Below are 115,343 nucleotides of genomic sequence, written 5' to 3' on the forward strand. Positions count from 1 at the left end.
TAACCAATAAACACCCAATCATGAAAAGACATTTAAAGGTAGCCTCTCTGCTGATAGCACTTTCTCTGTTGCTAAGCAGTAAATGCCAAAACACAGGCGAAGACGAACGCGAACATAAATTCGGATACGTGAATTTTAATCTGGGAGAATCGCCCGTGTCGTCACCCGGTAGGCAAGAACTTTCATTGTACGGTTGCAACACGGAAATAACTACCCGCGGTACGATATGGAACGGGCAGGAAAATCTGGAGTGGAATACCAAGAACCAGGTGCTGGAAAATGTACCCTTTGGGTATAGAGAAGAAGACGGCCGTAAATACTTTATCTCCAAGTATTACATGGCTTCTCCTCCTGTTATGGAACTGATGACCGCCAATGCCGGAGAAAAGGCAGCAAGAGCTAACATTGGTCTAGTTATCCCCGACCAGTTTACTTTTTTTGGTGAAAAGCCTGTGCAAATAGTACACCTGGACTATACCATTTTAGAGCCGGTATATCTGAATTATGTGGAGGTGGACTATTATTTCCGGCCAGGAAAAAATGAAATGTCTTGCGGAGATTTGGGAGTGGATCTGATTCCTCTGAATATTCGATGTAAAGATTTTTTATGGCGCAACAAATCCTCTACAGGTTCTATTCAAGAGGCAAAAGGAGCTTCCGGAATAGGCAGACTAAAAAATGAGAAAGGACAGAATCAGGTATTTTTACCAAGTTATGGTCCCAATGGGGAAGACTGTCTGGATTGCACCATTACCATATTAGACGATATTCTTCTGAACCACGAAGTGTTTTTTGCCACTGAAGACGGGTTTTCCAAAACCATTAGCCTGACGGATTTTTATAAAAAGAATGGCCACGAAATGCCTATTCCTCTGGCATGTCGGCCGCGCTTCGAACTTCCTGCCGGGTGTAAGTCTAACGATTGACGCACCCAGGCTAAACCCTGTTAACGATTACCGCTGATGGTAAGCTGTTGACCTTGACCATTGGAGAAACTTGTGGTCAGTATACGAGGCCGAACATCTTTGTTTTCCTGTTCCACAATGGTTATTGCCCCGGTAGGAGTGGAGAACCTGGCAAGGAAAGATTCTTGCTCCGTCAGGCTGTTCCTAAGCCCCAGTGTATGGAGTAAACCTACCAACAGTTCACCGCCCTCTATAACTACCTCCTTAAGCCCGTTGAAACCATTGCTGTGAATGGTAAACTCTCCGGTGGCCGGGTTTGGGTGGTGGTAGGTAATAAAAAAAATATGACTCAGGGGTGAGTATTCAGGAAAGGCAATGTAAGTCCACAAACTGCCGTTAGTCACCTCATGTTCAATGTTCAACTGGCGTAGAGCTAAAACTATTTTGTGGTGTTCCGGCCCTGTAAGCGCCAGGTAGGCCCCGGTATAATGTTGTTCAATTAAGGTCTTGTATTTTAGGGCTACATCGTCAGTTGGCTGTCCTTTTAAACTCATAAGCTCTACATAGCTGCCGTTTTCAAATTTGACATGAGCATTGAGTAAGCCGTTGGAGTGCAGTTTTCCGGGTTTTAAAGTAAAACCCATGGAAGCGAACCTGTTTTTGGCGCTATCGAGGTTGGAATAGGCATACACCACATGGTCAATCTGTAAATTTTGAGCAACGGCAAGAATTGGGCAAGCAATCCATAGAATGGCAAAGAACAAAAAATAAGTAGAAACGACCGGTCTGGACATGAAGCGCTGTTATGTTCAGTGAATTTGGTCAAAAGCGGCCTGGCAATCAATACCTTCCAAAATAAAAGGAAACTACGTTCCACACTTTAGGCTTGAATAAACCAAAACCAATTAGTGCAGAATGTCAACCCAACCTCTTTCTATCTTTCCAGCGTTTTTCCTTCAGAGTAGTTTCAATCTTGGGTTTTTTTAAAACTTCCGGGCTGATCCTTAGAGCTTAGTTTCGATTTGCCCATTTTTTGCTACTTACTAGCTCGATGACCCGCATTGTTAAGGCTAACCACAAAAAGCGATAATGAACCCTTCAATCATAAAGAGTTTCTATTCAGTGTTCCATCCACGAGTCGCCAGATATTCAAAGGGTTGCTGTCTTTGAGAGCATCGGGTAGTGCCTCTTGCGGAAAATCCTGATAGCAAACGGGGCGCACAAAACGCTTAATAGCCGCAGTGCCTACAGAGGTAGTTTGTGGAGCCGTAGTAGCCGGAAAAGGGCCTCCATGTACCATAGAATGGCATACTTCAACACCAGTTGGGAAGCCATTGAACACAATTCTACCTACCTTTTCTTCCAGAATACTTACCAGTTCCGCATACTCTCGTAAATCTTCTTCCGTACCATGTATAGTGGCCGTCAGGTGGCCTTCCAGACCTCTTGCAAACTGAAGTATTTCTTCTTTGGCCGATGCATTGACCAACAAAGTAGCCGGCCCGAATACTTCTTCTTGCAGGGCTTTGTTTTGTAGCACCGTGGTTATGTGCGCTTCAAATATTTGGTTAACAGCTTTATTGCCTTCAGCCACGCCTGTTGAATGACTAAGTTCTGTTACACCCGGGCTACTTTTAAGTTGTTCTACGCCCAGATTAAAGGCACTTTTAATTCCTTGCGAGAGCATGATGCCTTCGGCCGAAGTTTCATTGCAGGCCGCCAATGTTTTCTTAAACTGGTCTGTATGCTCGCTTGAAGGGAGTACCACCAGACCGGGGTTGGTACAGAACTGACCCACTCCGAGAGTAAACGAGCCTGCTAGTCCCTTGGCAAGGGCTTCCGCTTTACTTGCCAAGGCTCCCGGAAGCATAAATACCGGGTTGGTGCTGCCCATTTCTGCATAAACAGGAATAGGCTCGGGACGTTGATTGGCCGCATCGAAAAGTGCTTTTCCGCCCCTATAAGAGCCTGTAAAACCAACCGCTTTAATGTTTGGGTCATTTACCAGGGCCATACCTACTGCTATGGTTTTACCCTGAACAAGAGAGAATACTCCTTCCGGTAGGTTACACGCCTTGGCTGCTTTGAGAATAGCTTGAGCCACCAATTCGGAGGTGCCCGGATGCAAAGGGTGGCCTTTTACAATAACCGGGCAACCGGCTGCAAAGGCCGAAGCCGTATCGCCACCGGCTACTGAAAAAGCAAGTGGGAAATTACTGGCTCCAAAAACAGCCACAGGGCCAAGTGGCCGTTGCATTTGCCGCACGTCAGGCTTTGGAAGTGGCACCCGGTCGGGGTCAGCGCGGTCAATTCGGGCATCAACCCACGAACCTTCACGTACTACTGAGGCAAACAGCTTAAGCTGGTTCATAGTACGGCCTCGCTCGCCTTCCAGTCTGGGGCGTGGTAGAGCCGTTTCTTCCATGCATCGTTCAATTAGGGCGTCACCCAGAGCCAAAAGTTCATTGGCAATAGTCTCCAGAAAAAGGGCTTTTTGCTCATTATCTATTTGCTTAAAAGATGAATAGGCTTTTTTGGCAAAGGCGGTTGCCTGTTGAATTTCTTCTTCCGTAGCCTCAAAAAAGTCTGTGGGCAGATTTTCAGAGTTGGCGGGATTAATTGCCTTGAAAGTGTCTTTTCCCTTAGCAGAGGTAGAAAATCCGATGAATTGATGTCCGGTAAGCGAAGCCATAGGTTTGTTTTGGGTTTGAAATCAATGTCAGGCCAAAATTATGGGCTTTCTTTTCAGGCGCAACCTTCATCACCAATATCTGCTGATTAAATAATTAAGGTTAGCAATATGAAAGGCTTCTGCTATTTTCAACCAAACCTTAAAATACATGATGAAGAATATACAACTGCTGATTTGTGCTTTGTTGATGGCCCTGCCGGGTATCATGGAGGCACAAATACCACACCCCAGAGAGACATTTGGCCATGAAGTTGGAGCCGATTATAAGTTGGCCGATTATGACCAGATGCTTGAATACTACGACAAGCTTGCCGCTTCTACCGAGCGTGTACAGATGGTAGAAATTGGTAAATCGGTTATGGGACGTCCCATAAAGCTCTTTTTTATTTCCAGCGAGAAAAATATGGCTCAGTTGGAGCGATGGAGAGAGATTAGTGAAAAACTATCGAGGGCTGAGATTTCTGAGGCAGAGGCCCGGCAGCTGGCCAAAGAAGGTAAGGCCATTGTGTGGTTCGATGGTGGAATGCATGCCACGGAGCGGGCTCACGCACAAATGACTTCTGAGCTGGCCTGGAGAGTTGCCGCAGAGGAATCGGAGGAAATGCAAAAGATCAGGGAAAACGTAATTACTCTTATTGTTCCCGTAATGAATCCCGATGGACTTGATATTGTAGTTGATTGGTATCGTAAAAACCTGGGAACACCTTTCGAAAATACCTCTCCACCAATTCTGTATCAGAAATACGTGGGGCACGATAACAACAGGGATTGGTTTATGAACAATATGCCCGAGACAAAGGCAGTTACCCAGGTGCTATACCACGAGTGGTATCCTCAAATCGTACACAACCATCACCAGACCGCACCGCGTTGGGCCATGATATTTATTCCGCCTTTCAGAAGCCCGGTAAACCAAAAAATCCATCCCGGTGTTACCACCGGAGTTAATCTAGTGGGAACGGCCATGGCCAACCGCTTTGCCATGAAGAAAATGCCAGGGGCCATAGCCACCACGGGCTATTCTATGTTCTGGAATGGAGGTATGAGAACGGCTCCTTACTATCATAACCAGATAGGAATACTCACAGAAACGGCTCAACCCAGCCCAACGCCTACTGAGTATGACCCTGAGCGATTCCCCGAAACAGTGGGGGGGAAGGCCTCAAACGGAACAGAGATTTTCTATCCATTTCCATGGAAAGGCGGAATGCTTCATTTTAGAAGTGCTGTGGATTACATGCTGGAGGCATCGATGGCTGTACTTGATTTGGCAGCCGACAAGAAAGACGAGTTTCTTTACAACATCTATAGCATGGGACGCGATGCTATTGAAGATCGGTCTGGCGCTTTTGCCTATGTTATTCCCAAAGACCAGTGGAATCCAAGTGAAGCCATAAACTTAACCAATATACTAATGCAGGGTGGCATAGAGGCTCATAGAGCAACGGCTCCTTTTACAGTAAATGGGAAGACCTATGAGGCCGGATCTATCATATTCTACGGAAGTCAGGCTTTTAGACCCTTCCTTGCCGATTTAATGGAGAAGCAGGTGTATCCTGATCAGTTTCGTTATCCGGGAGGGCCTCCAATGCCGCCATACGATCTGGCAGGATGGACGCTGCCATTGCAAATGGGAGTAACTGTAGACCGCATAACCGATACCTTCAACGCTTCGGCAGAGGAGGTCTCTGAAAAACTTGTGCCTGAAGCAGGGCAAGTTGCCGGCTCGGGTCGCTATGGATACGTATTTTCCAACAAAGACAACCTGAGTGCCAAGGCCATTAACCGATTGCAAAAAGCCGGTTATACGGTGAGTTTATTGAAAGCGGACGATGACAATGCCAAAGCCGGTTCTGTAATAGTAAGAAGCAAGAGAGGGCTGGATGATGAAGTGCAGAAGCTAAGTGCAGAGCTTGGCCTGGACTTTACGCGTCTGGCTAAGGCTCCGGCAGCACCCATGGAAGAACTAAACCGCGTGAAGGTTGGAATTTATAAATCATGGCAGGCCAATATGGACGAAGGGTGGACACGCTGGATGCTAGAGCAGTTTGAGTTTGATTTGGATACCCTGCACAATGAGCAAATTCAGTCGGGCAATCTCTCTCAATACAGTGCACTTATTTTCCCCTCTCAGAGTGGGAGAGGCATCATGCAGGGGCATAGCCAGGGAAGAATGCCTGAAAAATTTGTGGGAGGAATTGGTGAAGAAGGTGTAAAAGCTCTCGATACTTACGCCAAAAGCGGAGGAACCATCATTTTCTTCGATGCTTCCAGCGACTTTGCTATCGAACAGTTCAAACTACCGGTCAAAAATGTACTCAGTGGTTTGAAGGATACGGAGTTCTTTATACCCGGGTCACTCATCAGGACAGATATTGATACTTCCAATCCGTTGGCGTTTGGTATGATGAACCAAGTTGCCGCTTCATTCGATAATAGCGGAGCCTTTGCTGTAGAAAGTGGAGCTCAAGGTATCGAAGAAGTAGCAAGATATGCTTCAGACAATCTACTAATGAGCGGTTGGGCCATGGGAGAAGAAAAGTACCTGGCCAATACTTCGGCCATGCTCAATGTGAACTATGGAGGAGGTAACCTTGTGTTGTTTGGCTTCAAACCACAGTTTAGAGGTCAGCCCAGAGGTACTTACAAGCTTATCTTTAACTCCATTTATCAGGGAGCAAAAAAGAATAAGATAAACACGAAGAGATAAAACCGGCCTCAGAGTCTCCTAAAAGGGCCTCGGAGATTAATGGTTCTTCAGAGTTCTCTGTGAGAGCCTCTTATGGAGAGAAATAGTTGTCATTCCCGCGAAGGCGGGAATCTCCAAATCAGTACAACCAATAATTAGCCCACGGTTTAAACCGTGGGCTAATTTATTTATGTTCCTGCCAAATTTGATTCTCTAAAATCTGACTTCAGGAATCTAAAAACTATCTTTGCAGCCATGACGAAAACGGATTTCAAAAGACATACTGTTACAGCTGCTTTGCCCTATGCCAATGGTCCTGTTCATATTGGCCACCTGGCAGGGGTATATATTCCGGCAGATATTTATGTGCGCTATTTGCGTTCCAGGGGAGAAGATGTGGCCTTTATTTGTGGTTCCGATGAACACGGAATGGCCATTACCATGCGTGCCCGAAAAGAAGGTATAGACCCTCAGCAAATCGTAGATAAATACCACGGCATGATCAAAAAAAGCTTTGATCAACTAGGTGTTTCTTTTGATATCTATTCGCGCACTTCCAACTCGGTGCATCATGAGACAGCACAAGAATTCTTCAAAAAGCTTTACAAGGAAGGGAAGTTTGAGGAGCGCGTAAGTGAGCAATACTTTGATGAGGAGGCCAAGCAATTTTTGGCAGACCGCTATATTACAGGTACCTGCCCTAAGTGCAACCATCCATCAGCCTATGGCGATCAGTGTGAGAATTGTGGTACTTCACTCAACCCAACCGATCTGATCAACCCTAAATCTACACTCACAGGAAATCCACCCGTACTTAAAGAAACTAAACATTGGTATCTGCCCCTGCAGAACTATGAAAAGTGGCTCAATCAATGGATAGTAGAAGGACATAAAAATGATTGGAAACCCAACGTGTGGGGCCAATGTAAGTCCTGGATTGATGGTGGTTTGCAGCCTCGAGCCATGACACGGGATTTAGATTGGGGGATTCAAGTGCCAGTTCAGGGAGCCGATGGTAAAGTACTCTACGTTTGGTTCGATGCCCCAATCGGTTATATCTCGGCTACCCGCGAGTGGGCTGCAGAGAAGGGAATAGATTGGGAGCCTTACTGGAAAGACAAAGACACCAAGCTGGTGCACTTTATTGGCAAAGATAACATTGTGTTTCATTGCATTATTTTCCCTGCCATTCTCAAGGCACATGGCGATTATATTTTACCGGAAAATGTTCCGGCCAATGAATTTTTAAACCTGGAAAACGATAAGATATCGACCTCAAGAAACTGGGCCGTTTGGTTACACGAATACCTTCAGGAGCTTCCCGGTAAGCAAGATGTGCTACGCTATGCCCTTTGTGCCAATGCTCCCGAAACCAAAGACAACGATTTTACCTGGAAAGACTTTCAGGCTAGAAACAATAGCGAACTTGTAGCCATATTGGGCAACTTTGTTAACCGGGCAGTGGTTCTTACCCACAAGTATTTTGAAGGAAAAGTGCCTGAGCGGGGAGAGCTATTCGATATCGATAGAGAAGTACTTCATGCCCTGGGTCAGGTACCCAAGAAAGTAGGCGATTCTATAGAACGTTATAGGTTTAGAGAGGCTCTTGCGGAGATGATGGACCTGGCAAGAATAGGCAATAAATACCTTGCTGACACCGAGCCATGGAAACTGATAAAAACCGATGAAGAACGAGTAAAGTCCATTCTAAACATTGCTTTGCAATTGGTAGCTAATCTGGCTATCGTAGCTGAGCCGTTTATACCCTTCAGTACGGCAAAACTAAGCGATTTCATTAACCTCGGACAATTAGATTGGTCAGTTGCCGGCTCTGACGATCTGCTCAAGGCAGGCCATGAATTGAAGCAACCGCAATTACTTTTCGAGAAAATAGAAGATAAAACCATAGAAGAACAAATTCAGAAACTGGAGAATACTAAGAAACAAAACCAAATGGAGAACAAAGAAGTAGAAGTAGCCCCACTCAAAGAAACCATTGTATTTGACGATTTTATGAAATTGGACCTTAGGGTAGGAACCATTTTGGAAGCCAAACGAGTGGAGAAGTCCAATAAGCTACTTCAGTTTTTGGTAGATACTGGTGTGGATAAACGCACCATTTTGAGTGGAATTGCCAAGCATTATTCTCCTGAAGAAATGATTGGTAAACAAGTAACCATTGTGGCCAATTTAGCTCCAAGGCCAATGATGGGCACGGTTTCAGAAGGCATGATTCTGATGGCTGAAGACGCAGAAGGTAACCTAAGGCTTATTCAACCCAATGAAAACGTAAACCCGGGTTCTACCGTAAGTTAGTTTAAGGTTAATGGTTTAAAGGGGGTAAACCGGTGCTAAAACCGGCCTGCTGAGAGCTATGGTAAAGGTAGGGCGTTTATGGTGAAGCTATTCCCTTCCAGAGGATTTAAGGGTGTCCATAACCATGTACTCCAAACTATAAACTCTGAACAATGAACCAGAAACCAAGAACCTTGAACATAAAACAGTTTCATGAAAATAAATGCGCAACGCTTGTTGGAAAACCTCGATCGCTATGCTCAAATAGGGAAGAAGGGCAGAATTGGTGTGGAGCGCATAGCCCTGTCTAAAGAAGACAAAGAGGCGAGAGATTTACTCAAAACTCAAATGACTGATGCCGGACTGGAAGTTCATATCGATCAGTTGGGTAATATGATTGGGCTTAGAAAAGGCAAGTCTGAAGGTAAGCCGGTGGCTTTTGGGTCACACCTCGATACTGTCTATTCGGGAGGCAGATACGATGGCGCACTGGGAGTACTTGCGGGTTTAGAATTGATTCATACGCTCAATGACAATCATATCGAAACAGACAAACCTTTGGCGCTCGTCAACTTTACCAATGAAGAAGGAGTAAGATTTGCTCCAGATATGATGGGCAGCCATGTGTATGCCGGCAAGGCCGACCTCTCCGAAATTTTAAAATCTTCAGCTTATGACGACCCCAACGAAACAGTCGGAAGCTGCTTAAAGTCTATAGGTTATGCCGGTAAAATGAAGCCGGGAGCTATAGAATTCGATTCATTTTATGAGCTACACATTGAGCAAGGTCCGGTATTGGAACTGGAGCAAATAAATATTGGGGTTGTGGAATTGGTGCAGGGTATTTATTGGACGCGTTATGTGATAAAAGGCGAAGCAAACCATGCAGGAACCACTCCATTGTATTACCGCAAAGATGCCGGTTTTGCCTCTGCCAAAGTTCAACAGTTTGTGGGAGAATATGCTCGAAAGCGAGATAGTCGGGTATTGACTACCGTGGGGTCGGTCAAGTTTAGTCCGGGGGCAATCAATATAGTCCCTGAAAGTGCAGCCTTTACCCTGGATGTTCGTAGCACTGACGAAACGCTTCTCAAAGAGGCACAGAAAGATATCGATGCTTATATAAATGATGTGGTAGCGAGCGATAAGCTGTTATTGGAAAGAGAGGAAATGGTACGATTTGGCCCGGTTCGTTTCCCATTAGCCATGACTGACAGTGTGCAGCATGCCACTAAATCTTTGGGATTGACCTATAAAAGAATGCCTAGTGGAGCCGGACATGATGCTCAAATGATGGCCTCTTTTTGTCCTTCGACCATGATTTTTATTCCTAGCGTAAAAGGCATCAGCCACAATGTAGAAGAGTATTCTCACGATCATGATGTGGAGAATGGAGCGAATGTGCTACTGGCAGCGGTTCTTGGAAAATCGGGAATTGGGTAATTAGTCAATTGGTCATTTGCCAGATTCAGATAGTTCCTTGAGTTTATTCAATGCCCTAGGCCAGGTCTCATCAAAATAATTAAGGTATTCTTCTGCGAGTTCGATTTCTGCAGTTACGGTGGTTATCCCATTGTGCTCATGGAATGAATAGTTCTCCAGACTACCTGCCCAACTTTCAACATCAGGGCCTTCGGTAATTTCGTTTTCTCCGTCTAAAATTCCGTAATGACGAATAGAGACAAACTCAAATGGAATGTTCTCTGCAATTTCAGATACCATGCCGCCCTTCTTACCATTTTCATCCGTTCCGACAAAATATATCTTGGTGCCTTTCTCCCAGCTTCCTTCATAAGTTGAGGTTGGATTGAATTCGGCTGTCCATTGATTGTAGGTCTCAATATTGTCAAGCCCCAGCATGGTCTTGTAAACCTTCTCAGCAGATGCCTTAATATCCATTGTGTATTGTATCTTTTTCATGCTTGAATCCATTTCCTTACTCAAGATTATAAGCTTTTTTGTCTTTCCAGAATTTTGACAATTCTATTATTTATGATCTCCGACAGATTCCAGTTATAAAGTTTGGGATCAGTCGTGCTGTAAAAGGCTATGACAACAGCATCAAGGTCCTTATCATAATTTGCAAAACTTTGGTACCCCGGAACCCAACCTCCGTGCTCAAACTCATATATGGAAGCGTAGATTTCCTGTTCTCCCGGTTCGAATAACGACCCATCATTCAATGCCCTTAAGAAGATGCCCACATCCTCTGCGGTGGCATGCATGCCGTGATCGTTTTCTTTTAAGTCAAATTCGTAACCTTCATGATAGCCACTCATTACATCGTCTATGTTCACTTCATTGAGCGAAGCATGGGTATTGTTAAGACTTAAAGGGGTTAATACTTCTTCTTGAATGAATTGAAAGTTGGGATAACCTAATTCTTCATCCATTATCTTATTGATCAACAGGTAATTCGTATTGCAATATTGATAGTCTTCGCCCGGTTCGAAGTTGGCTGGTTGGTTCTCAATCAGTGCCAGACTTTCTTCGAAGGTTTCTGTTGGAGCAGCCCAGAAACCTGGGCTATCAGTAAAATTCGGAATGCCACTTCTATGCTGAATCATCAACCTCAAAGTGATCTTATCCGCATTTTCAATGCTGCCCACTAGCTCAGGTAAATAGTCGGCTAATGTTTTATCGAGAGATAGCCTTCCATCATTAACCAATTTGGCAACAGCTACAGCATCATATAGCTTGCTGATGCTGGCAATCTTAAATAATGCCTGTGGGTAAGCCGGAATTTTTGTGTCTCTGTTATGCCAGCCGGATGCAAAATACCGGGGTGGTTGGCCAGCTTGATCTACATAAACAATCATTCCATCAAACCCATGGCCAATGGCTTCATCCAATTGCTCCTGAACTGTATCAGGCAGTGGAAGTATCCATGCTTTAACCAATAGCCAGGGCACAAAGTACAGCGTGCCTATTGATGCGGCAATAAAAATGACTTTAAGTATGCGTTTCGTTTTTTTCTTGGTCATGATTCAGGGCTGTATATTAGTGGGCTTTTGAGTGCCCAATCGATTGTCATCAAATGTTAGCGATATATCTTAAATAGCATTGTGGACAGTAATAGTGTGTTATATGATCCTCAATTTCGAAAACTCATAAAGAGAATGGAGGTCTATCTAACGTATTTCAAATACCGCTCGTTGGTCCAGTGAAATACTTCCAGTATACAGTCTTTCGTAAAAAGCGTACTAAGTGATAATATGGTCAGGCAAGCAGTTAGTAATGAAGTTGAACTGAAGTCCATCCCAATAAACTCATGGGCATAGTAAATAGTGTAATAAATCATATAACTACCAAGGCCGATTTTGCCCAGCTGGTGGCTAATGACCATCGATTTCTTTCTCCATTTCCTGAATACTCTCCTAAAGTAGAAGTAGAGTGATAACCATGAAATGGAACTAAGTGCGAGAAGTAAGACGAGGTTAAATGATGCAGGCAGATTTTTCAATATTGTACTCAAGGCGAAAGATGCCATAATGACCAGCAGTGTAACCCAAGCCCTTTCTGACCATAGATATTTCTTCAAAAGACCTTTACGGATGGATTGATAATGCTTTCCGAAACCCTTTCTAAACTCATCTTCCATCACGCTAAAACCCAGTGGGCCAAAACCTGCATGAACTTCATGTATGGCTTTCGTGATTGATTTGTTAGGGTCTGATTCCAGTTTAACTTCAACGGCAGAAGCCACATGATCCAAAATCTCCATTTCTACTTCAATATGAGTGAAACCTCTGGAGTGGATGAATTTCTTGATTTCAGCTAATTGATCTTGTGTGAGTTTCAATTGAAAGAGGTTTTGATGATGAATTCTTCCTTATAAAGCTTGCTCAGCGTAAAGAATGAGATAAGCATAATGATGCTTAATGGAATGCATATTTCAGGGTGAATAAACAGGCTGCCATAAATGTCTTTGTCAGCGAACATGTTCCAACTTTGAATGGTCATGTTGGGTACTTGCAGAGCCAGAGCCATAAAAGGGGTGAAGATCTGGTAGACCTCTGAGGTTCGGTAAACCTTGCCGGCCTTTTTACATTTCCTCCAAAACTGGATCCATTTGCCAAAGAAGAAAGTCAATGGAATGAAAATAAAGCAGATGGAGCTTATCGTAATGAGGGTTTTAATACCAAAAAGCTGCGATAGCGTCCAACATCCAAGAATTACACCAAAAGTGATTAATACATTGGGCCAACCCAGGAAGTAGCTTATAAAAATCTGACCAAATCGTTTTCTTACTAGTCTAATTCTGGCCTTAGTTCTCTGATCTCTTATCTTGATGATGCCATTTACTCCTCCAAAACTTGGCTGCACTACATCTCTGATGTGGGCATCGATGCCCTGACTCTTGTCCTTTCGGTTTTCAAAGGAGGTACAGATATGATCATACATTTCCTCAAAGAACTCCATAGTATTGATGCCTATGGTTTTGAGATACTGTTCAATTGTGTGTTGTTCATCTTTCGTAATCATCCCAATCCAAGTTTAGGGTTTAACACTTTTTGGAGGTTTGCTAAAAATTCTTCCAGCTCAGAGACTTTGGCTTTGGCTTCAGCATTGCCTTCCTTGGTTAGGGAGTAGTATTTGCGGACTCTGCCGTCTACCAATTGAGTTTCTGTGGTCAGGTAACCTTCGGCTTCCAGTTTATGTAGGGTAGGATAGAGAGCTCCTTCGGTGATCTTAAATTCACCTTCGGTGAGTTGCTTTACTTTCTGGGTAATCTCATAGCCATACATCTTTTCTTGCTCTTCCAAGAGCCGAAGAACAATAGTGGCCAGGCTTCCCTTGAGTAGTTTACTTGAAGACATATCCAAGTATACATAATTTTCTTATGTATAAGAAACTTGGGTATTGATTTAGTTTATTGTTTATAGTTCATTGGAGGGCACACTATGAACTATAAACCATGAACCATAAACCAACTAGTCATTGTACTCTGTCATGGTTCGGCTAATGCCGATGGTGCAAAAGCCATAAATCATATCAATGGCCTTGTCCATTATAAATGGTAGTTCATCAAACTCTTGTGGGGTAAATTTGCTAAGTACATAATCTACCTGTCTACCTTTCGGAAAATCATCACCAATGCCAAACTTCAGCCTGGGGTAGTTCTGCCCTCCCGTAAGGTCTTCGATGTTTTTGAGTCCGTTGTGTCCGGCACTGGAGCCTTTGGCGCGCATTCTAAGTTTGCCAAAGGGAATGGCAATGTCATCTACAATCACCAGGCAGTTTTCTTTAGGAATGTTCAGTTCATTCATCCAATGGCGCATGGCTTTGCCGCTCAGGTTCATGTATGTGGTAGGCTTAATGAGGTGGATAGTACGGCCTTTGTGTTTTACTTCGGCATGATAGGCCAGACGAGACATTTCGAAAGTGGCTCCTTTCTGATCTGCCAGCCTATCTAATGTCAAAAAGCCAATATTATGACGGGTAAGTTCATATTCCGGGCCAATGTTGCCAAGTCCGATGATCAAAAACTTCATGAAGTCCGAGTTTCAAGTTTGGTGTTCAAAGTAAGTAGTCAAACTCAAGATTTTAAACTTAAAGCATTAAACTTTGAGCACATAAAATAAAAAATCCTGCCCATTGCTGAGCAGGATTTCCATAAGCTTATAATTCTATTATTCTGCTGATGCTTCTTCCTCAGCCTCGTTTTCAGCGGCCTCAAGTTCTTCGGCAGACTTACCTCTAAGGGCTCTTGGAATAGCGATGTTCACTACTGTTACCAATGAGCTGGTAAGGAATTCGAAATTGTCGGTAGGCAGTTGACCTACTTTTATAGACTTACCAATTCTTAGATTAGTTACATCAATTTCAATTACCTCTGGCATGTTTTTCGGCAGGGCCTTCACTTTCAATCTTGGGTTTTTCAAGATAAGTGTACCACCATTTTTTACACCAATGGCATTACCCGTAGCTCTTACCGGAATATCCATCTTAATTGGCTTGCCGGCAAATAGCTGAAGAAGGTCTACGTGCAACAAGGCTTCGCTTACAGGATGCCACTGAGACTCTTGTACAATTGCTCTATACTCAGTGCCTTCAATGTTTAGCTTAATAAAGCATGCTTCAGGCGTGTACAATACAGGACGAAACTGAATGGCCGGTGCATAGAAGTGCACTTGCTCATCGCCACCATACAAAACACCTGGTACGTTGCCTTCAGCTCTAAGTCTGTTTGCTTCGGCTCTTCCGAGATTTGCTCTTTTAAACCCTATAATCTCTACTTCTCTCATTTTTATATAATTGTTAAATAAATAATTGACTGATTGAACCGTCTGTGGTAATGTTTTTAATGGCCTTGGCAAAAAGCTCGGCAACAGTTAACACACGGATTTTAGATGATTGCTGGGCGAGTGGAATGGTATCGGTTACCACGAGTTCGTCCAACACAGAATTTTCAATATTTTCGTAGGCTTTGCCGGAAAGTACCGGGTGAGTACACACGGCTCTCACCGACTTGGCTCCTTCTTCCATAATTATTTTGGCAGCTTTGCACAAGGTTCCTCCGGTGTCTACCAAGTCATCAACCAGCACCACATTTTTGCCTTCTACGCTACCAATAATTCGCATTTCGGCTACTTCGTTGGGGCGCTTTCGGTGCTTATCAATAACCACCATTTCAGCATTGAAATGTTGTGCATATTCTCGGGTTCTTTTCACACCTCCTACATCGGGAGAAGCGAAGAGAAGCTCGTCCATATTCAGACTTCTGAGGTACGGCACAAAAATAGCCGACCCATCCAGGTGATCTACTGGGATATCGAAAAAGCCCTGAATCTGTCCGGCATGCAAGTCGCAGGTCATTATCCTGTCGGCTCCTGCGGCTGTCAGAATATTGGCAACCATTTTAGCTCCAATGGCAATTCTGGGCTTGTCTTTTCGATCCTGACGAGCATAGCCAAAATAGGGAAGAACAGCAATTACTTTGTATGCACTAGCTCTTTTGGCCGCATCAATCATCAGGCAAAGTTCCACCAGGTTTTCGGCTGGTGCCATGGTCGATTGCACTAAAAAAACATTGGCTCCGCGAATGGACTCGGTAAAATAGGGAGCCATTTCGCCATCAGAGAATTTTTGCAATTGTATACCTCCCAGTCCCTGACCGAAGAATTCTCCGATTTTTTTCCCAAGGTCTGCCGATCCGTTTCCTGCAAAAATTTTATGTTCTCTGGTTGAATTACTCACGGTGCCAAATTTTGAGCTGCAAAGGTAGGAATTTAATAAATAAAATTAAGAGTGAAGTTTGAATATTTGTTGGGGTGGCCGTTTGTGCCTCTCCGGCTCTTATTGGGCAGTAAATCAGTCTTTTATAAAATAGTCTATAGTGGTTACTACGCGCACATTTTTTACAAATGGCGTGTTCTGATCGCGATCGGTTATGCTAAAAACACCCTGCTTGGCCGATTTTATTTTACCCACCCGTGAGTCTGAGTCTTTGGCGAACTTTTCGGCTACCTCTCTGGCATTCTTTGTCGCCTCTTCAATCATATCCGGTTTAATCGTGTTCAGGCTGGTAAAAATATATTCTATAGGTTGCCAGGTGTTCTTTGAGCCTATGAGAATACCCTGTGCTACCAACTCAAGAGAGGCGGTAAGGCTGTTTTGCAGTTTCTGCAAATTGTTGGTGCGTACGGTAAATTCCATTTGGGCTATGTATCGATAGGGTAGGTTAGCATTGTTTCCATACGGGTTGGCCTGAGTGTCTTGTATATTCACAGGGCCGGTAGAGAACTCCTCTGGCGAAAACCCTTGCTGCCTGAAGAACTCAATGACTGTTGCTTTTTGCTGTTCCAAATCGGCTTTGAGCTTGTTGAGGTTGTTGGAGGTGAGTGTAACCTGTACCGGCCACACACCAAGATCGGCCGCTACTTCCCGTTCGGCCAATCCTTTTACCTCAACCGACCGATCGAATGCTCTTGATTTGACTTGTATGTTGCTAATGAATAGGCCGGATACCACAATGGCCACACCTAGTATGGCCATGCCTATGTTTGTGCTGCTTTTCATGTGTATTGAGTTTATTGCTGAACAGGAGTTGAGGCGTTCCTATTGTGAGCAAAGAGGAAATTATTTTAGAGCATAGTTTGCCTGGAGTGACAGGGGCTGGGCTTTACACTGTTCAAAGTTGTTTAAGAGGGGCTGCCTATATTTATAAGTGCAGTTATGGTACTAAAACTAAGGTTCAAATACCGGGATAAACCGTGTTTTTGTAGTAAGTGTGTAACATAGTGCAATAAAAAAAGCCCTTTCAATTAAATGAGAGGGCTTTTTGTTGGTCCACTAGGGCTCGAACCTAGACTCTTCTGAACCAAAATCAGACGTGTTGCCAGTTACACCATGGACCACCGTTGAAATCGGAGTACAAAAGTAGTCGTTGAGTTTAGATTTGAAAATGTTTTGAGCAAAAAATGTTAACTTTTTTTTCAGTCTTCAACCTTCCAAAAAGCAATGCCTCCGGCTTGTTTTCCAAGATATGCGGTGTCTACAACTTTAAGCGTTTGTAAATCAATTACATCCACCATTCCGGGATCATCGGCAATACCTTCCACGCTTACAAAGGCATATCGCGAGTCGGGAGAAACGGCTACACCATGAGTGACCTTCTGGCTGTTGTTTAGCCTGGCCAGTTCTTCTCCGGTTTCCAAATTCCAGATCCCGGTTTTCGCGGCCGATTTATAAGATACTACCATGTACTTGCCATCGGGCGACAGATCGATGTTATATGGCCCTTTATCGGTTTTGAATTTGCGAGTGGCTTTCCAGGTTTTGGTATCAATCTCCAGTACCTCATCGGCTCCATTGCCGGCTACATACACCAGATCTTTAGATGGGTGAGGGCTCACCCAGGTGGGTTTAAATGCTGAGTGCTTCATGGCTCCATGGCCCATTGCCGAATGATCCATTTTGGAGTGATCCATAGCCTTTTCTTTTTGGCCCTTGTCTGCCATGTTGTGTCCCATGGCTGAGTGGTCCATCTTCGAATGATCCATGTCCAGCATTTTACTGGCTTCGTCCAGATCGAATTTTTTGGTAACAACCAGGTCCAGTGCATCAATTTCGAATAGTTCGCCCGACATCATGGCCACCGAATAATGCTTCATTCCATCGCGGCTTAGTCGGCTGCCATGGGGCATGGCACCGGTAGTGATCTGGTCGAGCTCGGTCATAGACTCCACATCGACCACCGATACCGTGCTGGGTACCATATCGCCATGGAGATTGAAATTAACACAGTAGAGCAGGCCTGTTACAGGCGAAACCTGCATAGAGGCAGGAAAGAGGCCCAGCTGAACGGTGCCTACCAGCTCATCGGTTCCGGTTTTAAACTTGTAGAGCATACCGTATGGGTTGCCATGAGCCAGGCTCAAGTACCAATATTCACCATTGGGGCCAACGGTAATACCATGCGGCCCTTCAATCTCGGCAGGCCAAACCCCTACAGGAATTGTTTTGATGGTTTCGGCTTTTTTACCGTCAAACTTCACAACCGACACTTCGTCTTCAGACTCGGCAGTCACATACACGTAATAGCTCTGAGCTTGTACCGACAGGGCTATGGCGAGGCCAAAAAGGGTAAATAGCTTCTTCATTTCTTTTGGTGGTTATCAGTGATCTATTGATCAGCACATCAGTAAATTTCTACCTATTTACTGACATACTGATCACAGAATGCTCTAAATTACTTCGACTGAATTTTTGTTTCTTTTGGTTTTTCTGGCTCCAATTTGGCCGACCACAGTCCACTATTCCAGTCAGAGAAGAAGATGTGTCCTTTGTGTAACTGAGCTCCCCAGGTAAACGGTGCGTTGGGGGTGTAACCATTGCCATCGTTTGGAATAAACCAGGCAATTTCGCGGCCTTGTTTTCTTAGGTCACCCATTAGCTCTCCACTCAAATCGAAAACTCTTACCCCGGCATTGTAGAAAGCTACATAGAGTATATCATCTTCAATCCAGTAGTTGTGAGAGCCGGCATAAGGAATTTCAACTCTGGCTATTTCTTCGGGGTTTTCCAGATCGGTAAAGTCAATAATGTGCAGATAACCTCCGGCCATATTTACTCCACCCTTGGCTGTGTTGAGTCCGTAGGGGAAGATTTCATCACCACCAATTACATAGAATTTTCCGGTTTTGCTTCGGTACGGGAAGGCGGCATGGTTGGCTCCGTTCGGATAGGCATAGCTTGCAAATTGCACCGGGTTTTTGGGCGATCCTCCGGCTATGCCATTGCCTACGTCCACTAGCTGTATACCGTCTGACCAGTTAGAAGAATAGGCGATTCCGTCTTCTACCCATACATCGTGTATGGCGTGGCCTGGCGTATCTAGTTCAAATTTAGAAACCGCATAGGGCTTTTTGGGATCTTCTATGTTAATGATGTAGTACTTTTGACCGGCACTAAGGGCGTATATGTGGTTTTTGTAGATGAAAACATTGTGAACACCACCGGTTAGGTTTTCATCGAAAGTGGAGATGATTTCTACGTTTCGAGGGTCTTTTACATCGATAATGACCAGTCCGTTTTTACGGTTAGAGGCTCCTTCCCGGCTAATAACACAAATGGTACCGTCTTCTGAAATTTTTACATCGTTAACCGTTCGGGCGTCTACCTGCACAGAGTCTATTTTAAAAATGTTGGCAGGATTGGTAACGTCCCAGAAGTAGGCCTTACCATCGGCTCCCCAGGTGCCGGTAACCGCATAGTCTCGGCCATCTACACCTTCCCAAATCCACAGGTCTGACGTATGCTTATCGTTAACAGAACCCTGACCTACCATTTCAATTTTTCGTGTAACATCCCGCGGTACAATGCGGAGGGTTTTTGAAGCAGAAGCTACTCCTGCGGCAGCGGTTATGGTGTATGTTCCCGCTTCATCGGCTACGAACCGGCCATCTTGCTTAATCAGGCCCGATGCGCTTTGGCTTACATCGTCAGAAACGCCATAAAAGGAATACTGAATGGGTGCATCGGCAATTACATTGCCTTTGGCATCGAGTGCTTTGGCATTGAAATGGAACACATCACCGGTTCTTCCCTGGTCTCCATCAGCACTAAGCTCAATACGAGTAATGGGATTTTTAACCACATTTAGGCTTATGGTATTTTCAATGTTTTCTGCTTTGGCAGTGATATTTACTTTTCCTTCTTTGAATGTATTGATAACCCCAAAACCGGAAACACTGGCCACCGAAGAGTTGGCTGAGCTAAAAGTAACTTGAACATCTGCTCTTTCCAGACCGGCCTTATCAATTACTTTGTATTTGAGGGCTACCGGAGTACCGGCATAAATAGTATTGGGTATGCCTTCTATTTTAATTTCTGAAATGGGAGGGTAGTTGACCCTTACCTTGATACTTTTGCGATTTCCTTCAGGATAATCGGCCACTGAACCACCACCAATTACAAGCACTTCAAACTCACCGGGTTTAAATGCCTCAATGGTTTGGGTAGAATCTACATATACACTGCGTCTGGCGCGTGAGAAAGCTCTTACATCTTCTTTAGACTTTTTGCCGTTTTCCTGAACGTAGATGTCTAATTTTTTCTTTTCTCCCACATTGAGAACAATTTCATCCGGAGCTACAATTTTCTTTTGAGCCATAAGACCTGCCGGCAGCAGGAGCAGGGCTAAAAAGGTGAGTTTTAACAAGTGCTTCATTATTAGTGGTTTAAGTTTAAAAATGAAAAGTACCTAATCTGCTCAAATCATACAACCTATGATTGACAGGTGGTATACCAAATTTTTCGGCACACAGAGGCATATTCGATGCCCATAGATTCAGTGCTTAAAAAGTGGGTTTTTCTTTTTATGGCCTTCCATTGGAGCTATTAGAGCATTTCAGTTTCCAACTGCTCTAGTGTTTTGCCTTTGGTTTCGGGCATAACCTTCCAAACAAAAATTAGCTGAAAGGCCATGAGTATGGCAAAAGCAGCAAATACCCAACCGGCACCAATGGTGGTGAACAATACGGGAACCATGGCTGGTATAATGGCTGCTAACCACCAGTGTACTGATGAGCCAAATGACTGACCTTTTGAGCGCATGTGGTTGGGGAAAATTTCAGAGATAAATACCCATATAACAGCGCCCTGGCCTATGGCATGAGCTCCAATGAATAGAAATAAAGCAGGTGGTACAATAGAAGCCCAACCAAAGAAGAAGGCTAGTGAGGTGGTGGTGAGAGTAATAATATAGCCAAAGGAACCTATATACATTAGGCGTTTACGGCCTACTTTGTCGATAATAATTACGCCAATAATGGTGAAAATAAAATTGGCAATACCTACACCTACTGTACTTAAAAATACGGCATCCTCGCCCAGGCCGGCTTCTGAGAATATTCTTTTGGCGTAGTATAGCAGGGCATTGATACCGCTGAACTGATTGAAGAACGCAATGGCAAAGGCGAGCAGGAGGGGACGTTTATACTTAGCCGAAAAAAGCTTTTCGCTAGAGCCGCGTGTTTGTGGCGAGGAGGTTCGAACTTGTTCTAACTGGGCTTGAACCTGGGTGGAATGGTAAATTTTTTCGAAAATTTTACGCGCTTTTTCCACATTACCCTGCTTTAGTAAAAGCCAACGAGGGCTTTCCGGTACGGTCAGCACTATGAGTGTATAGAGCAAGGCAGGCAGGGCTTCAATGCCTATCATCCATCGCCAGGATTCTATTTCTATACTTTTAGCAATCAGGTAGTTCGATATGAAGGCGACAAGGATACCGAATACAATATTTAGCTGATAGAGGGCCACAAGGCGCCCTCTTTGGTTGGCTGGGGCAATTTCTGAAACAAAGGTTGGTGCGGCTATGGTCGATGCTCCAACACCCAAGCCACCAATAAAGCGGAAGGCTGCAAAAAGCCATGGATCGCTTACAAGTGCAGAGCCCAGGGCAGAAACAGTATATAGAACTCCTATGAGAAACAAAGTCTTTTTACGACCGATCTTATCGTTGGGAAAACCACCAAACATGGCTCCAATAACAGTTCCCCACAAGGCTGAACCGACTACCACTATACCATGGAAAAGATCGTTTCGACCATTGAGCGTATACCCGGACCAGAGTTTCTGTAGCTCTTGTTCGGCACCATTGATTACTATGGTATCGAATCCAAATAGAAATCCGGCCAATGCCCCGGCAATCGACCAGTAAAAGACTTTGTTATTGTTCATTATCCGTGTTTAAGTCAGCAGAGTGAAAAATATTCAATCCGGTTAAGCTTCCGTGCCGACTGCCCGGTTTTGTTTCAGTGGTTGGCTTGCGAGCAGCCTTTCGGTAAGTGTACCAGATGGAGCCAAGGCTGCTTGGTAGTGCCCGGGTTAGTTCTAAAAGAGAAGCAAATGTTGCGTTGCTTACTGGCCTTAAGAAAACCCATGACTTTTGAAGCAGCCTTGCTCTTAGGGATTGATTAGAATACGAGTTTCTTTAAGTGTTTAATACTTGTTTCCAGGCTGCTTACTGAATCTTCGGCAAAATTACCATCCTGTTCTACAAAGAAATATTCCATTCCGGCATCATTCTTATGACCAAAAATCTGTCTCCAGTCTATAATTCCATTGCCAACTTCGGTCATAGGTTGCCCATCGTCTAAGGAGAGGTCTTTTACATGCCATAGTGGTACGCGACCCATGTTTTGTCTGAAGAAGGTTAGCGGGTTTTTTTCGGCTTTGCGAGCCCAGTATATGTCGAGCTCAATTTTCACATACTGAGGGTCAGTTTCTTTTAAGATAACCTCCATAGGAACTTCGCCATCCAGCTCCATAAACTCAAAGTCATGGTTGTGGTAGCACAACTGGATATTGGATTTTTTAGCGGCTTCACCCACTTTGTTTAGTTGCTCACAAAGTGCTTTATACTGGTCTATAGACTCTCGTTCAAAAGGCATTAGCCAGGGGCAAACTATAAATTCGGCACCAAGGGTGGCGGCATCGTCTATTGCGCGCTGTGGCTCGTGCCAAAGGGTGCCCGGAATTTTGCGTTCTCCGGCACCTGTTGGTGTGTGAATGCTTTTTACCTGAAGCTTGGATTTTTCGAAAATGGCTTTGGCTTCTGCTATGGGCTTTCCCAGTATTTTTCCATCAGAAAAGTCGAATAGCTCCATATAGTCGTATCCGGCCTTTCTTAGTCTCTTCAGAGTACCGGGCATGTCTTTATAGATCACATCGCGAACGGTAAAGGCCTGAAAGCCGAATGATTTAATGGTCTCGCTTCTCCGTGTTGCCCCCAAAAGCTGAGGGGCCACCAGTGCGGAAGCTGCCGCAAGACCGGCTGTTTGAATAAAGTTTCTGCGTTTCATTTGATCGATATTTCCTTTGAAACTAAGAAAAAGGAAGAAAATTTTCTAGCAGAAACTCACGAGGGGTATAAACGAAAAGACACCCAAACCTACTTTCGGTGTTGGGTGTCTTTTGATGAAGTCCAGACAGTACTGGACTTACATTTTCTCGTACATTGCTCTCAATTTCTTTCGGGTAATGGTGTCGCGCCAGTTTTTACCCAAGGCATTTTCCCAAAGGGGTTCTAAAAACAGGGCCACATCAATCATTTTTTCAAATTGCTCATCGGTGAGGTTGGCACAGATGCCTTTCGGTATATCGATATCATGCTTTTTCACCATGGCTTTGAATTTGGCCACTCCTTCAGGATAAAACTCTTCGAGCTGATCGAACACTATGCAGTTACCAATACCATGTTTGGTGCCCAACAAAAAGCTCAGGCCATAGGAGAGGGCATGGGCTACACCAACCTGCGAGTAGGCAATGGACATGCCTCCGTGGAAAGAAGCCATCATTAGTTTGTCGTCAGAATCATCGTCCCAAACGTCCTTTTCCAAAAACACCTCTTCGCAAAGCTCCAGTGCCTTTTCTCCATACGATTGAGAGAAGGTGTTGAGGTAGGTGCCTGTAAGCGATTCAATACAGTGTATGTAACAGTCCATTCCTGTATAAAACCGCTGGTTTTTTGGAGCATTCTTGATCAATTCGGGGTCGAGAATAATCTGATCGAAAGGAGTATAGTCTGAGTTCATTCCCAGTTTGCGCTGTGGCCCTGTAAGTACCGTAGTTCGAGATACTTCGGCACCTGTGCCGGATAGGGTGGGAATACCTACATGATAGGCTCCGGGAACTTTTACCAGATCCCAACCCTGATAGTCGGCCGAAGAACCCGGGTTGGTCATCATTAGGGCAACAGCCTTGGCAAGGTCTAACATACTACCACCACCAATGCCAATAATACCGGAAACTTCTCCATAAGCCTCTTTTAGCGAGTTGGCTATGGCGTCTACTTGCTTGGTTTTGGGCTCATCGGCTGCACTGGCATAAACTATTTTGTCTGTGCCGCTAAGCGGTATTCTGTTGATCAGGGCATTGTTCCCCTTAAAAATATCGTCTACAATAAAGATAAATGGAAAATCTGCTTTTCTGTGAGGGGTGAGTATGTCTTGGGTTTGGTCGAAACAGCCTCTGCCGTATACGACCATTTTAACCATTGGGAAGTTTTTGAATTTCATCTTAATCTTCAATAAATGTTTTTGCGTTTTCGAGATCTTGGGGCGTATCGATTTCTATGCCCATGTATTCGGTCTCTACCATTTTAATTTTTTTGCCGGTTTCCAGGTATCTCAGGCACTCAATTTTTTCAGTGTCTTCAAGCAGGGTCATTGGGGTATGGTAAAAATCGAGCAAGGCCTGTTTTCTAAAAGCATATACTCCTATGTGCTCGTAGTATTTAGTGTTGGCTTCTTTATTTCTCGGGTAGGGTATGGGCGACCTTGAAAAGAACAAGGCAAAGTTGTTTTGGTCAACGACCACTTTCACGTAGTTGGGGTCTTCAATTTGGTTTACTTTGGTGAGCACTTGCATGAGAGAGGCCAGATCAATATCGGCTGCATCGGGGCCTTCGAAAACGTTGAGCAATTTTACCAAAGGTTCTTTTTTGGTAAAGGGTTCATCGCCCTGAACGTTGACAATAATGTCGGCCTCTATTTGTTCAGCTGCTTCAGCTATTCGGTCGCTACCACATTCGTGATTTTTTATACTCTTTATGGCTTTTCCACCATTGCCAACTATTTCGTTGTAAATAACTTCTGAGTCTGTCACCACAAATACATCGGAGAAAAGACCAGTGTTTAGTGTGGCTTCATAGGTTCTCAGTATCACCGACTTGGAGCCCAACTTGGCCATTAGTTTACCGGGAAACCGGGTGGCATCGTATCGGGCTGGTATAAGGGCAACAACTTTCATTACAAAACTGAGGCTATGGTTTGGGCCATCTTCTCTGCTCGTTCATGAGCTTGCTCTTCTGTCCAGTTTAGGTTGATAAGAGAAGAAATGGTTCGGCCAATAATCTTATCTGATTGTTGGAAGGCATTAAAATCGGTGTTCTTAATGGCGTCTACCAATGCAGGGTTCAACGGGAACAACGAGGTGGCGTTTTTAAGGTGGTCCCACTTTTTAATATAGTGCCAGTTGTTATCGTACCAATAGAAGTTTCCTCCCAGCCCATTACTAAGCAATGCTTTGTGTGCTGCTCGGGCTAAATCTTCGGTAGGGAGGAAGAAAGAAAGGAACGAGGCATTGTCACCTTGTGGATCTGGTATGTGTCTAAAACTAATGCCCTCTACTTTTTGTAAAGCGGCTTTTATAATAGCATTGTGCTTTCTTTGCGTAGCCAATATGCTATCGAGTTTTCTTATTTGGGCAAGCCCAACAGCAGCATGAAGCTCAGATATTCTGAAGTTATAGCCCAGAAAGGGGTGGCTTTCAGCACCCCGGTCAGTACCAATGTGGTCATGCCCATGGTCTGTATAATGATCGGCATGTGTATAAAACTCTTTGTTATTGGTAAGGAATGCTCCTCCTTCACCGCAGGTTATAGTTTTCACAAAGTCGAAAGAGAAAGTTCCTCCATGACCTATGGTACCCAGTTTTTGTCCGTTGAACGAACCGCCAATGGCCTGGCAGGCATCTTCTAACAGCAGAAGGTCATGCTTTTCGCAAATGGCCATTAACTCATCCATTTGTGCCATAGAACCACACATATGAACAGGCATTACCATTTTGGTTTTGGGTGTAATTGCTGCTTCTACAGCTTTGGGGTCCAGGCAGAGAGTTTCATCGACATCGACCAACACAGGTATTGCTCCGGCCGCAATAATGGCCTCAAAGCTGGCCACAAAGGTAAAAGTGGGCATTATAACCTCATCTCCATAACCTACTCCCATTACAGCCATCGCTGTACTCAAAGCGGTGGTTCCGCTTGAGGTAAGCTGCGCATGTTGTACCTGAAAAGTGTCTTGAATGGCTTTTTCCAGTTCTTTGGCTTTCCACTGGTTGTTGCGCATGGCATCGAAGCCATAACGCATCAGAATGCCTGTTTCTAACACATCGTTTACTTCCTTTCGCTCTTCTGCTCCGAAGAATTCAAATCCTGGCATGTATCTAAATTTTGGGTCAAAAATAGATAGAAATAATCAGGTCTCACAAATAGGCCCGATGGATTTAAAGCAATCAGGCTGTCGATAGCTGTTAACCAATCCCAGAATGGGAAATTTTTCTTTCTGTGGTCTGATTTATCATGCCAATGTCGACCTATTTATATTATAAATTACTGATAATCAATAGTTTGATTGTTTTGTAAGCCTTTGGCAGAATGCTTGTCTTAAGTATGATGAAGTTGCTAAGCAGCTTCTTGTTGGTATGTGAAGTTGATGGTTAATAATCTATTTGGTTGAGGTGAACCCTGAAGAATACGTCTTCGGGGTTCTTTTTTTGCCCTTTTCTCAAGGCATAAAAAAACTGTCTTAAAAGATTGCTCTCCATTCTCATTGGTTGTGAATAGGAGAAAGCAAGGACTTTTAAGACAGTCTTTACGTTTCTTTTAGCTATGACCTATAAATCGGTGGCCACAATACCTCTCAGGGCTATCACATTTACATGAGGTATGTTAGCGCCTCGGGTCGTGTTCAGTGCATCGATAATTAGGTTGGCAATTATGGCATTACCTCTTGGGTTCGGGTGTACACCATCAGTAGAGAATACTCCATTGGGTGCAAAGTCAGGTCTTAGGTTATGACCATCCACCTCTAGTCCCAGCTGGCCATCGGCTTGCGCTGCCGCTGCCTCACCCATAGCCTCTAAAGCCTGATTGGTTCCCTGGCTTGGGTCTATTAGGAAGCGAGCTGCGGCCGGGCTAAGACCGAATAAATCGGCAAAAGCCGGCTGCACATCTACAAGCGTAATTGAGCCGTTAGACTGAGCGTTGATACCGGCAACCACGCCTGCTATAATGGCATTGAATTGCGCTCTGGTACCCACTACTGTTTGTACTTCTGAGGCCGAAAGAATCAGATTGTCTGCCGCAGGAACAGTAATACCCACAAGTGCTTGCGCATTGCCTCCCACTGCAGTTCCCAACACACTGGCTGAAGCCAATGTCGGAAGATCGTTAGCCGTGGCCGGGCGAGATTGTCCATAAGGAGCCAGTGCCTGTCTTTCGGCAGGGGTAATAAGTTGTAAGGCCAAAAGGATATCGAATTCACCGCCCGGACGATCGAAGTCTACCAGGGCATCATCTTTAATCAGTATAGGGTTTGCTCCCAGTGCGTAGCTTACCTTTCTTCGGTCGGCTTCCTGCTGTGAAACATTCACAAGAGGAGATTGCTGCGACACTTGTACAAGGCCATCCAAGGCTCTGTTAAGTCCAGAAAAAGCCGCATTGAGCTGAGCCACTACATTCGCATCAGTCATTGGAATGGCGTTGTAAGGAACGGCTCTAAAGTAGGGGAGAAGCACGTATGGAGGTAGGGTAAGCACTACACCTTCAGCACCAGACTGAACCAAAGCACCCAATGACTGTGAGAGGGCATCTTGAAAATCCTGTGCGCTGGTAATGAGCGATTCGTTGCTACCACCACCAATGGCATACTGTAGTATATCGTTGCTACCGAGCCAGTAAGTAAAGAAAGTTGGTGAAGTAGCCAGAGCATCGCCCAATACTGTGCTGGTACCCGGGGCAGAGGCAAACCGGGCATAGTAAGGGTTATTGGCCAGGCTTGGGCTCAATACCTCGGTAATTCTCATGCCCGGCACTCCAAAGTTGTTCAATTCTGCTTTGTTGCCACCGTATGCAGTAGGCAGTTCTCCGGGAGTGGGAACCGGTTTTGCCAGTGCCAGACTAAGCAGGAATCTTCCTTGATCATCACTAGTTCCCGGCTGACCGTCAGGTCCCGGGCCGCTATATCCATTTACAGAGTTAATATCCGGTTGGTTAAAGCTTCCTCCACCAACTCCGGAAATTTGAAACTGTGCGGCCAGGAGGGCAGGGATCGAATGGTTTTGCCCATCGGTATAGAGGGCACCATCCATTACTCCTGCAGCCAGTGAATTACCAATGGCCACATATTGAGAGAAGTCTAAAACTCCTGGATCACCGCTAGGGGCTTCAGGTAGCGGGTTGTCTTTAAGTTGTTGCTCGAGTATGGCATCTTCTTCATCACATGAGAAGGTGACAAAGGCCAGGGGCAACATGGCTAATAAATATATTTTTAGTCGTTTCATTTTCATCATGATTATTTGAAGAATTCGTCAAAAGTAAACTGGATGTAGTAGATGCTACCAATTGTGGGGTTACCAAACGAAGTGGTGTATCGTTCGTTCAGAATGTTGCTGGCCCCCAGCTTAAAGGTAGATTTCCATTCCGGAATTTTGTAAGACACCTGGGCATCTAGAGTGCCAAAATCAGGAATTATACCCACACCAAACGAAGACTCCCACAAGAAGGCTTGCTGCCACCTGTAGTTTATTTGGAAACCAAGCTTGTCGGTCACTTTTCGATTACCCACTTTCAGGTTGTATCTGTATTTGGGTGTATTATAGGCTGCTCTAAAGCCCTGAGCCAACAGGTCGGCTTGCGAAATAAGTTCGTTGAAAGCCACGTTACCACCAATGAAGTAACCACCGTTGAGGGTATAGTCTACCTGCAATGCCCAGCCCTGAGACTCTACATTACCATCGGCATTTATGTCGAAACCGAAACGTTGAGTACGTACACTTCCGTCTATAATCTGCTGTCTCACGGCATCACTATCGTTTACTTTGGCTCCAGTTAACCCATTTGGAATAGCTTGTGTAAAGTCGATTTCAGCTATGAAATCAGAATAACGACTGTAATAGTAATAAGCATCAATGAGCAGGCGCCCGTCCATGAAAAGGCCTTTATAGCCTACTTCGAACGTGTTTACTTTTTCTGTTTTAAATTCATCGTCTACTCTCGACTCGAGTTCGAAGTCGGCTGTATTGCCGGTTGCTCTGGCTCTTTGCACACTTTCTGTAGTGTAGGTATTCTGAGGAGAGAAGTTATAGCGGTTTACAAGCAGGCTGTTGCTACCTACAAGTCTTCTGGTTACCACATCCAGATCAATGAATTGATCTTGAGTGGTAGGAATTCGGAAACCTCTTTGGAAAGAACCTCTAAAGTTGTGGTTACCAGATACTGTACCTACAGCGGAAATTCTTGGAGAAAGCTGGCCTTCGAAGTTTTCGTTCTTATCGTATCTCAAAGAACCCTGAAGTTTCAGGTTGTCATCCATAAAGCTTTTAGATACCTGGGTATATGCTCCCCATTCGTTATAGCTTATTTCTTCTCCGTTGTTGTCCAAAGCAAAGAGAGTACCTTCTGAGTTAAGGCTGTATCTTCTCCAGTTGGCTCCAACCACTACATCGGCCCAGTCGATACGCTCACCTAAATCCCAGCTTCCTTCCACATGCCATAAGCCTGACTTATCGAGGAATTTGGCACCGCCATCGGCTATTGAGCGAGCTCTTAGGGCAGTGGCCAGATTGTCGAACTGAGCCGAACCGGGTTGTGGCTGGGCAGCATCGGCTGCCTGACGACCAGCGGCATGAGCGGTTTCTATATCGGCTCCCTGCAAACGAGCTCCACCAAAAGCAGTAAGGTATGGCTCAAGGTAAGTGGCCTGGTTGATTAGAGAAGCAAGCGTGTTGGCTGCGTAGCTGTCTCCTGAGTTTTCTTGTGTGGTATAAGCCCTGGCATAGAATTCAGAGCCTTTCAGTTCTACTTTGGCTGTAGAAATAGTGAAGTCGTCTAAAACGAAACGGTCGTTGGCAGTGTAAACTGTGCTTCCTGCACCGTAGTTGAATTGTCCGAATAGTTCAAGTTTATCGTTGAGGCGATAGTGTAGGGCACCACCTAGTTTAATGCTTTCGGTGGTGTTGTCTACAAACGAGTTTTCGGTAAAACCGGTAGGCGTAAAATATCCATCAATATTATCAGGAAACAGGGTTCTGATGCCCGGTAGGGTAGTGTTTCCTCCGGCAATGGCAATGTCGGCAATTTGGCCTACGGTAATTCCAAAGTCTCCATATACGTTCACACCATCATAAAAACGGTTATTTCCTCTCTGCTCGGCTCCTCGCTCTACTACTCCGGCAGTGGCAAGTCCCTGGTCTCTGGTGTCGTGTCCTACAAAGTCTCTGGCGGTGAGATAAGAACCGGTTACTTTAAAAGCCAGGCGGTTGTTGAAGGCTTTTGCCCAACGGAAGCCATAATCCTGATAAAGTTCTTGTTGCTGATTGGTGTCGCTGTATTCTACATTGTTTAACCCGGTTTTTACATAGGCACTAAAGCCCTGATAATCAAAAGGGTTTTTAGAGTTGAGCAACAATATACCATTGATGGCATTGGGGCCATATAGCGCAGATGCAGCACCGGGTATCAATTCGGCAGACTCAAGGTCTAAATCGTTGATTCCTACAATGTTACCTACGGCAAAGTTTAGACCAGGAGCCTGGTTGTCAATTCCATCTATCAGTTGAACGAAGCGGGTGTTACCGTTGGCTCCGAATCCTCTGGCGTTGATGGATTTGAAGGTTAAACTTTGCGTACTGAAATCAATACCTTTCAAGTTGGCCAGACCCTCGTAAAAAGATGGGGCGGCCGTTGTCTGAATATCCAGAATGTCGAGTTTTTCGATGGATACGGGAGAGGTAAGTATATTTTCTTCTATCCTGGAGGCCGAAACTACTACTTCCTGCCCGAAGATTACCTGCTCTACCATGCGTATCTCCAAACCTGTGACGTTGGATTGTGTGATTTCTAATTCCTGAGGTGTGTAGCCTACATAGGAAAAGATAAGTGTTATTGGTGCTGCCTGATTGACAGTAAGGTTAAAATCACCTTGTGCATTGGTAATTGTACCAACCACCCGGTCTTTGACCCGTATGTTCACCCCGGGAAGAGTTTGCCCGTTGGCATCGTCTATTACCCGGCCGGAAATTCTGACTTGATCCTGCGCTACTGCCGTAATCGTTTGCATGATAAGCAGGACCGGTATCAGGCCTTTAAAAATTTTCTTCAAATTCTTCATATTCAGGTTTTTGAAACAAATAAAGTTTGGCAAGACCTATGGAGTTGAGATATAAACCATAGGCATCAATCCAAAAATACAATGTTTTTGATCTTTAAAAAGCCAATGCATCAAATTTATTCGTCATGCATAACAATATGAGTATTGGCTGTTTCTGCGAATTTTTGACTTCTAAGAAATTATTGTTGTCCGTTTTGACCCAATTCTTCCTCCAGATGTTTTACCAGTTTGTCGCAGAGCCTGTTCATGGCGGTAGACATGAATTCATCGCCCGTAGAGTTGAGTATGCTTTGCGCCAATCCGCCCAAGCAGTCTACGTAAAACCTTTTCATTTCATCTACCGGCATTTCTTTGTTCCACAGGTCTATGCGCAGGGTGCTCATGGTATTGTGGTCCCAAATGGCGAGATTAAATGCTTTGGTTTCTTCCTCACCGGGTATGTCTTTGTCGGTGGCGTCCCAGGTAATGGTTTCAGGAATTGAGTCTTTGTCTAGTTTTATTCTGAGTTTGATTTCTGATTCTTTCATAGTAGCGTTTCTGTATTAGTTTAGTTTCATTTCAGGAATTTCTCCTTCTATTATTAATCGGCCACTGGTGGCTTCTTTAATTTCTTCTACACTCACACCGGGGGCTCTTTCCAGGAGTTTAAATCCACCTTCAGGAAGTACATCCAGTACCGCTAAATCGGTGACTATCTTTTTTACACAGCGAATACCGGTAATGGGTAGTGTGCATTCTTTCAGAAGCTTGGATTCGCCCGATCGGCTGCGGTGTTGCATAGCCACAATAATGTTTTCGGCAGAAGCCACCAGATCCATGGCTCCCCCCATACCTTTCACCATTTTACCCGGGATTTTCCAGTTGGCTATGTCTCCGTTTTCAGATACTTCCATGGCACCCAGTATGGTAAGATCTACGTGCCCGCCACGAATCATGGCGAAGCTTTCGGCTGAGCTGAACAGGGAGGAGCCGGGTAGGGTGGTTACGGTCTGCTTGCCGGCATTAATAAGGTCGGCATCAACTTCCTCTTCTTCCGGAAAAGGGCCAATGCCTAGTAAACCGTTTTCTGATTGAAGCACTACATTGATGTGTTCGGGAATAAAATTGGCCACTAAGGTGGGAATGCCTATTCCTAAATTAATGTAGGTTCCGTCTTGAACTTCTTGCGCTATGCGTTTTGCTATTCCTATTTTGTCTAGAGGCATGTTTTGAAAATTTGAAGATGTGTCAATTTGATGATTTGCTGAGTATGATGACAGTTGAAAGCACTTCTGAAAAGTGTACTGAACCTTGGTGCCCGTTCCGAAAATTGGAACTACTAACACCGTTGCTTTTTGGGCTTCCAGTTAAGAAAACCTGCCTGCTTTTGTTATTGAGAGGTTCTGCTGACCTCCTGATTTTATAAAGCGTAAGGGGTGCTTTTAGGTTTTCTGTAGCTGTTTGCATCTGTGCTTGTTTAGTGCATCGTATGATTCTCGGGGTATTCAATCATCAAATCATTTGATTTTTGTGGTTCTCTGTTCAATTCGTTTCTCATAATTAACTCCCTGAAAGATTCGCTGAACGAAAATACCCGGGGTATGGATGTGGTTGGGGTCTAGTTCTCCAACCTCAACGAGCTCTTCTACTTCGGCAATGGTAATTTTGCCGGCCGTGGCCATCATGGGGTTAAAGTTTCTGGCTGTTCCTTTAAAGATCAGATTGCCAGCCTTGTCGCCTTTCCATGCTTTCACAATTGCGAAATCGGCTTGCAGCCACGATTCGAGCAGGTACATCTTTCCGTTGAATTCTCTTACCTCTTTGCCTTCGGCCACCTCGGTGCCAAAGCCTGCCGGAGTATAAAAGGCCGGTATGCCCGCTCCACCGGCTCGTATTCGTTCGGCCAATGTACCCTGAGGAATAAGGTCTACCTCCAGCTCACCGGAGAGTAACTGTCGCTCAAACTCTGCGTTTTCTCCCACATAGGAGGAGATCATTTTTTTTACCTGTCGGGTCTTGAGCATGAGCCCGATACCGAAATCATCGACCCCGGCATTGTTAGATATACAGGTGAGTCCTTTTACTCCCTTTTTTACCAATGCAGCAATGCAGTTTTCCGGAATACCACACAGGCCAAAGCCTCCGAGCATGAGTGTGGCATTGTCTGGAATGTCGGCAATGGCTTCATCGGCATTGTTGACAACCTTGTTGATCATAGTGATGAGTTTATAGTTTACTTAGGCGCTGGCTCACTGCCTCTTTATCGGTTTTTAGCTGTGCTTTGAGTGCATCGAGCGAGCTGAACTTAATTTCCTTCCGAATCAAATCTACAAATTCAATGGCAATCTCGCTTTCATAGATGTCCTCATCGAAGTCAAAAATGTTTACTTCAATGGTTTTATGGTCTCCGCCAATGGTGGGGCGTTGCCCGATGTTGAGCATGCCATTGTATTTTTGGTATTCGATGCATACGCGCACGGCATATATTCCATCGGCCGGAACTAGCTTATAGTTTTCTTTTACCTGAATGTTGGCAGTAGGATACCCCAACGAGCGGCCTATTTTGTTGCCGTGCACCACCCGACCAGATAGCGTATAGGTTCGGCCCAAAAGGTTGGTGGCCAGGTGTACATCGCCTACTTCCAGAGCCCTGCGTATTTTGGTGGAGCTTATTCCAATTTCGTCTATGTCTTGTCGGGGTATTTCTTCTACCTCAAAGTCATACTTAGGGGCGAACCGGTGTAGCTCTTCCAGGCCTCCACTGCGGTCTTTCCCAAAGCGATGGTCATAGCCGATTATTATTTTTTTTGTGCCTATTCGTTCATGGAGTATCACCCGAACGTATTCTTCCGGACTCATTTGAGAGAACTCCTGAGTGAAAGGTATTTTTATCAGGTGGTCTACCCCGTGCTGTTCGAGCAGATTGGCTTTTTCTGGAAAAGTAGAAAGCAATTGCAATGAATGATCCCAAGGTTTTAAGACTAACCTTGGGTGTGGCCAATAGGTAATGAGCACGGTTTCTCCGTTGAGCCGGTTGGCCTCCTCTCTTAATCGTGCGAGTATTTTTTGATGACCCAGGTGTACACCATCGAATGTGCCTGCTGTTACTACAGCATTCTTGATTTCCTCAATGGCTTCTGTACCCAGATGAATTTTCATGTGAGTTGTTTTAAATAATCAACCAGTTGGTCGAGTTGATGAGCATTTTCTACGCTAAACTGACCTATTCGCGTTCTTCTTAGGCTACTAAGGTGAGCGCCTACACCCAGGGCCTCTCCAAAGTCGTTGGCAAGGCTTCTTATATAGGTGCCTTTGGAGCATACTACTCTAAACTCTACCGTTGGCAAATCTACTTTGGTGAGCTCAAATTCGGAAATGACAACCTGCCTGGATTTGAGTTGAATATCTTCTCCTTTGCGAGCCAACTCATACACTCTTTTACCATCTACCTTAATGGCCGAATGAATAGGGGGTACCTGATTGATGGTGCCAAGAAACCGGTCTCTTGCACTCTCCAGATCCGTAATAGTGAGGTGTGAGGTTTGAACGGCCGCAGATGGTTCGCTTTCCAGATCGTAAGTAGGAGTGGTTTGTCCGAGCGTAAATGTGCCGGTGTATTCTTTTTCCTGCCCCATGAACTGCTCAATTTGCTTGGTCTTTTTGCCGGTGCAAATAATGAGAAGTCCGGTGGCCAGTGGGTCTAATGTTCCGGCATGCCCCACTTTTTTAATTCGGATGTTGTTTCTCACTTTTTTCACCACATCGAACGAAGTCCATTCCAGTGGTTTATCGATAAGCAGGATCTGTCCGGCCAGAAAGTTTTCCTGTTTGGAGAGTTCCGGATCTAAATTGAGCATTAAATAAGGGAATAAACAATGGCAACTAGCCCTACCAAAACACAGTAGTAGCTGAAATACTTAAGTTGGCTGCGCTTAACCAGGGCAATCATCCACTGGCAGGCAACAAGACCTGACACAAAAGCGGCCACAAAACCTATCATTAGAAGCGAGGTATTTGTTTCGCTGGCACCCAAATCGCCACTTATAATGTCTTTGGCCATTTTGCCTAAAATAAGCGGCACTACCATGAGAAAGGAGAACCGAGCGGCTTTTTGCCTGTCTACTCCCAGAATAACGGAGGTAGAAATGGTGGCTCCGGAGCGCGAAATGCCCGGTAATATGGCAATGGCCTGAGCCATACCAATGATAAATGCATTTTTATACGATACCGGATTGAGCGTATTTCTGGCTTTATCGGCCAAAAAGAGCAGGGCTGCTGTTATCAATAGCATGCAGCCTACGAGAAGAATTTGCCCACCAAAGAATTGCTCAATATGGTCTTCGAACAGCACGCCCACCAAGGCAGCCGGAACCATTGAGAGTACAATCTTTACTGAGAACCGAAATTCTTCATTGTTGCGAAAGCGAAGCAAACCGGTGACTATTTCGGCTATGTCTTTTCTGAAAATAACCATGGTACTAAGGGCAGTGGCGGCATGTAGAACCACGGTCATCATCAGGCTTTCCTCAGGTAGGCTATTGTCTCCAAAAAGGGCTTTTGTAAGCTCCAGATGACCACTACTACTTACCGGCAAAAATTCTGTAAGCCCCTGAACGATGCCCAGAATAACGGCTTCGAACCAAGACATTATTTCGATTTTTTGAAAATGGCGAAGAATTCAATGATGAAACCGGCTACTATAATAATGGGCCCCAGAGTTAGACCAAGGAAGCCCTGACCATGCGGTTCTTTATCGAGCGACATAATGATGAAGCCCAGTAACAGTGTGCCCAGACCTATGAGCATCCATTTATAATTTTCTTTGCTAAATGCGAATTGACTTTTTTTCTTATCAGACATATCAATATAGTTCGTCTAAAGACATTCTTAAATATTTGTTCATGGCCCTTAGTGTGCTGAAATAGGCTATTAGAGCGCCTAAAATAATCAGAATGCCATAAAGAGCTAAAATAAGTTCTTGCTGTTGCAGTTGTTCAAGCCCTTCAATTCTGGCATTGGCGAATTGCTTAAGACCAAATAGTAGACCGGAAGCAATGAGTCCGGCAATGGCTCCATGCATAAGAGCTCTGCTTAGGAATGGCCGCTTAATAAACCCTCCTTTAGCGCCCACCAGCTGCATGCTTCTAATAAGAAAGCGTTGAGAAAACAGGGCTAACTTAATGGAGTTGTTAATTAGTAATACCACAATAATAATTAGCAGAGCGGCTAGCCCGGCCAGTATGAGACTAAGCTTGGCCAGGTTGCTGTTTATAGAGTCTACCAGGTTTTTAACATATGTGACTTCATATACGCCACTTATGCCTTCAATTTGCTGAGCAATACTGTCTAACTGTGCATTGGTTTGATACTCTTGCGCAACCTTTAGTGTGTAGGCATCGCGTAGCGGGTTTTCGCCCAGAAATTCGGAGAAGTCTTCTCCAGTTTCTTCAATGAATTTAGCGGCTGCTTCTTCTTTAGAAATAAAAGTTATGGGGGTAACACCATCTTCTTTCAGAATGTAGCTACTAGAGGTTAATTCGCTCTGAATCCGGTTTCTCTGGCTGTTAGACAGGTCTTTGTTTAAATATACCTGCAGCTCAATGTTTTGCTTTATAATGGAGGTGAGACGGTTGGCTTGTAGCACCATAATGCCAAACAAACCAATCACAAAAAGGGCAAGACTTGCGCTAAATACCACGCTTACGTAGTGATAAGCTCCTAATTTTTTCTTGCGTTTGTGTTTTTTAGGTTCTCTAGCCAAGGACAGTGATTTTCGATCAAAAATAGTAATTAATTCATAAGGGTAACTGAGGGAAGATGTTAATATTGTTGAATAGGGCAAGGGGTGAACTGCTCATTGGTAAATCAGTCATTGATCTATAGTGAGGATTAATCAAGAGCCTTCTTTTTCAATCCTGTATGGAACCGTAGTGGTTTTAATGGCTAATTGCTGCCAATTAGAGGTAGGGGGGTAGACCATATTTAGCAATTAGCCATACTCTGCAATTAGTGAATGCCACTTGCCCGCAAAGGCGGCTCCCTGTATTCTAGATATACCTTGAATGCCGGGAAGTTAATGACTTCAGAACTTTCTTTGCCAAGTATAGCCTTTATTTGATAACAAGGGCCTGCGTGTAAGAGGAAGTCAACTTCATTGGCTCCTTCCAGATTGGTATTAATCAGATTTGTTCGAAGAAACTCCGCACCATCCCAATACAGTACGTCACAATGATTGTAGAAAAGGCCATAACTATCAAACAGTAATCCACAGATATACGGAGCTTCTTCCATGTCTTCTGTTACCTCGGGAAGTTCAAAATGAATATTGAGTTCTTTGAATTTGAAATGCTCATATACGGGTTCCTCATGGTTTTTAAACAGAGGCTGAAAACCGACAACGGTACGGTTGGCCTCTTCTTTGGCCAGGTTGAGTCCGATCATTTCATCAACCACCATATCTTTTTCCCTAACCACATACATGGCTTCATCTCTCGTAGTGGGATCAGGGTGGACAGTGCTTTTATCAACAACGCCTATCCATAAATGGTCATAGCCCTCAATGATTTCTGACTTAGGATTGATGCTGTAGACTGGTGGGTTTTTAATTTTCCCATTGTAGCCCAGTTCGTCAAGAGACAGGTCAATGTCGAAACGGTCGGGGTCGGGTAAATATCTGTTAAGTGAAAAGGTCAAAGCCAGATAGCTGGCTATTTCTGCCTGGCTTGATCTGTATACCCGATGGTATGTGGACCGGCACAAAGACTCCATGTCTACTTGCTTTGGATTCTTTTCTAACTTATAGTCATAAGTTCTTTTTAAAAAGCTGTCCGTTACTTTGCCATTACGGGAGTCCTTCACTTCTACGCTAAGAGTAGATTTCCTCCAGTCTGACCATTCCTTTTCAACCGTAGTAAAATATTCCTTATAGCGCTTGTAACATGCGGTCAGATCGTTGTACCATTCTACGACCGAGCTTTTTTGCTTATTGGCTTCTGGTTCATACAGATCTAATCCGTGGGTGAGCCTTTCTCTTAGTATGGCCAGGTGTATGTGGGAGAGTATAGAGATTATAGGGACTAAATGAATTCTGTTTTTGCTGTCTGTTAGTTTAGATTCGAGGCTTACGGCCTGCCCTAAGGCCACCGTTAACACCTGAGAATTTTCTCTTAACCCTTTGTTTGGAGAGTACTGAGCTACTTGTCTCATGAGAGCATTCAATTCATTTTTGCGTTCAAAGAGCTCTTGGTCAAGTATGGCTTTGTCGATAGCTTCATACACCTGTTCTTTAATCAGGTCCCAGATGTTTATTTTGTTAGGGTCTTTTGGCCATAGCAGGGAGGTTATAGACGCAGCTATTCCGCCAACTTTAGGTATTGCTTTTTCAATACCTATGACAATTCTTCTTGCTCTGTTATTTGGAGTGTCGGTTATAAACGGAGTACCCTGGGTTAATAAATCACCGGCTTCAAGGGAACTGGAACTTTGATTCATTGTGCGTATTTTATGTTTCTTGAACGAGAGGCATAAATAAAATGTCTTACCTCTTTATCCTATCAAATTCTGATGTTTGGTCTTTTCTTTAATGAGGAACGGTATAAGGAAGTGGACCACATAGCTGAAGGATGAGTTGTGGTGGGGTAGTTATTCGAAGACTATGTCGTTGGTAGGTAGTTTCATTTTAGAAAAGAGCTCTTTTGGGGAGTAGCTGGTCATTTTTCGGCACTCTTTAATGAAGTGTGATTGATCATAATAACCGAATTCAAGCGCATCAATAAACTTCATGTTAGGTCGGTTTTTTAGCTTGCGAGAGACGTTTTGGAACCGAATGACTTGCCACAGCTCTTTGGGGGCAAGATTAAATTCCTTCCGAATCCATCTTTCCATCGACTTTTCGGACATATGCATGCTACCCGCAAGTTCGGCCACTTTAAATTTGCCTGTTATGCTGCTTTCTATAAGACTTATAACCCGATCTATTTTTTCGTCAACCGAAAATTTATCCAGCGAATGGCCGATGGTGCTATCAAGTGCATCAACCTGAATGGCAGTATTTCTTTCCGATAGTTCGGAGAGAATATTTTCCCGGGCGGTTGGTGGAATCAGCTTAGAAGTATCAAAACTCTGCCAATTGGTAAGCAGGCCATTGAACAATGAAAGCCCGAGAATGTTCAGATTCAGTTTAATATTCAAACAAACAAGACAGGAGGGTATGTGGTAGAATGAAGCCTGATTGGTAGCTGGCAGAATACCGGAGCTTCCCGCCCAAATAAATGATTCGGAGTCAACATCCCACTGGTGAAACCCTCCCTTTTTGACAAAATAGCATTCGATCTTCGCATTGGGTATGGTTTTAAGAAATGCCGGCTCACTAATGATAAAGAACTGATACCTGTCAACGTATTTGGAGACAGCGGGGAGTTTCGGTCGTTCTTCAATGAGTATCATTTTGTCTGATTCTTACAATTTTTTAGCTGAGCTCTCTTGTACGTTTGTATAAACTTAAAATTCGCGTATGAAAAAACAAGGACTAATATGGCTTATGTTCTCTCTGATGTTCGTAGCACAGGCTCAAACGAAAATCGAATTAGCAGGAGGTGTAACCGGAAAGCGATTTTCATTAAAAATGGATTGGGGTAATCTCAATTATGAAGTATTCGGAGAGGGCGATCCATTGTTAATCCTTCATGGCAATGGAGGTTCGGTAGAAGGGAAATACGCAATGATTCCATCGTTGCTGGAGCACTACCAGGTAATTGCTATTGATAGCAGATGCCATGGTCGTAGTGGCTGTCCGGATGGAGATTTAGACTACTTCCAAATGGCTGAAGATGTACACGCAGTAATGGAAGTTTTGGGACACAAGAAATACAGCATCTGGGGGCATAGTGATGGTGGTATTCTAGGTTTGATTATTGGTTACAGATATACCTCTAAAGTGGATAGAATGTTGATTTCCGGAGCCAACACCCGGTTGTCCGGGCTAAAACCGGAGCTTGTGGCTATGATGAGCAATTACCAACAAATACCTGATGCCACTACTAAAAAGCATCTGGCACTTATGGTAAACCAAAAGGAAATACCGATGGATAGTCTTCGGAAAATCAATGTTCCTGTAATGCTTATGGTAGGCGACCGGGATGCTGTGCGCATGCAGCATACCATGGAGATATTTGAGGCATTGCCAATGTCTAATTTATGTGTTTTGCCTGCAACAACGCACTTTATAGGCAATGATAGGCTCCATCATATTATATACTGGCTCAAAGAATTTAAAAAGCCGTTTTCGGCACCATCAACTATAGAAGTAGCCAATGCCATGGCCGAATCACTAATGGGTAACTAAGGTGCTTCCGGTCCATAAGCTGCAATCTCTTCAATTTTGCAAACGGGCAATTTAAATCGGTACGAAAGGCTTGTATATACGGAGTCTTTTGTGCCGATTGTTGCCTGTTCTACGCGTTTTAATTGACCCGAACCACCTGCTTGTCGGCAATGGCATAAACCGCATCGTCTTTTTTAATATTTATTTTGGCCGTACCAGTAAAGTGGCCAAAGGCAGGCAGCAGGCCGTTGCGTTCGCCAAAGTAAAAGCAGGGGAGACGCAGTGACTGACGCCCTTTGCCGTAGAGCTTTACTGCCGGATGAATGTGTCCGGCCAGATTATAGAGTTCAGTTTCTTCAGGAATATGGCTCAGATGAAAAGGTGGAATGCAAAGTGTTTCACTCACCTGAAGGTTAGGGATTCGGTAGTTACGAGCATCGAGTACATCATGATTGCCCAGTACCAAGCTGAACCGCAAAGGAGCCTTGCTCTTCATCCAACGTCTAAAAACCTCCCAGCCCTGATTGTGGTCTGAATGAAAGAGGTCGCCCAGAAAAATAACCTGCTCCGGAGCAAAGCGCGCAATAAGCTGGTCTAGCAGATGAATATCTCTGGTATGAATAAGGTCAGAGACAGGAATACCCGATTTGCGAAAATGCCCCGCTTTGCCCAGGTGCAGATCGGCTAGAATCAGATACTTTTTATCTGCCCAGAATATTCCTTTTTCGGGAATCAATACCAATCTTTGTCCTAATAACTCATGCACCATTGGTCAACAATTCGCAAGGCTCTGCGTTTTGTGTGAAAAACAAGTCTTAAAGATATGAACACCATTATGAAATACTCCATTCTATTGCTCACACTTTTGACTGTTATGTCCAACTCCGTTCAGGCTCAGTCGGCTGACGATGTTTTGGGCTTTTGGCTTACCGATGACGGAATGGCCAAAATAGAGATATATAAAAAAGAAGGTAAGTACCATGGCAAAATTGTTTGGCTCAAAGAGCCCAATAACCCGGATGGTACACCAAAGCTCGATACTGAAAACCCGAAAGAAGAACTTCGCAAACGCCCTGTTTTGGGCTTGGACCTGGTAAAAGGTTTTGTGTTCGAGGATGGCGTGTGGGAAGATGGCGAAATTTATGACCCCAACAATGGCAAGACCTACGATTGCCGTATGAAACTGAAAGGCAACAAGCTGGAAGTGCGAGGCTATATTGGCCTTTCTATGTTTGGCCGCACTGTGGTGTGGACAAAAGTGAAGTCTTAACTAACTCAAAAATCGATTACGATTCCCAACGAGGGTAGAATACTCGAATTGTCTATACCTTCAATAAGCACCAGTTGCCGGGGTGTGGTTATATTTCCCTGAGCATCTCTGTTCAGACCATACTCCGGTTCATTGGGAATATCTTGGCCAAATGCGTTTTGCAGTTCTAGAAATACATTGAAGGTCCACCGGCTGAAGTTCCATTTTTTGTCAATACGTATATCGGTTTGATTAAAGGCATTGAGTCTTACTGAGCCCAGTTGGTCATTGTCTTTGATTATGGCCGGATAGTTTTCCAGAGTAGCATTCCTGTCTACGGGAGCGTAAGGAGTGCTACCCAGGTAGCGCATTCTGGCGCTTAATTCCCAGTTGTTGCCAAACTTGTAGCCTCCCGTAAAAGTGAGCAGATGGTTGCTGTCCCAGGCACTTGGCCGGTAAACACCATCGAGCCCTGTAAACTCGCTCTTGTACCAGGTATAGGCCAGTATGGCATAATAGTTATTGGTAAACTTTTTCTGATAAAGAAATTCCATTCCATAGGTTCTTCCTTCACCTGTACTGTTCACATTTTCATTTCCTAACACCGAAAAATCGCCACCTAAATTGGCGAGCGACACCCCTTGTTCAAGGGACACGGGGTAGTTGTCGTATTTTTTATAAAAGCCTTCCAGAGTAAATCGTGAAGATGGGTTTAGTAAATACTCGAGCCCCAATACCGCATGGTCGCTTCGGATATACTCCGTATTTTTATTGACGAGTGAACCTGCCTGACTATAACCCAAAATAGTATAAGGTGGAATTTTATAGTATCTGCCCAGCGAGGCATTTACCGACCATTTCTTTAGTGCATCGAAAGTGTAGCTGGCAGATGCCCTGGGGCTTAGGGTTTGCCAAAAGTCATTGCCGGACTCAGTAAAACTGTTGCCATCTACTCTAATTCCGAGCGAGTATTTTAAACGATCGTCAGGTGAAATGGAAGAAGCTTGAAAGGAGACTCCGTACTTAGTGAAGGATATTTGGTTGTCGAAATTGTTATTGTTCACTAAGTCTAAGCTATTATTTTCGTAGCTCACAAATTGCAAGCCGGCAGAGCTTACCAAGGTCCAATTTCCTTTAAAACGGGTGCTGTTATACCTAAATTTAGTTTCGGATTCGGTCGATAAATTTTGCAGGTAAAGTCCCGTTTGGTTCTCATTGTTTTCGAACCTTCTAAAGTCATTATTCAATCTATTGTTACTCAATGAAAACGTGCTAAACCCTTTGCCGTATTTGTTTCTTCGTTTCCAGCTTACACCAATGGTATTGGTTTGTTGTTTAATCACCGGTACCTGGTCTAGCGTGGCCTGTTGTTCTTCATCATATTCATCGGGCACGTTAATACTGAAATCATCAACTGACCCCACTCCGGTAATGATGATTTCATTGTACTCATCTACGGCATGAGTCAGTTTATACTGGTAGTCCCAATAGTCGGGTAAAAAAGGAAGGTCCAGAGCCTGGAAAAGAAATTGCAGGTAAGACCTTCTGGCAGAAGCTATGAAGGAAGTTTTAGAAGTCTCGTTTTCGCCTTTAAATAATGGACCCTCAAAGGTTAAGGCACTTTCGCTGCTGCTAAGCCTAAAGTTTGTTCTGAACTCCCTGTTGTTTCCGTTTCTCTGATCGAACTGAAGAACACCGGACAGAGCATTGTCATATTGCGCAGCAAAGGCCGAAGTAGAAAGTGTCACTCCCTCAAAGAAGCTTACATTGAGCAGACCAACCGGGCCACCGGCACTGCCTTGGGTTGCAAAGTGATTGATGTTCGGAATTTCAATTCCATCTAAATAATAAACATTTTCATTGGGTGCTCCACCGCGAATAATGATGTCGTTTCTAAAACCACCAACCGAACCCGATACTCCGGGCAGAGATTGTACAACCTTTGCTATGTCATTATTTCCGCCCGGATAAGTAGCAATTTCTTCCCGCGAGAGCTTTTGGATAGAAAGGGGAGTCTCTTCAATTTTCTGAAACGGGTTGGCCATTACTACTACCTGGCCCAATTCTGAGATGGTTTCTTTTAGTTCAAAATTCACGTCCGGATTTCCTCCCGAACGAATTACTATGTTGAATTTGGTTTGCGTTTCGTACCCTACGAAAGAAACTTGCAGTGTAAAAGTTCTTGTAGGTAAGTTTTCCAGGGTGTAAAAACCCTCCGCATTGGTAATGGCTCCGGTTTGTAATTCGAGCACCTGCACCGTGGCTCCGGGTATAGATTCTCCGGTTTTGGCATCGGTCACATATCCGGAGAGGTTGCCTTTGTTTTGATAGGCCGACAGAGGCAGGCCCACCCATAGCATCAACAGAAAAAATAGATGTCGCATAGAATAGTTTACATGAGACAAACTAAGGGAGCATAAAAGGGTTTGAGACTTTCTAATTTATTTGCTTTCAGCCTGAGGTGTAAAGAGCTTTTTATCGGCCATAAAGGTTCCAAAAGGTAAAAGCGAGGCAATAAGCGCCAGAAAAGTCTTCCACATGGTCCACGCTTCTTTGCGCCCCACGAACATTACAAAAGAGCAATAAAGCACGAAAAGCACTCCATGAGCCAGGCCAACCGGGTAGGTGGGTTCAGGTATGTTGAACCAGTATTTAAGGGGCATACAAATTCCTAAGAGCAGAAGGTAGGAGACACCTTCCAGTATAGCGAGTAATTTCAGTGTTTTGAGCATCAGTTCTTTTGTGTCCGGCCGTAAATCTCAAACCTCAAATGCCAAATTGCAAGCTCCGGCCTACAAATCATAAATCCCGGGTCTCAAATTGTAGAACTTATGGCCGCTCCTAGATTTCAACTGTTTTTTTAAGGTTGAATGTGTTAGTATTGAAGAAGATTAAAAACGAAAACTATCTATATGAAAAAGGTCTTATTCCTATCGGGTTTGTTAACGCTGATTTTCGCCCACAACGGGCAGGCGCAAGACAAGCTCAAAAATATGCCAGGATACGAGCAGTATCAGAAAATGGCACCACAGCTGCGCGGTTCGGTAGACTACGGAACCATTTCTGCCAATTGGAGTGACGATGGCTCCAGCTTTCAGTATGTGAAGGATGGTAAGCTTTGGAAGTACGATGTAAAGAAGAAAACTACCGAAGATTTAGGGACTCCTCCAAGACCGGAAAGAAGAGCCTGGAACCGTCCGGCCAGAGGTCGTCAGTACGCATCGGCCGATTCGCCCAATGGGCAATTAAAAGCATTCCATAAAAATAGAAACATGTACATCAGTAATGCCGATGGCAGCAATGTGCAGGCCATTACTACCGATGGAAACATGGAAAATAAATTAAAGTACGGTATTGCCACCTGGGTGTATGGTGAAGAACTAGGGCAAAATACCGCTATGTGGTGGTCGCCCGATAGTAAAAAAGTGGCCTTCTACCGATTCAATGAGCAAGGCGCGAAGCAGTATTACGTTTTGCTGGATCAGCTCAAATTGTACGATTCACTGGAAGTAATGTCATACCCTAAAGTAGGTGAGCCTAATCTTCCGGTAGACCTAATGGTATACGACCTTGAGACCGAGAAAACTACTCTTTTGGATACCCGAGGCGGAAAGTCTTTTGAAGACGGGCCTTTAGGAACTTATCTCTATGGTGTGGAGTGGACTCCCGATGGTAAGGAGTTGCTTTTTCACAGCACCAACAGAAAGCAAGATATTATGGAGCTTAGAGCGGCCGATCCGGTAACCGGTAAAAGCCGCACTGTGGTAAGAGAAGAGTGGTTGCCCAGCTTTACCAAGAATACACCGGAAATGCGGTGGTTAAAAGATGGTAAGCGTTTTATCTGGGCTTCGGAAAGAACCGGCTTCAATAACTATTACCTCTATAATATTGATGGTACTTTGGAGGCAACTCTGACCCAACACCCCTTTGAAGTAGCCGGAATAGAAATGGTTGACGAGAAGAAGGGAGAGCTCTACTACATGGCAAGAAGTGGTGAAAACCATATGAAAATGCAACTGCACAGAGTGAGACTGGATGGTACCAAAGATACCCGCCTTACCGATCCGGCATACAATCATTCCGTCACTATTTCGCCTGACGGTAAGTACTTTATCGATATTGCCCAAACACACAATATTCCTCCCTTTACCAATTTGGTAGACAACAAAGGCAAAGTGGTGGCCGAATTGGCTAAGAGCGATATTAGCAAGTTTGAGCAACTTGGATTCAAAAAAGTAGAGGCATTCACCTTTACCGCAGCCGATGGGAAAACTGAACTGCACGGTTTGCTTCATTTTCCGTCAAACTTCGATCCCAATAAGAAGTACCCACTAATCTTGGCCAACTACGGAGGGCCGGCTACCAACGAGTTTAGAGAAACCTTTACCTTGCCAAACCCACTTACTGAATATGGATTTCTGGTGGTAGATGTTGATGGTAGAAACGTGAGAGGGCGTGGCAAGCGAATGCTCGATGAAATATATGGCAAGCTTGGTCAGGTAGAAATGGACGATTTTGCAGAAGGTATAAAATCACTTTATAACCGACCTTATTTCGATAAAAACAGAGTGGGTGTATATGGCACTTCCTATGGTGGAACAACTGCAGCTACCTGTTTGCTGAGACATCCTGATGTGTTCCACGCGGCAGTGGCCAACTCGGCCGTAACCGACTGGAGATATTACGACAATATTTACACCGAGCGTTACATGAACTTGCTGGAAAATAACCTGGAAGGCTATGAAAAATTCAGTTTGATGAATCAGGCCGATAAGCTGCAGGGAGAAATTATGATTTTCTTTGGTACCAGCGATAACAATGTACACCCGCAAAATTCTCTTGCTTTTATTGATGCTTTGCAGAAAGCCAGAAAGAGCTTTGAGGTGCAAATTGGCCCGGATCAGGGACACACAGCCATGGACTCGGAGCGAATGATGGAGTTCTTTATTGAACATCTGGTCATGAAAAACGGAATGGCACTCGAGTTAAAGAGGTAAGCTGTATAAACACTTATTGATCAAAGGGATGTTGTTAATCCGTGAACGGATTGGCGGCATCCCTTTTACTTTTTAACTTAAAGTCTCTGGAAGACCAAATGCATGGCCTTTGTTTCCGAAAGTAGTATACCGGTTGCCATGACCGGGCAGTGTAGTGAGCGGGAAACAGAGGTTTGCCGACTTCTTTTAATGCCCTAAAGCAGAACCATGAGCAAAACAATAAACAACACCATACTACAAGACACCAGTGAGTTGATCAGAGGCCTGGAGGCATTGGCATATCCCTCTCATGAGTGGTCTCGCGACAATGGAACCAATCGTTACTCAGCCCTTCGTCTCTGTTATCATCTAATGACCCGCGATGGAGTGAGTTACGATGGTAAAGTAAGGGCGAAAAACGCCATACTTATGGAAAGTGCCTTTGAAGGTATTGCCAAAAACCTGGATAAGTCGCTGAGCGATAGGTTGCGTGAAAGACTGAATCCCATTACACTGGAAACAGAGCAGGAGTCAAAGCTCACTCACAAGAGTATAAATGATGCAGCCAACTACTTTCAAGACTGTGTCGATGGTTTGCTAAGTGATTTCAGGAAAGGTGGCCCATTTGGGGGTGGTCTCAGCAATATTGAGAAATACCTTTTTAAACCGGTGCAAATTCAACTTCCTCCCCAAGATGCTCTGGCCGATCTTTTAGAAGATAAGCAGGTAACCGGCAGGCGATTCTATGCAGCCATATATCAACATGAAAAGGTGTTGAGCAAAGTGAAACACTGGGTTGAAAACGGAAAGTTCAGTGCCGATGAGTATGGGCTTTTCTTTACGCTTTTTCGCATAAAGTTGAGTGAATACAAGAGCATTTACCTTACCCAGGAAAATATGCTGGAAGACTGTCATTATGAGCCTGATAGTCTTCGCGGTGAGATTTTAAGCCGTATACCTCAAGAGCATGGCCAGGAACCCAATTACCATCGGTTATTGGAAGAAGGTATGTATACCGTGTGGTTAGGTAAGCAAAACCAACACATTTTACAGATGAGCGGTTTTGAGATTCCTTCCATACTCAATGTGGCTTTGCAGCAAAATGATAAAGCCAAGTTTCTGGAAAAGGTGTTGGACTTTAGTCAGTCTGACTTCAAGGAACAATACAATAAGGCTATTGAAATTATTTCAAAAGTGAAAGTGCGTAACATGGATGAGTTCCGAAAGAATCTTCATGCCGGACTTTACAGCGCAAGGGGAAGAGAAATGTTCCTGTCAGATAATAACAACTGGGTGTTTATTTCCGATGGTCAGGAATTGGCCGATTTTTGCATGAATAATGTGAAGATAATGGCTGAAGATATGGTTACTGAAGGGTCTATTACGGGAATTATTGGTGCCCTGGCCAGAATTGGAGTAAAAGCCTTTGGGAAAGGAGTGAGAGGGGCTACTTCGGTATATAAGTCTTTTGGCAATGAGATACTGACCATGACCAAAGACAATAGAAATATAAAAATTGACCAGATTTTTGAATAAGCCTAACCGGTAAAATCCAGTTGCATCCTTGCAATTCGTTCGGAGAGCATTTCTGTCGTGAATTTTTCGCGCAGGCGGTCTACCATAATTGGAAAGCAGAATGGAGTGGGCTTTCGCAGCTTTCTTACAATTATTTTTTGCTGGTTAATAAGGCGTAATGATTCGGTAAGTCTGGAGCGCTCGAACTGCAGGCTCAGCACTTCTTCATTGGCCTGTTTGAGCAACAGGTTGTTGGGGTCGTAGTCTTCAAACACTTTGTAAATCATGGTAGAAGAGGCCTGTAAATATTTAAATGACATGCCTTTGCCTGGAAAACCCTGAAAAATCAGTCCTGCTATAGTGGCAATGTCCCTGAATTTGCGCTTGGCCATTTCTGTGTTGTTAATACTGGCCTTAATGTCTTCCAGCAAATACTCCATAGAAAACAGGTCTAGCTCCAGAAAGTCTTCTATTTCAATATCTTGATCGGTAAGCAATTCGAAACCATAGTCATTAGAAGCAATTGAAAAAGAAATGGGTTGACTTACTGAAATGCGGTATGCCGTAAGGGCAGCCAATACCTCGTGGACATACTTCCCCTCAAACGGATAGATATAGATGTGAGTACCTTCATCAGACTTTATTTGCTCAATGAGTAGCTCATTCTGCCTTGGAATGGCCGAAAGCTTGCCTTGTTTCTCCAACAATGGCTTTATGCAGTTCATCTCGGGGCCTTCGAATTTTCCCACGGAAGCATCATGGATTTTCTTTCGGAGTTGATTGGAGAGTAGCGATGTGAATGAGGCTTTTCCACCTCCCCAACGAGGAATGGGGCCGGTTTTCTTCTTCGATTTACGCACATGGGCAGTGAGGTCTTTGAATCTGACCAACTCCAGATTAATGCCCGCAAACCAAAACGTGTCACCTATTTTGAGTGAGGAAATAAAGCTTTCTTCCACCGTTCCGATATAAGCTCCCGATAGGTATTTAACTTTTACTACCGGGTCTCCCACAATGGTACCCATAGAAAGCCGGTGCCGCATGGCTGTTCTCCTGTCGTTTACCTTATAAAGTCCGTCAGGCATTATTTCCACCTTGGCGAACTCATCGTAGGCACTGAGCGAATGCCCTCCCGTGGTTATAAATTCCAGGCACCATGCCCATTCTTTATCTGTGAGCCCCTTGTAGGCGTGGGTGCTTTTGATCTGACGGTGTATTTCTTCGGGGTAAAAACCCGGCCCCACGGCTAGTGTTACCAGGTATTGAACCAACACATCATAGCAGTTGAGCAATGGCGTGCGGCTTTCAAACTGCTCTTGCTCAATGGCTTCTTTGAGCACTGCGGCTTCTATTAGTTCAAGCGAATGTGTAGGTAGAAAATAGATTTTACTGGTAGCTCCCGGGCGGTGGCCGCTACGGCCGGCCCGCTGGAAAAAACGTGCCACACCTTTGGGGCCTCCAACCTGAATAACCATGTCTACCGGCCTGAAATCTACCCCAAGATCGAGCGAGGAGGTACAAACCACACACTTTAACTTTCCGGCATGCAGTGCCTCTTCTACCCACTGTCTCACAGCCAGATCGAGCGACCCATGATGCATGGCCACCAGTCCGGCTAGCTCCGGTGCCTGATCCATCATTTTCTGGTACCAAATCTCTGTTTGCGACCGTACATTGGTGAAGAGAAGTGTAGAAGTATTGGCCTCCAATATGGGTAGTATTCTTGGGAGCATGTTCAACCCCAGGTGTCCCGTCCACGGAAGGGTGTCTACATGGTCGGGTAGCAACGTTTCTATCTCAATTTTTTTGTCTATATCAGCTTTAATAATGGCGCAATCTTCAAGCTGATCGCCCAAAAGCACCTGTGTGGCTTCTTCAAGATTGCCAATGGTTGCAGAAACTGCCCAGGTTTGGATGGGTTTAGGGTTCAGGTGTCTGAAATAGGCTAGGGCAAGCTCCATTTGTACCCCGCGTTTGCTTCCCACCAATTCGTGCCATTCGTCTACCACAATGGTTTTTAAATTTTTGAAGAGTTTGGGAGCATCTTTTTGAGCCAACAGTACATGAATGCTCTCCGGAGTGGTAACCAAAGCCTGAGGCATAGTTTTCATTTGATTTTGCCGCTCTTTGGTAGAAGTGTCTCCCGTACGCAAACCAACCTGCCAGTGCAGTCCCATTTCATTACTGGCCATTTGCATGGCATTGCGAATATCCTTGGCCAACGCGCGCAAGGGAGTGACCCAAAGCACCTGTAAACCGGTGGTTTTGGAAGAGTTTTGCAAGGCCGCCAATACACAGCCCAGCCAAATGGCATAGGTCTTCCCACTTCCGGTTGGCGCATTTAAGAGACCACTTTTGCCCTGTAGCAAAGCTTGCCAGCAGTCTTGCTGAAAGGCATGGGGTTGCCAACCTTTGGCATTGAACCAGCGCTGAGCGGCTGTAAAATCAAATGTAGTTTTTGAAGTCATTCAGGGAATAAGCTTTTGAAAATACTTAATTCCTGAACCAATGAATATGTTTTGTGGCTGAAGATGTGTTGAGCACCACGAAGAACCGGAAAGCCGTTTAGAAGGTGGCTTTGTAGTCAATCCGCATGTTCATGAGTCTGAGCGTGCCGTTTGTGGCATTTAGTTTTAAGGCACCACCATTATAATAGCCTAACTTCTTGTTTACTTTTATTATTACCAGATACTCTTTGTTGTTAGTGTCAATCTGGTAAAAGCCTGATTTGTTAGGGATTATGATAAACTTTGGTTTTACTTCTTTCTTCTCCAGCAATTTTAGATCATAAAATTTGGTGCCGTCTTTTTCTATCATAGCGGCCTGCAACTGGTCCAGTTTAGAAGTTTCGAAAAAGTAGAGTTCGTTTCTTACCGTATCAGGTGCATTTGTTTTGCCATCAGTAGAGGGCATAAAATCTCCTTCAAACTTTAGTACATGGCCATGATAACCGTTTATAATGGTTGGAGAGGTGATTTTATTGCTCATTTTTACTTTATAGGAGAAGTAGAAATTGTCTTGTTGAGGCACGCTGTCCTTCTTACAAGAAACTGCAAAAACGGCAAGTATGAGTCCGATAAGGGCAACTCTTATTTTCATGTAGTTTTCCTTTTAAGGCCACGAAATAAATAAATTCTGTGGCTAATACAGCAGATATAACAGTTAAAGATTACTAAAAGCCGTTTTCACACAATGTCTGTTGGCTAGACTCGGGTGATGATTTATGTATAGATTTTTAAAAGTGGGTAAAATATTGACTGTTTTAACAAACGATTCCGTAGAAATTGATTAATCAGGTTTATAAATAATGCTATATGTGATAAGTTAATAATCAAAAGTAGTGAATTAGGTTTGTTTCCAATTTGCTAATGATTTCAGAAGCTTAAGAAGTTGCCCCAATGAAGAAGATAGTTTTTACAGACCTTGATGGTACCTTGTTAGACCTTAAAAGTTACTCGTATGCCCGGTCCAGAGAGGCCGTAGAGTTTCTTCAAAACCGTGAGATTCCTTTAGTTTTTTGCAGCTCAAAGGCCAGGGCTGAGCAGTTGGCCTATCAGGAAGCTCTGGGTGTTCATCATCCGTTTATTGTGGAAAACGGATCAGCCATATACATTCCTAAAGGGTATTTTAAGCAGCCTATCCCATTCAATACTTATCACATCAATCAGTTTGAGGTGATTGTGGTTGGTGAACCTGTAGAAACAATTCGAGAAGCAATTGCGAATCTTAGAGAAAACTTACGACTTTCTTTTCTCTGCTATTGCGATTTACCGGCCGAAGAAGTTTCTATGTACTTGGGTATGGATCTTAATTCGGCCAGAAGGGCCATGCAACGCGAGTTTTCAGAGAGCATACTTCAGGGCTCACTCTCCCAGCGCTTTTTCATGGAGCTAGATAAGGTAGGCTTCAGAAGTATTCCCGGTAGCCGCTTTCAAACCATAGTTTCCAAACAGGCCCATAAGGGCAGAGCCATTGAGCTGCTATTAAAACTGTACGAGCAGGAGTGGGGTGAGGTATGGAGTTATGGAATTGGCGACCATGTGAATGACTACGAAATGTTTAAGGCGGTAAATGAGCCTGCGCTTGTACAACGCCCAAACGGAGAATGGGCTGTGTTGGAAGAACCTTGTGCACGCTTGATTAACGCAATAGGGCCGGAGGGATTCTCGCAGGCGGTGTATGCCATGGTTGGGCCACAGCACAGGCAGGCTGTTTAGAGGAATAAGTTAAAAGTAAGAACCCCATTGCCTGCCGGCATACCATTAGCCGGAAAACAATGGGGTTAGTCAGTTAAAACCGACTTTTACTGATTTATTCGTGGTCTATTGTTGAGACCAATGGTCTTTCATTACAATGGCCTCTTTGGTTACGGTTTGACCGTTCATTTCAATTACCACTTTGTATGTACCCGGACCTACTCCTTTGGTTTCATACCTCATGCTTTCCATTCGGTTTTTGATGTCTTCTTCAGACATGCCAAAGTTTCTGAATCGGTTAGCCATTTGCTCAAGATCTCTCTGTGAGCGCTCTCCGGTAATTTCTACAAACCTCCAGATAAAGGTGTTTAGGCCTGCTGAAGCATCGATGGCAGACTTATAAATTTCCTTGGCTCCTCTGTAAATCTTAAGGTTGGCTGTTCCTGCATTTTTCACATGGAAGTGTATGTGGCTTCCGGGGGCTCTGCTTTCTCCATCAAAGTTGGTGTAAGCTGTTACATTGCTAAGTCCGCTAATGTATTGCACGGCAGGCTGAATGTCGAACAGAGTAAGCCCGGCATTGAGGGTCTGAGCATTCATTCCCTGCAATGGAGAAATATCGGCAATAAAAATACCGCGTCCGTGAGTGGCCACAACCAACTCATTTTCTCTTGGGTGAATGACCATGTCGTAGGCCGGATTGGTCGGCATACCGGTCATAAACTTGGTCCAGTTTGCGCCACCATCAATGCTGGCAAAAGTGCCCAGCTCAGTTCCAACAAACAAGAGGTTAGGATTTTTGTGGTCTTCACGAATAACATTTACACCACCATCAGGTATGCCAGCGGCTATAGAAGTCCACGTTTTACCCCAGTCGGTAGTTTTATAGAGGTAAGCTTTAAAGTCGTCTCTTCTCATGCCATTAAAAGAAACATAGGCCGTTCCCGGATAGTGAGCAGAAGCTTCCACTCGTGTTACCCAGTACTCCGGATTGTTTGGAATATTGGCATTTAACTTAGTCCATGTTTTACCTCCATCTCTGGTTACGTGTACATTTCCATCGTCAGTTCCGGCCCATAGTTCATTGGCATCTAGCGGAGATTCTTCCAGCGTGGTAATGGTTCCGTACTGTATGTTGCCTGTACCGTTAGCTTTTACCTCGTCATTATTAGAAAGGTCGGGGCTAATTTCTTCCCAGCTTTCACCTCTGAAAGGTGATCTTACCACCTTATTTCCTGCATGGTAAATGACATCAGAATTATGCTGAGATACTACAATAGGAGCATTCCAGTTCCAGCGCATGTTTCTGTCGCCTCTGTAGCGAATGCCATACGTTTCTCCGGTCACCATGTCCACTCGTTGTAGTGGGCCAAATTGAGACTCGTTGTACAGATATCGGTTGTTGGTACGGTCTACCACGTTGTACATACCATCTCCACCACCGGTTCTTTGCCATGCTTCAAAAGGAATTGGTCGGCCGTCTTTTGAAGTGCTTGGACCACGTACAGAGCCATTGTCTTGCAAACCGCCATATACGTTGTAAGGGTAGGCCATGTCTACATCTACTGCATAGAACTGTGCCAAAGGAATTTCGTCAGGATGATACCACGTGGCACCCGCATCGTAAGTAATGCCCATACCATGATCGTAACCTAAAAGCATGTGTTGCGAATCGGCAGGGTCTATCCACATGGCGTGGTTGTCTCCTCCAAAGCGGAAGGGCTGGCCCCAGGTTTTACCACCATCTTTCGTTTCCCAAACACGAATACCCAGTACGTACACATGGTCTTCATCGTTGGGATCTACTCTTACCTGCTGGTAGTAATAAGAAGGATAACCACCTACATCTTCGCCATCAGGGCTTATTTTTCTCCAGGTTTCTCCACCATCATCTGATCGGTACATTTCTGTACCTTTTACAGATTGCCCTCTTTGCAGTGGAATACCAATTTCAAGCATTCTTCTTCTCTCTTCCGTAGAAATGCCGTCAACGTTTACGTTTTCGATATTGGCATAAACCACTTTAGAGTTTCCGGGGGCATAAGCCACTCCAATTCTACCTATGAAACCACCCGGTAGCCCGTTAGTAAGCTTTTTCCAGGTTTTGCCGCCATTGGTCGACTTGTAAATAGCACTGCCTTCTCCACCTTCATTGAAAGTCCAGGGTCTTCTGATTTTATCGTAAGCAGCAGCGATGAGTGTGTTGGGGTCTGAAGGACTCATAGCCACATCGACCACGCCCACATATTTGCCATCGGCTTTTTTAACTTCCAAAACCTTTTCCCAGCTCTTACCGCCATTAGTGGTTTTGTAGAGGCCTCTTTCGGGGTTATCGGAATATAGATGTCCAAGCGCGGCCACATACACTACGTTGGAGTTCTTAGGGTCTATGATAATACGGCCAATATGGTGAGATTCCGGTAAACCCATGTTTTTCCAGGTTTTACCTCCGTCTGTAGATTTATAAACACCATCGCCCCAATAAGAACTTCGTGAGTTGTTGGCTTCTCCTGAACCTACCCATACCACGCTTGTATCGCGTTGGTCTACGGCCACGGCTCCAATAGAAATGATACTTTCGTTATCGAAAATTGGTTTCCAGGATTGACCGTTGTTAGTGGTTTTCCATAGGCCGCCAGAAGCTGTTGCGGCATAAATTACTTTAGGAGCTTTATCTACAACCGCAAAGTCTACGTAGCGGCCGCCCTGACGGGTAGGTCCTATTTCCCTGAATTCGATGGATTTAACCACCTGATCAGGTATTTTCTGTGCAATTGTCTCCGGTAAGGCCAAAAGACCAACTAAAAATGCCAGAGACAACCTTCTGAATGTTTTAGCAGTAAGGTTTATCATATTTCTTATGGTTATGGCTTTGAAATTAAGGCAAAAAGCAACCAGTACAAAGGTGTGTTTGGGCTATTACATAAATGGTAAAAAACCTGTTGGTTGTAATTGAAAGAGCCTTTAATAAGGGAGCATACCCGGAAAGATGTTAAATTCATGAATTCATCCAAGAAGCCTGTTGGGTAAAAACTCCCGGGTTCAAAAGAACTATGAAACGTCTGTTCTACTTTTTTCTGATTAGTTGTTTAACGGCCCTGCCAGCTTTAGCTCAAGAGAGTCTTCAGGAGGTATACAATGCCGCTGTTGCTGCCTTTGAGGCTAAAGACTACCATACATACCTGGAAAAGATAAGAGAGGCCAACGAAATGAGGCCGAACCATCCGACCATAGTGGCTAAACTTGCGGGAGCCTGGGCACTCACCGGGCGCAAGAGCCGTGCGGTGCAAACCCTACAGCAGATGCTTCTAATGGATGCTACTTTTGATTTTACTTCAGCGCCTGAGTTTGAGAGCCTGAAGAACTACAGGGGCTATGATGATTTGCTGGAACTGCAGGCCAGGTTGAGCAAAGTAGAGGTACACGATGAGGTGTTTCGGGTCATTAATGCAGGAATGCTACACCCGGAGAGCTTTGTTTTACTCGATAGTGGAGAGCTGTTGCTTGGTAGCATTCGCGAAAAACGCATAGTAAAAGTAGATACGAATGGTTTGGTCTCTGACTGGATCGATTTGCCTTACAGCGTGTTGGGCATGAAATACGATGCTTTGCGAGACCATTTATGGGTGGCTACGGCAGCTTTTCCGGAGATGGTGGACTTTAACCCGCAAGACGAAGGCAAAAGCATGATTGTGCAGGTTGATGTTTCGGAAGGTAGAATTCTTCATGGAGTGGAATTTAATGATGGTTCGGTCATTGGCGATGTGCTGCTGGATGACAGGCAACGCATTTGGCATAGTAACAGTGCTAAACCCTTTCTGGTGAGGAATGTAACCGACACGGCTGAGTATTATGGAGCTTTTTCAAGGAAATACATCGACCTGCAAGACTCTCACTTCAATCTACAAGGACTCACTCTCAATGACTCTCAGCGTTATTTATACTTTGCTGATTATATATCGGGTATTCACCGGGTCGATCTGCAAACGGATAAAATAGAAAAGGTTTTTGCCAGTGAGAATATCTTGTTGAAGGGAATTGACGGTTTATATTTCTATAACAATACGTTGCTGGCTATTCACAATGGAGTTAAGCCTTACAAGGTCGTACAGTATTTTCTGGACGAGTCGGGCCTTTTTATCGATATGGAGCGCATCATTAACCGTGGTGGTGAAAGCTTGGGCGAACCCACCCTGGGGCAGGTAAAAGATGGCTATTTTTATTACCTGGCCAATAGCCCATGGGCTGCATATGATGCCAATAAGAACCTGTTGCCAGAGAAGGTAAGCCCTATTGAAATAAGAAGAATTAAACTGGACTAAGCAACTAAATACCCCAACCTGTCAATGAGTAAACCCAGAAAAGATGCGCCCCTTAAAATGCCCAGATACCGTGGCGGAGATGACGCCATGCTTGCTTTTCTGCAGGACAATCTTAACTATCCTAAACAGGCACTTGAACAGAAAATAGAGGGCGTTGTTGAGGTGGCTTTCGATGTGGACGGTAGAGGTAGGGTGTTCAACGCACGTGTTATACAAAGCCTGGGTTTTGGCTGCGATGAGGAGGTGCTCCGTTTGGTTGAGCTTCTTAAGTTTGAAAAAGCCTACAACAAAGGCAGAAATGTGTGCCTGCATAAAAAGGTGAAGGTACGGTTTAAACTGCCACAGGCTAAGCCTGATCCTTTGGTACGTTATAGCCTGGTTCCGAACAAAACCGAGAGCAAAGAAGAAAATCCTCAAAAAATGAGTTACACCATTCGGTTTTAATGATTTCTCCAGAAAATTTGGATAACAAAACTAAGTGACGATCGTTAATTGTGCCTTGTGATTGTCTTCCTTCGAAATAGTAAGATCGTACGGTGGGTTTGGGCCTTTATGGCCCTGTACTTGTTCAATATTAGTGTTGATACCAATCATTCCTATCCTGACGGGTTTCTTCAAGAAGTAGGGTTCAATGAGCAGGATAGTTTTATCGAGCTTATTCTGGAAGAAGTTTTGGGTATAGAAAATGCCCTGGCTGAATATGATAATGAAGACAGTGAGGAGCACCGCAAAAAGGAAAGCAGAATTAAAGAGTTGCTCTTACACAATGAAGGACTTCCCGAAAACCACCCCACCATTTTTAAAGCCAAAAAAGAGCGATTGTCAGCGTACCGGAATTCTTTTTACAGTGTTTTTTTAGATTTGGATACCCCGCCACCCAAGGGTTAATACCCCTTACAAGGCTTGTATACGCTACCCTGATAGGTTTTTTCTGCTAACAGGCAGTACTGCCTACTCATTGGGGTTGCAACAATTGTGGCCTGAGCTGCTGAAGAAACACACCGCTTCCTCAGCAGCCCCTCTATTTATTGAACCACATTTTAAAACCTGAATAACAAACATGAACATCATAAAATATTGGGTGCCGGGCTTGCTATGCCTTTTGAGCATCCGAACAGCGATAGGACAGACCAATGACGCTCAAAAAGACAGCATCTATATTGCTGAAGTGCAGGATTCCAGAAAGCCCTACAAAGTATTGCATGCCGAACCTTTATACATAGACCTGATTCGCGACCTTGGAGCCCGAAAGGGAGAAAAGGAATGGAACATTGGCCTTGGGCTTACCGATAATTTGAACTTCGATTCATACGAAGCTCTTGTGGAATATGAGTGGGCTCCTGTAGACAGGCTGGGGTTGGAGGTAGAATTGCCTTTTACTTTTTATACACCCCTAAATGGAACCTCACGAGAACTGTTGCCCTCTAACCGGCTCAATAGTCTGAAACTGGCCGCTCAATGGACCTTTCTGGTAAGTGAGAAGAGGGCCACTTCTATGGCATTGGGCTATATCAATGAGTTTGAATTGTCTGACTTTAGAAACTTTGGAGAACCCCTGGTAAAAGGAAATATTTACAACCCGTTTTTAGTAGTGGCAAAGCGCTGGGGAAATAACTTTCATTCCCTTATATATACCGGGCCAATGATTGAACAAATGTATGAGAGCAAGGCTGTAACTACTCACTACGATATTAATACCAGCTTTCATTACATGATATCAGGCACAAGAAATTTTATTGGTATAGAGTTTAACAAAACCTTAGGGCATGCCGATTTTGATATGACCATAAGGCCTCAGATGCGGCTGGGATTGGCGGAAGACCTTCTGGTAGGAATTGTGGCTGGTATTCCTGTGCAGCGAGAAAACCAACGGTTTAGCAGCTTTGTAAGGCTCATTTGGGAACCCGGACATCGTACTAAAAATAAAAAGAGACATCATTAACCCAATGCATTAATTGACCGGAAGGAGCTATGTAGGCAGGGTTTCTTCCGGTTTTTTATGTCCCAATTACTTTAATACCTTATCCTGCGTTCTTCCACCTTAAGCACCACACCATTACTGTAGGTGGTTTTCTTTATCCAATTGCCCAGGTGATCGTATTCGTAAAAGGTAGCGTACCTGTCTACAAAGGTGCCCTTTAAGGTTCTGCTTTCGTACTCCACCAAATCGTTGTATACATAAATTTCTCTAAACCGGGCCCTGTAACTAGTCGTGTCTTCCGTGTTGTAGTAGCCTTTAATAACCACTCTGGCTGAGTCGTGCTGTATTTCTACTAGCTTTTCTGATGGCCAGCCGCTGGCTTGGTAAAAAACAGTTTCGTTGACCAAAGAATCAGGAAAATGCCGGGTATGGCTTACGGAATGGAGCAGTTCATTTTTTAAGGTTTTGGCAGTGGTTCTAAGCCCCCGGGTATCGTAGGTATAGAGAATCTCGGTGCGTAAGTTGGGTTTTGGTTCTTCCGGCTTAGTGTTGGCCGAAACACCGGTGTTGCTCACGATGTCGTAGTATTCATCGCTCACCAGATCGTTCTGGCTGTTGTAGGCATAGAGCCAGTATCGGTTGAGCTGTTGGGTGCCACGATACTCTTCTTTGGAAATCAACTGCAATCGATCGTTGAAACGGAGTATGGTTTTGGAGTGAACTGTACCAGTGACACGATACACCACCTCTTCAGATGTTAGATCTTCATCATTGTAAGTGTAGGTAATGCGGGGAATACTCTCGAAAGAGTCTGTGCGAAGTTGCTCAATTATTCGACCGTGGGTATCGTATAGGTATGTTTTGATAGGGCTGCCCGTCTTTTTGAAAACCACCTTGCGGAGCCGGCCCAATTCATAAAAGTATTGTCTGGATATGGGCGATTTATACAGACGTGCAGAGTCTCTGTTGTAGTTATACTCTTCGATGCTAAACTCCTGAGGCTGCCCCTTCAACTGGGTGTCTATCCATATTTCTTGTAAGTGAGAAGACTCAAACGAAGGCAAAAGACGGGGAGACTGAGCCCATACGCAGTGTGCTGTGAGAAGTAGAAAAGTAATAAGGCGCATTAGCTAAATATACTGTGAATTAGCCTTATAGGTAAAGTACACGAGATGAAAATAATGTGCGTTAGCCTTTTGAGCCCGGCAGTACGCTAGGGTTAGTGGGAAGTAAGTGCCTGCACATTGATGGAATGGTGGGAATAAAAAGCTGTCTCAAAGGTCGGCTAAGTTGGTTATTCTTAGTTTGACCGGGAATCTCGATTGGGTATTCATCCTCTAGCTTTACTTACTTAACCTGAGTTCGATGTACGAAAAGAACGTCATGCCGGAAAAACAGGGCTTAAACTCTCAAAAAGGCCTGTTTTATCCGGTATCTCAACAGAGCCTAAATGAGATTGCGGATATTTTCCTTTGCGTATGTAAAGTTTTCAGAGGAAAATTCCGCAATGACGTCCTAAGGGGGACATTTTACTACTTCCTTACATCGAACTCAGGTTACTTAAGTCCCATGGCGTATGTTTTGACATTTTGTCGCCATTTGTGTCTTCACAATTGGCCCATTTCTGGTGCTGTGAAGGCACAACTTATAGCTCAAGTGATCTATTTGCTTTTATGCGATCTAACTAAATAAATAACCCTCTAACCTTACAAGAAGAAGATTCCCGCGCTGTATTGGGAATTTCGTTTAGCCTTTGAGACAGCTTCTTTGCATAGGGGGTAACAGCTGTTTATCTATTACAAGAGCGTATATCTTATCTTGTCATAGTTTTATATTTTTTAATAACCGGCTGCAGCATCATCGCCTCTTGGGTCTGCACCAGCTTCCAGTCGGCCGTCAGGCAAAACCAGTATTGCATCAACCCGGCCCATGGCTCCACCTTCATTCATGGTGTGGCCCATTTTTTTGAGTTGAGCAACCACAGCACTATCCAGGCCATTGCGCTCGTATCTTACCTGGTCGGGTAGCCATTGATGGTGAAAGCGAGGGGCTTCTACTGCCTCCTGCATACCCATTTCAAAATCGACTACATTGAGAATGGTTTGAAAAACAGAGGTGATAATCGTACTTCCACCGGGTGTTCCTACAACCATAAATAGTTTGCCATTACGGGTTACGATTGTGGGCGTCATAGAGCTGAGCATGCGTTTTCCTGGTGCAATGGCATTGGCTTCACCGCCAATCAGTCCGTACATGTTCGGTTCTCCGGGCTTAATACTAAAGTCATCCATTTCATTGTTGAGCAAAAAGCCGGCACCGCCTACAAATACTTTAGAGCCCATACCTCCATTGAGGGTAGTGGTTACGGAAACCGCGTTTCCTTCTTCGTCTACCACCGAAAGGTGGGTGGTTTCTTCACTCTCATAGGCCATGGGTTGGCCAGCCTGAATTTGCGCACTTGGTGTAGCCACGTTAGGGTCGAAGTTTTTCATTCGCTCGAGGGAATAGTCTTTAGACAGCAAGCCTTCTCTGGGCACATCCCAGAAATCCGGATCGCCAAGGTGCTTGGCCCTGTCGGCATAAACTCTGCGTTCGGCCTCTACCATGGCATGTACTGCAGCCACACTATGAAAGCCCGACTTTTGTAAGTCCAGATTTTCTACGCTATTGAGAAGTTGCGCAAGCGCCACACCTCCGCTCGATGGTGGAGGCATGGAAATGAACTCATAGTCTTTGTAACTTCCCGTTATGGGCTTGCGCCACGCGGCCTCATATTGTTCCAGGTCTTCCAGCGAAATCAGGCCATTGCCGCGTTCCATTTCTTCCACAATGAGTTGGGCAGTTTTTCCTTTATAGAATCCATTTCTTCCCTCATCTCTGATGCGGATTAGCGTTTCGGCCATTTCCTCATTCCTCACAGTGTCGCCTTCTTTCCACTCGCTGCCTTCATTGGCCAGAAAGAAATCGGGCAACACGGTATTGTATTCAATAAATGCCTCTCGGTTACTATTTAGCTTTCCTGCTTCACGTGCTGTTAAAGCCCAGCCATTGGCCGCTATGTCTATAGATGGTTGTACCAATTCAGCCCAACTCAGTCGTCCGTATTTCTCATGGGCAGCCGCTAGTCCAGCTACGGTTCCGGGTACTCCGGCCGCCAGGTGGCCACGGGTACTGGCTCGGTCTATTACCTCCCCATTGGCATCCAGATACATATCGCGTCCTCCGGCCAGTGGAGCTTTTTCGCGGTAATCGAGGGTAGCAATTTCGCCATTGGCCATTCGGCTTACCATAAAACCACCGCCTCCAATGTTGCCTGCTCCGGGATACACAACCGCCAGGGCAAGTTGGGTAGCAATAGCAGCATCAACAGCATTGCCTCCTTTTTGGAGAATGGATTTACCAACCTCTGAAGCCAAAGGGTGGGCTGAGACCACCATTGCTTTTTCGGTAATAAGACCTCTCTTTACGGTAGCCTTTTCTGCGGGGCCTGCACAGGCCCACAGACAAAGCACTAATACTAATGATGCTGCTTTTTTAATCATGTGACTATTTTTTACCAATGGTGTTTTCGAAAAGCTTGAAAATTCGCTTGTACTCATCTGTCCAGCTCGATGGTTCCGTAAAACCGTGGTTTTCAATAGGGTATAGGGCCATTTCCCAATTGTCTTTACCCAATTCTATAAGTCGCTGAGCCAAACGTACCACATCCTGGAAGTGTACATTGGTATCTACCATACCATGGGCAATAAGTAGGTCTCCTTGTAGTCCTTCGGCAAAATAAATGGGTGAGCTTCGTTTAAAGGCAATGGGGTCTTCTACGGGAGTGTTCAATATGTTGGAGGTGTACCCGTGGTTGTAGTGTGCCCAGTCTGTTACCGAACGCAATGCTGCTCCTGCGGCTATCACATCGGGGTGTTTGAACATAGCAAAGAGGGTGATAAATCCGCCATAGGAACCACCGTACATGCCTATTCTTCCAGCTTCAACACCGTGTTCGCGCATTAAATAACGAGCTCCATCAATTTGATCGGAAAGATCTTTACCTCCCATATGTCTGTAAATACCCGTTCTCCAATCTCTTCCATACCCGGAACTAGCTCTGTAGTCGATATCCAGCACGGTATAGCCTTTGGCCATGAGCATGTTATTGAACATAAACTCCCTAAAGTAGGTGCTCCACCAGAAGTGTACATTCTGGAGGTAACCGGCTCCGTGTACAAATATTACACCTGCTCCATTGGGGTTTTGGGGCTTGTATAGCCTGGCGTGTACATCGGCTCCATCTTCTGCCTTAAAGGTGATTACCTCCGGTTGATGCCAGTCGTATTGCTTAAAACCATCGCGAAGACTTTCGGTAAGTTTTTTAGGTTTTGCTCCGGGCTTATTGTCCTGAACATAAAGTTCGGTGGGTTGGTCGATGTATGAGTATTCAATAGCCAGGGTTTTTTCATCGGGAGAAAGGGTTACGTCATTTCCACCGTCAACCGAAGTGATTTGGGTTGGGGTTCCTCCACGTACTGGCAATGAGTAGAAGTGTCTTATGCCCGGGTGTTTCATATTGGCATGGAAGTACCACTTGCTGCCGTCAGATGAAAGGAAAGGGTTGTATACCTCAAAATTGCCGTTGGTCAATTGCTTGGTTACTCCATTAGACAAATCGTGAATGTATAGGTGTGAGTATCCTGTTTTCTCTGACTGGAAGTATATGGTTTTGTTATCGGGTAAGAAACCAAATGTGCCTGAGAAAGACTCACTACCTATTCCCGGGCCCGCAATCCATGCCTCATCTCTTTGACGGTCTATAGTAATCAGGTCGCCTGTTTCAGGAATAAGGCGCATAATCCAACGGTCTTTGTTATCGTGTGCTCCAAAGTGAGCCACGGCATATTTGCCATCGCCAGACCAGATGATATCGTTGCCCGATACATTTCGTGGCTCTTCTTTCCATTCTTTATCCGGATAGTCTTTCACATAGTCAGGCAAATCGGTAATACCCGGCAGCTTCATTTTGTCTACCATATAAAAGGTGTCTGCGGCTATGTTGTATATACCTATTTCGGAGTAGCCTTGCTCACCGCCTACCTTGGGCCGAGTGTTAATGTCGGTGGTATAACCGCTAGAGGTTACATAGTTTGGTACAATCGTGTTTTTAGCTCCATTTTCCGGAGAATGATAAACCATAAAGCTCACAAAACGGCCATCAGGCGAGAGTTGAATATTTCTTACATTTCTCAACTCAATGGTGCTGCGTCTGTCTTCCGACTGTCCAAAGTCGCCACCAAAGAAACCGGAAAAGTTTCTGCGAGGTCTTCTTCTCTGTTCGGCCAAATATTCTGATGTGTTCAACTGGTCATCGCGCAGCCAATTGTCTTGCTCTCTGTTGCCTTCCGATCTGCCAATGTTTCTGGAAGAACCATTGTCTTCATCGGGGTTGCGCTCAATAAGGAAGTTAGTCAGTTGCTTCATTAAGCCTGTTTCAGTATCGATGCTGAAAAGGTTGTCATCGGCAATGAAGGTAATGATGTGATCTTTATGAAAACGCGGATTAGATTCACGCGAGTTGGTTGCGGTGAGTCGTGTTTCTTTATCAGACTTTAGTTCCTTAATGTAAATGTCACCGCCCTTTGCATATACAATTTTGGTTTTGTCGCTATTGAACTCGTAGCTGGAGGGCCAACCATCGCTGGTATCTTCAATGGCTTCGGCTTCACCACCGTTCTTACTGATTTTGAAGGCAGAAGAACGTCCGTCAGCATCCGGGTCCCAGTAAAAATAAATGTTCTTGCTGTCTTTAGACCAGCTTACCCGCGAAGGTGAGGTGCCGATAAATTTTTCGGGCGCCTGCATGATCTCCTCTACCGTGAGTTGCGATAGTGGCTTGGTTTGGGCACTTAGCCATACCGCGCAAATAAAAAGCAAACTAAAAAGTCCGAATTTTCTCATGTCTCAAATAATCTTTAACGTGATTGTCAAACATAAATAAAATGCCCGCAAAATAGACCTTAAATTGTGGTGGATGGTTAAATCTTGTTTCGTCCCCATCTGGGACAACTTGTCCAAATATGGTACATCACCGGGCTTTGGTGTAAAACCGTTTGTGCCTTTCGAACCTCGCTCATAACTTTTTGCCTTTTGGCACAGTTAAAGCTGTTATTGAGGAACATTCGTGAGTTATGACAAAGAGAATACTGGTAGTAGAAGATGACCAAAGCACGCTGAAGGCCGTAAAGTTCCTCCTAAGCGATTATTATGAAGTGGTGACGGCCGGAAATGGGGCAGAGGCTATGGAGTGGCTGAGCGACAGCGACTTACCAGATTTGATTATCACTGATATAGAAATGCCGCGTATGTCGGGGCTTGAAATGATTGAGGCATTGGACGATGATCTTCGATTTAGCCAGGTACCGGTTATTGTAATGAGTTCCAATTGCTATAAAGACAGTTGTCTGGAGCGTGAATACGCCAACTATTACGGATGTCTGGATAAGCCTTTGGTGCCTTCAGAATTATTGCTCAAAATAGAAAAGGTCTTTCTGGCCAAAGCTTCTTAGCCTTCTTCCATTTCTTTCAAATAGCGGTATATACTTGATTTGCCAATTCCCAGCTTTTTAGCTACTAGCAGCACGTTGTTATCGTACTTGTCTAAAAAGTGCCTGATAATTTTGAAGGTATAATCGCGAAGAGTCATTTCTTCAAACAAAAACTGTCCTTCTTTTTGCAAGCTGTTAAAGGTGATGTCTTCAGCTTCAATCTCATTCTCTTCACACATAACCGCTGCTAACTCTACCACCGACTTCAACTCGCGCACATTGCCCGGAAAGGGGTATGAGATAAGTTTGTTTTGAGCTTCCTTACTCATTTTTACAGCTCCAAGCTTATTTTCTTTTGCAAATTGCCTGAGCAGGTGCTTGGCAATTAGAATAACGTCCTGACCACGCTCTCTAAGTGGAGGTAGCTCAATAGGAATACCCAACAAACGATAGTAGAGGTCTTCTCTGAAATTGCCCTGTTTTACTTCTTCGGCAAGGTCGCGATGAGTGGCTACGATTACACGTACATCGAACTTCACTACTTCGTTTCCACCAACCCGGGTTAGTTCTCTTTCCTGAAGCACGCGCAATAGTTTGGCCTGCAGGTTGATGTCCATCTCCCCAATTTCATCTAAGAAAAGTGTTCCGCCATCGGCTTCTTCAAATTTCCCTTTCCTTCGAGCCAATGCACCAGTAAAAGCTCCTTTCTCATGACCAAATAGCTCACTTTCAATCAGGTTTTCCGGAATGGCAGCGATATTGACTGCCACAAAGGGTTTCGATTTTCTGTCTGAATTGTGGTGTATGGCTTTGGCTACAACTTCTTTTCCCGTACCTGTTTCTCCTGTAATACTCACGGTAATATTGGTCTTTACCGCCTTGTTCATCATTTTAAACACCCTTTTTATAGCCGGGCTTTCTCCAATGATGGTATTCTCGAACTCGTATTTTTGATTGAGTTCTTCTTTAAGTGTGGTGATTTGTTGGGTAAGAGACGACACGCGCTTGGCATTGTTAATGGCATTGAGCAGCCGGTCTTTGGTCTCATTGTCTTTGGTTATATAATCATAGGCCCCATGCTTTAACAGGGTCACAGCCGTATTGATACTTTCTTGTGAAGACACCACAATGACCTGTATTTCGGGGTCGTATTTTTTTATGGCCTGTAGTACCTCTTTACCCGAAATATCGGGGAGAGAATAGTCTAGTATAACTACTTTGGGGTTTTCATGAAGATTGTCGATGCAAGACTTGCCATCTTCAAAGGCGTGTACTACATGGTCTGGGTTTAGTTCGGCTATGTAACGAACCAATTTCATGTATAAGGGGTCGTCTTCGACCACAAAAATGCGCACCGTTTCGGGTGTATAATTCATGTGTTAACTATCTGGCTGTAGAGAAATGTATAAATAATTTCACGTTTGTTCGGCATCAAGCACTAAGAATTATACCACTCAGCTTTGGTTTAGTTTTCATTATTGCCTGCTTTGCCTTTTTACTAAACGAGGGCTTTTTGCCTTAACTTTTTACAGTTCAGGTAGCGAATATAAGGACTGCCCAAAAGCTTTTTAATTATTTTTGGACGAAATATACACTTAACCCTTCAAAATGATAATTGCGGCAAACCCCGACCAATTGGTGAAGCCTCGTAAAGGAGAAACCCGAGTAGGAGAAACCATGATTTTCTTAAAAGCCAAAGACTGGCAGGCTGCTTTGGGTAAACTCAAAAAAGAGGTTCGGTTCTGTTTAATCGGTATTCCGGAATGTGTGGGAGTAATGGGCAATCATGGCCGACCAGGAACTCAACATGCCTGGGATAGTTTTCTTAGGGCTTTCTGCAATATACAAAGCAACCGGTATCTCCGTGGTAATGAAATATGTGTGCTGGGAGCTGTGAATATTGACGCTATTCAGGAAAAGGCCGATGCGCTCGATTCCGCATCGGACTATTATTTTCAGAAACTGCATTTGCTTTGTGAAGAGGTAGACGAGATGGTTGAAAATGTACTTACCGAGGTGAAAGCTGCAGAGCTTATTCCCATTGTAATTGGCGGAGGGCACAACAACAGTTACCCCATAATAAAGGCTTGTGCGGCCGTGGCTCACAAAAAGAAAGTAAATGCCATTAACCTGGATGCACATGCCGATTTTCGGGCACTGGAGGGGAGGCATAGCGGCAATGGTTTTTCGTATGCACGGCAGAAAAAATGCCTGAATCGTTACTTTGCCTTTGGTCTGCATCAGTCATACAACAGCGAGAATATGCTGAAATCGATGGATGCGGACGAGCAGGTGAAGTATTCTTTTCTCGAAAATATTACCTACCTGGAAAGTATGCTGGCCGATGCTGTTTCTTTTGTTGTTGACGATATGATAGAGTGCGGTATTGAAGTAGACATGGATGCTATTCGTATGATGCCCAGCAGCGCCATGTCACCATCGGGAGTTTCGCTCGAACAGGCCAGGCTTTTTGTTCGACAGTGTGCTAAGAGTCTTAGCCCTGCGTATTTGCATTTGCCCGAAGCAGCTCCTAACGAGGAGTCCGAAAAACTGATGGTGGGTAAGGCGCTGAGCTATCTGGTGGCCGATTTTGTAAAGGCTATCGTTCACCGATAATTGGTCGATGGAATCGGGTTATCGGTCTGGTTTCTGAATCCTTAGTCTGTCCTTTCGGGTATATGTGCACATCGGTTAAACGTAAATGACTATGCGATACATTATTTTCTTTGGACTTCTTATGCTCACAGTTCCATCGCTCAAGGCTCAGAAAATATCCACGCTAGAGATTGTGGAAGTATTGAATAAAAACCAGGCAGAGGCGGAATATTACTACCGTAATAACTGGAAAGTACTGAGGGAGCAAGCATTAAAAAGCAATTACATTGATAGCTTTGAGTTTATGATTGGCGGGCCTGAAGATGGAAAGCCGGGACATATTGTACTCTTGACTACCTATGCCAACAGTGAACAGTATGAAAAGGCCGAAGAGAATTTTGGCAAACTCATTGAATCTCTGGGAGGTATAAAGCTGCTCAATGACAAGAAACCGGCAGACTTTAGAAAGTTTATCTATTCGCAAAGTGAGCTGGTTTCCGAAAGTAAATTATAAGTAAGCCATGGCCTCCGGTACTTCGTCTATGAGCTGAAAGATAGACAATGAATCTTTAACCATAGTTGTACTACGCATTGCAAAGGCCATGGGTTAATGGTTAGTCTTCTATAATTACTATTTTTTCAATTTTATCGCCTTGTCGTATGTCGTCAATCACCTCCAGACCTTCATAGACCTTACCAAAGCAGGTGTGGTTTCTGTCGAGGTGAGAGGTGTTTTGTCGGCTATGACAAATAAAGAACTGTGAACCGCCTGTGTTACGACCGGCATGAGCCATAGAAAGCACGCCACGGTCGTGGTATTGGTTGTCTCCGTCTAACTCACAGTCTATTGAGTAACCAGGTCCGCCATTGCCAATGCCATTGGGACAACCACCTTGTATTACAAAGTTGGGAATTACACGGTGAAAGGTAAGGCCATCGTAAAAGCCTTTTTTAGAAAGGTCTACAAAGTTTTTTACGGTATTGGGAGCGTCTTTCTCATAAAACTCCACTTTCATTAGTCCTTTCTCGGTATGAATTTCTGCTGTCATTGCTTTTTGTTTTATTTAGAACAAAAGTAAACATCAGAGAGAATGTTCAGGCTATCTAACCATACGAAAATCAAATTGATGAATTTTTACCCGCCTTTTCTTGGGGCGGGTATTCGTGTAAACCACATTTCCCCAGACTTTAAAAAGGCGGTTGTGAGCATGAAGCTCAGGTGGTGGAACCGAAACCTGGTAGGGGTGCATTTTGGTGGTTCGCTCATGGCCATGTCAGATGCCTTTTACATGTTGCTCATTTTGCAAAATTTGGGTAAAGAATATATCGTATGGGACAAAGCATCTACCATTCGCTTTAAAAAACCGGGGAGGGGAAAAGTAACCTGTGTTTTTGAGATTAACAATGCCCTTGTGGAGCAGCTTAGATCAGAGGCCGATGCACATGGAAAGACTGAGATTGTGCTTCCTCTGGAAATTACAGACGAAGAAGGCGATGTGGTGTGCGAGTTGGATAAGACTATTTATGTGAGGAAGAAAGAAGTCAGAAATTAATCAGAATAACCTCGGTATCTGCTCTCAGTAAAGATTATCGCCTCAGCGGGAATGACTGGTAGATTAGTTATTAAAATGATATAAGAAGATAAATTCCCCTGTAAAGGCAGGTTTAGGATTGTCTTTAATTTCCAGTGTAACGTTTAGTTGGCACTTGGTAATTCCTCTCAGATCGGCCAGACTGCTTAGCTTTACGCGCAAACGTACCTCAGAATTTACCAATACCGGTTGGTTAAACTTCAGTTTCTCAATGCCATAGTTGATCATCATTTTAATATTGTTGATCTCAGCAATCTGCTCCCATAGGTAGGGAAGTAAAGAAACGGTAAGGTATCCGTGGGCAATGGTGCCTCCAAAAGCACCTTCCGACCTGGCTCTATCTTCATCAATATGAATCCACTGATGGTCTATAGTTGCATCGGCAAATGCATTAACCCTCTCCTGATCTACCTTTAGATAATCAGAAACTCCCAACTCTTTGCCAACGTAGGCTTCAAACTCTTTATGGCTATTGATGACAAGTTTAGACATAGTAGCTGTTTTTCGAGGTCAAGATATAAAATACCTCAAATGTAATCGTATATAAAATTCAAAAATAGCAGGCTCATTTCCTTCATTTTTTTACATGGATTGTACATTACCAGACCTGTGTATAGGTGCGATCCAATCACTCCAAACCAAAGGGAGGTATGCAATGAATGCCTTACTTTTTGAATATGAGTAAATTAGAAGTTTAGTGTAAGCTGTTGACCTGCTTTTGCCAACTCTCCTTGCTCACCTTCAAAATTACTCAGTGTAACACCCAATAAGCGCACCCCAATTTCGAAATCGGCAGGATCTATATTATCCAAAATACTGAAGGTGTGTTGTGCAATGTCTTCCAGCGTTGCCAGAGGCTTTTCATAGGTTTGGCTTCTGGTTATTTGCCGGAAATCGCTGAATTTAACCTTTAGGGTAAGTGTCTTTCCCCATTTGTCAGCTTTTTTCAGGCGGTTATAAACGGTGAGTATAATGGAGTCCAGTGCCATTTTTAAATCGGTGGGTTCTTTCAAGTCATGATCAAAAGTGTTTTCAGCTCCTAGCGATTTTCTGATTCTGTTTGGGTTTACCGGCCGCTCATCGTTGCCCCGAACAATATTGTAGTAAAAGGCACCGCTTTTGCCGAAATTGGCCATGAGCGCTTCCTTGCTCCACGCTTTCAGACTTTTGCCATCAACAATGCCAAGGTTTTTCATTTTCTGTGCAGTTACTTTTCCTACTCCAAAGAACTTTTCAATAGGCAACTGCTCTAAAAATAGTGTCACTTTTTCCGGGCCCACCAAGGTGAGTCCGTCAGGCTTGTGGTAATCGCTGGCAATCTTGGCTATGAATTTATTAATTGATATACCCGCAGAAGCGGTAAGGCCCGTCTTAGCTTTTATTTCCTGTTTAATGGCTTTGGCAATAAGTGTGGCTGATGCCATGGCCTTTTTGTTATGGGTTACGTCCAAAAAAGCCTCGTCAAGAGAGAGGGGTTCTATAAGGTCGGTGTACGATTCAAAAATACTCCGTATTTGCATAGAAACTTCCTTGTATCGCTCAAACCGGGGTTTTACAAAGATAATCTCAGGGCACTTTCGGTAGGCCAGAGCAGAGGGCATGGCCGATCTTACTCCAAATTTTCTGGCTTCATAGCTGGCAGCCGCTACTACTCCGCGTTCCCTGCTTCCGCCCACTGCCACAGGCTTGCCACGCAGCTCCGGATTATCGTTTTGTTCTACCGAAGCAAAGAAGGCATCCATATCTACATGGATAATTTTGCGGAGTGTTTTAGAGGCTTTTTCCACGTTGTTGCCGAATTTAGCACCGAAAAGTTAAACTTTGTTGTATCTCAAAGGTTCTGTTTGCGTAACATGAAAAGGTCCAAAAAGATTTTTGTAGCAGTAGGTTTAGTGTTTATTGTAGCTACCATTATTGTGGGCTACGACATTTCCAGAAAGACTTCTTTTCCGGGGTCGAAGAAATACCTGAAAGAGTCTATAGCTCCATCGGATATTGACACTGCTCAAAACAAAGACATGGCGGACACTCTTAAATTGAACTAGGTGAGTAAAGAATCTAAAAGCGGTAAAAAGGTTAATGTTGACCAAATAGACCTGGAAAGAATGGGAGAGATGACGACCCCAAACCCCGGTACCATTGCTTTTCCGCACACGGTTGGTAGTGCACTGATTAAACCGGAAGATAAGGGTAAAATTAAAGGTAGGGCACTTTCGGCCATGTATGACCATACCGATATGGACATGAAGCAGATCTACGAGCAAATGCAACTGCTCGCAGAACAGGCCAAAACCATACAGAACCGTGTAACGGTATCGGAGCGAATTTATCAGGCCAAAATGAGTTTCGACCCCATTATTGGAAGAACCTATCATTTGTATCAGAAAAAAGATGGTACGGATACGCTTTCGTTGATAGCTCCTGAAGAGTGGGGTAGCCGAAGCCCCTATGAATTTATAGCTACAGTAAAACTATTGGCCGACCACACTTGGGAAGTACTTAAAGAAGGAGAGAGAGGGCTTTAAAAAAAATGTCCCGTTTCAAAGAAACAGGACTTGGAAGTTTTTATTAAAAAGTAGAGTGTCTTAAGTGTTGCTTGAATTTACACATTATTTTGGAAATTCAAGTAAATCTTGTCTTTTATGAGAAAAGACCGTTCACTTCAAGGTCTACTTTTTCCAGCACGTAAGCGTAATCTTCTACATTATTTACAAAATCCAGGTGGTTCACGTCAATAATGAGCAGCTTTCCCAGATCGTAGCTGCCAATCCACTCTTCGTAATGTTTGTTAAGGTTTTTGAGGTATTCAAGGCGAATAAGCTCTTCATAGTCACGTCCTCTTTTCTGAATGTTGGCCACCAGTTTGGGAATGTCAGCCTTTAGATAAATAAGTAAATCAGGTGGCTGCACGTGTTTAATCATAGACTTGAACAAGTCCAGATAATTGTTGTAGTCGCGTTGCGAAATGTAGCCAGACTTATAAAGGTTAGCGGCAAATATATAGCAGTCTTCGTAAATAGTTCTGTCCTGTATGGTGCTACCTTCTGACTCTCTGATTCGTGCTACCTGATTAAACCTGCTATTGAGAAAATAGACCTGCAAATGAAAGCTCCAGCGGGTCATGTCTTCATAAAAATCCTTCAGGTAAGGGTTGTCATCTACCGACTCTAACTGAACGTCCCATCGGTAATTTTTGCCCAGCATTTTAGCCAATGTGGTTTTACCAGACCCAATATTTCCTGCAATAGCTACGTGCATTATTCCATCTTTTTTTTACGGTTACTCATTTAGATCGCATTAGTTAGATCCAGTATACTAGCCACAAGCTGTGTCCTCACAGCGTCTTTTAACAGCCATTTGTGAAGACACAAATGGAGGCAAGGTTCAGAAATATACTTCTTGCGACTTAAGTAAGTAACCCTGTTTTTTTAAAACCGAGTATGTCAAGAAAAATTGAAAGCAAGAATTGGCCGTCATGCTTTTGATGGGGTTTCCTTCAGTATGTTTTTTTCCGTTGGGTTGACCATTCTTCAAGAAACCTTAGTCATTGACCGGCACGATTCGATGCCCTTAATACCCCTTTCAATTTTTCGGCTCGCAAGTTATAGATAGGCCCAGCAAAAACGGAATGTTAGCGCATAAAAAAAGTCTGCAGTACAGACCTTTTTTATGAACACCCAATAAATATGAATAGATATGTATTTGAGTATAAATGTAGTATGCCACTTTTTCTAAAAGGTAAACCTAAGATTAACAAAGTATTACGAACTCAAAAGTTAGCCCGAAAGGCAATTACAGCATTAAAACCCGGAGCACTAAGGCCCGAAGTGTAGCTGCGATAATGTACGTTTAGCAGGTTCTCCAAATTAAAGTTGATACTGTAGTAATTATTGAGTTGGTAACTGTTCTTAATATTGACGATGTACCATGACAGGGCTCCATCGGCTGAGTACAGGTGTTGTCGGTATTTCTCTGAAGGAGGGAGCTCTTGCCACGGAACACCATCACTAAACTCTAGTTCGAACCGGGTGGTTAATTTTTGGTGTGTCATAGCCATGCTCAATTGGCCAAAGAATGGAGCAATGTGTGGCAAACGGACCCCGGTTTCTGAATTCTGGCCATGAGTATAGGTTAGGCTTCCGGTAATATGAATGCCTTGTGAGGTTTTCCAGTAGCCACGCAATGAGGTGCCCCACACCTGTGCTCTTTCCATATTTTGCAGCGCCAATACTTTGGCCACTTCACCTTCATAGTTCAGTTCGTCCTGATTGTTGAAAAGAAATGGTGCCACTGTAAAAGTGTTTTGCAGAAAGGACAGATATTGTATCCACTCAATACTCCAGTTTGAGTTGCTTTTGTTGGCTATAGAGTACTCTATGGTGTAATTAGTTTCCGGTTGCAGGTCTGGGTTGGGTACTAGCACCATGCCGGGCCACTCGGAAAAAAACCGACTATTGTCGCTAATATTCGGAGGCCGAAAACCTGAAGAGAGCAGTAATCCCAGTTTCCAGGAAGAGCCGGGCCTATAAGAAGCACCAATTGTACCGGTTAGCGCATCTGTTTCATTAACCAATACATCATAAGGAAAATCGATATAGGTTTTGTCAGTAAAATCGCTCCTGAGCCGGGTGTAGGTATACCTTACTCCACTGCTTATAACAAGTCTCTCGCTTATCTGGTCTTTAACACTCAAATACAGGTTGGCCAGATTATAATCTGCACCATTGTTTGGATATTCGGTCTGGATATCCATTTCCCTAAGCGTTACAATGTCTCTGCTTAGTGCCTTACTTACTACCTTATTGGAAAAGAGCTCTAAACCATAGTAGAGCTTGCCATTAAAACCCACGGCCTTCTCTAAATCTACATTCACCGATAGCGCATCAACGGTTGCTTGTTGCATGCGTAGTTGATTGCTGCCAAAATTTCTACTATTCACCCGCTCTTCTGTCAATTGGAATGCGGTGGTAATGTCTATCCGATCGAACCAGCGAGAAGGGTAATAAAAGCTGGTTTTAAGGCTGTGCATAAGCCAGAGTTGTGGGCCATTGTACCACTGGGCATAGGCCGGAGTGTTGTTGACGGTATAAGTGAGTTTATCGTATCGTGGCAAATGCGAAGTTCCTGAATAATGAAAAGAATAGGTGAAGTCCATGAAACTTCCCAAACTCCAGCGGAGCTTTTGTAAAAAGTGGTATTGATCATACCTGCTGAAAACCTGTCGGTTTTCGTTCTCATTGTTAACCACTGCATCCGTGTTGTTTTCACGGATTACATAGGATAGTCTTTTGCCAAAATCAGGGTGTGACTTTGGTCGGTTGGCTCCTGTTCTCAGGTCGTCTGCTTTGGTATAACTAAGGCTGGAGTAACTGGACATATTAGGGAGGTTAAACTCGATCTGGTAGTTGCCGGTAATGCTCCCATTGGCCGAAGAATACCGGAGTAGCCCTCCGGAAGAAATGCCCAGATATTCACCTTCTGCAAAGGCTGGAGTTTTGGTGAGGAAGTCTATGGTTGCGCCCAGGGCATCGCTGCTGGATTGTAAGCCACCCGTGCCCGGTAAAACCAAGGTTTGGTAGAGGTTGTTGGGGTCAACCACCATCAGGTGTGTGTTGTCAATTCGGCTATACAGGGCATGGTTTAGCCGCACACCGTCCAGACGGGTAAGCAGGGCATTGCCCGAATAACCTCTAATGAGTGGGCTTCCGGCATTTTGTAAGTTTTTAGCCACTAATATTTGGTGGTTAGCTCCTAGAACTTCGGCCGATGACAAAGGCTCTGTTATGGATAGGGTTTTTCGCTGAAAAGCCAAGATTTCATGAGGAGTATCTTCGGCCCAAAGAGCCCAGTTTCGGTATTGATATGCTGAAGTTTGGGGCAAAGGAGTGAGTTCTACTATAGCCCCTCTGTTTAATAATCGGGAGAGGCGCACTATGTGAGATTTAAAATCGGGGTGCATCAGAATTATGTCCGCATCAGCACCAAAACCCTTAAGCTCAGCCAGCCCTTGAGTGTTGGTTACTGCCCCATGGTCTGTTCCTCTTTCTCTAATAGTTACCAAATCAATGGGTTTGCCATTTTCGCGGTTCACCACCCTAATGGTTTGAGCCTGGCCAATCTGGAGGCCTATACAGCCTATGAGAAGTAAAAGGCAGTACTTTACTTTTTGCATTGAGCCACGAATAAACAAAAAATGGTTTTCAGATTGTTTAATATTCTCTTGTTTGCACCAAAGATAAATGAAACAGAATGCCCTTAATTCAATCGAGGTATCAAGGACCTCCCTTTTACCTGTTTAATAAACACATAGAGACCATTTACCCTAGTATGATGCGTAAAATTAAAGGGGTGAATTACGAGCGGGAGAAGATTGAGACCCCCGATGATGATTTTCTCAATATAGATTGGGTGAAGGGAGGGAATCAGCGGCTGCTGGTTGTTAGCCATGGTCTGGAGGGAGGCTCAAATCGTCATTATGTAAAGGCTCTTGTAAAACTCTTTGTGGGGAATGGTTGGGACGTAGTGGCCTGGAACAACAGAACATGCAATGGAGAAATGAACCGACAGAAAGTACTTTATCATCATGCCGCCAGTTATGATCTGAGAACAGTGGTCAACCATGCTTTGCTATCTGGCGACTATGAGGAAGTGGCTTTGGTGGGAATTAGCATGGGTGGAGGGCAGACCATCAGGTACCTTGGGGAGCTGGACCAATTTCCGCTACCCGCCCAGGTGAGATCGGCCGTGGCTATTTCTGCTCCTTGTTATTTGCCCGAAAGTGTAGAAACACTTTACCAAAAAGAAAACCGCTTGTATGAACAGCGATTCCTGAAGAAACTCATTCTTAAAATTAAGGCCAAAGCACTTCAGTTTCCGGAAATTGACTTATCGGGTATAGACGATATTGCCTCACTTCAGGTGTTCGATGAGCGATATTCAGCTCCATTGAACGGTTTTAGTTCGGCCAAGGATTTTTATGAATACTGCAATCCCTATCCGTTTCTGGAGAAGCTAGATAGGCCTTGTCTGATTATTAATGCACTTAACGACCCACTACTTAAAGGGCGGTGCTATCCTTATGAGATGGCTCAAAAGAATCCCAGTCTCTTTCTGGAAACACCAGAAAGGGGAGGCCATGTTGGCTTTTTGCGCAAGGGAGAAGAGTTTACTTACAGCGAAATACGTGCTTTCGAGTTTATCAACGAAAAGCAATTTTAACTACCACCGGCAGGTGGTCGCTTACCCAAAGTCCATTGTCTCTTTTGGTATCCAGGTGGGCATAGTTCAACACGTTTAGGTTTTTGGTGAAAACGTAGTCAATCCTATTTTTAAGTTCAGCATCCAGCTTAAAACCATTGAAGGTGCCAATTGGTCCTTTGATTCCCGATGGGCTTAGTGCTGAAGCATCGTCCATAAAAGCAGTTATACGTCCATAAGGAGCTTTATCTGGAGTGGTATTAAAATCGCCACTCAATACAATAGGAGCCTTGTCTCCGGCTATTTGTTTTATTTTATCTACAATGAGCTGAGCCGAATTAGCCCTGGCTTCTTCTCCCACATGATCGAAGTGGGTGTTGAAAAACCAAAATTTCTTTCCGCTGGCTTTGTGTTCAAACTCGGCATAGGTACAAACTCTGGGGAGAGCCGCATCCCAGCCTTTCGATACTATTTCGGGAGAAGGTGATAGCCAGAAGGTTCCTGAGGTGAGCAGTTCTACCTGTCGGTTGTCATAGAATACCGCGCTAAACTCTCCTTGCTCTTTCCCATCATCGCGGCCAACGCCTACATAGCTATAATCTGGCATGTGGTCATCGATATATTTCATTTGACCGAGAACGGCCTCCTGAACTCCGAAAACTACCGGGCTATGGGCATTGAGCAAGGCAATGGCGGCCTCTTTCCTATGTCCCCACCAGTTTTCATTGTCAAAGGCATTGTTGAAACGAATATTGTAGGAGATTACGTTGAATTCCTGAGCGGTGAGTAGGGTGCTGGTGAAAAGCAGAAGGCACATTAATGCCGATCTAAAAATATTCATGTTTCTAATTAAGGATAATCGTAATTAAATCAAAAAATGAAGCCATTAGGCTTTTGTAAAATCAAAACCGCTGTATGGCCAGATTACTTACCGTATCGCCAATAGAAAGTGAGGAGGTGGCTGCCGGACTTGGTGCATTACACACGTTAATGGCATTTTTAGCCTCATAAATAGCAAAATCGTCTAGAAGACCTCCCGTTCGGTCGCAGGCCTGAGCACGCACACCTGCACCGCCATCAACCAAATCGTTTTCCTCAATTTCCGGAATAAGTTTTTGAAGGGCCTTGGTAAAAGCGGCCTTTGAAAAAGAACGATACATTTCGCCCATGCCGGTTTTCCAGTATTTCCAGGCCACTTTTTGAAATCCCGGCCAAAACAGCGATTCCATTAGTTCGCCCAAATGAATCTGAGATTTTTTGTAGCCCTCTCTTCTAAAGGCTAAAACCGCATTTGGACCGGCTTCAATACCCCCATTGATCATGCGGGTAAAGTGTACGCCCAAAAAGGGGAAGTTAGGGTCGGGTACAGGATAAATAAGGTGTTTAACGAGGTACTCTTTTTCCGGTTTTAGTTTGAAATATTCACCCCTGAAAGGAATGATTTTGAGGTCAACCTCATCGGAAGTTTTTCGTGCCAGTTTGTCGGAATATAGCCCACCGCAGTTAATTACTAGTGCAGTTTCTAAGGCCTGAGCGGGGGTTTCAACCCAGGTAGAGGACGCTTTTTCCCGAATGGCAGTAACTTTTTCTCCCAGTACAATGGTGCCTCCCCACTGCCGAATTTTTTCCGCATATTTCTCGGCCACGGCAGTATAGTCTATAATGCCGGTATATGGCACTTTAATAGCTGCTATACCATTTACGTGAGGTTCAATCTCTTTAAGTTGTTCAAGGCTGAGTTTAGATATTTCGTGAAGTCCGTTTTCCAGCCCTCTTTTATAAAGGTTTTCAAGTAAGGGCTTTTGAAACTCATCGGTAGCTACAACCACTTTGCCGCATAGTTCATAAGGCACCCCTTCCTCATTGCAGAAGTCCAGAAGCATTTGGTAGCCATTAATGCAGTTTTTCGCTTTGAGGCTCCCCGGTTTGTAATACAACCCGGAGTGAATAACCCCGCTGTTGTTACCCGTCTGATGTCGGCAGAGCTGTTTCTCTTTTTCAACCAAAATCAGCTTTAGCTGTGGTTTCTTTTTTAAGAGCTGGTAGGCAGTGGCAAGTCCCACTATACCACCACCAATAACTACCACATCGTATTTCATCAGTTAAAAGGGTAAGTCGTCAGAATCTTCGCTCAACCAATCGGGTTCATCGGCAGCCGATGGTGGCGGAGCTCCGTTGGCTGCACTGGCTGGTGCACTGTTGCTTTCGGTAGCAATTTTCCAGGCTTGTAGAGAGTTAAAATACTTGTCTTCACCGTTTTTAGGGTCGGTCCATTTTCTTCCTTTAAGGTTAAAGCTAACCATCACTGTTTGCCCCGGAGCAAAATTATCCAACAATTCACACTTGTCTTGAATGCATTCGAACTTAATAAACTCCGGGTACTGAGGGTTTTCGGCATATTCAACCACGAACTCTCGTTTTTTAAAGGTGCCGGTTATTTGTTGGGTAGGAAGTATCTTTTCAATCTTAGCTTTAATCTCCATGCGCTGAATTTTGCCTCAAAGCAATTCAATAATCGTTCAAGATGCAAATGAGCGGAAGAAAGAATGTCGTTTTCGCTAAACTTAGCGTTATGCCTTTAGTCAAATTAGAAGCTAGCAAAAAACAGTGCTGCTTACATTCAAATTTGTGGGCAATTGATCATATTTAGGATTACGACTAACTAGACCGGGTGGAAAGTTGAGGAGACTAATTATAACCATGCTGACCATTGTGCTTTGGACCCATACCTGGGCCCAGGTAACCACAGAAGGTAAAGACTTCTGGTTCGGCTATATGGAGAACAATGATGCTCAGGCGCCATCTTCGCTAGAAATTTTCATTACCTCTAAGGTAGTGGCCAATGTGGAAATATTTCTCTATCACACCAATGAGACAAGAACTGTGGTGGTAACCCCGGGTATTACCCACAAGGAAATAGTGAGCTTTGGCACCAACAACGAGTTTGCCGCTCGAGCATCGGGAGCCATAGAGCGCAAAGCGGTTCATGTCACTTCCAACCAAAACGTAAGTGTATATGCCTTCAACAACCGGCAGGCCAGTGCCGATGCCACGGTAGTTTTGCCCATTAATTCAATTGGTAAAGAGTACTATGTATCGGCCTACTTCGAAAATAGTCCCAACGATGCAATAGGAACCAGTCTTAGTCCTTCAGAGTTGTTGGTGGTGGCCACTGAAGATAATACCACCATTGAAATTACTCCCTCCGTACTTTTGGTAAGTGGTGAGCCGGCCGGAAACCCGTTTACCATTACCTTGAGCCGTGGAGAAATTTATCAGCTGCAGGCCTTTGCCGACCTTACCGGAACCTACATACGCTCAGTTTCAGCGCAAGCTGATGACTGTAAGAATTTTGCGGTTTTTGGAGGAAACAAATGGACCCGAGTGACCGGAGGTTTAGACTGTAGTGCCTCGCAGGGAACCACCGATTACTCCGGTGGTTTTGCGGCCGATCAGCTCTTTGAACAGATGTATCCTGTAAACACCTGGGGAAAAAACTATATAGCAGTGCCCTACGAAGGTCGCATAGCCTATTTGCTGAGGGTAATGGCTTCGGAAGATGATACAAAATTTACCAGAAATGGGGTTGAATATACCCTCAACGCTGGTGAGTATGAGACTTTTGTGGAAGACGAGTTAATATCTATTGTAGCCGATAAACCGGTTCAGGTGGCACAATATAGCTTAACTATGAGCTGCGACAATAATCAGGTAGTGGGTACAGGCGACCCCTTTATGATTATGCTCAGTCCAAACGAGCAACAGCTTCAGGAGATCAATTTCAACGCCCTGGAAGCCACACAACTCGATGACTACTACCTTACCATTGTAACCCGCACCAACAATACATCTAACGTGTTTCTGGATGGAGCGGCCATTTCATCGGGTGTTTTTCAGGCAGTTTCAGGTACCGATTATTCGGCTGCCAACTTAACGATCAACCGTGGTCAAGACTATAACCTGTCTTCCAGTGGAGGCTTTATAGCCTATATCTATGCCTTTGGACAGGTAGAGTCGTTTGGCTATGTGGCCGGTGCATCACTGGAAAATCTAAACCTGAGGGTGGAGGGTGATGATGAAGACATTGGTATTATTGTGAGCCAAGCCTGTGTCAACTCGCTTATCGACTTCAGTGTTGATTTTGAAACGCCTCCTGGTCTCAACCCACTTTATACGGAGTTTGAATGGGATTTTGGTGATGGAACAACGGCCACCGGTAAAGAGGTTCAGCATGTATATACTATTCCGGGAGAGTATACCCTCACCATGATAGCCTCCGATGGTACCGGCTCATGCGGCAATTCAGAAACCATTACAAAAACCTTTCAGGTAGAAGATATTGTCTATGGAGATATAATTGGAGCGGCTTCCGTTTGTCCGGACGTCACTAATATTGCCTATAGCATAGACGGAGTGGTCGGTAATACCTACCAGTGGTTTGTAGATGGCGGAACGATTGCCCAGGACAATGGAGATAATATTCGGGTTGATTGGGGAGTGGCCAAAGCCGATGCTTCAGTGAAAGTATTGGTGACTAATTCCATTGGGTGTATTGGAGATACGGTTACGCTTAATGTGAAAATAGACCAACGACTAGAACCGCTCGCTCCTCAAACCGATGGTTTCAGCCATTCAGAAGTGTGTTATACCGACCGAAGCAGAGTACGCTATTTTACTCCGCGAACCAACGGATCGCAATATCAATGGTTTGTAAGTGGAGGCAGCTTTACGGCCGATTCAGACCCAACCAGCAATGAAGTGTTTGTAAACTGGGGCAATAGTGCCAGCGGGCGCATCTGGTACAGAGAATATAATCCATTGATTACCGACTGCGAAGGTTATTCCGACTTCCTTGAGGTTACCATCTATTCGCCTATAGTGCCCACCCCAACTATATCAGATGTATTGTGTAATGGTGAGGCCAATGGAGCAATTACGCTGGCCATTTCCGGTGGAAAAGGATCGGACTATACCGTAGCCTGGTCCAATGGTGCAACCGGTACTTCCATAAGTGGTTTAGTGGCCGGTAACTATACGGCTACTATAACTGATGAATTGGGCTGCGAGCACACAGAAACTTTTACAGTAGACGAGCCAGAGCCCCTTGAGGTGGTTGGAACCGTAACCACACAGCCCGTAAGGTGCTTTCAGGAGGCCAACGGAGTGGCAGAGGTGAATGTGGAAGGAGGAACCACATTTGGCAATGGAGAATATCGTTACACCTGGGAGAGTAATGGAAACGCCACCACTACCACCAGCAGAGTAAATACCAGTCTGAGGGCAGGGAATTACACCGTCACGATTACCGATGCCAACGGATGCCAGGCCACCACCAGCTTTGTCATAACCGAGCCCCCCTTGCTTGAGGCCGATATTGAATCTATAATCAACGACCCCATCTGCCCGCAAACCAGCAATGGCTCAGTGTTTATCAATGCCAAAGGCGGTGTGCCCGACTATCAGTTTTTCTGGAGCAGCAACCCAACAACAGACAATGCCAATGCTACCGGGTTGAGTCAGGGCAACTATACCGTGCGCATTGTAGATGCCAACGGCTGCGAGACCAGCCATACCCTTACTGTTGAGGAACGTTTTCCCAAGGTAAATTTGCCCAATGCGTTCAGCCCGAATGGCGATGGTGTAAACGATGTCTTTCGTGCAGTGACCGACTGTGAGTTGTCTTTTTCCATGCAAGTCTATAACAAGTGGGGTACAGTTGTTTTTTCCAGCGAAAATATTCAGGAGGGGTGGGATGGTACCTACCAGGGACAGCCGGCTCCGGCCGGAAAATACTCTTACATCATGTTTTATGTAGTTGAAATCAATAATACTACCTATGAACAAACATTTAGAGGGAGTTTTGAGCTTATTCGTTAGTTTTTATCCTTATCTATGTAGATTGAAGTAAACAACTACTACAGGTATTCATGGCCTTTCATCGGTAAATCGTCAGGAAGAATGGTGAATATGCTGCGGATAGTTGTAAAAGAAGAGACTTAGCTGTAATAGAATTGAGGAGACTATTTAGCACCGTATTAGGACTTTTATGTACACTTACCGTTTGGGGTCAGGTAACTACCGAAGGGCGTGAGTTTTGGCTTGGTTTTATGGAGAACCAAGATGGCAACGTGCAGTTAGAAATCTACCTTTCAGCCAAGGAAGAAACCAAGGTGCGCATTAACGCTCCGCTGAATTCATTCGATCTCGAAGTTGATGTGGTTCCCGGTGAATCGTCAATCGTACAAATTCCTACGGGTACATTCATGCCTACCGAAGAAGGTATTTTCCCCATAGGACTTCATGTGACTTCGGACAAACCCATATCGGTCTATGCCCTTAATAAACGAAGTTTTAGTGCCGATGCGGCCGTAATTCTCCCCATCAATGCCTTGGGAAAAGAATACTATGTAACAGCCCATTACGAACCCGATGGTGACCGAATCAATGCCGCCAGGGAATCCAATATGATAATTGTTGGGGTTCAGGATGGCTCTGAAGTGGAGATCATTCCATCGACCAATACCTACAACGGGTTGATTGCCGGTGAGTCAACCGTGGTTACGCTGAATGCGGGGGAGGTATATCACATTAAAGCCGATGGAGACCTGACCGGAACCTACGTCAGGTCAGTGAGCAGCGATTCGGACGATTGTAAGAATATTGCGGTATTTGGTGGAAACGTGTTTACCAATGTGGGTGGTTGTGGAGACGCGCGCGATCACCTGCTCGAACAAATGTTTCCTGTTTCTACCTGGGGTAAAAATTTTATGTTTATTCCTTATGAAAGCCGGTTTGGAGGAGACTATGTTAAAATAATAGCAGCCGAAGACGGCACAGAGGTGAATATTTCGGGCGAATCGGTTATTAATCTGGATGCCGGAGAATACTATATCAATAAGGCTTTGAGCGGGGTAAGAACCGTAACTTCTAACAAGCCCATAAGCTTTGCGCAGTTTAGTCGTTCGCGGTCTTGCGACAATACCCAATCCGACCCGTTTTATATTTTGGTAAGCCCTCTGGAGCAACGCATAAATAAGGTCACCTTCAATGCCTTCGATGTGGAGGTGATTGACAGATACTACTTGACGCTGATTACAGAAGCCGGAGCTACTAATAATATTTTTCTGGACGGCAGCAGCATTTCCAACCGCTTTATTCAAGTAGGAAATGCCGCATATGCCAGTATTCAAATTTCTCGGGGAAACCATACACTGGAGGCTGAAGAAGGGGTAATAGCCTTTGTTTATGGCTATGGAGATGCAGAATCTTTCGGTTACTCGGCCGGGGTGGCCTTAGAAAATCTAAACCTGAAGATAGAAGGAGACGATGAGTTTATCAGCGTCATCCAGGACAAAGCCTGTTTAAATGCTGAGATTGAGTTTTCCGCTTCTTTTATTACTCCTGCAGGAGAACAACCGCGGTTCAATACCTTTCAATGGGACTTTGGAAATGGCGATACGGCCGAAGGTGAAAGTGTAACCTATAGGTATAACCAACCCGGGGAATATGAAGTGGTGCTTTTGGCTTCCGATGGGCAGGGCTCTTGTGGAACAGCCGAAGTAGTGATTAAGCAATTGACCGTGCTGGAGACAGAGTTCGAAAAAATAAATGGCCCGGCTTCCGTTTGCCCCGATGTAACAGGTATTGAGTATACGGCCGTTGGCGATGATTCTAATACCTATGAATGGAGTATTGAGGGAGGAACGATAACCTCTTCGACCACGGGCAAGAGCATAACAGTCAATTGGGGAGCAGCCAATGATCAGGCATCGCTTACCGTAACTTCTCGCAATAGCTTAGGCTGCGTAGGTGACACCATTAAGCTTCCGGTTATTATTAACAAGCGATTGGAACCGGCATTGCCTCAGTCTGATGGCGCTTCCGATACAGAGGTTTGCTATGACGACAGAAATAGAGTGCGCTACTTTACACCTCAAACTAACGGGTCGCAGTACCAGTGGTTTGTTCAGGGAGGAACCATTACCCCGGACTCTAACCCAACGGCCAATGAGGTTTTTATAAATTGGGGCAACGGTAGCGGTGGCAAGGTATGGTACCGAGAATATAACCCTGCAATCTCTGATTGTGAAGGTTTTTCCGATCAACTAGAGGTGGTTGTCTATTCACCCCTACAGGTAACAGCCAATATTGATGATGTTTTATGTTTTGGAGAAAGTACAGGAGACATAGCCTTGAACATAACCGGGGGTAAACCCGGTGCTTACACTGTCAATTGGGATAATGGTCTTACGGGTGCTCAAATCAATAACCTGGTGGCCGGTGACTATATTGCAACCATTACCGATGAACTAGGCTGCGTACTCACAGAAACTTTTACTGTAGCAGAGCCCGATGAACTACGTATTTTAGATCAGCCGGTCACTCTTCCCGTACGCTGTTTTCAAGAAGCCAATGGAGTGGCCGATATTACGGTGACAGGCGGTGTGACTTTTGCCAATGGCGATTATGAGTTTACCTGGATAAAAGGCAACACTCAAACCACTACCAATAGCCATGTGAATACTAACCTGAGAGCAGGAACCTACCAGGTAATAGTTACCGATAAGAACGGATGCCAGGTAAGTACCGGTTTTACCATTACAGAGCCCCCATTGCTGGAACCCGATTTAGAGAGCCTGATTAACGACCCTATTTGTCCGCAAGCCACCAATGGTACGGCATATATCGATGCCAAAGGAGGCACACCCGACTACCAATTTTACTGGAGCAACAACCCGACTACCGATGATGCCAATGCCAGTGGACTAAGCCAAGGGAGCTACAATGTACGCATAGTCGATGCCAACGGCTGTGAAACCTCTTTGACCATTGACGTGACCGAGCGTTTCCCAAAAATATTCTTCCCCAATGCTTTCAGCCCGAATGGCGATGGTGCCAACGATACCTTTAAGCCCGTTGCCGACTGTTCGCTCAAGTACTCCATGCAGATTTACAACAAGTGGGGTACGGTGGTGTTTAGCACCGAAGACCTCTCCGAGGGCTGGGATGGTAACTACAACGGAGCTGAGGCACCTGCTGGCAACTACTCTTATATTGTGTTTTATGCCGGTAGGTTGAATGAAGTTAGTTTTGAAGAAACCTATCGAGGTAGTTTTAAATTGGTGCGATAAACTGTCCAAGTTTATGCCATCATTAATTAATTTCATGTCAAACACAGCAACCCTTGGCATTAACCGTCTACAAATCTTCTGCCGGCTCCGGTAAAACCTTCACTCTGGTGAAGGAATATGTAAAGCTGCTTATCGCCAATCCGCAAGACTTCAAACATATTCTGGCCATTACCTTCACCAATAAGGCCACAGAAGAAATGAAATCCAGGATATTAAAGGCTCTTCAAGACCTGGCTTCCGGAAACTTCAGCGATTTACAGCAAGTGTTACTTAGTGAGTTTGATGGGCGGTTCGATGCTCAACAAGTAGCCTCAAGGGCCGAAGAAGCATACGATCTCATCATTCATCAATACAGTCGGTTTGAAGTATCAACCATAGACAGCTTTTTTTCCCGGGTATTAAAATCCTTTGCCCGTGAACTAAACCTGCCCTTGAGCTATGAGGTAGAAATGAATCAAAAACTGGCGCTCACCGAGACTATCGAAAACCTATTTCGAACCATTGATCAGCAGCCGGAGGTAAAAGAGTGGCTTACTCTGTTTTCGAAAGAGCAAATAGAAAACGACAAAAGTTGGAATGTAGACCGCCAAATAGAGAAGTTGGGAAACAACCTTTTTAGTGAAGCCTTTCAGGAAGGGTTCAGTGGGCAGTCTGTAAACTTCTCGGTTTTAAAGGAGGTAATAGACCGGCTTAAAGCTCAAAAGGCTAAGTTCGAAAATACCGCCAGATCATTTGCCAACAAGGCTTTTGATCTTATGAATCAATACGGTCTGACGGTGAATGATTTTAACTATAGCCGATCAGGGCCGTTAGCAGCCTTTTATGCACTCCAAAAAGAAGAATACGATATTGAGCATAAAAAGCGATTTATTCAGGCTCTCGATGGAGAGATGAAATGGGGAGCAAAAAAAAGCCCGAAATTTGAGTTGGCCTGTCAGGTGGGCGAAGAGCAGTTGGCCATATTAGGCAATGAAGCCCTTCATTTTATTCTAAAAGAAAGGAAAAACTACAACACCAACAGGGCAGTACTCCGAAATATTTATGCCTTTGGGCTACTCGAATCACTCAACCTGCAACTTAAAGATTATCGCGATGAGCACAACGTAATGCTCATCTCAGATACCAACCGTATACTCAAAGAAGTACTCAATGAGGCCGATGCGCCTTTTCTTTTTGAGAAGCTGGGGAGCAGTTATAAACACATTATGATCGATGAGTTTCAGGATACCTCCAATTTTCAGTGGAACAACCTGAGACCATTAATTATTAATGCCCTTTCAGAAGGTCATGAGGTACTTATTGTTGGAGATGTAAAGCAGTCTATCTACCGTTTCAGAGGTGGAAATATGAGGCTTCTGCTCTCCCAAATAAGGCAAGACCTGGGTGCTTTTTATTCGGCCGATGCCGATAAGAGGCTGGTAGATAATTACAGAAGCCTTAGCCAGATTGTATCTTTCAACAACGCTTTGTTTGCCCAATTGCCTGCTGCGCTAAAGACCAATGACTCGTTGGCAAATAGCGAACTTTTCGAATTGGCCTTTCAAGATCATGCGCAGCAAATAAAGAAACAGCAAGGTGGTTTTGTACAGGTCTCTTTTTGGGACGATGACCTTTGGAAAGAGGCCTCTGTGGGCCACCTCATGGCTAAAATAGCTCAAAACATCGAACTGGGTTATAGCTATGGTGATATGCTGGTTTTGGTAAATCGCAATAGCGAAATACCAGACGTGGCCAATGCCTTTCTTCAGGCCAGAGTACCTTTTATTAATGGTGATTCGCTTAAGCTCAGCCAAAGCGATTTAGTGGTTTTTGTTCTTGAGCTATTGGCCTATTTGCAAACCGATAATGACGATGTACGCTTACTCAACCTGATGGTGTTATACTGCAGGCTGAAAGGTAAAGCCTATCAACCCGTAGTGGAAACCCGCCCGGGTGAGCGAATAACTCTGCAGGATGCAGGCTTTCCTCCGGCTTTTTTTGAGCAAATGCACAGGCTTAAGCAGCAGTCGCTTTTCGATCTTATTTGTGAATTGCTCATCATTTTTGACTTCAGCAATCAATCTGATATTTACCTGCAGCAACTGCTCGATCTGGTACTCGAACAGGGACAAAAAGGACGCAGTTCTGTAAGTAGTTTCCTGGAGTGGTGGGAAAAAGAAGGAGATAACCAAACGGTGGCTACCAGCGAGCATGCCAATGCCATACGGATTCTTACCATCCACAAGTCGAAAGGACTTGAGGCTCCCATAGTGTTTATTCCCTTCACCAACTGGCAAATTTTGCCTCCGGCTCAAATGCATCAGTTCTGGACCTCCAACACTCCGGAAGACATGCAAGAGCTTCGGTTTATTCCCCTCGATTTCAGCAAGGGACTGCTTATGGATTCTCATTTTGCCGATGATTACCTCCGTGAGGCAGAAGAGTCGGCTTTAGATATTCTCAATAAAACCTACGTGGCCTTTACGCGCCCGCGGGAGAAGCTGTACCTTTCTGCCCCGGCCACCCGATCGGGGGGGCAAAGCATTCATCAACTGCTGGTTGATCTGGTGGAGGACATTGGTATGAAGACCACCGAAACCGATGGAGGAACGCAATGGGAGTTGGGAGAAGAACATGAAAAAGTAAGTGGCACCGATTCGGCTTCCGATGCGGAGGTGTTAAAGATATATCCGGAAGATTCCTTTCTCGAAAAACTGAGTATCAGAAATGATTCCGAACGTTTTTTTATGCTTCAACAAACTGAACAAGCCAGAAAAATTACTCTGGGCAATCAGGTGCACGATGTGCTCTCCGATGTATTGATGAAAGAAGATTTGCCTGTGGTTTTGAGGCAACGGGTACAGGCAGGAGAGTTTAACCAAGAAATAGCCCGGGAGGTAGAAAAGCGAATCGAAAGACTTTTTGAGGAAGAGAAGCTATGCGATTGGTTTTCTGGTGATTATGAGGTGTACAACGAACGCACTTTATGGTTTGAGGGGCGTGAGCATAAGCCCGACCGTTTGATGCTGAAGGGAGAAAAAGCCATCGTGGTGGATTATAAAAAAGAAGTGGAAAGTGAAGCGCATCAGCAGCAGGTTAAGCGATATATGCATGCCATTCAGGCTATGGGATACTCCAATGTTAGCGGGTTTTTGGTTTATGTAGAACCGGTATTAATCAGGGAGGTTGGTGTATGAAAACGTTCCATCAGTTACTTGTTGAGCAGTTTTCTGTTAGTCAGTTGGGTGAGCTCAAAAATCATTGCTTTGTATTTCCAACCAAGCGTGGAGGAGTGTTTTTTAAGAGGGCCTTATTGGCTGCGCATGGCGAAAGCAACTTTATGCTACCGGCCATACTGAGCATAGAAGAGTTTGTGCAGCGCATGACGGGCCTGACCATTACCGATGAGCTTACCTTACTCTTCCACCTTTTCAAAATCTACCAAAAGAAAGATAGTAGCCTGCAGTTTGATGACTTCTATGCCTGGGGGAAGATTATTCTCAAAGACTACGATGAGATAGACCGGTATATGGCCGATGCCAAAAAGATCTATTCAGCCCTGCAAAACATAAAGGAAATAGACCATGTGTTCGGCTATTCCGATGAATTCAGGGAAATAATAGCTCGCTACCGAACGCTGACAGAAAAACAGGAAAAAACAAAACTGCTCACCGAGTTTCTCAAAATATGGAAAGAGGTAGGAGCTGTCTATGAGCAGTACCAGGAAACGCTGCTTCAAGAAGAAAAGGCCTATGGGGGAATGCTGTACCGAAATCTGGCCAATGTACTGACACAAGAATCTTTCGATCACCGATATGTACATTACCACTTCTGTGGGTTCAATGCACTGAGTAAATCAGAAGAATTGATTTTCGATGCTCTGGTAAAATCGGGTAAGGCGCAGCTCTATTGGGATGCCGACTCGTATTACCTGCAAGAAAAGAAAGAGGAGGCCGGGAATTTTCTGAGAGAGTATACCGCCAAGTGGCCCAAGAGTCTGGTTTTTGACGCTCGCTCATTAGAGGTGCCGAAGCAGGTAACCCTTCACAGTGTTTCGCAAAACATGGCCCAGGCACAACTAGGGGCACGCTTGGTTACCGAGCTCATAGACCGGGGAGCTAAGCCTGAAGAAACAGCCATAGTACTGGCCGATGAAAAACTGCTGGTGCCATTGTTGTATGCCATGCCTGCCCAAAAACATAAGATCAACGTAACCATGGGCTATCCCATGCGATCTACGGTGGTATTTGATTTTGTGCTCAGCTACCTGGAATTAATGCGCAAGGCCCGTCAACAGGAGGGGGAGTGGGTTTTTCATACCTTCGACCTTAGGCCTTTGTTAGCCAATCCATACGCTGCTGTCTTTCATGGAGGAGTATATCAGGAGTTTAGCCAATGGGCGGTGAGAGAAAAGCGCACCAAAGTGAGTCAGTCAGAGTTGACAAGACTCATTCAGAGCTCGCAGCTCTCTACACTCTGGCAGGCCGAGAAAAGCTGGGAAGGCTTGTATAAGGCGCTGAAAGACTATCTCACCGCAGTTTTTTATACGTTCAAAGAACAAAACACCGCACTTACTGATCAGGAGTTTATTTACTTTCTGCTCAAATCGCTTAACCAGCTCAACGATTATCTGGAAGGAAGAACCGACTTCAGCCTTAAGCTTATTAAAAAGATTATTCAGGAGCACTTTAGAGCCGTAAAGATTCCGTTTGAGGGAGAACCGGTGCAGGGAATTCAGATTATGGGCTTTCTGGAAACAAGAACCCTTGACTTTAAACAGGTGGTGGTGCTTTCGGCCAACGAAGGCAAGTTACCCACCGCCAGAAATCTCAACTCATATATTCCTTACGGACTACGAAGGGTGTTTGGGCTACCCACCTTCGAAGAACAAGATGCCATTTATGCCTACCACTTTAAGCGGCTTATGCAGCGGGCTGAACAAATACATTGGGTGTACGATAACACTACCGAGGCAGATTCTTCTGGGGAGAAGAGTCGGTTTATTTTGCAGCAACTGAAACGATATGCTCCTCTAAGCCATTATCGGGTTGAAGAAAAAAACTACGAGGGCTGGATAACCGATGCGGCTGAAACAGAGGTGGTTGAGGTACAGAAGAGTGAAGAAGTAATGCGTTTGCTTGGCCGGTTTACGACAGAGGCCGGGCAATCAAAGTTTTTATCGCCCACTTCATTGACCAACTATGTTACCTGTCCGCTTAAGTTTTACCTGAAAAACGTGGCCGGTTTTAAAGAGCAGGAAGATGTGGAAGAGGATATTGATGCCCGCAATCTGGGCATTGTGGTTCATGAGGTGTTGGAGTACCTCTACCGACCCTGGGTTGGCCGGTCTATTGGCTCCGAGCAAATAAAGCTGCTCAAAGCACAGGTAGAGAAACAGCTTATTGACTCTTTGCACCGAAACAAGATTATTCAAGACCACCAACAGCTTACCGGACGAGATCTGGTAACCAAAGAGGTGATGGAGCAACTGATACAAAAGGTGCTGGACTTAGACATGGCCGATGCACCTTTTGAGGTAATAGGGTTAGAAGAAGATGGCTATGAACAGCTGGTAAAGGTAGAAGGAAAGGGCACTGTTCGGATAAGTGGAACCATAGACAGGATTGACGAGAAAGATGGAGTGTTGCGTATTACCGACTATAAAACCGGTAGGGTAGATTTTGTGCCGAAGGGTCGTTCCCCGAAGCCGGACGAAGAAATACTCGAACTTCATTTCAATGAGCCCAAGTACAAATCGGGTTTTCAGGCCTATTTGTATGCCGTATTGGTGCGCCCCCACGTACAAAAACCCATAAAAGTGGGTATCACTACACTGAAAAGTCTTAGAGAAGGCACCCAGTGGCTCAAAGGCGGTGAAACACTTGATGATGCTGAAATTGAAGCCTTTTCGGAGAGACTGCAAGAGCTTGTTCAGGAGATTTACGATGTTTCCGTACCATTTATCCAAACAGATGATTTGGAGCGTTGCAGCTATTGTGAGTTTACAAGGGTGTGCAAAAGGGGCTAGTGTCGGCCATTAAAGAAGCCCCTTTCCCGATAGAATGCCTATCGGTTGGGGGCTTCATAGAAAATAGGTCAATTGAGTCTCTAAGCCGTATTTTCTGTCCGTATAACTATTGTTTTTCGAAGATAAACTCACCGCCACCTTGCAGTAGGGTAAACTTATCGCGGTTCTCATGGAATTTAATGACTATGCCAGCGGCAGAAAACTTAAACGTATCGTTTTCGAAGGCCGCCAGAGGAAAACCCGACTGTCCTTCTGCCTGAGCCATCAGGGCTCCATCCTGAACCCAAAGCTTAATTTTCATGCCCAAGTTGCTATTGGCAAAGGTGCCTTCGAAAGCCTTTAGTTGTTCTGAACTCAACTCAACCGGTTTGTCTGAAAAGCTCGGTAGTTCAAAAGGTTTGTCGAACCAGTAGCTTAGCACTCCCAAGGCCACATTATTAAACCCATATTCTCCAACGGCATTCGATAAAATTACCAAGGCCGTTTTTTCTTCAGGAAAGTAGGCCAGGCTCGACTCAAATCCATCGATAGACCCATTATGACCATAGGCCACCCGATCGTAAAAGGGAAAGACCATCATGCCGCGCCCTAAGCCCTGGTCAATAGCTTTCATATCATTCAGACTTTTTGTCGATATAAGTTTGCCCTCGAAAAGTGCTTGAATAAAAGTAGCCAGATCCCTGGTGTTCGATACTACGGCCCCTGCACCTTGAGGAATACCCATTTCAGTTTCTTCCATGCGTTTCCAGCTGCCACTGGCGACATCGAAACTATAAGAGTGAGCCTCATTACCGGCTTCATTGATCTTCTTACCATAGCTTGTTGCCGTGAGTTTTAGAGGTTGGCTGATTTTTTTATCCAGCAACCTGGCAAAAGACTCACCAGTAACCTTTTCTAAAATGCGGCTCAAAAGGTAATAGTTAGAATTGGAATATGAAGTTTGTGCATTGGGTTCTAGCTCCACAGGCAGGCTTTCTATAAGGGCTATCACCTCTTTTTCAGTCATGCCCTTATACATTTTTTCGCGATACACCGGTGAACTGGTGAAGTTGGGAATGCCGCTTTTATGGTGAAGCATATGGGAAATTGTGATCCGATCGGCATTTTTTATGCCCGGGTAGAATTTCGATAGCTTAGTATCCAAACTCAATTGCCCGGCTTCAATAGACTGGAAAACCAGCACCGCAGTAAACATCTTGCTAATGGAACCAATTCGGAATCGGGTGTCACCGGCCAACGGCTTCTTATTCTCTGCGTTAATCCATCCGGCAGCCTTGCTATACTCTTCCTTGCCATTGGTATAAATGGCTACCACCCCCATATTTTGTTGGTTTTCGTGGAGCAATTCCAAAAATCGGTCGATCGATTCTTTTTTGTTTGTTTGTCCCAGGCCGGTTGTACAAACCAGTAGGGCCATCATTAAAGTATATAACTGTTTCATTTTCTGAGTTTTGGTCAAAACTAGGTTTGTTGAGCATACCGCAAAAATGAAATCCATCAACGATGCCAAATACTGGTTGTAAGGCCTGAAATAATTGATGAGTCGGTCTTGTCAATCCAAAGTGCGGGTTTATCCATTGTTACCGGGCTTTCATCAATAGTAGCAGGAGATAAGCGTCAAAACTTGTAGTTTAACGACTATGAAAACCGTTTTGCGCATTTTTGAGAGTGGTCTGTGGCTGATAGGGTTATTTGTTCTCACCTGGCCGGCTTTTGGTCTTACCATGGGACATTTTAGTGCAGAAGATGGAGGTCTTTTTTGGTCTTCGCTGGTAGGAACCATCATCAATGTGGTCATTTTTTATGGCAATGCGCTCTATCTGATGCCCAGGCAACTGGCCAAACGAAAGCGTAAGCAATATGTGCTTTCTCTTGTAATAGCTTTTGTGCTTCTCACACTGCTGGAAATTACCTTCGACTACTTGTTACTACAAACACTTGGCCGACCGGTAGCTTGGTACAATGGGGAGTTAATTGGTATGGTGCTGGTGTTCAATTTCTTTTTTCTGTTTCTATCACTTGGCTACGGATTCTTTCTGATCTGGCTTAGGGATACGCAGTACCAGAAAGAACTGGAGCGGGAAAAACTGGCTTCTGAGCTTAATTTCCTGCGTTCACAGATTAACCCGCACTTTCTCTTTAATACGCTCAATAACTTGTTTGCCATGAGCAGAAAGAATGGCGACTATACCACAGCCGAACAACTAGCAAGGCTCGCGGGTATTATGCGCTACATGCTTTATGAAACCAATGCCGACAGGGTTTCACTGCGGAAAGAGATGGAGTATCTTCAGAATTACATTGAATTGCAACAGTTGCGATTTCAGGAGAGTGACCCTATAACCATCAACTGCACCTGGCCGGAAGATGATGAGAGTTTGCGTATTGCTCCGTTTTTACTTATTCCTTTCGTAGAAAATGCCTTTCAGTATGGTATTTCACTGACTAGGCCATCGGCTATAGCGCTTAGCTGTAAGGTAGAAAACGGGCATCTTCTGTTTACCCTGCAGAACACTATTCATAAGGTCAACTCTAAAGAGGTTGGGGGTATAGGTTTGCAAAATGCCACACAACGGCTCAAATTAATTTACCCGGAAAAACACCAGTTGGAGATAAGCACAGAAGAAAATTGGTATCGCGTGCAATTGAAAGTAGATTGTAAGAACTAATGAACAATGTAATGGTGCAACCCTTTAAGACAATTGCTGTTGAAGACGAACCTATGGCTTTGGAAGTAATGGTCGATTATATTGGTAAAGTGCCGGGGCTTGAACTTGTGGCCACTTTCCGGCATGGCATGCATGCACTCGACTATCTCAGAAAGCATCCGGTAGACCTTATGTTCTTGGATATTAACATGCCCGATCTTAGCGGAATGGAACTAGCCCGGCTTCTTCAAAAACCTCCTAAAATAATTTTTACCACGGCCTATTCGGAATATGCCGTAGAGGGGTTTGAAGTAGAGGCCGTAGATTACCTGTTGAAACCGGTAGACTTTGCGCGTTTTGTAAAGGCTTGCGAGCGAGCTATGGCCCAGACAAAGCCTTTGACTACTTCAGTAGAGCCTGTGGGTAATGAAGAAACCTATCTGTTAATTAAAAGCGGTACCGAAACCCATAAAGTATCTGTGGATGAGGTGTACTTTTTAGAAGGCAGTGGCAATTATGTCACTTACCATACGGCTAAAGGCAAAATTATGAGCCTTCAAACCATGAAAGAATTGGAAGCCAGCCTGCCGGCCCCCTTTGTAAGAATCCATAAGTCATACATCATCAACCTGAAGCACCTCAATTCTTTTGAGGCGCATCAGGTGAGTATTGGTAAATCCAAAATTCCGTTGAGCCAGGCTTATCGCGATTCCTTTTTTAGTAGACTCAGGCAAGGCAAATAAACGCCTTCTGCTTCCCCATTTTTGGAATTTATCTCTTTCTCTCCAGATCTACCGTTTCAGTACGGTATTTGTCAAACCATGTGAGTATGGCCGACACTTTGGCAATGAGGTTGCTGGGGCGGGCTGCAATGCCATGAAATGCTCCCGGAATGCGGACCATAGCCGTTTCTATGCCTCTTAGCTTAAGAGCCGTATAAAACTGCTCCGACTCATGAATAGGTGTTCTCAGGTCGGCTTCTCCTGTTAAAAGCATGGTAGGAGTAGTTACATTCCCTACCAGCGAAATAGGAGAGTGTTTGAGGTACTTTTCAGGGTCTTCCCAAGGCTTTTTCTCAAACCAATAGCGGGTAGCAAAGGCCGACATATCTGCATTGAGCGACCAGCTGTACCAGTTAATGACCGGTTTAGCGACTACAGCAGCTCTAAACCTATTGGTTTTGCCAACAATCCATGAGGTAAGCACACCGCCTCCTGATCCTCCGGTGACAAAGAGTTGATTTTCATCGATATAGCTCCGTTTTATAAGCTCATCCACACCCGACATCAGGTCGTCATAGTCATGGCTGGGGTAATTTTTGTTAATCTCATTGCCAAAGGCTTCACCATAACTGGTGCTGCCTCTGGGATTTGTATAAAGCACTACATATCCGGCTGCAGCCATCAGCTGAATTTCGCCAGAAAATACTGGGCCATAGCTTGAGAATGGACCTCCATGAATCTCAAGAATCAATGGGTATTTCTTACCCGGGTCAAAATCCGGAGGAGTTACTATCCAGCCATTAATGTCCAGTCCATCGGCAGATGATTTGTACCATATTTCTTCAATACTGCCCAGTTTTTTGTGTCCGAAGAGGTCTTCGTTTACCCACGTCAGTCGCTTATTTTTACCTGCTTCTCCGGCTCCTAAATCGGCTGGTTCGTGAGTTTCGGCCCAGGTATAGGCATAGCGTCCATTCCTGGCTATGCTATAGGCACCCGAGGTATAGGGCCTTCCGAGAGACATTCCGCCTAAACCAGCGGCAACTTCTGTAACTTTACCATCCAGCGTGATGTTGCCAATTTTAGTATGTCCCTTGTCTACATACTGAAAATAAAGACTTTTACCATCGGTTGCCCAGTGAATACTGTTCACGTCTCTATCCAGATTACCGGAAATTAACTTCGGATTGGCTCCGTTGGCTTCAGCAACGTACAGTCGGCTCAGTTGGTAGCCTTTGTATTCATCATTATACCCCAAATAGGCCAGTTGCCTTCCGTTTGGCGATATTTTCGGGCTGCTGTCCGGGCCGTAGCGGTTAGTGATTTTCTTAATGGCTCCTGTGCTAAGCTCTATGGTGTAAATGTCAGAGTCCTGAGCTTCCAGTTCAGCATCTTCTCGCATGTTGGCATTAAAGTAAATCAGTCGGCCATCTTTGCTCCATTCCGGAGAAGAGTGGTTATAGGGTGCGCTGGTAAGCTGCCGGGGTGTTCCACCCGAAACGGGTACGGTAAAGAGCTGCTGGTGCCCTGAGGGGAGCTCACCCACACCATCCATTCGCCAAACCAGTTTGTCTACATACTTGGGCGGAGCATTCCATTCCGCTCCGGCTGGTTTGGCTGGCATTTTAATGGGAGAGGCTTGGGGCTCCGGAACAAACATGCTGAATGCTAGAAACCTATCGTCAGGAGACCAGGTGATATTACCGGGAGTTTTTTCCGAATTGACCAGAACCATCTCATGACCGGTGTCCATCCAGCGCAAGTACAGTTCTGTTTTTCCCGATTTGTTGGAGATGTAGGCCAGCTTTGAGCCATCATTCGACCATACTGGCGATCGGTCGCTTTGTTCTCCTGTGGTCAATGGCCGATTTTGACTTCCATCGAAATTAACAATCCATAGATTCGACAGGTTACGATCTGTCATTATGTCCTTGAAGTTTCTTACATATACTATGCGCTGGCCATCGGGCGAAATTTGAGGGTCAGAAACATACTCCAGATTAAAGATGTCCAGCATTTCGAGCTTATGAGAAACCTGAGCAGAAAGAGAGAGTGTGAGGCAGAAAAATAGTGATAAACAAGAGGTGAGTTGAGAGATGTTCATGGTCTTATAGTTTAAGGCTGAGGAATTTACTAAGAAGCCACCACTTGCCCAAGGAGCTCGCTTTGAATGGTAGTAGCTGAGGCATTGGGCTTACCGCTCATACCATTTTCAAATCAGGCAATAAACTTTTCAATTACTTACTTGTCCAAAGCGAAATCAACCTTTTTAAACTATGCAGAATCTTCAACATTCTAATCATCGCCAAAAGCGCTTTTGGATGATGGTTGTAGCCTCTTTTTTACTGATGTTTTCAGTGCAGGCACAGCAAATCAACTTTAGTGCTATGGAGTCGCTTAAACCCCGGAGCATTGGCCCTGGTAGTATGAGTGGCAGAATCACCACGGTAGATGTGGTGCGAGATCAACCTGAAATTATTTATGCCGGTTCAGCTTCCGGTGGTTTATGGAAATCGGAGAGCGGAGGTATTGCCTGGGAGCCTATTTTTGACTCTGAGCTGGCTTTATCGATAGGTGCTGTTGCCGTTAGTCAGAAAAACCCCGATGTGGTATGGGTAGGTACCGGAGAAGGTAACCCAAGAAATAGTTTAACGGGAGGATATGGTGTGTACCGAAGCCTCGATGCCGGCAAGACCTGGCAGCTCATGGGGCTGGAAAAAACCCGCAATGTGCACCGAATTATCATTCACCCCGATGACCCGAATACAGTTTACATTGGAGCTATTGGTTCTCCCTGGGGAGACCATGAAGAGCGTGGTGTGTTTAAAACTACCGATGGTGGCGAAACCTGGAAGAAGATACTTTATGTAGATCAGATGACAGGGGTGGGTGACATGGTGATGGATCCGGCCAACCCCAACAAGCTATTGGTGAACATGTGGCAGCACCGCAGAAAGCCATGGTTTTTTGAATCAGGAGGTCCGAGTTCCGGACTGTATATGACGCTTGATGGTGGTAAAACCTGGACCCAACAAACTGCTGAAAAGAATGGTTTGCCCGAGGGAGATTTGGGTAGAATGGGATTGGCCTTTGCCACTAACAATCCTAATAGAGTATATGCCATTATTGAAGCCAAAGAAAACGCGCTTTATCGTTCAGATGATGGTGGTTTTAAGTGGACTATGATTAACAATAAATCGGAGATTGGCAATCGCCCATTTTATTACTTCGATATCTATGTAGATCCTCAGAACGAAAACAGACTGTACAGCATCTTCACCTACGTGAACAGAAGTGAAGATGGTGGAAAATCATTCGAGCGGCTTATTCCAAATAACCTGATTCATGTAGATAATCATGCCTTGTACATTCACCCAGACAACCCTAAGTATATGATTTTGGGCAACGATGGGGGAATGGCCATTACCCGCGACATGGGAAAAACCTGGCAATTTGTAGAGAATCTTCCACTGGGGCAGTTTTATCATGTCGCAGTAGACAACGAGATTCCTTACAATGTGTATGGCGGTCTGCAAGATAATGGTAGCTGGACCGGGCCTGCCTACATTTGGACCAGAGACGGCATACGTAACGACTACTTTATGTCCGTAGCGGGAGGTGATGGTTTTGACGTGGTGCCCGATCCTGACGATTCGCGTTATGGTTATGCCATGTCGCAGCAAGGAAATGTGTTGAGGTACGATAAGGTTACAGGACGTTCAAAATTCATTAAACCAACACATGAAGACCCAGGGGTGAACCTTAGATTCAACTGGAATGCCGCTATAGCACAAGATCCGTTCGATAACAATACCATTTATTTTGGTAGTCAGTTTGTACATAAAAGCACGAATAAAGGTGACGATTGGACGGTCATTTCACCGGATTTGACTACTAACGATCCGGAAAAGCAAAAGCAGAATGAAAGCGGTGGATTGACCCGTGATGCTACTGGAGCTGAAAACTACACCACTATATTGGTTATAGAACCCAGCCCTAGGGAAAGAGGGGTGATTTGGGCAGGAACGGATGACGGTAATATTCAGATTACCCGAGACGGTGGCAATACATGGACCAATGTGGCCTCTAACCTTAAAGGAGTGCCGGCAGGCAGCTGGGTGGCTCAAATAAAAGCTTCACGCTATAATGACGGGGAAGCAGTAGCAGTAATTAACAATTACCGCAGGTTCGATTTTAAACCGTACCTCATGCGTACCAGAAATTACGGCAAAACCTGGGAACCATTGGTAAAGGAGTCCGATGTATTTGGCTATGCCCTCTCATATGTGCAAGATCCGGTGGAGCCCAACCTGATGTTTTTCGGAACAGAGCATGGTCTTTACATCAGTATAGATGGAGCGAAAACCTGGAGCAAATTCAATAATGGATATCCCAGTGTGTCTACTATGGATTTGGTGATTCAGGAGCGGGAGAGCGATCTGGTGATGGGAACTTTTGGAAGAGGAATATGGGTGCTTGATGATATTAACCCATTGCGGGTATTGGCTTCAAAAGGGCAGGCTACGGTTGCCGCGGCAAAAGTTACAGCCGTACCGACCGTTACGGCCTACATGGTGAGCAACCGTTCGGCCAATGGTCCTGCCAATCCGGGTAGCGCAACCTATGAAGGAGAAAACCGATCGAATGGGGCGGCACTGATTAAGTTTTTTGCTAAAAAGCCTGCTACGCCCGAAAGGCCTGCAGGAGCACGTCCGGGAGGAGGTCAGCCAACTGAAGAGCAAATGGCCGCCTTTAGAGCAAGAGCCGGTGCCGGAGGTGGTGGTAATGGTCGCTTTGGTGGAGGCCGTGGAGGTCAGAGAGGTCCTCAGGCAACGGTAGAAGTTATGGATGCCCAGGGAAATGTGGTTAGAACTCTTTCTGTACCGGTTCAAGATGGGTTGAACGTGGCGGAGTGGAGATTCGATGAAGACCCTCCGGAATCGGAAGACGATACAGAAGATTCTCCCAATCAGTTTGCCAGTCGCTTCTTCAGAGGCGGAACTCCTGCCTTGCCCGGTCAGTATAGGGTGAAAATTACAGTAGATGGTGCTTCTGACGAAACCACTGTTGAGTTTAAAATGGATCCAAGAGAAGAGTTCTCAATGGATGCCCTGATTGCCCGAAGAGATATGTTGCGGCAGATTGGCGTGGTTTCTAACGAGGTGATGCAGCTGAGTGGTAAGGTCAATGAAAGTATTCAGTCGGTTGACAAGGTAATTGCTGCCCTTCAGGGTAAGAGAGGACCACAATACAATGGCCTACGCACCAAGAGCAACGATGTGAAAAAGCAACTGGAAGAACTACAAGGACTCATAGGTAGTAGTGGAAGAGGTTTCTTTGGAGGTGGTGGCGATGGCCCTACTCCTGTACTTTCTCATGTGTTTACGGCCATGAGATCGGTGAGCGGTTCTTATGATAAACCGGGGCCAACCCAACAGCGACTGTTAGAAAGGGCTTCCAACCAACTGCAAGAGGTAAAACAAAAAGTAGAGGAATGGTATAGTGCCAATTGGGAAGCTTACCTGAATGCAGTAAAAGAGGTAGATTTTTCGCCCATTGGTGGTGATAATTAGAAAGTTGAGCTAATACATAAGTAAGAGGTTGTCTCAAAAGTTGGTTTAAGGTCACCGAGAATTAACCTGTCGACAGACAGGTTCGGAATGGCCTGGTTCTGACCTTTGAGGCGGCCTCTTTTTTTGTAATACCGGGGCAAATTTATCTGGCTACTATGCTCTGCCTTTATTTTGAGTTGCCTGGCCATGCTAATTTCAGTTACTTGTAAGTGTCCATTGCTTTAAACCCACAGAAGATTTTAGAAATACCTGTTCTTATGAAAAAGATAATTGTTGGCGTATTCGCCCTGTTTACTACCCTGGCATGCACGCAGAATGTGGCGCCACCAGACCCGGTGGGGCCTTTGCCTTCGGCTGAGCAATTGGCCTGGCAAAAGCTGGAATACTATGCGTTTATTCACTTTAATATGAACACGTTTACTGATATGGAGTGGGGGCTTGGTGATGAGCCTGCGTCCAGTTTTAACCCTACAGCGCTAGATACAAGGCAGTGGGCAAGGGTGGTAAAAGAAGCAGGGATGAAGGGTATTATCCTCACCGCTAAGCACCACGATGGGTTTTGTCTTTGGCCTTCGGCCTATACCGAGCATTCGGTAAAGAATAGCCCCTGGAAGAATGGTACGGGCGATGTGGTAGCCGAATTGGCCGATGCCTGCAGGGAGTTTGGACTCAAGTTAGGTATATATCTATCGCCTTGGGATAGAAACCATGCGGCCTATGGCCAACCGGAGTACGTGGAGTACTACCGCAATCAGGTAAAGGAGCTGCTGACCAACTATGGAGACATATTTGAGTTTTGGGTAGATGGTGCCAACGGGGGCGATGGTTATTATGGTGGAGCTAATGAAACCCGCAACGTAGACAGGAATACCTACTACGGATGGGATAGTACTTTTGCGCTGGTAAAGGCCTTGCAACCGGAAGCTATTATTTTTAGCGATGGTGGGCCAGGCACGCGATGGGTAGGCAACGAAAATGGCTTTGCCGGCAAAACCAACTGGTCTACCTTTAGAAAGGAACAATTTGCACCGGGAGTAGGCCCCTATCAGGAGTCGCCATATGGTCACGAAGACGGTAAATATTGGGTTCCGGCAGAATGTGATGTGTCCATCAGGCCTGGATGGTACTATCATAAAGCGGAAGACGATAAAGTAAAGTCTCTCTCTCAATTGTTGGATATTTACTATCGCTCGGTAGGTAGAAACGCCAATCTACTTCTCAATTTACCGGTAGATAGAAGGGGGTTGGTCCATGAAAATGATGTGGCGGCTTTAATGAATCTGCGAAAAACGCTCGATGAAACGTTTCGTACCAACCTGGCCAAAAAAGCCGTGGCCACTGCCGGTTCAGAAAGAGGTACTGAGTTTTCGGCAGAAAAAGTAATCGATGGAGACTTCGATACTTACTGGTCCACACCAAACGATTCTGTAGCCTCTACTTTGAATCTCTCGTTTTCCGAGCCCGTTACCTTTAACCGACTGCTAATTCAGGAGTATATTCCTTTAGGGCAGCGAGTTAAATCATTCGAAGTATGGATCAAATCGAATAACGAATGGGTACAGGTAGCTAGCGAGACCACTATTGGCTATAAACGCATTCTTCGGTTAGACGACATAACAACCACCGCCATTCAACTTAGAATTACTGATGCTCGCAATGTACCAACCATTTCTGAGGTTGGCGTATATTATGCTACTACAGAACCGGCTCGGCCTCTTTAAGTCCTATGGCTTCGCTAATGGAATCCCATAAACCAATGCGCGCATTCAGGGCCTTTTTAGCTATGGCCAGCACTTCCTGCCATTTCTGTTCATCGTTGTCGCAAAGCTCTGTGATCATGCGCATAGCCAATGGTCCATGATCTCCGCCATCGAGCTCAATGTGTCTTTTCAGATAGTAGGTAAGCTTGCTATAAGCCTTGTGGCCGTCTTTTGCTTCGGCCGATTTTACAATTTCCAGAAACATATCCGGAATTAAGTCTTCTCGTCCAAAAGTGAAAGCTGAAGCGATAAGGTGAGGTTTTCCGCTTTCAATCACATCGAAAGTGAAACGCATAAAGCGTACTACTGCATCGTTCAGGTTTAGTTTTTCCTGGATTTCAGATAGGTTTTGGCCGGCACGGACGCATTCAACAAACTGAGATATTGGCAGTGTATTGGCGCCAATCTGATCCATGGCCTGAAGGTACATTTCAAAATGACTCATGTACTCTCCGTCTTCGTTTACATCGCTCTCTTCTTCCAGCACTATTTCATTGATAAACCTGCTCAATGCAGGATTGTATTTTGGTACCCAGGGTAGAGTAGTGCAGGTAAGTTCGTTTTGTAAGGCTTTTAAAAGCGACATAAAATCCCAAACGGCATATACATGGTTTTCCATAAAAACCTGTATGTCGTTCAGGTTGCTTAATCGTTGATATAAAGGGTGATTGTTGAGTTGGGTTCTATACGGTTGAAGTTCTCGTTCTATCCAATCAGTCTGCTCCATTACTTCAAAGTTTGCTATCGAACCATCTATTGAGCATGGTTGTTGCCGATAGCCGGTGAAAATTTGGGCTAAAATTAACTAAAGTAGATGAACACGGCACCCACGGCTGTCATGAATAAGATAAACTTTCTGAAAAATTGCTCATTGACTCGTTTGAGTAGACGAACCCCAATGAAAAGACCGAGGAAGATGGCCGGAGTAAAGGTCAAGCTTACCTGAAGGGTGGGCCAATTGATGGTGCCCCAACTCCAAACATGAAAGGGCACTTTGAAAAGGTTAATGATTAGAAACAGCCAGGCGGTAGTGCCTATAAAAGCATCTTTCGGTAGGCGCATGGCCAGAAAAAAGATGTTGGCAAAAGAGCCGGCCAGGTTTCCTACCATGGTAGTGAAACCTGCTGTAAGTCCCATAACCCCGGCAAAGGAGAGGTGCTGAGGTACCTTCTTTGACTTGCGCTGATCCCACCAGAACATGATAATCACAGAAATGAAAATAACCAGTGCCATGCTTTTTCTAAAAGCATGAGCCGACATGTGATCGCCAGCAATAGTGCCTACTATTACTCCGGCCATCATAAAGGGCATAAGCCTGAAAAGGTATTTCCATTGTGCATGGCGGTTGTAGTAGATTACGGCAAATACATCGCCCACTATGAGCATAGGAAGCAATATGCCAGTAGAGGCTCTTGCTTCAAAAACTAGCGCCATTAAAGCCACAATGATTATGCTAATGCCCTTAATACCTGATTTAGACAGGCCTAGTACAAAGGCGGCTGTAGTTATGGTAACAATATCAAATAGACTCAGTTGGGAGAGCATGCCGCGAAGATATCTAATTTCCCAAAAGAGCAGGGAGGTACTAATGAAGTTGATTTACCGAGAGTCCGATAATAAAAAAAGCCTCAGATTTCTCTAAGGCTTTTGCGGAACGGACGGGACTCGAACCCGCGACCTCCTGCGTGACAGGCAGGCATTCTAACCAGCTGAACTACCGCTCCTGAATTGTCCCTTTCGTTTAAGGTGTTGCAAAAGTAGTAGCTTAGATTTGATTTGCAAACAGCGCATTCAAAAAACTTTTCATTTTTTTATCGGTTTAAGGCCTTTGGTTTGATTCTGAGCGAATTAGTAATTGCTCGTTTTTTTTAAAAAAACAGAACCAATAAGAGGAAGTGGCCTTTCCGAGCTTTAAAAGTGTAAAAAAATTACCGGTGGTAATAAAGTCTGTAACTATGGTGGCTTACAAAGGCATGTCTTTGTCTTCGTACCAACAGTTAGACGACTTTCGGGCGCCCTGTTTGTCGACCAGAATACGGTAGGCCATGTGTGCCAATAAGACCTGACAAACTAAAAAAGTGCTAAACAAAATTGGTAGATAACCCGAAAACTGGATGAGTCCAACATAAATAACCATGGCTAGTGTGGTCATAACTATGATGAAGTATAGTGGTCTCATATTCTTAAAACCGGTAAGGACTGCTCTTGTTTAGGGTTTCAGGCGAAGTTGAATAGTGCAGGCTTTTGTGACTATGGTTATCTCGCTTAGCTCACCTTTTTGATAGAGATAGGTGGTTTGTTCTCCGTCTTCATCGAGAACATAGGCATGATTGCCAATTGAAGAAATCATAAGAAGTTTACCGGAGAATAGCGATAGAATTTCTCGAATTCGTTCGGGCTCTTCAAAATATAAAAGGTCGGTACCCAGCAACTCGTTATGCTTTAGTTTGAAGGATTCTTTTAGAGTATTCACTAAATAATATTCGTCTTTTTTTACAACCTGTACAGCGCTTTCATTACCGGAGAGATAGTCGTTTGAAGAAGCAGAAGATTCAACTAATATTTGATTGACGTAAGTGGTTTCAATCAGCCGACCAATGTGTAAGTCGGCTGGAACCTGAGTGTTAAAGGTAGCTTCTATTCGCACCTTTACGTTCTCATCGTTCACTTCCCGATGGGCCACTAATTCGCCTATTTTGTGCGTGTCCACAAAAGCCTCCCAGATTAATTGTTGGGCTAAAAGGTTAGAGGGAGCGAAGCAGTAAGTCAGCAGAAGACTTAAAATAGCTAAATGAAACTTATTCCGCATGCAAGGGTTTTTGAGAATATGGAGCTGAAAATTAAACAGAACGATGAGGAAACCAAAGGTAGTTTCTTTATTGAAGAAGATGGCAAACGCCTGGCTGAGATGACTTATTCAAAAGCCGGGGCAGATAAAATTATTATAGATCATACCGAGGTGAATGATGTCTTGCGAGGAAAAGGGGTTGGCTTAAGGCTGGTAGAGGCAGCGGTTGATTATGCGCGAGGGGCGGGCATAAAAATTCTACCCTTGTGTCCTTTTGCCAGGGCTACATTTAAACGCAAAAATGAATGGAGAGATGTTTTATCGTAAAAGGCAATTCAAAGCTCAGAAAAGTGTTTTGGAAAGGGAGGCTTTTGGGTATTGATACACTTGAGCTTTGAATGCCGTAGGTGGAAAATTACCAGGTAGATGTCTTTAAATCTCTGGTGGCTTGTAGTATATCCCTTCGGCTTACCTGTCCCACCAATTTGCCATTGTGGTCTACTACGGGAAAACGCCTGAAGTGTGTGTGTAAAAACTTGGAAGCCACATCGAGTACATCGGCAGTTATCGGCACAGTCGACACGTTATTACTCATGTATTGCATTACCGTTATTTTACCATGAGGTAGATTGTGGTAGGCTTCATCGACCATGATTTTCATACAGTCGATTTCAGAAAGTATACCTATAATTTTACCATCATCATCTACCACCGGAGCACCGGAAATGCGGTGTTCCAAAAAGATATCCATAGCATCTGCTATGCTCTGTAGTGGATGAAAGGTTATAACCTCTCTTGTCATATAGTCGGTCACCGGCTTGTACTCGTTTACCGTCTTAGTCGGCTCCGGTGCTTTAGATCCTTGGAAATTCATATAGTCCCTTAGTTTTGCTTGTGAAAAGTCTGTTAAAACAATAGGTAGAATGTATGGATATTTTATCTATTATCAAAATTATTAATGGTGTATTTGTTCTATCATAGAATTAAGTTACTGTGATTCTATTGTAATGCAGAATTTAATTCATTAAATGTTTTGATTGAACTGTTTGATTTTCTCATTCAGCAGCTTGAAGTCTAATTGACCATGAACGTCTTTTAAATGCTCCATAATGGCTAAGGCCTTGTTTATTTGTCTGTCGATGCTTTTTACCTTGCTTACTATGTAGATCAGGTTTCTTTGTTTTCCGGCTGTGAGTGAATGAAAATACCTGCTACCCAACTCGTCTTGATCGAGTATCAGACGTAGTGTTTCGGGCATAGGCATTCCGTATTCCGACTCATCTTTTTTCAGCTGTAGTTCCACACGATCGCCCTCTTTGAGCTTCAATTGTTGCCTTACTTTCTTGTTAATCATAATGTAGCTGCCTTCACCCAAAGGCATTAGAGCTGCATGAATAGTCACGCTTTGGTTGATGGTGCATACCACTCGCCTGTGTTCTGTACTACTGAGAATGGTCGTGGTGGCTTTGTCGATTGGGAAGTGGTAATATCCGGTAGACCAATCAAATGATTGTAGGTGTGTTTCAATACATACCATGCTTTTTGTGGAGGTTAATGGTTGAAGTTATCAAGAAAACGAGTTTTCATGCTTCATGTGGGAAATAAAAAAATGAAACGGTTAAATCCGTTAAGGCCGGTTACTTCGTATCTCCCAGTATAAAGCATCTTTTGAGTATTGAAGGTGTGGATTTGAAAGAATTAACACGGTAGTGTTGCTGATAGTTGGTTGAGTCGGGGTGGTCTGCGCAAGTGGGCTGCCCTAATTTTTTATATATAAAAAAGTAAACTCTGTTTTACCGAAATAAAATCAATGTTACCTTTGTGTTAACTGATTACATGATTGCACTGTCTTTCATGTTTTCGATTAGGTGAGAGGAGGTGTCATGGCCTCCTTTCTTTTTTTAGAGTTGAAGTAATAAAACGTAAGGCTCAAAATAAGACATAGTAAACCAAGCGACAGGTGAGGGTATGCTTGGGTAATGCCTCCGGCTACCAGTGAGGGGCTAATGTCGTTTGCTGCCTGAATGGCTTCAAACGTTTGGTTTATCTGACTGACAACTCCCCATAAAGCAAGGCATACTGCAATTAACCCTACAGGAATGAGTGATTTTCTGAAAAGATAAACTCTTATCTTTTCCATTCTATAGTGCTGATAAAATCCCATAACGAGTATGTAGGCCAGCAATATGTAGAGCATTGAAGCAAACGGAGATAACCATGGAGAAGGAAGAGCCATAGATAAAATTGTTATTGTGTTTGGTGTGAATATTTAATAAATCTACATCAAAAATACCTCTATGTCAATCAGGCAATTACTACTCACAATTTTATTTACAAGCTCCATTTCACTCTCAGCTCAATACTTTCCTCCACGTGGTACCTGGCAGAGTAAGGCTCCCCATGAGCTTGGTCTGAATTCTGCTAAACTCAGCGAAGCTGTTCAGTTTGCCGAAGCCAATGAGTATTCCGGCTCAAAAGATTTAAGAGTGGCTATTTTAGAAGGTTTTAGAAATGAGCCTTTTCATGAAATTCTGGGGCCTACTAAGAAAAGAGGTGGTCCGGCAGGCCTGATTATCAAAAATGGTTACATAGTGGCGCAATGGGGCGATGTAAATCGGGTAGATATGACTTTCAGTGTTACCAAAAGTTATCTCTCTACAGTGGCGGGTTTGGCTTTAGATGAAGGACTCATTGGCAGCGTGCAGCATGAGGTAAAAGACTATGTTTGGGATGGAACATTTGAAGGTGAGCATAATGGCAAAATTACCTGGCACCAACTGCTCAATCAGTCATCGGCCTGGTCGGGTGAATTGTTTGGTATAAAAGATTGGGGTGACAGGCCTCCGAGAAGGGGCGGCATAGATGATTGGAGGTTTACTAAGCCTGTAGAACCGGGTACGGTCATGGAGTATAACGATGTACGTGTAAATGTACTGGCTTATTCACTTTTGCAGGTGTGGCGAAAGCCTGTTCCGCAAGTACTAAAGGAGAAGGTAATGGATCCCATAGGTGCCTCAACTACCTGGCGCTGGCTTGGCTATAAAGACGCTTGGGTGACCATAGATGGTCTGCAAATGAAGTCGGTAACCGGAGGAGGGCATTCCGGAGGAGGGCTGTTTATAAATACGCTCGATCATGCTCGTTTTGGCTTGCTCTTTCTCAATAACGGAAGGTGGAATGGTCAGCAGATTCTTTCTGAAGAATGGGTGAATGCCGTACAGCAACCTTCAGAACCAATGGAAAGCTATGGCTACATGTGGTGGTTGAACCGTGGTCCGAGAAAATGGCAAGGTGTTGAAGACGAAAGTATATACTATGCGGCAGGCTTTGGTGGTAACTTTATTGTGGTAGACAAGGCTAACAATATGGTTATTGTTACCCGTTGGCTGGAGCCGGGTAAAATTGGAGAGATGGTTAAGAAGGTTCAGGAAGCTCTCAACTAATTTTTTTGAGCCGGACTAAAAGGTCATCCAGTCCGTTGAGTTTAATTTCATAGACCGTTTGCAACTGCATGCCCAGTTTGCCTTGAGGAAAACCCTTTCTACCAAACCACTCCAGATAGCTTATGGGCAGGTCGCAAAGCAAAGTACCCTTGTATTTGCCAAAGGGCATTCTAATTCGTACAATTTCTTGAAGCATGTTGGGGTTAAAGCCGGCAGGTTCCAAAGGCAGTTGTTTAATTACCTCTAAAAGTACGAGCTATTTTTATAAGGTGACTGAATAGGCTGTGTTTAGTCGTGTAGCAGTCTAATTTTTTGTATTTCTCAATCAATTCGGTCAATTCTTTAGTTGTGTCTGAATGGTGACAAACCAAGCACGGGGTATTGCTCGTATGCCTTACTAGAATAAACTACTAAACTATGGACCGTAAAGAATTCTTAAAAAATGCTTCTGCTGCTACGGCTTTGGCTTTCTTTGGCTTGTCGTTGGAGAGTTGCTCCAGCGATCAGGAAGACACCACTCCGGGCACCGGCAATCCACCTGCCAGCTCAGCTGTTACCTTTAACATAACGGAAAACCCGTTTAATGCTCTTCAGTCGGAGGGAGGTTGGCTTTTACATCCTTCAGAAAATATTCTGTTGGTCAATGTGGGTGGCCAACTTAGCGCCTTTGGGTCGAGATGTACACACACGGGTTGCACTCGTGATTGGACCTTCCCGAACAACGTTTTTCAATGCAACTGTCATGGCTCTCAGTTCGATACGAACGGCCAGGTAGTAAACGGACCGGCTTCTTCTCCGCTCACAAAGTTGTCGGTAAGCGTAAATGGAGATATTGTAACGGTGGGCTAGGTAAAGAAAAGGAAAAAGGAGGCTGATTAATTCAGCTCTCCTCTTTTTGCCATTCGCTTCATTTTGTCGTTGGCGTAAATGGCTACTTCTACTCTTCGGTTGGCTCGTCTTCCGGCAACCGTATTGTTATCGGCTATTGGTTGAGACTCTCCATAACCGGCTATACTTAGTCTTTTGTAGTCTAGTCCAAGGCTAATCAGGTAGTCTTGCACAGAAGACGCCCTTTGTTCTGATAGTCGTTGATTGTAGGCCGCTTCTCCGGTGCTGTCGGTGTGTCCTTCAATCAATACGTTTGTGTCTTCGTATTTTTTAAGCACTGTGGCCAGGTCTTGCAGGTTTTGCTTGGTGTCAACCGTTAGGGTCGATTGGTTGGTGGCAAACATAAGGCCTGAATCGAAAGTGATTTTAATACCTTCGCCCACGCGCTCTACTTTTGCGCCTTCCAGGTCGTTTCTAAGCTCTTCGGCTTGCTTGTCCATGCGTTTTCCAATGAGTGCTCCGGCAGTACCGCCAATAGCGGCTCCTATAATGACTCCCGTAGCTGTATTGTCTTTACCGGCAATTACTCCACCCAATACGCCACCGGCAGTACCGCCAATGGCACTACCTTTTAGGGTGTTGCTGGCTTTGCAGCCATAAAGCATGAGGGCAGAGAGTAAAGTGATTCCGAATAGTTTTAGTTTGTGTTTCATGATTTTGGATTTTTTTGTATCATGAAGTCAACTGATATGCCATTTGGGTAACTTGTTGATAATTAGTTAGGTAAGGTTGCCTGGGGTGTGTTGTGTCTTTTGTTTTTGAGAATCTTTTTTCAAAATGAAAGTGAAATAGAGTTATAGCCTATGGTGGCTTGGCCGGAAGAAATTAGGGCTGGAATGGTATGAGGTAATTTGGCCTAAAATTGATAACTTCCTATCCAAATTTTTTGTCATGCCGAAAATGAATATTAGTCGATCCATTACGATCGATGCCCCCGCAGAAAAAGTGTTTTCCAAACTAAACGACTTGAACCATTGGACTACCTGGTCGCCATGGCTCATTTTAGAACCGGAAACCAAGGTAACGGTAAGAGAAGATGCTAAACATTATGAGTGGGAGGGAGAAAGAACAGGTTCAGGGCAAATGACCATTACCTCAGAAAAAGAAAATGAGGAATTGCAGTTGGATCTCCTTTTTCTTAAACCGTGGAAATCGAAGGCTAAGGTGGGGTTTAAATTGAAAGGTAATGGAGAGGCTACACATGTTACCTGGACCATGGAAAGTTCCATGCCCTTCTTTATGTTTTTCATGGCTAAGATGATGGAGGCTTTTGTAGGCATGGATTATGAGCGTGGTTTAAAGCTGTTGAAAGATTATGTGGAAGATGGAAAGGTGCATTCTGCGTTGGAGATAGAGAAGAATGGTAGCTATCCGGGGTGTACGTATGTGGGAATTACCACGGACTGTAAGATTGTAGATTTGGCCGATGCCATGACCAAAGACTTCGATAAGTTATGGGAATATATGGGTGATAAGAAGGATTTAATAGCGGGCAACCCTATCTCTATTTATCATAAGTGGAAGTTTGTAAAGGGTACTGCTCAGTATACTGTGGCTGTGCCGGTGAACAGGCTTCCGGAAAGTTTATCTGGAGGATTTGTGAGTGGTGGTATACCGGCTACTACGGTGTATAGTGCTATTCATACGGGGCCTTATGAACACTTGGGTAATGCGTGGTCGCTGATGGCTAATTTGCAGCGAAGTAAGGCTTTTAAAAATAGAAAGGGAATCCATCCTTTTGAAGAGTATCTGAATGACCCATCTGAAACTGATCCTAAATCGCTCAAGACTGCGGTGCGTTTTGCGGTAAAGTAGCATTCTAACCTTATTTTGAAACATAGTCATACTTTTTAAAACCTATATTTATAGGTTTTAAAGTTGTATTATGAGTTTAATATTGATTATAATGGGTTTTTAAACAAAATTTTATAAATTTGTTCACACCTATTTATTTGGGTTTTAAAACTATTTTGCTCACTTAATACCTATTTATATGGGTTATAAAAACTGGAAGAGGATGACAGACCAGGCTATTGTAGAGGAGCTTGGTCAACGGATAAAGCAGCGCAGAATTCACAAGCGCTACACCCAGAAAGAATTGGCCGAAAGGGCAGGGGTCAATGTAAATACTATTCAAAATTTGGAGTATGGCAAGTCGGTAACGCTTGCAGTACTCATACAGGTGCTTAGGGCCTTAAAAGATTTAGATCACTTAGATGCGTTTCTGCCCGAGGTAGAGGAGAGTCCGCTTATGGTTATGGAGAATGAAGCGAAGCCTCTTCAGCGTGTACGAAAACCAAGAAAGTAATGGCGGTTGTGCAAGTTTTTGTTTGGGATGAGCTGGTTGGCGCTGTTATATGGAATGAAGCCCGCCAAGTGGCTACATTTCAGTTTGTCCCGGAATTTATCGAAAAAGGTATTGATTTAGCCCCTCTTACCATGCCTTTAGACGATCTGAAACGCGGTGAAACCATCTATTCATTTCCATCTCTCAACCGCGATACCTACAGCGGATTGCCGGGCTTGTTGTCTGATTCGTTGCCCGATGCTTTCGGGAACCAAATTATTCGATCTTGGCTGGCTACTCAGGGTAGAACACCGGCTAGTATTACACCATTGGAAAAATTAAGCTACGTGGGTATTAGGGGCATGGGGGCTTTGGAGTTTAAACCGGCTTCTACTCCTTTTGGCAAACAAACGAAAGATATTGAGGTAGAAGAATTGTTAGGGCTTACGAATAAGGTGTTGGAAGAGCGACAGGCCATAAACCTTAGTTTAACAGAAGATGAGCAGGAGGCTATGACCGACTTGATAAGGGTGGGGACTTCGGCCGGAGGGCAGCGCCCAAAAGCCATTGTGGGCTATAATGCCAAAACAGGGGCCTTAAAGTCGGGGCAATTTAGGCTGCCCAAAGGGTTTAACTATTATCTCCTGAAATTCGATGGTGTAAAGGCCGGAAATTTGGGCGATCCGGCCGGATACGGTAGAATAGAGATGGCCTATTACCTGATGGCCAAGGCAGCAGGCATAGAAATGATGACTTGCCGACTGTTGGAAGAGAATGGTCGTGCCCACTTTATGACTCAACGGTTCGATCGGAGCCCTGAGGGCGAAAAGATTCATATGCAAACCCTATGCGCCTTATCGCACTATGACTTTATGATGCCCGGAGCTTATGGATATGAAGATGTAATGGCCGATATGCGCGATTTGCAACTGCCTTATGCCGCTATGGAGCAGATGTTTTTGCGTATGGTATTTAATCTGGTGGCCAGAAATCAAGACGATCATACAAAGAACATTGCATTTCTTTTGCCCAAAGGAGGAGAGTGGCGATTGGCTCCGGCCTATGATGTAACCTGGGCATACAATCCGCAAGGTGCCTGGACCAGCCAGCACCAAATGTCGTTAGGGGGTAAACGCGATCATTTTAACCGGGAGGACTTGCTTGTTTTTGGTCGCCAGCAGTCCATTAAAAAAGCCGACCTGCTCATCAATCAGGTTTTGGATGCTGTGCATCGCTGGCCTGAATGGGCCAATGAAACTGGTGTGCCTAAAGCTCAGGCTGGGGCTATTGCCAAAACCCATCGTTTGTATTTGGGAGGTTAAACACTTTTGTGCTGGCTGGGGTTTGTTAGAAAAACTTTATGAAACTCAGCAAGGATCAGTTGCTGTCGCTCGACAGAATTTGCCGTTTAAACCTCGTCAATTCCTTAACAGGCATTAAGCCCGCCAATCTTATTGGTACCGTGAACACTCGTGGGGTCACTAATCTGGCCATTTTTAGTTCGGTGATACACCTTGGGAGCAACCCGCCACTGTTAGGCATGGTTACCCGACCTTTGGGTGAGGTGAGAAGGCATACTTATGAAAATATTAAGGAAACCGGAGTCTTTACCATTAACAGCGTACCGAACTCCATGACCAAAGCAGCACATTATACAGCCGCCAAATTCGAAGACAACGAGTCTGAATTTGAGCATTGTGGGTTTACACCTGAATACCTTAGTGAATTTAAAGCTCCATTTGTGCGAGAGAGTCCTTTAAAAATGGGCTTGCAATTGGTAGATGAACTACCAATAAAGCACAATGATACGCGCCTACTCATTGGAGAAATCGAGTATTTGTGTTGCGAACAAGAGGTAGGTGATGGACACTTGAATCTTGAAGAGTTGCAATTAGCAGGTGTCTCTGGGCTCAATTCTTACTATACCCTAGAAAAGATAGCGGAGTATCCTTATCCCAGAAAAGAGGAGTGGAGTAAAGATTGAATATTGCTTGAGTTTATATAGAATATTGATTTTGTAAATACTTTGTAAAGATTTTCAATTTGATCGAACGCTTGATATTGAACAGTTTCGTAGAGTTGAAACATGAATTTTGGCCTGAAAGCAGCGCAATAAATAGCTTAAACCTGGATAAATGGCGAATAACGAATTGACTACTAAACTACAGCAGGGACTACGTTCCGGTGATTTGCCTGTAGTGCAAAAACTACTTGAGGAACATCCGCATTTGACTAATCAAGCTGACGAACGTGGGTTTACTCCTCTCATCATGGCGGCCTACTTTAATCATTTGGAGCTGGTGAAGCTGCTCGTGGAAACCGGAGCGGATATCGATGCGGTAGATGGCTCAGGAAATACTCCTTTGATGGGAGCCGTGTTTAAAGGGTATGTAGAAATTGCCGATTATCTAATTAAAAATGGAGCTTCTCTTCACGTAAGCAATTATAATGGCGCAACGGTGATGACCTATGCGGCTACTTACGGAAAGCCTGAAATGATTGAACTGCTGAAAGCTGTCAAGGCTGATGTAAATCAAAAAGACAACAGGGGACTGAGTCCGCTCGATCATGCTAAAATTCAGAATAATGAGGCTTTTCTCCGCGCCTTCGGAAATGCATAAGGCTATGTAGAACGGACAAATGGCCTGACCGTGGTTATGTTGTTACCCAATGCCTGTTGGGGTGAACAACAAATAATGCCTTAGTTAGATCGACAGCCAATCCACTATTATGGCTGTTAGTCGAGTAATAGGTTAATTTCCACACCCGACTGCCTTACCAATAGCATAATATCTCCAGGATCTACCTCTCCTTCCACTCGCAATATATTGTCACGGTCTTCCAGGTCGAAGTTTACATCGAGGTGGGGGAAATGATGGAGAATTGACGTTTTGATTAGTGCTGCCTGAGCTTGAGAGGAAACATTTGTTTTAAAAACCTCTATGGTGATGAACATAAGCCTTAAAAAATAAAGTACGACCCTGTAACTACTCATGAAAAATGCAATGATGCACTTTTTGGTTCCCTTGGTATAAAATTTAGGCAAGAGGAAGAAACACCCACCTCAGCCCATTGGTTTCCGGGCAGGTGTTTCATCGGGGCAATCTTTAGGCCTTTTCGGCACAATTGAACATCCACTGTACCCCAAACTTATCGATGCAACTACCAAAATAATCGCCCCAGAACATATCTTGGAGTTCCATGGTAACCTTTCCATTGGCAGAAAGCTCTTTGAATAACCGCTGGGTTTCTTTTCTGGTATCCGGTTGTAAGTTGATGTATACATTATTGCCTTGTTGAAGATCAAAGCCCATACTTTTGGGGGCATCCGTCCCCATCAGACTATGACAATCCATAATTCGCAGTTCAACGTGCATTACGAGTTGCTTGTCGGCCTCAGTGAGTTGGGGCATCTCCGGGTCGGAAGGAATATCGCCCATTCGCATAATGCCTTCTCCGGAAAATTCTCCTCCAAAAACAGATTTATAAAAATTAAAAGCCGCTTCTGTTTCGCGCTCAAAGTTTAGGTAGGTGCTTACACTTGCCATGTGGTTTTATGATTTAATGGTTAGAAATAAATGGCGAAATTCGGTTGCATGCTAAGTTTGTAGAACACAAGGCCTATGGAACGGTGTTTAAGCTGCGAACACAAATGCGTGAGACCAAAGCGAGCCATTTTAAAAAGTACTTGGTGATTTAAGTATTAAAAAATCAAAAATGA

97 protein-coding genes and 2 tRNA genes are annotated in these 115,343 nt (G+C 44.5%); 36 read left to right on the forward strand and 63 right to left on the reverse strand.

From position 1 onward, the window contains the following. Positions 1 to 20 precede the first annotated feature (20 nt). Complete coding sequence (locus IE164_RS14235) at positions 21 to 926, forward strand: hypothetical protein (RefSeq protein WP_189630924.1); 906 nt, start codon at positions 21 to 23, stop codon at positions 924 to 926. Positions 927 to 946: 20 nt separating this feature from the next. Here IE164_RS14235 and IE164_RS14240 read toward each other — a convergent pair whose 3' ends face one another. Further along, complete coding sequence (locus IE164_RS14240; RefSeq protein WP_189630925.1) at positions 947 to 1,699, reverse strand: VOC family protein; 753 nt, start codon at positions 1,697 to 1,699, stop codon at positions 947 to 949. Positions 1,700 to 2,007: 308 nt separating this feature from the next. Further along, a complete protein-coding gene (locus tag IE164_RS14245) occupies positions 2,008 to 3,597 on the reverse strand; it encodes an aldehyde dehydrogenase (NADP(+)) (protein ID WP_189630926.1) in 1,590 nt (529 codons plus the stop codon). Between the two features lie 148 nt (positions 3,598 to 3,745). On the opposite strand from IE164_RS14245, the gene IE164_RS14250 reads away from it, so the two are divergent. From IE164_RS14250 to IE164_RS14260, 3 genes are all read left to right on the forward strand, one after another. Further along, positions 3,746 to 6,307, forward strand: coding sequence for a M14 family metallopeptidase (locus IE164_RS14250; RefSeq protein ID WP_189630927.1), 2,562 nt, complete (start codon positions 3,746 to 3,748; stop codon positions 6,305 to 6,307). Positions 6,308 to 6,541: 234 nt separating this feature from the next. Continuing rightward, the gene (gene metG / locus IE164_RS14255) at positions 6,542 to 8,602 is read left to right on the forward strand and encodes a methionine--tRNA ligase (RefSeq protein WP_189630928.1); all 2,061 of its coding nucleotides are present in this window, start codon (positions 6,542 to 6,544) and stop codon (positions 8,600 to 8,602) included. A gap of 192 nt (positions 8,603 to 8,794) precedes the next feature. Further along, a complete protein-coding gene (locus tag IE164_RS14260; protein WP_189630929.1) occupies positions 8,795 to 10,024 on the forward strand; it encodes a M20 family metallo-hydrolase in 1,230 nt (409 codons plus the stop codon). A gap of 12 nt (positions 10,025 to 10,036) precedes the next feature. Here IE164_RS14260 and IE164_RS14265 read toward each other — a convergent pair whose 3' ends face one another. The 29 genes from IE164_RS14265 to IE164_RS14405 form a co-directional block, all read right to left on the reverse strand. Next, positions 10,037 to 10,501: an SRPBCC family protein gene (locus IE164_RS14265; RefSeq protein WP_189630930.1), complete on the reverse strand. Its 465-nt coding sequence runs from the start codon at positions 10,499 to 10,501 to the stop codon at positions 10,037 to 10,039. 26 nt (positions 10,502 to 10,527) lie between these two features. Then, complete coding sequence (locus IE164_RS14270; RefSeq protein ID WP_189630931.1) at positions 10,528 to 11,565, reverse strand: serine hydrolase domain-containing protein; 1,038 nt, start codon at positions 11,563 to 11,565, stop codon at positions 10,528 to 10,530. A gap of 143 nt (positions 11,566 to 11,708) precedes the next feature. Beyond that, positions 11,709 to 12,383, reverse strand: a complete 675-nt coding sequence (locus IE164_RS14275) for a hypothetical protein (protein WP_189630932.1) — start codon at positions 12,381 to 12,383, stop codon at positions 11,709 to 11,711. Then, the gene (locus IE164_RS14280; protein ID WP_189630933.1) at positions 12,380 to 13,066 is read right to left on the reverse strand and encodes a hypothetical protein; all 687 of its coding nucleotides are present in this window, start codon (positions 13,064 to 13,066) and stop codon (positions 12,380 to 12,382) included. The genes IE164_RS14275 and IE164_RS14280 overlap by 4 nt, the downstream gene beginning before the upstream one ends. Beyond that, positions 13,063 to 13,401 (reverse strand): PadR family transcriptional regulator, encoded by a 339-nt coding sequence (locus tag IE164_RS14285; protein ID WP_189630934.1) that lies wholly within the window; start codon positions 13,399 to 13,401, stop codon positions 13,063 to 13,065. Before IE164_RS14285 ends, IE164_RS14280 begins: the two co-directional genes overlap by 4 nt. Positions 13,402 to 13,515: 114 nt before the next feature. Continuing rightward, positions 13,516 to 14,076 (reverse strand): aminoacyl-tRNA hydrolase, encoded by a 561-nt coding sequence (pth, locus tag IE164_RS14290; RefSeq protein ID WP_189630935.1) that lies wholly within the window; start codon positions 14,074 to 14,076, stop codon positions 13,516 to 13,518. A gap of 138 nt (positions 14,077 to 14,214) precedes the next feature. Further along, complete coding sequence (locus IE164_RS14295; protein WP_189630936.1) at positions 14,215 to 14,829, reverse strand: 50S ribosomal protein L25/general stress protein Ctc; 615 nt, start codon at positions 14,827 to 14,829, stop codon at positions 14,215 to 14,217. Between the two features lie 13 nt (positions 14,830 to 14,842). Continuing rightward, entirely contained in the window at positions 14,843 to 15,781 is a 939-nt protein-coding gene (locus tag IE164_RS14300) for a ribose-phosphate pyrophosphokinase (protein WP_189630937.1), read from the reverse strand. Positions 15,782 to 15,895: 114 nt separating this feature from the next. Next, positions 15,896 to 16,603, reverse strand: coding sequence for an SIMPL domain-containing protein (locus tag IE164_RS14305; protein WP_189630938.1), 708 nt, complete (start codon positions 16,601 to 16,603; stop codon positions 15,896 to 15,898). A gap of 265 nt (positions 16,604 to 16,868) precedes the next feature. Continuing rightward, a tRNA-Gln gene (locus IE164_RS14310) sits at positions 16,869 to 16,941 on the reverse strand. A 78-nt stretch (positions 16,942 to 17,019) separates the two neighbouring features. Beyond that, a complete protein-coding gene (locus tag IE164_RS14315) occupies positions 17,020 to 18,186 on the reverse strand; it encodes a YncE family protein (RefSeq protein ID WP_189630939.1) in 1,167 nt (388 codons plus the stop codon). A gap of 89 nt (positions 18,187 to 18,275) precedes the next feature. Beyond that, positions 18,276 to 20,255, reverse strand: coding sequence for an LVIVD repeat-containing protein (locus IE164_RS14320; protein ID WP_189630940.1), 1,980 nt, complete (start codon positions 20,253 to 20,255; stop codon positions 18,276 to 18,278). 170 nt (positions 20,256 to 20,425) lie between these two features. Continuing rightward, on the reverse strand, positions 20,426 to 21,766 hold the full coding sequence (locus tag IE164_RS14325) for a sugar porter family MFS transporter (RefSeq protein ID WP_189630941.1): 1,341 nt from the start codon (positions 21,764 to 21,766) through the stop codon (positions 20,426 to 20,428). Positions 21,767 to 22,002: 236 nt separating this feature from the next. Next, positions 22,003 to 22,890, reverse strand: coding sequence for a sugar phosphate isomerase/epimerase family protein (locus IE164_RS14330; RefSeq protein WP_189630942.1), 888 nt, complete (start codon positions 22,888 to 22,890; stop codon positions 22,003 to 22,005). A 138-nt stretch (positions 22,891 to 23,028) separates the two neighbouring features. Next, complete coding sequence (locus tag IE164_RS14335) at positions 23,029 to 24,084, reverse strand: iron-containing alcohol dehydrogenase family protein (RefSeq protein ID WP_229838700.1); 1,056 nt, start codon at positions 24,082 to 24,084, stop codon at positions 23,029 to 23,031. Between the two features lie 22 nt (positions 24,085 to 24,106). Continuing rightward, positions 24,107 to 24,838, reverse strand: a complete 732-nt coding sequence (gene kdsB / locus IE164_RS14340) for a 3-deoxy-manno-octulosonate cytidylyltransferase (RefSeq protein WP_189630944.1) — start codon at positions 24,836 to 24,838, stop codon at positions 24,107 to 24,109. After that, positions 24,838 to 26,031 carry a DegT/DnrJ/EryC1/StrS family aminotransferase gene (locus IE164_RS14345; protein WP_189630945.1) on the reverse strand — a complete coding sequence of 398 codons (1,194 nt, stop codon included), beginning with the start codon at positions 26,029 to 26,031 and terminating at the stop codon, positions 24,838 to 24,840. The genes kdsB and IE164_RS14345 overlap by 1 nt, the downstream gene beginning before the upstream one ends. A gap of 454 nt (positions 26,032 to 26,485) precedes the next feature. Beyond that, the gene (locus tag IE164_RS14350; protein WP_189630946.1) at positions 26,486 to 28,153 is read right to left on the reverse strand and encodes an SGNH/GDSL hydrolase family protein; all 1,668 of its coding nucleotides are present in this window, start codon (positions 28,151 to 28,153) and stop codon (positions 26,486 to 26,488) included. 11 nt (positions 28,154 to 28,164) lie between these two features. Next, positions 28,165 to 30,981 (reverse strand): TonB-dependent receptor, encoded by a 2,817-nt coding sequence (locus tag IE164_RS14355; RefSeq protein ID WP_189630947.1) that lies wholly within the window; start codon positions 30,979 to 30,981, stop codon positions 28,165 to 28,167. A 179-nt stretch (positions 30,982 to 31,160) separates the two neighbouring features. Continuing rightward, positions 31,161 to 31,508, reverse strand: a complete 348-nt coding sequence (gldC, locus tag IE164_RS14360; RefSeq protein ID WP_189630948.1) for a gliding motility protein GldC — start codon at positions 31,506 to 31,508, stop codon at positions 31,161 to 31,163. Positions 31,509 to 31,523: 15 nt separating this feature from the next. Continuing rightward, the gene (locus IE164_RS14365) at positions 31,524 to 32,186 is read right to left on the reverse strand and encodes a 3-oxoacid CoA-transferase subunit B (RefSeq protein WP_189630949.1); all 663 of its coding nucleotides are present in this window, start codon (positions 32,184 to 32,186) and stop codon (positions 31,524 to 31,526) included. A gap of 291 nt (positions 32,187 to 32,477) precedes the next feature. Beyond that, positions 32,478 to 33,176, reverse strand: coding sequence for a CoA transferase subunit A (locus IE164_RS14370; RefSeq protein WP_189630950.1), 699 nt, complete (start codon positions 33,174 to 33,176; stop codon positions 32,478 to 32,480). A 10-nt stretch (positions 33,177 to 33,186) separates the two neighbouring features. Beyond that, the gene (locus tag IE164_RS14375; protein WP_189630951.1) at positions 33,187 to 34,119 is read right to left on the reverse strand and encodes a bifunctional riboflavin kinase/FAD synthetase; all 933 of its coding nucleotides are present in this window, start codon (positions 34,117 to 34,119) and stop codon (positions 33,187 to 33,189) included. After that, on the reverse strand, positions 34,116 to 34,817 hold the full coding sequence (gene truB / locus IE164_RS14380) for a tRNA pseudouridine(55) synthase TruB (protein WP_189630952.1): 702 nt from the start codon (positions 34,815 to 34,817) through the stop codon (positions 34,116 to 34,118). The genes IE164_RS14375 and truB overlap by 4 nt, the downstream gene beginning before the upstream one ends. Then, positions 34,817 to 35,608 (reverse strand): undecaprenyl-diphosphate phosphatase, encoded by a 792-nt coding sequence (locus tag IE164_RS14385; protein WP_189630953.1) that lies wholly within the window; start codon positions 35,606 to 35,608, stop codon positions 34,817 to 34,819. Before IE164_RS14385 ends, truB begins: the two co-directional genes overlap by 1 nt. After that, positions 35,608 to 35,820, reverse strand: coding sequence for a DUF3098 domain-containing protein (locus tag IE164_RS14390; RefSeq protein WP_189630954.1), 213 nt, complete (start codon positions 35,818 to 35,820; stop codon positions 35,608 to 35,610). The genes IE164_RS14385 and IE164_RS14390 overlap by 1 nt, the downstream gene beginning before the upstream one ends. Position 35,821: 1 nt before the next feature. Then, positions 35,822 to 36,721 carry a cell division protein FtsX gene (locus tag IE164_RS14395; protein WP_189630955.1) on the reverse strand — a complete coding sequence of 300 codons (900 nt, stop codon included), beginning with the start codon at positions 36,719 to 36,721 and terminating at the stop codon, positions 35,822 to 35,824. A 245-nt stretch (positions 36,722 to 36,966) separates the two neighbouring features. Continuing rightward, complete coding sequence (locus tag IE164_RS14400; RefSeq protein ID WP_189630956.1) at positions 36,967 to 38,451, reverse strand: hypothetical protein; 1,485 nt, start codon at positions 38,449 to 38,451, stop codon at positions 36,967 to 36,969. A gap of 150 nt (positions 38,452 to 38,601) precedes the next feature. Further along, the gene (locus tag IE164_RS14405) at positions 38,602 to 39,405 is read right to left on the reverse strand and encodes a helix-turn-helix domain-containing protein (RefSeq protein WP_189630957.1); all 804 of its coding nucleotides are present in this window, start codon (positions 39,403 to 39,405) and stop codon (positions 38,602 to 38,604) included. 67 nt (positions 39,406 to 39,472) lie between these two features. On the opposite strand from IE164_RS14405, the gene IE164_RS14410 reads away from it, so the two are divergent. Further along, positions 39,473 to 40,303, forward strand: coding sequence for an alpha/beta fold hydrolase (locus IE164_RS14410; protein WP_189630958.1), 831 nt, complete (start codon positions 39,473 to 39,475; stop codon positions 40,301 to 40,303). 118 nt (positions 40,304 to 40,421) lie between these two features. On the opposite strand, the gene pdeM is transcribed toward IE164_RS14410, so the two are convergent. Next, entirely contained in the window at positions 40,422 to 41,051 is a 630-nt protein-coding gene (pdeM, locus tag IE164_RS14415) for a ligase-associated DNA damage response endonuclease PdeM (RefSeq protein WP_189630959.1), read from the reverse strand. Between the two features lie 54 nt (positions 41,052 to 41,105). On the opposite strand from pdeM, the gene IE164_RS14420 reads away from it, so the two are divergent. Continuing rightward, positions 41,106 to 41,552 carry a DUF2147 domain-containing protein gene (locus IE164_RS14420; RefSeq protein ID WP_229838702.1) on the forward strand — a complete coding sequence of 149 codons (447 nt, stop codon included), beginning with the start codon at positions 41,106 to 41,108 and terminating at the stop codon, positions 41,550 to 41,552. Between the two features lie 5 nt (positions 41,553 to 41,557). On the opposite strand, the gene IE164_RS14425 is transcribed toward IE164_RS14420, so the two are convergent. Together IE164_RS14425 and IE164_RS14430 are read right to left on the reverse strand one after the other, a co-directional pair. Next, complete coding sequence (locus IE164_RS14425) at positions 41,558 to 43,915, reverse strand: TonB-dependent receptor (RefSeq protein ID WP_189630960.1); 2,358 nt, start codon at positions 43,913 to 43,915, stop codon at positions 41,558 to 41,560. Positions 43,916 to 43,972: 57 nt separating this feature from the next. After that, positions 43,973 to 44,263, reverse strand: a complete 291-nt coding sequence (locus IE164_RS14430; protein ID WP_189630961.1) for a DUF3817 domain-containing protein — start codon at positions 44,261 to 44,263, stop codon at positions 43,973 to 43,975. 180 nt (positions 44,264 to 44,443) lie between these two features. On the opposite strand from IE164_RS14430, the gene IE164_RS14435 reads away from it, so the two are divergent. Continuing rightward, complete coding sequence (locus IE164_RS14435; protein ID WP_189630962.1) at positions 44,444 to 46,528, forward strand: S9 family peptidase; 2,085 nt, start codon at positions 44,444 to 44,446, stop codon at positions 46,526 to 46,528. 207 nt (positions 46,529 to 46,735) lie between these two features. Next, positions 46,736 to 48,043 carry a hypothetical protein gene (locus IE164_RS14440; protein ID WP_189630963.1) on the forward strand — a complete coding sequence of 436 codons (1,308 nt, stop codon included), beginning with the start codon at positions 46,736 to 46,738 and terminating at the stop codon, positions 48,041 to 48,043. 2 nt (positions 48,044 to 48,045) lie between these two features. On the opposite strand, the gene IE164_RS14445 is transcribed toward IE164_RS14440, so the two are convergent. Next, on the reverse strand, positions 48,046 to 50,490 hold the full coding sequence (locus IE164_RS14445; RefSeq protein WP_189630964.1) for a ligase-associated DNA damage response DEXH box helicase: 2,445 nt from the start codon (positions 50,488 to 50,490) through the stop codon (positions 48,046 to 48,048). Positions 50,491 to 50,587: 97 nt separating this feature from the next. Beyond that, complete coding sequence (locus tag IE164_RS14450) at positions 50,588 to 51,121, reverse strand: hypothetical protein (protein WP_189630965.1); 534 nt, start codon at positions 51,119 to 51,121, stop codon at positions 50,588 to 50,590. 299 nt (positions 51,122 to 51,420) lie between these two features. Between IE164_RS14450 and IE164_RS14455 the strand changes: the two genes are divergently transcribed. Further along, positions 51,421 to 52,239: an HAD-IIB family hydrolase gene (locus IE164_RS14455; protein WP_189630966.1), complete on the forward strand. Its 819-nt coding sequence runs from the start codon at positions 51,421 to 51,423 to the stop codon at positions 52,237 to 52,239. Positions 52,240 to 52,344: 105 nt separating this feature from the next. Here the strand turns inward: IE164_RS14455 and IE164_RS14460 are convergent, their stop codons facing one another. Beyond that, on the reverse strand, positions 52,345 to 55,071 hold the full coding sequence (locus tag IE164_RS14460; RefSeq protein WP_189630967.1) for a VPS10 domain-containing protein: 2,727 nt from the start codon (positions 55,069 to 55,071) through the stop codon (positions 52,345 to 52,347). A gap of 200 nt (positions 55,072 to 55,271) precedes the next feature. Between IE164_RS14460 and IE164_RS14465 the strand changes: the two genes are divergently transcribed. The 4 genes from IE164_RS14465 to IE164_RS14480 all read left to right on the forward strand — a co-directional run bounded on the left by IE164_RS14465 (position 55,272) and on the right by IE164_RS14480 (position 58,482). Beyond that, a complete protein-coding gene (locus tag IE164_RS14465) occupies positions 55,272 to 56,540 on the forward strand; it encodes an SMP-30/gluconolactonase/LRE family protein (RefSeq protein ID WP_189630968.1) in 1,269 nt (422 codons plus the stop codon). A 24-nt stretch (positions 56,541 to 56,564) separates the two neighbouring features. After that, on the forward strand, positions 56,565 to 56,984 hold the full coding sequence (locus IE164_RS14470) for an energy transducer TonB (RefSeq protein ID WP_189630969.1): 420 nt from the start codon (positions 56,565 to 56,567) through the stop codon (positions 56,982 to 56,984). 57 nt (positions 56,985 to 57,041) lie between these two features. Beyond that, positions 57,042 to 57,428, forward strand: coding sequence for a hypothetical protein (locus tag IE164_RS14475; protein WP_189630970.1), 387 nt, complete (start codon positions 57,042 to 57,044; stop codon positions 57,426 to 57,428). A gap of 172 nt (positions 57,429 to 57,600) precedes the next feature. After that, a complete protein-coding gene (locus IE164_RS14480; RefSeq protein ID WP_189630971.1) occupies positions 57,601 to 58,482 on the forward strand; it encodes an HAEPLYID family protein in 882 nt (293 codons plus the stop codon). Positions 58,483 to 58,553: 71 nt separating this feature from the next. Here IE164_RS14480 and IE164_RS14485 read toward each other — a convergent pair whose 3' ends face one another. The 3 genes from IE164_RS14485 to IE164_RS14495 form a co-directional block, all read right to left on the reverse strand. Then, positions 58,554 to 59,588, reverse strand: coding sequence for a hypothetical protein (locus IE164_RS14485; RefSeq protein ID WP_189630972.1), 1,035 nt, complete (start codon positions 59,586 to 59,588; stop codon positions 58,554 to 58,556). 711 nt (positions 59,589 to 60,299) lie between these two features. Continuing rightward, positions 60,300 to 62,003 carry a gamma-glutamyltransferase gene (gene ggt, locus IE164_RS14490; protein WP_189630973.1) on the reverse strand — a complete coding sequence of 568 codons (1,704 nt, stop codon included), beginning with the start codon at positions 62,001 to 62,003 and terminating at the stop codon, positions 60,300 to 60,302. A 4-nt stretch (positions 62,004 to 62,007) separates the two neighbouring features. Next, complete coding sequence (locus IE164_RS14495) at positions 62,008 to 64,404, reverse strand: S9 family peptidase (protein ID WP_189630974.1); 2,397 nt, start codon at positions 64,402 to 64,404, stop codon at positions 62,008 to 62,010. Between the two features lie 230 nt (positions 64,405 to 64,634). Between IE164_RS14495 and IE164_RS14500 the strand changes: the two genes are divergently transcribed. Next, a complete protein-coding gene (locus tag IE164_RS14500; protein WP_189630975.1) occupies positions 64,635 to 65,012 on the forward strand; it encodes a response regulator in 378 nt (125 codons plus the stop codon). Here IE164_RS14500 and IE164_RS14505 read toward each other — a convergent pair. Continuing rightward, positions 65,009 to 66,367: a sigma-54-dependent transcriptional regulator gene (locus IE164_RS14505; RefSeq protein WP_189630976.1), complete on the reverse strand. Its 1,359-nt coding sequence runs from the start codon at positions 66,365 to 66,367 to the stop codon at positions 65,009 to 65,011. The two genes, IE164_RS14500 and IE164_RS14505, sit on opposite strands and share 4 nt — an antisense overlap. Positions 66,368 to 66,599: 232 nt before the next feature. On the opposite strand from IE164_RS14505, the gene IE164_RS14510 reads away from it, so the two are divergent. Then, positions 66,600 to 67,607, forward strand: a complete 1,008-nt coding sequence (locus IE164_RS14510; RefSeq protein ID WP_189630977.1) for a formimidoylglutamase — start codon at positions 66,600 to 66,602, stop codon at positions 67,605 to 67,607. 91 nt (positions 67,608 to 67,698) lie between these two features. Then, positions 67,699 to 68,100 (forward strand): hypothetical protein, encoded by a 402-nt coding sequence (locus IE164_RS14515; protein WP_229838704.1) that lies wholly within the window; start codon positions 67,699 to 67,701, stop codon positions 68,098 to 68,100. Between the two features lie 100 nt (positions 68,101 to 68,200). Here the strand turns inward: IE164_RS14515 and IE164_RS14520 are convergent, their stop codons facing one another. Continuing rightward, complete coding sequence (locus IE164_RS14520; RefSeq protein WP_189630979.1) at positions 68,201 to 68,635, reverse strand: peptidylprolyl isomerase; 435 nt, start codon at positions 68,633 to 68,635, stop codon at positions 68,201 to 68,203. Positions 68,636 to 68,713: 78 nt separating this feature from the next. Between IE164_RS14520 and IE164_RS14525 the strand changes: the two genes are divergently transcribed. Then, positions 68,714 to 69,139, forward strand: a complete 426-nt coding sequence (locus tag IE164_RS14525; RefSeq protein WP_189630980.1) for a DUF4442 domain-containing protein — start codon at positions 68,714 to 68,716, stop codon at positions 69,137 to 69,139. Positions 69,140 to 69,202: 63 nt separating this feature from the next. Here IE164_RS14525 and IE164_RS14530 read toward each other — a convergent pair whose 3' ends face one another. Together IE164_RS14530 and dinB are read right to left on the reverse strand one after the other, a co-directional pair. Continuing rightward, positions 69,203 to 69,670 (reverse strand): MaoC family dehydratase, encoded by a 468-nt coding sequence (locus IE164_RS14530; protein WP_189630981.1) that lies wholly within the window; start codon positions 69,668 to 69,670, stop codon positions 69,203 to 69,205. Positions 69,671 to 69,864: 194 nt separating this feature from the next. Then, a complete protein-coding gene (dinB, locus tag IE164_RS14535; RefSeq protein WP_189630982.1) occupies positions 69,865 to 70,965 on the reverse strand; it encodes a DNA polymerase IV in 1,101 nt (366 codons plus the stop codon). A 66-nt stretch (positions 70,966 to 71,031) separates the two neighbouring features. Between dinB and IE164_RS14540 the strand changes: the two genes are divergently transcribed. Then, positions 71,032 to 71,223 (forward strand): hypothetical protein, encoded by a 192-nt coding sequence (locus tag IE164_RS14540; protein ID WP_189630983.1) that lies wholly within the window; start codon positions 71,032 to 71,034, stop codon positions 71,221 to 71,223. Between the two features lie 60 nt (positions 71,224 to 71,283). Beyond that, entirely contained in the window at positions 71,284 to 71,703 is a 420-nt protein-coding gene (locus tag IE164_RS14545) for a DUF2452 domain-containing protein (RefSeq protein ID WP_189631423.1), read from the forward strand. 115 nt (positions 71,704 to 71,818) lie between these two features. Here the strand turns inward: IE164_RS14545 and IE164_RS14550 are convergent, their stop codons facing one another. Then, a complete protein-coding gene (locus IE164_RS14550; RefSeq protein WP_189630984.1) occupies positions 71,819 to 72,436 on the reverse strand; it encodes a deoxynucleoside kinase in 618 nt (205 codons plus the stop codon). A 511-nt stretch (positions 72,437 to 72,947) separates the two neighbouring features. After that, the gene (locus tag IE164_RS14555) at positions 72,948 to 75,350 is read right to left on the reverse strand and encodes a TonB-dependent receptor plug domain-containing protein (protein WP_189630985.1); all 2,403 of its coding nucleotides are present in this window, start codon (positions 75,348 to 75,350) and stop codon (positions 72,948 to 72,950) included. Between the two features lie 77 nt (positions 75,351 to 75,427). Between IE164_RS14555 and IE164_RS14560 the strand changes: the two genes are divergently transcribed. Further along, positions 75,428 to 76,396, forward strand: coding sequence for a YheT family hydrolase (locus tag IE164_RS14560; protein ID WP_189630986.1), 969 nt, complete (start codon positions 75,428 to 75,430; stop codon positions 76,394 to 76,396). On the opposite strand, the gene IE164_RS14565 is transcribed toward IE164_RS14560, so the two are convergent. From IE164_RS14565 to IE164_RS14575, 3 genes are all read right to left on the reverse strand, one after another. Beyond that, on the reverse strand, positions 76,377 to 77,216 hold the full coding sequence (locus IE164_RS14565) for an endonuclease/exonuclease/phosphatase family protein (protein WP_189630987.1): 840 nt from the start codon (positions 77,214 to 77,216) through the stop codon (positions 76,377 to 76,379). The genes IE164_RS14560 and IE164_RS14565 overlap by 20 nt on opposite strands. A gap of 61 nt (positions 77,217 to 77,277) precedes the next feature. Continuing rightward, positions 77,278 to 78,474: an L-2-hydroxyglutarate dehydrogenase gene (gene lhgD / locus IE164_RS14570; protein ID WP_189630988.1), complete on the reverse strand. Its 1,197-nt coding sequence runs from the start codon at positions 78,472 to 78,474 to the stop codon at positions 77,278 to 77,280. A gap of 3 nt (positions 78,475 to 78,477) precedes the next feature. After that, on the reverse strand, positions 78,478 to 78,858 hold the full coding sequence (locus IE164_RS14575) for a DUF3127 domain-containing protein (protein ID WP_189630989.1): 381 nt from the start codon (positions 78,856 to 78,858) through the stop codon (positions 78,478 to 78,480). Positions 78,859 to 79,054: 196 nt separating this feature from the next. Here IE164_RS14575 and IE164_RS14580 point away from each other — a divergent pair, with 196 nt between their 5' ends. The 4 genes from IE164_RS14580 to IE164_RS14595 all read left to right on the forward strand — a co-directional run bounded on the left by IE164_RS14580 (position 79,055) and on the right by IE164_RS14595 (position 91,513). Continuing rightward, the gene (locus IE164_RS14580; RefSeq protein ID WP_189630990.1) at positions 79,055 to 82,252 is read left to right on the forward strand and encodes a T9SS type B sorting domain-containing protein; all 3,198 of its coding nucleotides are present in this window, start codon (positions 79,055 to 79,057) and stop codon (positions 82,250 to 82,252) included. A 134-nt stretch (positions 82,253 to 82,386) separates the two neighbouring features. Next, positions 82,387 to 85,506 carry a T9SS type B sorting domain-containing protein gene (locus tag IE164_RS14585; protein WP_189630991.1) on the forward strand — a complete coding sequence of 1,040 codons (3,120 nt, stop codon included), beginning with the start codon at positions 82,387 to 82,389 and terminating at the stop codon, positions 85,504 to 85,506. 53 nt (positions 85,507 to 85,559) lie between these two features. Continuing rightward, the gene (locus IE164_RS14590) at positions 85,560 to 88,682 is read left to right on the forward strand and encodes a UvrD-helicase domain-containing protein (RefSeq protein WP_189630992.1); all 3,123 of its coding nucleotides are present in this window, start codon (positions 85,560 to 85,562) and stop codon (positions 88,680 to 88,682) included. Continuing rightward, the gene (locus tag IE164_RS14595) at positions 88,679 to 91,513 is read left to right on the forward strand and encodes a PD-(D/E)XK nuclease family protein (RefSeq protein ID WP_189630993.1); all 2,835 of its coding nucleotides are present in this window, start codon (positions 88,679 to 88,681) and stop codon (positions 91,511 to 91,513) included. Before IE164_RS14590 ends, IE164_RS14595 begins: the two co-directional genes overlap by 4 nt. A gap of 106 nt (positions 91,514 to 91,619) precedes the next feature. On the opposite strand, the gene IE164_RS14600 is transcribed toward IE164_RS14595, so the two are convergent. Further along, positions 91,620 to 92,954 (reverse strand): serine hydrolase domain-containing protein, encoded by a 1,335-nt coding sequence (locus tag IE164_RS14600; RefSeq protein WP_189630994.1) that lies wholly within the window; start codon positions 92,952 to 92,954, stop codon positions 91,620 to 91,622. A 199-nt stretch (positions 92,955 to 93,153) separates the two neighbouring features. Between IE164_RS14600 and IE164_RS14605 the strand changes: the two genes are divergently transcribed. Together IE164_RS14605 and IE164_RS14610 are read left to right on the forward strand one after the other, a co-directional pair. Then, positions 93,154 to 94,182 (forward strand): sensor histidine kinase, encoded by a 1,029-nt coding sequence (locus IE164_RS14605; RefSeq protein ID WP_189630995.1) that lies wholly within the window; start codon positions 93,154 to 93,156, stop codon positions 94,180 to 94,182. Next, positions 94,182 to 94,904: a LytR/AlgR family response regulator transcription factor gene (locus tag IE164_RS14610; protein ID WP_189630996.1), complete on the forward strand. Its 723-nt coding sequence runs from the start codon at positions 94,182 to 94,184 to the stop codon at positions 94,902 to 94,904. The genes IE164_RS14605 and IE164_RS14610 overlap by 1 nt, the downstream gene beginning before the upstream one ends. A gap of 28 nt (positions 94,905 to 94,932) precedes the next feature. Here IE164_RS14610 and IE164_RS14615 read toward each other — a convergent pair whose 3' ends face one another. Next, positions 94,933 to 96,987 carry a S9 family peptidase gene (locus tag IE164_RS14615; protein WP_189630997.1) on the reverse strand — a complete coding sequence of 685 codons (2,055 nt, stop codon included), beginning with the start codon at positions 96,985 to 96,987 and terminating at the stop codon, positions 94,933 to 94,935. A gap of 172 nt (positions 96,988 to 97,159) precedes the next feature. On the opposite strand from IE164_RS14615, the gene IE164_RS14620 reads away from it, so the two are divergent. Both IE164_RS14620 and IE164_RS14625 read left to right on the forward strand, forming a co-directional pair. Beyond that, positions 97,160 to 100,456 carry a VPS10 domain-containing protein gene (locus IE164_RS14620; RefSeq protein ID WP_308440973.1) on the forward strand — a complete coding sequence of 1,099 codons (3,297 nt, stop codon included), beginning with the start codon at positions 97,160 to 97,162 and terminating at the stop codon, positions 100,454 to 100,456. A 257-nt stretch (positions 100,457 to 100,713) separates the two neighbouring features. Continuing rightward, complete coding sequence (locus IE164_RS14625) at positions 100,714 to 102,177, forward strand: alpha-L-fucosidase (RefSeq protein ID WP_189630998.1); 1,464 nt, start codon at positions 100,714 to 100,716, stop codon at positions 102,175 to 102,177. Here IE164_RS14625 and IE164_RS14630 read toward each other — a convergent pair. From IE164_RS14630 to IE164_RS14650, 5 genes are all read right to left on the reverse strand, one after another. Next, the gene (locus tag IE164_RS14630) at positions 102,152 to 102,943 is read right to left on the reverse strand and encodes a DUF3050 domain-containing protein (protein ID WP_189630999.1); all 792 of its coding nucleotides are present in this window, start codon (positions 102,941 to 102,943) and stop codon (positions 102,152 to 102,154) included. The two genes, IE164_RS14625 and IE164_RS14630, sit on opposite strands and share 26 nt — an antisense overlap. A gap of 74 nt (positions 102,944 to 103,017) precedes the next feature. After that, on the reverse strand, positions 103,018 to 103,761 hold the full coding sequence (locus IE164_RS14635) for a sulfite exporter TauE/SafE family protein (protein ID WP_189631000.1): 744 nt from the start codon (positions 103,759 to 103,761) through the stop codon (positions 103,018 to 103,020). Positions 103,762 to 103,866: 105 nt separating this feature from the next. Then, positions 103,867 to 103,940, reverse strand: a tRNA-Asp gene (locus IE164_RS14640). Between the two features lie 239 nt (positions 103,941 to 104,179). Further along, positions 104,180 to 104,395, reverse strand: a complete 216-nt coding sequence (locus tag IE164_RS14645) for a hypothetical protein (protein WP_189631001.1) — start codon at positions 104,393 to 104,395, stop codon at positions 104,180 to 104,182. Positions 104,396 to 104,425: 30 nt separating this feature from the next. Continuing rightward, positions 104,426 to 105,025: a DUF6134 family protein gene (locus IE164_RS14650; protein WP_189631002.1), complete on the reverse strand. Its 600-nt coding sequence runs from the start codon at positions 105,023 to 105,025 to the stop codon at positions 104,426 to 104,428. Here IE164_RS14650 and IE164_RS14655 point away from each other — a divergent pair. After that, positions 105,008 to 105,331, forward strand: coding sequence for a GNAT family N-acetyltransferase (locus tag IE164_RS14655; RefSeq protein WP_229838706.1), 324 nt, complete (start codon positions 105,008 to 105,010; stop codon positions 105,329 to 105,331). The genes IE164_RS14650 and IE164_RS14655 overlap by 18 nt on opposite strands. An 88-nt stretch (positions 105,332 to 105,419) precedes the next feature. On the opposite strand, the gene IE164_RS14660 is transcribed toward IE164_RS14655, so the two are convergent. From IE164_RS14660 to IE164_RS14670, 3 genes are all read right to left on the reverse strand, one after another. Further along, positions 105,420 to 105,878: a CBS domain-containing protein gene (locus IE164_RS14660; protein WP_189631003.1), complete on the reverse strand. Its 459-nt coding sequence runs from the start codon at positions 105,876 to 105,878 to the stop codon at positions 105,420 to 105,422. Between the two features lie 150 nt (positions 105,879 to 106,028). Next, complete coding sequence (locus IE164_RS14665) at positions 106,029 to 106,541, reverse strand: DUF1905 domain-containing protein (protein ID WP_189631004.1); 513 nt, start codon at positions 106,539 to 106,541, stop codon at positions 106,029 to 106,031. 327 nt (positions 106,542 to 106,868) lie between these two features. After that, positions 106,869 to 107,240 (reverse strand): hypothetical protein, encoded by a 372-nt coding sequence (locus tag IE164_RS14670; RefSeq protein ID WP_189631005.1) that lies wholly within the window; start codon positions 107,238 to 107,240, stop codon positions 106,869 to 106,871. Positions 107,241 to 107,301: 61 nt separating this feature from the next. On the opposite strand from IE164_RS14670, the gene IE164_RS14675 reads away from it, so the two are divergent. Next, positions 107,302 to 108,447 (forward strand): serine hydrolase domain-containing protein, encoded by a 1,146-nt coding sequence (locus tag IE164_RS14675; RefSeq protein WP_189631006.1) that lies wholly within the window; start codon positions 107,302 to 107,304, stop codon positions 108,445 to 108,447. Here IE164_RS14675 and IE164_RS14680 read toward each other — a convergent pair. Then, entirely contained in the window at positions 108,440 to 108,643 is a 204-nt protein-coding gene (locus IE164_RS14680) for a DUF3820 family protein (protein WP_189631007.1), read from the reverse strand. The two genes, IE164_RS14675 and IE164_RS14680, sit on opposite strands and share 8 nt — an antisense overlap. Before the next feature lie 221 nt (positions 108,644 to 108,864). Between IE164_RS14680 and IE164_RS14685 the strand changes: the two genes are divergently transcribed. Then, positions 108,865 to 109,296, forward strand: coding sequence for a QcrA and Rieske domain-containing protein (locus tag IE164_RS14685; protein WP_189631008.1), 432 nt, complete (start codon positions 108,865 to 108,867; stop codon positions 109,294 to 109,296). A 26-nt stretch (positions 109,297 to 109,322) separates the two neighbouring features. Here the strand turns inward: IE164_RS14685 and IE164_RS14690 are convergent, their stop codons facing one another. Continuing rightward, entirely contained in the window at positions 109,323 to 109,988 is a 666-nt protein-coding gene (locus IE164_RS14690; protein WP_189631009.1) for a YiaD family glycine zipper/OmpA-like lipoprotein, read from the reverse strand. A 238-nt stretch (positions 109,989 to 110,226) separates the two neighbouring features. Here IE164_RS14690 and IE164_RS14695 point away from each other — a divergent pair, with 238 nt between their 5' ends. From IE164_RS14695 to IE164_RS14715, 5 genes are all read left to right on the forward strand, one after another. After that, positions 110,227 to 111,150 (forward strand): SRPBCC family protein, encoded by a 924-nt coding sequence (locus tag IE164_RS14695; protein WP_189631010.1) that lies wholly within the window; start codon positions 110,227 to 110,229, stop codon positions 111,148 to 111,150. A gap of 178 nt (positions 111,151 to 111,328) precedes the next feature. Further along, a complete protein-coding gene (locus tag IE164_RS14700) occupies positions 111,329 to 111,643 on the forward strand; it encodes a helix-turn-helix domain-containing protein (protein ID WP_189631011.1) in 315 nt (104 codons plus the stop codon). Further along, the gene (locus IE164_RS14705) at positions 111,643 to 112,944 is read left to right on the forward strand and encodes a type II toxin-antitoxin system HipA family toxin (protein ID WP_189631012.1); all 1,302 of its coding nucleotides are present in this window, start codon (positions 111,643 to 111,645) and stop codon (positions 112,942 to 112,944) included. Before IE164_RS14700 ends, IE164_RS14705 begins: the two co-directional genes overlap by 1 nt. Before the next feature lie 38 nt (positions 112,945 to 112,982). After that, a complete protein-coding gene (locus tag IE164_RS14710; RefSeq protein WP_189631013.1) occupies positions 112,983 to 113,606 on the forward strand; it encodes a flavin reductase family protein in 624 nt (207 codons plus the stop codon). A gap of 151 nt (positions 113,607 to 113,757) precedes the next feature. Next, positions 113,758 to 114,243, forward strand: coding sequence for an ankyrin repeat domain-containing protein (locus IE164_RS14715; RefSeq protein WP_189631014.1), 486 nt, complete (start codon positions 113,758 to 113,760; stop codon positions 114,241 to 114,243). Positions 114,244 to 114,359: 116 nt separating this feature from the next. Here IE164_RS14715 and IE164_RS14720 read toward each other — a convergent pair whose 3' ends face one another. Both IE164_RS14720 and IE164_RS14725 read right to left on the reverse strand, forming a co-directional pair. After that, positions 114,360 to 114,578 (reverse strand): hypothetical protein, encoded by a 219-nt coding sequence (locus IE164_RS14720; RefSeq protein ID WP_189631015.1) that lies wholly within the window; start codon positions 114,576 to 114,578, stop codon positions 114,360 to 114,362. 151 nt (positions 114,579 to 114,729) lie between these two features. Beyond that, positions 114,730 to 115,170, reverse strand: coding sequence for a VOC family protein (locus IE164_RS14725; RefSeq protein ID WP_189631016.1), 441 nt, complete (start codon positions 115,168 to 115,170; stop codon positions 114,730 to 114,732). Between the last annotated feature and the right edge of the window lie 173 nt (positions 115,171 to 115,343).

Source organism: Roseivirga thermotolerans, assembly GCF_014653175.1.
Taxonomy (GTDB): domain Bacteria; phylum Bacteroidota; class Bacteroidia; order Cytophagales; family Cyclobacteriaceae; genus Roseivirga; species Roseivirga thermotolerans.

Bases quoted from the DNA above. Each gene is read 5' to 3' on its own strand.
- IE164_RS14240 (WP_189630925.1), bottom strand. From the start codon at position 1,699: ATGTCCAGACCGGTCGTTTCTACTTATTTTTTGTTCTTTGCCATTCTA.
- IE164_RS14440 (WP_189630963.1), top strand. From the start codon at position 46,736: ATGAGCAAAACAATAAACAACACCATACTACAAGACACCAGTGAGTTG.
- IE164_RS14520 (WP_189630979.1), bottom strand. From the start codon at position 68,635: ATGACAGCAGAAATTCATACCGAGAAAGGACTAATGAAAGTGGAGTTT.
- IE164_RS14495 (WP_189630974.1), bottom strand. From the start codon at position 64,404: ATGAGAAAATTCGGACTTTTTAGTTTGCTTTTTATTTGCGCGGTATGG.
- IE164_RS14515 (WP_229838704.1), top strand. From the start codon at position 67,699: ATGCGATACATTATTTTCTTTGGACTTCTTATGCTCACAGTTCCATCG.
- IE164_RS14250 (WP_189630927.1), top strand. From the start codon at position 3,746: ATGATGAAGAATATACAACTGCTGATTTGTGCTTTGTTGATGGCCCTG.
- IE164_RS14270 (WP_189630931.1), bottom strand. From the start codon at position 11,565: ATGACCAAGAAAAAAACGAAACGCATACTTAAAGTCATTTTTATTGCC.
- IE164_RS14385 (WP_189630953.1), bottom strand. From the start codon at position 35,608: ATGTCTTGGTTCGAAGCCGTTATTCTGGGCATCGTTCAGGGGCTTACA.
- IE164_RS14350 (WP_189630946.1), bottom strand. From the start codon at position 28,153: ATGAAACGACTAAAAATATATTTATTAGCCATGTTGCCCCTGGCCTTT.
- IE164_RS14325 (WP_189630941.1), bottom strand. From the start codon at position 21,766: ATGAACAATAACAAAGTCTTTTACTGGTCGATTGCCGGGGCATTGGCC.
- IE164_RS14525 (WP_189630980.1), top strand. From the start codon at position 68,714: ATGAATTTTTACCCGCCTTTTCTTGGGGCGGGTATTCGTGTAAACCAC.
- IE164_RS14450 (WP_189630965.1), bottom strand. From the start codon at position 51,121: ATGAAAATAAGAGTTGCCCTTATCGGACTCATACTTGCCGTTTTTGCA.
- IE164_RS14375 (WP_189630951.1), bottom strand. From the start codon at position 34,119: ATGAAAATTCATCTGGGTACAGAAGCCATTGAGGAAATCAAGAATGCT.
- IE164_RS14695 (WP_189631010.1), top strand. From the start codon at position 110,227: ATGCCGAAAATGAATATTAGTCGATCCATTACGATCGATGCCCCCGCA.
- IE164_RS14285 (WP_189630934.1), bottom strand. From the start codon at position 13,401: ATGTCTTCAAGTAAACTACTCAAGGGAAGCCTGGCCACTATTGTTCTT.
- IE164_RS14370 (WP_189630950.1), bottom strand. From the start codon at position 33,176: ATGATCAACAAGGTTGTCAACAATGCCGATGAAGCCATTGCCGACATT.
- IE164_RS14645 (WP_189631001.1), bottom strand. From the start codon at position 104,395: ATGAGACCACTATACTTCATCATAGTTATGACCACACTAGCCATGGTT.
- IE164_RS14550 (WP_189630984.1), bottom strand. From the start codon at position 72,436: ATGCACGTAGCTATTGCAGGAAATATTGGGTCTGGTAAAACCACATTG.
- IE164_RS14555 (WP_189630985.1), bottom strand. From the start codon at position 75,350: ATGCAAAAAGTAAAGTACTGCCTTTTACTTCTCATAGGCTGTATAGGC.
- IE164_RS14330 (WP_189630942.1), bottom strand. From the start codon at position 22,890: ATGAAACGCAGAAACTTTATTCAAACAGCCGGTCTTGCGGCAGCTTCC.
- kdsB (WP_189630944.1), bottom strand. From the start codon at position 24,838: ATGAAAGTTGTTGCCCTTATACCAGCCCGATACGATGCCACCCGGTTT.
- IE164_RS14705 (WP_189631012.1), top strand. From the start codon at position 111,643: ATGGCGGTTGTGCAAGTTTTTGTTTGGGATGAGCTGGTTGGCGCTGTT.
- IE164_RS14710 (WP_189631013.1), top strand. From the start codon at position 112,983: ATGAAACTCAGCAAGGATCAGTTGCTGTCGCTCGACAGAATTTGCCGT.
- IE164_RS14665 (WP_189631004.1), bottom strand. From the start codon at position 106,541: ATGGTATGTATTGAAACACACCTACAATCATTTGATTGGTCTACCGGA.
- ggt (WP_189630973.1), bottom strand. From the start codon at position 62,003: ATGATTAAAAAAGCAGCATCATTAGTATTAGTGCTTTGTCTGTGGGCC.
- IE164_RS14575 (WP_189630989.1), bottom strand. From the start codon at position 78,858: ATGGAGATTAAAGCTAAGATTGAAAAGATACTTCCTACCCAACAAATA.
- IE164_RS14700 (WP_189631011.1), top strand. From the start codon at position 111,329: ATGGGTTATAAAAACTGGAAGAGGATGACAGACCAGGCTATTGTAGAG.
- IE164_RS14600 (WP_189630994.1), bottom strand. From the start codon at position 92,954: ATGAAACAGTTATATACTTTAATGATGGCCCTACTGGTTTGTACAACC.
- IE164_RS14540 (WP_189630983.1), top strand. From the start codon at position 71,032: ATGAAAAGGTCCAAAAAGATTTTTGTAGCAGTAGGTTTAGTGTTTATT.
- IE164_RS14500 (WP_189630975.1), top strand. From the start codon at position 64,635: ATGACAAAGAGAATACTGGTAGTAGAAGATGACCAAAGCACGCTGAAG.
- IE164_RS14345 (WP_189630945.1), bottom strand. From the start codon at position 26,031: ATGCCAGGATTTGAATTCTTCGGAGCAGAAGAGCGAAAGGAAGTAAAC.
- IE164_RS14465 (WP_189630968.1), top strand. From the start codon at position 55,272: ATGAAACGTCTGTTCTACTTTTTTCTGATTAGTTGTTTAACGGCCCTG.
- pdeM (WP_189630959.1), bottom strand. From the start codon at position 41,051: ATGGTGCATGAGTTATTAGGACAAAGATTGGTATTGATTCCCGAAAAA.
- IE164_RS14560 (WP_189630986.1), top strand. From the start codon at position 75,428: ATGCCCTTAATTCAATCGAGGTATCAAGGACCTCCCTTTTACCTGTTT.
- IE164_RS14675 (WP_189631006.1), top strand. From the start codon at position 107,302: ATGTCAATCAGGCAATTACTACTCACAATTTTATTTACAAGCTCCATT.
- IE164_RS14265 (WP_189630930.1), bottom strand. From the start codon at position 10,501: ATGAAAAAGATACAATACACAATGGATATTAAGGCATCTGCTGAGAAG.
- IE164_RS14280 (WP_189630933.1), bottom strand. From the start codon at position 13,066: ATGATTACGAAAGATGAACAACACACAATTGAACAGTATCTCAAAACC.
- IE164_RS14470 (WP_189630969.1), top strand. From the start codon at position 56,565: ATGAGTAAACCCAGAAAAGATGCGCCCCTTAAAATGCCCAGATACCGT.
- truB (WP_189630952.1), bottom strand. From the start codon at position 34,817: ATGCTCAATTTAGATCCGGAACTCTCCAAACAGGAAAACTTTCTGGCC.
- metG (WP_189630928.1), top strand. From the start codon at position 6,542: ATGACGAAAACGGATTTCAAAAGACATACTGTTACAGCTGCTTTGCCC.
- IE164_RS14405 (WP_189630957.1), bottom strand. From the start codon at position 39,405: ATGATACTCATTGAAGAACGACCGAAACTCCCCGCTGTCTCCAAATAC.
- lhgD (WP_189630988.1), bottom strand. From the start codon at position 78,474: ATGAAATACGATGTGGTAGTTATTGGTGGTGGTATAGTGGGACTTGCC.
- IE164_RS14260 (WP_189630929.1), top strand. From the start codon at position 8,795: ATGAAAATAAATGCGCAACGCTTGTTGGAAAACCTCGATCGCTATGCT.
- IE164_RS14420 (WP_229838702.1), top strand. From the start codon at position 41,106: ATGAACACCATTATGAAATACTCCATTCTATTGCTCACACTTTTGACT.
- IE164_RS14435 (WP_189630962.1), top strand. From the start codon at position 44,444: ATGAAAAAGGTCTTATTCCTATCGGGTTTGTTAACGCTGATTTTCGCC.
- IE164_RS14410 (WP_189630958.1), top strand. From the start codon at position 39,473: ATGAAAAAACAAGGACTAATATGGCTTATGTTCTCTCTGATGTTCGTA.
- IE164_RS14335 (WP_229838700.1), bottom strand. From the start codon at position 24,084: ATGGTTAAAATGGTCGTATACGGCAGAGGCTGTTTCGACCAAACCCAA.
- pth (WP_189630935.1), bottom strand. From the start codon at position 14,076: ATGAAGTTTTTGATCATCGGACTTGGCAACATTGGCCCGGAATATGAA.
- IE164_RS14690 (WP_189631009.1), bottom strand. From the start codon at position 109,988: ATGAAACACAAACTAAAACTATTCGGAATCACTTTACTCTCTGCCCTC.
- IE164_RS14545 (WP_189631423.1), top strand. From the start codon at position 71,284: ATGGGAGAGATGACGACCCCAAACCCCGGTACCATTGCTTTTCCGCAC.
- IE164_RS14670 (WP_189631005.1), bottom strand. From the start codon at position 107,240: ATGGCTCTTCCTTCTCCATGGTTATCTCCGTTTGCTTCAATGCTCTAC.
- IE164_RS14460 (WP_189630967.1), bottom strand. From the start codon at position 55,071: ATGATAAACCTTACTGCTAAAACATTCAGAAGGTTGTCTCTGGCATTT.
- IE164_RS14635 (WP_189631000.1), bottom strand. From the start codon at position 103,761: ATGCTCTCCCAACTGAGTCTATTTGATATTGTTACCATAACTACAGCC.
- IE164_RS14455 (WP_189630966.1), top strand. From the start codon at position 51,421: ATGAAGAAGATAGTTTTTACAGACCTTGATGGTACCTTGTTAGACCTT.
- IE164_RS14685 (WP_189631008.1), top strand. From the start codon at position 108,865: ATGGACCGTAAAGAATTCTTAAAAAATGCTTCTGCTGCTACGGCTTTG.
- IE164_RS14605 (WP_189630995.1), top strand. From the start codon at position 93,154: ATGAAAACCGTTTTGCGCATTTTTGAGAGTGGTCTGTGGCTGATAGGG.
- IE164_RS14445 (WP_189630964.1), bottom strand. From the start codon at position 50,490: ATGACTTCAAAAACTACATTTGATTTTACAGCCGCTCAGCGCTGGTTC.
- IE164_RS14425 (WP_189630960.1), bottom strand. From the start codon at position 43,915: ATGCGACATCTATTTTTTCTGTTGATGCTATGGGTGGGCCTGCCTCTG.
- IE164_RS14400 (WP_189630956.1), bottom strand. From the start codon at position 38,451: ATGAATCAAAGTTCCAGTTCCCTTGAAGCCGGTGATTTATTAACCCAG.
- IE164_RS14615 (WP_189630997.1), bottom strand. From the start codon at position 96,987: ATGAACATCTCTCAACTCACCTCTTGTTTATCACTATTTTTCTGCCTC.
- IE164_RS14625 (WP_189630998.1), top strand. From the start codon at position 100,714: ATGAAAAAGATAATTGTTGGCGTATTCGCCCTGTTTACTACCCTGGCA.
- IE164_RS14610 (WP_189630996.1), top strand. From the start codon at position 94,182: ATGAACAATGTAATGGTGCAACCCTTTAAGACAATTGCTGTTGAAGAC.
- IE164_RS14320 (WP_189630940.1), bottom strand. From the start codon at position 20,255: ATGAAGCACTTGTTAAAACTCACCTTTTTAGCCCTGCTCCTGCTGCCG.
- gldC (WP_189630948.1), bottom strand. From the start codon at position 31,508: ATGAAAGAATCAGAAATCAAACTCAGAATAAAACTAGACAAAGACTCA.
- IE164_RS14630 (WP_189630999.1), bottom strand. From the start codon at position 102,943: ATGGAGCAGACTGATTGGATAGAACGAGAACTTCAACCGTATAGAACC.
- IE164_RS14720 (WP_189631015.1), bottom strand. From the start codon at position 114,578: ATGTTCATCACCATAGAGGTTTTTAAAACAAATGTTTCCTCTCAAGCT.
- IE164_RS14595 (WP_189630993.1), top strand. From the start codon at position 88,679: ATGAAAACGTTCCATCAGTTACTTGTTGAGCAGTTTTCTGTTAGTCAG.
- IE164_RS14480 (WP_189630971.1), top strand. From the start codon at position 57,601: ATGAACATCATAAAATATTGGGTGCCGGGCTTGCTATGCCTTTTGAGC.
- IE164_RS14430 (WP_189630961.1), bottom strand. From the start codon at position 44,263: ATGCTCAAAACACTGAAATTACTCGCTATACTGGAAGGTGTCTCCTAC.
- IE164_RS14485 (WP_189630972.1), bottom strand. From the start codon at position 59,588: ATGCGCCTTATTACTTTTCTACTTCTCACAGCACACTGCGTATGGGCT.
- IE164_RS14660 (WP_189631003.1), bottom strand. From the start codon at position 105,878: ATGAATTTCCAAGGATCTAAAGCACCGGAGCCGACTAAGACGGTAAAC.
- IE164_RS14620 (WP_308440973.1), top strand. From the start codon at position 97,160: ATGCAGAATCTTCAACATTCTAATCATCGCCAAAAGCGCTTTTGGATG.
- IE164_RS14715 (WP_189631014.1), top strand. From the start codon at position 113,758: ATGGCGAATAACGAATTGACTACTAAACTACAGCAGGGACTACGTTCC.
- IE164_RS14355 (WP_189630947.1), bottom strand. From the start codon at position 30,981: ATGAAGAATTTGAAGAAAATTTTTAAAGGCCTGATACCGGTCCTGCTT.
- IE164_RS14305 (WP_189630938.1), bottom strand. From the start codon at position 16,603: ATGAAAAGCAGCACAAACATAGGCATGGCCATACTAGGTGTGGCCATT.
- IE164_RS14295 (WP_189630936.1), bottom strand. From the start codon at position 14,829: ATGAGAGAAGTAGAGATTATAGGGTTTAAAAGAGCAAATCTCGGAAGA.
- IE164_RS14565 (WP_189630987.1), bottom strand. From the start codon at position 77,216: ATGAATATTTTTAGATCGGCATTAATGTGCCTTCTGCTTTTCACCAGC.
- IE164_RS14365 (WP_189630949.1), bottom strand. From the start codon at position 32,186: ATGCCTCTAGACAAAATAGGAATAGCAAAACGCATAGCGCAAGAAGTT.
- IE164_RS14530 (WP_189630981.1), bottom strand. From the start codon at position 69,670: ATGTCTAAACTTGTCATCAATAGCCATAAAGAGTTTGAAGCCTACGTT.
- IE164_RS14680 (WP_189631007.1), bottom strand. From the start codon at position 108,643: ATGCTTCAAGAAATTGTACGAATTAGAATGCCCTTTGGCAAATACAAG.
- IE164_RS14510 (WP_189630977.1), top strand. From the start codon at position 66,600: ATGATAATTGCGGCAAACCCCGACCAATTGGTGAAGCCTCGTAAAGGA.
- IE164_RS14235 (WP_189630924.1), top strand. From the start codon at position 21: ATGAAAAGACATTTAAAGGTAGCCTCTCTGCTGATAGCACTTTCTCTG.
- IE164_RS14505 (WP_189630976.1), bottom strand. From the start codon at position 66,367: ATGAATTATACACCCGAAACGGTGCGCATTTTTGTGGTCGAAGACGAC.
- IE164_RS14655 (WP_229838706.1), top strand. From the start codon at position 105,008: ATGAAACTTATTCCGCATGCAAGGGTTTTTGAGAATATGGAGCTGAAA.
- IE164_RS14725 (WP_189631016.1), bottom strand. From the start codon at position 115,170: ATGGCAAGTGTAAGCACCTACCTAAACTTTGAGCGCGAAACAGAAGCG.
- IE164_RS14315 (WP_189630939.1), bottom strand. From the start codon at position 18,186: ATGAAGAAGCTATTTACCCTTTTTGGCCTCGCCATAGCCCTGTCGGTA.
- IE164_RS14390 (WP_189630954.1), bottom strand. From the start codon at position 35,820: ATGTCTGATAAGAAAAAAAGTCAATTCGCATTTAGCAAAGAAAATTAT.
- IE164_RS14650 (WP_189631002.1), bottom strand. From the start codon at position 105,025: ATGCGGAATAAGTTTCATTTAGCTATTTTAAGTCTTCTGCTGACTTAC.
- IE164_RS14245 (WP_189630926.1), bottom strand. From the start codon at position 3,597: ATGGCTTCGCTTACCGGACATCAATTCATCGGATTTTCTACCTCTGCT.